Source organism: Rathayibacter sp. AY1A7 (genome assembly GCF_002930845.1).
GTDB lineage: Bacteria > Actinomycetota > Actinomycetes > Actinomycetales > Microbacteriaceae > Rathayibacter.
The window spans coordinates 1-115,343 of sequence record NZ_PSTL01000004.1 but is presented as its reverse complement, the minus strand read 5'-3'; the positions used below and the strand labels follow the sequence as shown (position 1 = coordinate 115,343).

The following is a 115,343-nucleotide window of genomic DNA, read 5'->3' as shown; positions in this document are numbered from 1 at the left end:
GCATGGGGATCGACCTCGAGCGCCTGGTGCTCGTGCCCGCACCGGCCGAGCACTGGCTCACCGTCACCGCCGCTCTGGTCGATGTGCTGACCGTCGTGCTCACCCGTCCGCCCGCCTCCGTCTCCTCGGCCGACGTCTCGCGTCTGGGAGCACGACTGCGCCAGCGGGGTGCCGCGCTCGTGGTCCTCGGCGAGTGGCCCCAGGCCGAGGCGCGGCTCAGCATCCGCAGCAGCCGCTGGGAGGGGCTCGGCGACGGCCACGGCTACCTGCGCTCCCGGGAGGCGATGGTCGATGTGGTCGGCCGGGCCGGCACCCGGGTGCGCACGGTGCGGATGAGCATGCCCGGCGTCGAGAGCGCCTTCGGCTCCCGGGTCGAGCACGGCCGCCTGCACGAGCGGGCGGTCTGAGATGGCGAGCGCACCCGAGCTGCGGCGGACGATCCTCGTCTGGTGCCCCGACTGGCCCCTCCTCGCGGCCGCCGCCGACGCCGGCCTCGGCGACGAGCACCCCCTGGCCCTCACGGAGAAGAGCCTGGTCTTCGCCTCCTCCCCCGCTGCCCGGGCGGAGGGGGTCCGGCGGGGCATGCGCGTGCGCGAGGCGCAGTCCCGTTGCACGGGTCTCGCCGTCCTCCCGTACGACCCGGTGCTCGACCACCGGGCGTTCGAGCCGATCATCCAGGCGCTCGAGGAGATCACCCCGGGCGTCCAGCTGATCAGGCCCGGTCTGTGCGCGATCCGCGCCCGCGGTCCGCGCCGCTACTACGGGAGCGAGCAGAGCGCGGCCGAGGCGATCCTGCAGCGGCTGGCCGAGCTGGGTCTCCCCGACGCCCGCATCGGGATCGCCGACGGGCTCTTCGCCTCCGAGCTCGCCGCGAAGCACTCCGGCCGCCTCGTCGCCGTCGTGCCCCCAGGAGCAGCGGCAGGCTTCCTCGCTCCTCTCCCGCTCGACGCCCTCGAGACCGAGTCCGTCGCAGCCCCTGCCCGTGCTCCCCGCCGGGGGGACGACCTGGTGGCGCTCCTGCTCAGACTCGGCGTCCGCACCCTCGGCGCCTTCGCCGCCCTCCCTCGCGAGGACGTCGCCGCCCGGTTCGGACCGGAGGGCGCCCACGCGCACCTCCTCGCCGCCGGTGCGGAGTCGGAGACGGTGGTGCCCCGGCTCCCCCCGGAGCGTCTCGACCGGGCGATGGAGTTCGAGCCCCCTCTGGACCGCATCGACCAGGCCGCCTTCGCCTTCCGCGTCCCCGCGGAGCAGTTCGTCGCCGGGCTCACCCGCGCACAGCTGGTCGCGACCGCTATCCGCATCGAGGTCGTCAGCGAGCGCGGTGAGGTCTCCTCCAGGAGCTGGCTGCACCCGAGATGGTTCACCCCGGGCGACGTGCTCGACCGGGTCCGCTGGCAGCTGCAGGGCAGCGGGGAGATCGACACCGGTCTCGGAGCTCCGATCTCGCGGCTGTGCGTCGAGCCCGAGGCGGTCGACGCGATCGGCAACCATGAGCAGGGTCTCTGGGGCACCGCTCCGGAGGAGCGCGTCCACCACGGGCTGAGCCGCGTGCAGAGCATGCTCGGGCACGAGGCCGTGATGACCGCGTCGATCGGAGGGGGTCGATCCCTCCGCGACCGCCAGCACCTGATCCCCTGGGGCGACCGGGAGCCGGGCGACGCACGGCCGAGGACCCTGCCCTGGCCCGGCTCCCTGCCGCCGCCCCTCCCGCCGACGGTCTTCGCGGAGCCCGCGGCCGTGCTGGTCCGCGGACCGAGGGGCGAACCCGTCGCGGTCGACAAGCGCGGCGCCCTCAGCTCCGTGCCCGCCTACTTCACCCCCGGGACCTCTCAGGCACGCCTGGAGCCCCTCGCCGGATGGGCGGGTCCCTGGCCGATCGACGAGCGCTGGTGGGATCCGAGCACCGCCGTCCGCTACGACCGCTTCCAGGTGGTCGACGCCGCCGGTGTCGCCTGGCTGCTGCTCTGCCTCGACGGGGTCTGGGCCGCAGAGGCCCGCTACGACTGAACCGGAGCATCCCTCCACCACCGCGAACGAGCACCGAAGGAGCCCCGATGGGCTGGAACAACCCGCCGATCCCCTGGTCGGAGTTCGAGCGCCGCCTCTCCAGCGGCAAGCGCGCCGACGGCACGGTCGTCCGGGGCGACGGCGGCGACAGTCCGGCCTGGTCGCACAAGCGCCCCGCCTACGTGGCAGGGGACGACGTCCGGCCGCCGGCTCATCCGGTGCCCTACGCCGAGCTGCACGCCCACTCCCACTTCAGCTTCCTCGACGGGGCGAGCAAGCCGGAGCAGCTGGTCGAGGAGGCGGTCCGGCTCGGCATCGACACTCTCGCGCTCACCGACCACGACGGCCTCTACGGCATCGTGAGGATGGCCGAGGCCGCGCAGGGGCACGCCGTCCGCACGGCCTTCGGAGCCGAGCTCTCGATCGGGCTCACCTCGCCTCAGAACGGGGTCGCCGATCCGGAGGGGACCCACCTGCTCGTCCTCGCGCGCCGCGAGGAGGGCTACCACCGCCTCGCCCGTGCGATCACCACTGCTCAGCTCGCCGGAGCCGAGAAGGGCAAGCCGAGCTACGACCTCGAGAAGCTCGCGCGCGCCGCCGACGGCCACTGGATCGTGCTGACGGGCTGCCGCAAGGGAGCGGTCCGTCAAGCGCTCGCCGCCGCAGGAGTGGCCGCGGCCGAGCAGGAGGTCCGCGAGCTCGTCCGGCTCTTCGGTCCCGCCAACGTCCTCGTGGAGCTGTACGACCACGGGGATCCCCTAGCCTCGCGCGCCAACGACCAGCTGGCGGCGATCGCCGAGAAGCTCCGGCTGCGGACGGTCGCCACCGGGAACGTGCACTACGCCCGGCCGGAGGAGCGCCCCCTCCAGACGGCCCTCGCCGCGGTCAGAGCACGCCGGAGCCTCGACGAGATGGACGGCTGGCTCCCCGCAGCGGGCGGCGCCCACCTGCGCTCCGGCGCCGAGATGGCCGAGCGCTTCGGCCGCTACCCCGGCTCCGTGGAGAACACGGTACGCGTCGCCGACGAGATCGCCTTCGAGCTCGGCCGAGTCCGGCCCCGGCTGCCGCGCCAGGAGGTCCCCGAGGGGCACACCCCGATGAGCTGGCTGCGCGAGCTCGTGCGCGAGGCCGTGCCGGCCAAGTACCCCCGCGCCGACGCCGACGTCCTCGCGCGCCTCGAGAAGGAGCTCGCGGTGATCGAGCAGAAGGACTTCCCGGGCTACTTCCTGATCGTCCACGACATCGTCCACTACGCCAAGCGGAACGGCATCCTCTGCCAGGGACGCGGCTCGGCCGCCAACTCGGCGGTCTGCTACGTCCTGGGCATCACGGCGGTCGACTCGATCTTCTACGACCTGCCGTTCGAGCGGTTCCTCTCCAGCATCCGCGACGAGGAGCCCGACATCGACGTCGACTTCGACTCGGAGCGACGCGAGGAGGTGATCCAGTACGTCTACCGGAAGTACGGACGTCTGAACGCGGCCCAGGTCGCCAACGTCATCACCTACCGGCCCAAGTTCGCCGTGCGCGACATGGCCAAGGCCCTCGGATACAGCGCCGGGCAGCAGGACGGCTGGTCGAAGCAGGTCGAGCGGTGGGGGTCCGTCACCGAGAGCACCGACCACGACATCCCCGAGGACGTGGTCGCCCTGACCACCCGAGTGCTGGGCACGCCCCGGCACCTGGGCATCCACTCCGGCGGCATGGTGCTGACAGACCGGCCCGTGGGCGAGGTCTGCCCGATCGAGCCCGCCCGGATGGAGGACCGCACCGTCCTGCAGTGGGACAAGGACGACTGCGCCTGGATGGGCCTGGTCAAGTTCGACCTCCTCGGGCTCGGGATGCTCGCTGCCCTGCAGTACACGTTCGACCTCGTCGCCGAGCACGTCGGCGAGCAGTGGGACCTCTCCACCCTCCCCCGGGAGGAGAAGGGCGTCTACGACCAGCTCTGCCGCGCCGATTCGATCGGGGTGTTCCAGGTCGAGAGCCGGGCGCAGATGGGCACCCTCCCCCGGCTGCAGCCGCGCCGCTTCTACGATCTGGTGATCGAGGTAGCGCTCATCCGCCCCGGCCCCATCCAGGGCGGTGCGGTCCACCCCTACATCCGCCGCAAGCTCGGCGAGGAGCCGGTGACGTACCAGCACCCCCTCCTCGTGACGCCGCTCAAGCGCACCCTCGGCGTGCCGCTCTTCCAGGAGCAGCTCATGCAGGTGGCCGTGGCCGTCGGCGACTGCAACGCGGAGGACGCCGACCTGCTGCGCCGGGCGATGGGGTCCAAGCGCGGGACCGAGAAGATCGAGACCCTCCGCGAGCGGCTCTACCAGGGGATGGCCCGCAACGGCATCACGGGCGAGGTCGCGGACGACATCTACCTCCGGATCCAGGCCTTCGCGAACTTCGGCTTCGCCGAGAGCCATGCGATCAGCTTCGCCCTGCTGGTCTACGCGAGCGCCTGGCTCCGCCTGCACTACCCCGCCGCGTTCACCGCCGCGCTGCTGAGGGCGCAGCCCATGGGCTTCTACGCCCCGCACACCCTGGTCGCCGATGCCCGGCGTCACGGAGTGGAGGTCGTCTCGCCCGACGTCAACCGCTCCCTGGCGCCTCCCGGGCTCGAGGCGAAGGAGGACGCCCCCGCACGCCGGAGGGGCGGCGCCGCCTACGGGAGCGACGACTGCCTCCGCGCCGATCAGCCGCCCACGGGACTGTTCGACCGCACGGAGCACTTCCACACGGACGACCACAGGCGCGACAGCGGCTTCCTGATCCGGCTCGGGCTGGCAGGGGTGAAGGGCATCGGCACCGCGCTCGCCGAGCACATCGTCGCCGAGCGCGAACGCGGCGGACCCTACGCGAGCATGGCCGACCTCTCGCGTCGGGTCGGCACGACCGCGGCTCAGCTGGAGGCCCTCGGCGCCGCGGGCGCCTTCGACTCGCTCGGTCTGCAGCGTCGGCAGGCGCTCTGGGAGGCCGGCACCGCCGCAGGCGACCGCGAGGAGTTCCTCGCCGGCTCCACGGTCGTCGTGCAGCCCCCGCTCCTGCCGATGCTCTCCCCTCAGGAGCGCGTGGTCTTCGACTTCTGGGCCACCGGCATCTCGCCCGACGACCATCCGCTGCGCCACCTCCGCGAGGGACTCGCTCGCCGCGGCGCCCGCTCCTCGGCCGATCTCCCCGCCATCCCCTCGGGGACCCGGATCGAGGTCGGCGGGGTCGTGATCCACCGCCAACGTCCCTCCACAGCCGGTGGAGTGACCTTCCTCAACCTCGAGGACGAGCACGGGATCCTCAACGTGATCTGCTCCGTCGGAGTATGGAACCGCTACCGCCGCGTGGCCCGCGAGGCACCCGCCCTGCTGGTCAGGGGGATCCTCGAGCGCTCCGACGAGGGGGTGACGAACCTCCTCGCCGACAGGTTCGAGACCCTCACGGTCGGCGCTCGCACCACCTCCCGCAACTTCCGATGACCCCTCAGCGGCACCGCCCGCTCGCCCCACGAGAAAGCGACACCATGACCACTCTCGACCACGCCGCTCCCGCTCCGCACCTCGATGCGCCGCTCCTGAACGACCGCGAGCTGCGCGAGCGCGTCTCCTCGCTGATCGGACCGGCCTACCGCCGGGCCCTGTGGCCGATCTTCCTCGACCGCGACGGCGTGCAGCTGCCGATCCTCTACCCGGTGGACGGGCTCCCCGTGCACCCCGACGAGGAGAAGACCGAGCGGATCGTCGCCACCCTCGCCAAGGCCGTGGCGCACCAGGACGTGGGCTCGCTCGCCTTCGCCCTGGAACGTCCCGGGCGCGCCTTCCTCGGCGAGACCGATCGGGTCCTCGCCCGTCACCTGGCGGCGGCGTGCCACAAGCGGGCCATCCCCCTCCGCGCGCTCCTGCTCGTCCACGACGAGGGAGTGCGGGTCGTGACGGCGACGGAGTACGCCGCGGTCGCGCTCTGAGCGCTCGGGCCCGAGGCGGCCGTTCAGGACAGCGGCGGCCGGCCACCTGAACAGCCGGCCGCCACGGAGCTCAGGCGCTCAGCGTCACCAGCAGCGAGGAGGCGCCGAGATCCACCTCGGTGTCCCCGGGCTGCACCGCGTACTCCCCGACGCCGAGCAGCGTCTCCGCCACCTCCGGCAGGGCGATGCGGGCGGCGGACTCGCCGACGTTGATCGCCACGGTCACCCGACCGCGGCCGAGAGTCAGCCAGCGGGCATCCTCGTCGAACTCCACGCGGAGCGAACCGAAGCGCGGGTCCGTCAGCTCGGGGTAGCGGCGGCGGATCGCCGCCAGCTCGCGGTACACCTCGAGGGTGCGGGCGTGACGCCCCTCCCCGACCTCGGACCAGTCGAGCCGCGAGCGCAGGAACGTCTCCGGGTCCTGCGGATCGGGCACGACCTCCGGGTCCCAGCCCATCTTCGCGAACTCATCGATGCGGCCCTTCGCCGTCGCCTCGCCCAGATCCTTCTCCGGGTGCGAGGTGAAGAACTGCCACGGGGTCGACGCCGCCCACTCCTCGCCCATGAACAGCATGGGAGTGAAAGGGCCCAGCAGCGTCAGAGCCGCGGCGATCGCGAGGCGCCCCTCGTCGAGGGTCGCCGTCAGACGGTCGCCGACCGCCCGGTTGCCGATCTGGTCGTGGTTCTGGCTGCAGACCACCAGGCGCCAGGTCGGCATGTGCTCGGTGTCCACCGGACGGCCGTGGTGGCGGGCGCGGAAAGTCGAGAGGGTGCCGTCGTGGAAGAAGCCCCGCGTCAGCACCTTCGCGAGGGCGCCGAGCGGCGCGAAGTCCTCGTAGTAGCCCGTGGTCTCCCCGGTCAGCGCGACGTGGACCGCGTGGTGGAAGTCGTCGCTCCACTGCGCGTCGAGCCCGTAGCCGTGCGCCTCCCGCGGAGTGATCAGCGTCGGGTCGTTGAGGTCGGACTCGGCGATCAGCGTCAGAGGGCGCCCGACGTGGGCCGACAGCACGGCCACCTCGCTCGCCATCTCCTCGAGCACGTGCACGGCCCGCTCGTCCGAGAGGGCGTGCACCGCGTCCAGGCGCAGGGCGTCGACGTGGTAGTCGCGCAGCCACATCAGAGCGTTGTCGATGATGTACCCGCGGACGGTGTCCGAACCCTCGCCGTCCAGGTTGATCGAGCTGCCCCAGGTGTTGGCCTTCTCGTTCTTGAGGTACGGGCCGAACTCCGGCAGGTAGTTGCCGCTCGGGCCGAGGTGGTTGTAGACGACGTCCTGGACCACGCCGAGGCCGGCACGGTGGGCGGCGTCCACGAAGCGCTGGTACGCCTCGGGTCCGCCGTACGGCTCGTGCACGGCGTACCAGAGGACGCCGTCGTAGCCCCAGTTGTGCGTTCCGTTCACCGCGTTGACCGGCAGCAGCTCGATGAAGTCCACGCCGATCGAGCGCAGGTGCTCGAAGCGCTCCGCCGCCGCGTCCAGGGTGCCCTCGGGTGTGAACGTGCCGAGGTGCAGCTCGTAGATGACGGCGCCGGCGAGCTCGCGCCCGGTCCAGGCGGAGTCGCCCCACTCGTGCGCCGAGGGGTCGAACGTGCGCGAGAGCTCGTGCACGCCCTTCGGCTGGCGGCGCGAGCGGGGATCCGGCAGCGGACCACTGCCGTCCACCCGGTACCCGTAGTCGACCCCGCCGGTGGCCGGGGCCGACGCGGGCGCCCGCCACCATCCGTCGTCTCCGTGGCGGGTCATCGTCAGCGACGAGTCGTCGCCGAGAAGGAGCTCGACCGTCGAGGCCTCGGGGGCCCAGACGTCGAACCGCTCGGGCCCGGTCGTCGGGAGTGCGTAGCGGTAGGGAGTCGTGCTGATCACTGCTGTCTCCAGGAGGGGTCGGATCGGTCTGCGGTGCGGTGCGGAACCGGTCAGGAGACCGGGGCGAGCAGTGCCACGGGGTAGTCGGCGAGGATCTCGGCGACCGGAGTCACTCCTCCCGCGAAGGTGCGGCCGGTGAGGACGTCCTCCATCGGGTGCCCGGGCAGGACCACGACCGTGCCGTTCCACCCGCCCGAAGCGGCGAGGCCCTCGGGGAGCCGGGTCGCGACGGTCAGCGCGCCGCCGCGGTCGAAGGCGATCGCGTGCTCGGCGGCGGGCCCGATCGCAGGGACGGCGGCGTAGCGGGTGAACAGCTCGGGGCGGTCGCGGCGGAGCCGGAGGGCGCGCGAGGTGACGAGGAGCTTCGCGGCTCCCTCGGCGTCGATCGCGGGCTTCCAGCCGCCGTCGATCCGCTCCAGCAGCGCTCGACGCTGCCCGAAGTCGACCTCGCGGCGGTTGTCCGGGTCGACGAGGGAGGTCTCCCAGAGCTCGCTGCCCTGGTAGACGTCCGGGATGCCCGGGGCGGTGATCTGCACGAGCTTCGCGGCGAGACCGTTCGACCAGCCGGCAACCGACACCCGCTCGACGGTCTGCTCGACCAGCCGGCGGACGGCGGGCTCGTCGAACGCCGCGTCGATCGCCGCGTGCATCCGCTTCTCGAACTGCTCGTCAGGAGCGGTCCAGTGCGTCGAGTCGTCGGCCTCGCGCGACGCCTTCTCGGCGTAGGCGTGCAGGCGCTCGCGGCTCGCGGGCCAGGTCCCCACGACGGCCTCCCAGAGCAGGTGCTCGATCGGGCCGTCGCCGAAGCCGACGAGGGCGTGGAGCTCGCGGAGCGTCGCCGCCCACGCCTCCGGGTCCTCGGCCAGTGCGGTGATGCGGGCACGGGTGTCCTCGCCGCGCTTCGTGTCGTGGGTCGAAAGCGTGGTGAGCGAGGCGGGGAACGAGGCCTGGCGCACGGCCTGGCGGCGGTGGAACTCGACCAGGTCGATCGCGAACTCGTCCGGGTCCGCTCCGACCTCGTTCAGCGAGGTGAGGCGGCTGAAGCGGTAGAACGCCGTGTCCTCGACGCCCTTCGCCATCACCATGCCGGAGGTCTGCTGGAAGCGCACGGACACCGGAGTGCCGGTCTCGCCGAGCGCCGCGGCGACCTCGTCGATGGTCGCGCGGATCTCGGGACGGCGGCGCACGGCGTCGACGCGGGCGTGCTCGAGGTGCTCCGCTCCGTAGGGGAGGTAGCTGCGGTAGACCGGGTAGGTCGCCAGGAGCTCCGCCAGCGCGTCGTCCGCTCCCTCGATACCGGGGATCAGGCGGGCCAGCCGCAGGACTTCGGAGCGGAGGATGCCGTCGGCGATGCCGCGCTTGGTGTCGTGGATGAGGTCGGCCCACTGCAGCGGGGAGCCCTTCCCCGTGAGCTCGGCGTCGAGGCCCTCCAACACGGGGCGGGCGTCGGGGTCGACCAGGATGCGGTCGACGTCGGCCAGGGCGTCGTAGCCCGTGGTGCCGACGGTCGCCCAGTGCGGCGGGAGCTCCTCGTCGCCCTCGAGGATCTTCTCGACCCAGACCGGGGCGCCGCCGATCGCGCGGGCCAGGTCGTCGAGGTATCCGCCCGGGTCGGCCAGGCCGTCCGGGTGGTCGACGCGCAGGCCGTCAGCGAGCCCCTCGGTGAACCAGCGGACGATCTCGGCGTGCGAGGCGTCGAACACCTCGGGCCGCTCGACCGTGATGGCGGCGAGGGTGTTCACCGCGAAGAAGCGGCGGTAGTTCAGCTCGGCGTCGGCGCGGCGCCAGTTCACGAGCTCGTAGCTCTGGCGCGCGTGCACCGTGCGGCCGGAGTCGCCGGGCTCGGCGGTGCCGGGCGCGATCGGCAGGCGGTTCTCGTAGTAGTGCAGCTCGTCGCCGACGACCTCGAGCGCGTCGAGTTCGCTGTCGCTGTCGCCCTCGCTCGCACCGTCGCCGAGGATCGGCACGCGCAGCTTCCCGCCCCCCGCCTCCCAGTCGATGTCGAAGGCGGTGGCGTAGCGGGAGGACTTCCCGTTCCTCAGCAGGTCCCACCACCACGAGTTCTCGCTCGGGGTCGCGACGCCCATGTGGTTGGGGACGATGTCGATGAGGACGCCGAGGCCCTCCGCCCGCGCCGCGGCCGAGGCGTTCGCCAGGCCGGCCGCGCCACCGCGGTCGGGATCGACCTCGGTGTGGTCCACCACGTCGTAGCCGTGGTCCGAGCCGGGCTCGGCCTTCAGCAGCGGCGAGAAGTACAGCCAGTCCGCTCCGAGCGCGCGCACGTAGTCGGCGACGCGGGCGGCGTCGTCGAGGTCGAACGCCGACCGGATCTGGAGGCGGTAGGTGGAGGCGGGCAGACGCACGTCAGGCTCCTGTCGAGGGTGCGGTCGCGGAGTCGGTCGACTCGGCGTGGGGGCTGGTGGGTCCCGTCGAGGAGACGATCGGGATGGCCGAGGTGGCGGCCAGGGACGCGAGCGAAGCGGCGACCGAGTGGTCGACCTCGGGCTCGGGCGTGCTGTGCTCCTGGAGGATGACGAGCGACTTCGCCTGGACGGTGAGCATCGCCCCCGCCGGACGCGGGATCGAGTCCGCCTCGGCGCCGGCGGTGTCGACGAGGACGCTCCACTCGAGCGCGTACTCGTCGCTCGGGATCGCGAACTCGACGTCGACGTCGTCGGCGTTGAAGTACAGGAGGAAGCTGTCGTCGGTGACGGGGCGCCCGCGCTGGTCGCGCTCGCGGATCCCGTTGCCGTTGAGGTAGATGCCCACCGATCGGCCGAGACCGGAGTCCCAGTCGGACGGGGACATCTCGGTGCCGGCAGCGGTGAACCAGACGATGTCGGGCAGGGGCTCGCCGTCGCCGCGCAGGACGGGGCGGCCGTCGAAGAAGCGCATGCGTCGGAAGGTCGGGTGCTCGGCGCGCAGGCGGATGAGCGCCGCGGTGAACTCGAGCAGCGGCCGGTCGGCGTGCGCCCAGTCGATCCAGGTCAGCTCGCTGTCCTGGGCGTAGGTGTTGTTGTTGCCGTTCTGGGTCCGGCCCAGCTCGTCGCCGTGGAGGATCATCGGGACGCCCTGGGAGATCAGCATCGTCGCGAGGAAGTTCCGCTGCTGGCGTGCCCGGAGCGCGAGCACCCGCGGGTCGTCCGTGGGCCCCTCCACGCCGTGGTTCCAGGAGCGGTTGTGCGACTCCCCGTCGTTGCCGTCCTCGCCGTTGGCGTCGTTGTGCTTCTCGTTGTACGAGACCAGGTCCCGGAGGGTGAAGCCGTCGTGCGCCGTGACGAAGTTGATCGAGGCGACCGGGTAGCGGCCCGAGTGCGCGTAGAGGTCGGCCGAGCCGGTGAGGCGCGAGGCGAACTCCCCCAGCGTCGACGGCTCGCCGCGCCAGAAGTCGCGGACCGTGTCGCGGTACTTGCCGTTCCACTCCGTCCACTGGGGCGGGAAGTTTCCCACCTGGTAGCCGCCGGGCCCGACGTCCCACGGCTCGGCGATCAGCTTCACCTGCGAGACCACCGGGTCCTGCTGGACGAGCTCGAAGAAGGTGGAGAGCCGGTCGACGTCGTAGAACTCGCGTGCCAGCGCCGAGGCGAGGTCGAAGCGGAAGCCGTCGACGCGCATCTCCGTCACCCAGTAGCGCAGCGAGTCCATGATCAGCTGGAGCGAGTGCGGGTGTCGCACGTTCAGGGTGTTCCCGGTGCCGGTGTAGTCCATGTAGTAGCGCTTGTCGTCGTCGACGAGGCGGTAGTACGCCTCGTTGTCGATGCCGCGGAACGACAGGGTGGGGCCGAGGTGGTTGCCCTCCGCCGTGTGGTTGTAGACCACGTCGAGGATGACCTCGATGCCGGCCGCGTGGAGCGCCTTCACCATGCTCTTGAACTCCTGGACCTGCTGGCCCTGGTCGCCCGTGGAGGAGTAGGTGTTCTGCGGTGCGAAGAAGCCGATCGTGTTGTAGCCCCAGTAGTTCGAGAGGCCCTTGTCCATCAGCGTCGAATCGTTCACGAACTGGTGCACGGGCATGAGCTCGATCGCCGAGACGCCCAGGTGCTTGAGGTGGTCGATCACCGCGGGGTGGGCGACTCCGGCGTAGGTGCCGCGGAGCTCCTCCGGCACGTCGGGATGCGTCTTGGTGAGCCCCTTCACGTGCGCCTCGTAGATCACGGTGCTGTCGTAGGAGGTGCGCGGGCGGCGGTCACCGGCCCAGTCGAAGAAGGGGTTGATGACGACGCCCATCATCATGTGCGGCGCCGAGTCCTCGTCGTTCGTCGAGTCCGGGTCGCCGAAGGTGTACGAGAAGAGGGACTGGTCCCAGTCGATCTCCCCCGAGATCGCCTTCGCGTAGGGGTCCAGCAGCAGCTTGTTCGGGTTGCAGCGGTGGCCGGCATCGGGGTCGTACGGTCCGTGGATGCGGAAGCCGTAGCGCTGGCCCGGCTGGACCTGCGGAAGGTAGCAGTGCCAGACGTAGGCGTCCGACTCCTGGATCTCGACGCGCGTCTCGGTGCCGTCCTCCTCGAAGAGGCACAGCTCGACGCGCTCGGCGATCTCACTGAACAGGGCGAAGTTCGTGCCGCTTCCGTCGAACGTCGCGCCCAACGGGTAGGCGGTTCCGGGCCAGGTCTCCACGAGACTCCTCAGGGGATTGTTCTCGGGCAGTCCGGGAGACGCCGATGTGCGGTCTGCGGATGCCCGACGTCGGGGGTGATGGTCCGTCACTTCCGCGACGGACCGACTGCTCAGCTTAGCGAGCGTGTCTCGAGCATTCCCCTGACGGTCAGCGCTCATCGCGCGGTCCTCCTCCGGTGGTCACGACCGGCGGCCGGAACCGCCGTCCGGTTCGTCCTGCGGGCGCGTGAGCGGGCAGGTCGTTCCGGTGGGTCACGCTCGAACAGTACGGTCGCGCCCGGTCCGCCGGGGAGGGCTGGCGCCGCGCCGGGTGCATCGGCTAGAACGCGCCGGAGGGGCTGTCCGGCCCACGCGGAGGGGCCGGCCGGGCTGGGCGGGAGCAGCGATCGGCCCCGTCGTCAGGGCCACGTCACCACGGACCGGGGCGCCGCACCGCGATCAGTGCGAGCCGAGCCTGCGCCGCAGGAGGTCGATCCGCGCCTGCAGCTGGGTCACGCTCGCCTGCGCCACCGCGGGTCCGCCGCAGAGCCGGCGCAGCTCGGTGTGCACCTGGCCGTGCGACTCGCCCGTCCCCCGTGCCCACAGGCCGACCAGGGAGTTGAGCAGGCTGCGCTGCTCCTTGAGCGTGCGGTAGAGCGGCGCCGGGATCTCGCTCGCCGGCTCGGCCGGGGCCGCCGCGCCCGCGCGGCTGCCGGCGCGCTTGGCCTGCCGCTGCTGCCGGTGCTGGAGCAGCTCCCGCACCTGGTCGGGCTCCAGGAGCCCCGGCAGTCCGATGAAGTCGAGCTCCTCCTCGCTCTCGACCTCGACCTCCATCCCGAACTCGGCGCCCTCGTAGACGACGCGGTCGAAGGTGGCGGCCGAGCCGATCGACTCGAAGCGGCCCTCCTCCAGGAGATCCGAGGACGCCTTCTCGCTGCGCTCGGCGTCGGCCATCAGATCGGCCTCGGGGTACTCCTCGTCGTCGGAGGTCCTGCGGTCGAGCGCGTGATCGCGCTGCAGCTCCATCGAGCCCGCCAGCGCGAGCAGGCCGGGCACGTTCGGGAGGAACACCGAGGCGGTCTCGCCGCGGCGCCGCGCGCGCACGAAGCGGCCGATCGCCTGGGCGAAGAACAGAGGAGTCGACGCCGATGTCGCGTACACGCCGACGGCGAGCCTCGGCACGTCGACGCCCTCGGAGACCATGCGGACCGCGACCATCCAGCGACTGGTGTCCTTCGCGAACTCCTCGATCCGGTCGCTCGCCTCCTTCTCGTCGGAGAGCACGACGGTGACGGTCTCGCCGCTGATCTCGCGGAGCATGGCGGCGTAGGCGCGCGCGGTGTAGTGGTCGGTCGCGATGACCAGGCCGCCGGCGTCGGGCACGGCGCGCCGCACCTCGGTGAGGCGGGTGTTGGCGGCGCGGAGGACCGAGGGGATCCAGTCGCCCTTCGGGTCCAGCGCGGTCCGCCAGGCCTGCGAGGTGATGTCCTTGGTGTTGCCCTCGCCGAGCCGCGCCTCCATCTCGTCGCCGGCCTTCGACTTCCAGCGCATCTGCCCGGCGTAGACCATGAACAGCACCGGCCGGACGACGCCGTCCGCGAGCGCGCGGCCGTAGCCGTAGGCGTAGTCGGTGAGCGAGGTGCGGATGCCCTCCTCGTCCGGCAGGTAGCTGACGAACGGGATCGCCGCCGTGTCCGAGCGGAACGGCGTCCCGGTCAGCGAGAGCCGGCGGACGGCGGGCTCGAAGGCCTCGCGCACCGCGTCGCCCCAGCTGAGGGCGTCGCCGGCGTGGTGCACCTCGTCGAGGATGACGAGGGTGCGGCCGGACAGGGTGAGCTCGCGGTGGAGCTCGGCGCGGACGGCGACCTGCGCGTAGGTGACGGCGACGCCGTGGTAGTGGCGGGCGTGGCGGCCCATGCGGTTGGTGAAGGTCGGGTCCAGGCGGATGCCGACGCGGTGCGCGGCCTCGGCCCACTGGCGCTTGAGGTGCTCCGTCGGTGCGACCACGGTGATCCGGTCGACCGTGCGGTTGTGCAGCAGCTCGGCGGCCAGCCGCAGCGCGAAGGTGGTCTTGCCCGCGCCCGGGGTCGCGGCGGCCAGGAAGTCGCGCGGCTCGTGCTGGAAGTAGGCCTCGAGCGCCTCCGCCTGCCAGGCGCGGAGCTTGTTCGCGGTACCCCACGGTGCCCTGCCCGGGAAGGACGGGGACAGGTGCTCAGCGGCGGAGGTGCCGACCTGATGACCGAAGCTCGAGGGACTGTTCACGTGGACCGAATCTAGCCGACGCCTCCGACAGCGGCTCGGTCTCCGCGGCCCGCCGGGAGGCGCACGGCGTGTCGCGCCGTGCCACCGACGGCCGGGTGCGGAGCATGATGGAGGGATGGTCGAGCAGCGTCATCCGTGGTCCCGCTACGTCGCCCTGGGCGACTCCTTCACCGAGGGGATCGGCGATCCGGAGCCCGGCAGCCCCGGCGGGCACCGCGGCTGGGCGGACCGCGTGGCGGAGGTCCTGGGCAGCCAGAACGAGGACTTCGCCTACGCCAACCTGGCGGTGCGCGGCCGCCTCCTGCAGCAGATCGTCGACGAGCAGGTCGAGCCCGCCCTGGAGCTGCGCCCCGATCTCATCACCATCTCCGCGGGCGGGAACGACGTCATCCGCCCGGGGACCGACCCCGACGACATCGCGTCCCGCTTCGAGTCGGGCCTCGCCCGGCTCCGCTCCGACGGGGCGACCGTCGTCCTCTTCACCGGAGTGGACGTGGGCTTCTCCCCCGTGTTCGGGCGGATCCGCGGGAAGGTCGCGATCTACAACGAGAACCTGCGGGCGCTGGCCAAGCGGTACGACTGCATCGTCGCCGACCAGTGGTCCCTCCAGGAGATCCAGGACGTGCGGATGTGGGCGCCGGACCGCCTGCACCTCAACCCGCACGGCCACCACGAGGTCGCGCGCATGGTCCTCGAGTCGCTGAACGTCGAGAACGACCTGCGCCCCCTCGCCCCGGAGCCGCTGCACGCCCGCACCTGGCGTGCCGCCCGCACGGAGGACATCCAGTGGGCGCGGGAGTACCTCGTGCCGTGGGTGCTGCGCCGAGTCCGCCACCAGTCCTCCGGCGACTTCATCACCGCCAAGCGGCCCTCCGCCGAGCGCTGGAGCACCGATCCCGGGGCCTCGGAGCCGGGCTCGGTCGTGCCGGGTAACGCGACGCCGGAGGAGGTCGCCGAGGACATCGCGACCGCCGGCGTGCGGATCGTCGGCGACCGGGCCGCGGATCCCCTGGCCTGATCCGCTCCCGGGAGGCGGCGGCTCGCCCCGCGCTCAGCCGAACAGCTCGGCCGGGTGGCCGAGGCGCCAGGCGAAGCCCGGGTCCTCGATCGACCCGTCGGCGACGAGGGGAAGCTCGTACGGGGTGCCGTTGACGTCGACGGTCGCGGTCCCCACGCGCTCGCCGTCGGCGACGGTCTCGAGCGGATCGAGGGCGACCGTGGTCGTCGTCGAGACCGCGCCCCACACCAGCACGGACCGCGCCTCCGCGGTCTCGGCCGTCGCCGTCTCCCCCCAGGCGCTCGTGAGGGTGCCGTAGTCCTGGCCCTCGACGGTCAGCGGGACGGTCCGGAAGCCCGCCTCGACGGTCGGGACGAGGGTCAGCACGTCCGCGGCGAGCTGCGGGTGCGTACGCGCGCCCACCACCACGCCGACCAGGGTGACCGGCCGGCCCTCGACGGTCGAGTCGAGCGAGAACAGCAGGCACGACCCCGCCTCGTCGGTCGTCCCCGTCTTGATCCCGTCCACTCCCGAGCGGCCGAGGAGCGAGTTGGTGTTGTCGACCTCGCCGACCCCCGGGATGACCGCGGTCGGCATCGCGACGATCGGAGCGAGCACCGGGTCCGCGATCAGCAGCTCGCCCAGGCGCACCATCTCGGCCGTCGTGCTGACCGTCGCCGGCGAGAGCCCGCTGGTGTCGGCGAGGGAGGTCCGCTCGAGCCCCTGCCCGTCGAGCCAGCCGCGCGCCGCGGCGAGGAAGGCGTCCTCCGAGCCGTACGCCCAGATCGCGAGGGACTTCGCATAGTTGTTCGCGGACGGGAGCATCATGGCGGTCAGCGCCTCCCGCTCGGTCAGCTGCAGACCCGCGGTGACCGGAGCGCTCGAGCCGTTCTCGGCCAGGGTGTCGTTGTAGTACTGCACGTCCGCGCTCGTGAAGGTGATGGTCTCCCCGTCCGTCCCCTCCGCGATCGGCTTCGCCGCGAGGACGACGAGAGCGGTGACGACCTTGGCGATGCTCCCCGTGGGCACGGTTCCGGTGGAGCCGTAGCGGGCGAGCAGCCCGTCCTCCTCCGTCCCGTCGATGCCCACGGCCGCCACGGCACCGGAGCCGTAGGCAGGCCAGGCCGGAGCGGGCGCGTCGACGGTGCTCGAGACGGGGTCCACCGCGACGGCGCTCGCCGTCGGCAGCTCCGCGGTCGCCGCGTTGGTCGCGTAGGCACCGCCTCCACCGACCAGCACGGTCGCAGCGACGAGACCGGCGACGACCGCCCCGCGCCGTCGACGCGGTCGCGGCTCCGGCGCGGCGGGCTCCCCGAACAGGTCGAGGGCGTCGTCGGATCGGGTCGGGGAGGTCACCCCGTCATCGTACGGGCGGGCCTCTCCCCCGTCCCGGACGCCGCCCCGTCGTCGGGCGCGGCGGGTGACGCGCGATACCGACCCCGATCCCGCGTCGCGAGCGTCAGCGGCAGGTCACCGCGGGGCCGCCGAGCGCCGGAGCCGGGCGGTCAGCGCCCGCGGGTCAGCGCCCACAGTGCGACGGCGCTCGCCGAGGCCACGTTGAGCGAGTCGACGCCGTGCAGCATCGGGATGGTGACGACGGTGTCCGAGGCGTCCAGCGCCGCGCGGCTGAGCCCGTCCCCCTCGGCGCCCAGGACGATCGCGACGCGCTCGGGGCGAGCCGCCGCGTACTCGTCGAGCGGCACCGCGTCCGGAGCGAGCGCCAGCGCGGCGACCGAGAACCCGGCCTCCTCCAGAGCGCGGCGGGCCGGTGCCCACTCGGGGGTGCGCGTCCACGGCACCTGCAGGACCGTGCCCATGCTCACCCGGACGCTGCGCCGGTACAGGGGGTCCGCACACCGCGGCGTCACGAGCACCGCGTCCGCGCCCATGCCGGCCGCGGCGCGGAAGACGGCGCCGACGTTGGTGTGGTCGACCAGGTCCTCCAGGATCACGACGAGGCGCGCGCCCTCCAGCAGCTCGGCCATCGGCCGCAGCGGCGGACGGTGCATCGAGGCGAGCGCTCCGCGGTGGAGGTGGAACCCGGTCAGCTCCTCGATCAGCAGATCCGGCGCCACGAAGACCGGCACCTCGGGATGACGCTCGAGCACCCCGGCCGCGTCCGGCAGCCGCTTCTCCTGCACCAGGACCGAGCGGGGACGGTGCCCGGCGTCGAGCGCCCGCTCGATCACCTTGGCGGACTCGGCGATGTACAGACCGCCCTCCGGCTCCAGCACCCGCCGCAGCGCCACGTCGGTGAGGCGGTGGTAGTCGGCGAGGAGCGGGTGGTCGAGGTCGGTGATGTGCACGATCGGCATCCCGGCAATCTAGGGCACGGCGCGGACTAAACTCGTCCAGGGGCCGCTCGAACGGCCCTCGAAGGAGGCGCGGATGGAGTCGAGTCCGACACCGGTCGCCGAGGGCCCCGAGGCGCTCGCGGTCGAGCAGGCCGTCGAACTCCTCAGCGGGCGCCGTATCGCCGCCGTCACCGGCGCGGGCATGAGCACCGACTCGGGCATCCCCGACTACCGCGGAGCCGGGGCACCGGTACGCAGCCCGATGACCTACTCCCAGTTCGTCGCCGATCCCGACTACCGCCGCCGGTACTGGGCCGGCAGCCAGCTCGGCTGGCGCCGCTTCACCAGCACGCTCCCCAACGACGGCCACCGGGCCCTGGCCCGGCTCGAGGGGCGCGGCCTGCTCACGGGCGTCGTCACGCAGAACGTCGACGGCCTGCACGTCCGAGCCGGCTCGCGCCGCGTGGTGGATCTGCACGGCTCGGCAGACCGTGTGCGCTGCATGACCTGCGGCCAGTACTTCGCCCGCGACGCGGTGGCCGAGCGGATCGAGGCGCTCAACCCCTGGCTCGACGACCCCGACGTCTCCTCCCTCAACCCCGACGGCGACGCCGAGGTCCACGACGTCTCGGCGATGACCGTCCCCGAGTGCACGGTCTGCGGCGGGATCCTGAAGCCGGACATCGTCTTCTTCGGCGAGTTCATCCCGACCGAGCGGTTCGAGGAGGCGCGCGCCATCGTCGCGGGCGCCGACGCCCTGCTCGTGGCCGGCTCGTCGCTCGTGGTCAACTCCGGCATCCGCTTCCTCGAGATCGCCCGGCGCGCCCGGATGCCGATCGTGATCGTCAACCGCGGCACCACCAAGGGCGACTCGCGCGCGAGCATCAAGATCGACGGAGGCACCAGCGAGGTGCTCCGCGAGCTCGCCGAGCGCCTGCCCGCGCGCCGCACCGCCGCCCTCTGAGCTCCCGCCCGCTCCGCACCCGACCTCCCGAGAGGCCCCTGTGACCCAGCTCACCCTCGTCCGCCACGGCCAGACCGACTGGAACGCAGCCCGGCGCATCCAGGGCAGGAGCGACATCCCGCTCAACGCGACCGGGCGCGCCCAGGCGCGGGCGGCGGCGCGGCTGCTCGCCGACCGGCGCTTCGACGCCGTGGTCGCCAGTCCGCTGCAGCGCGCCTTCGACACCGGAGCGATCATCGCGCGCGGTCTCGGCCTCGACGAGCCGCTGGCGGTGCCGGGCCTGGCCGAGCGCGCCTACGGCGAGGCGGAGGGGATGACCGGTCCCGAGCTCGCCGAGCGCTTCCCCGGAGGCATCGAGCGCGCGCCGATCCCCGGCTGCGAGACCCGCGCCGAGGTCGTCGAGCGGGCGACCGCCGCGCTGCTCAAGGTGGCCGAGCGCTTCCCCGACGCGTCCGTCGTCGTCGCCACGCACGGTGCGGTCATCGGCAGCCTGATCCGCGCGCTCAGCAGCGAGGACCTCCCCGTGCACGGCGTCTCGGTCGGCAACGGCTCCCGGCACGACTTCGCGATCGTCGACGGGGCACTGCGCATCGTCGGCGTCGACGACTCCGGCGACGTGGTCGTGGCGGACGTCGACCTCGACGACGTGCTCAGCCCGGCTCCGGGAGCCTGACGGCCCTCCTCCCGGCAGCGGTCCGATCGCCGGCCCCGCGTCAGCGCCGGCCGAGGTCGTGCAGGAGCCCGAAGAGCACCCGGGCGGAGTCGCGCCAGGAGAAGGCCGCGGCCCGCTCCCTCGCCCGGGCCGAGTGCGTCCGCCACACGGCGCCGTCCTCGAGCGATCGCACGCCGTCCGCGATGCCCTTCGCGCTCGACGGGTCGACGTACACGGCGGCGTCCTGGGCGATCTCGCGGAAGATCGGGATGTCGCTCACCACGACCGGCGTCCCGAGCGCCATCGCCTCGACCAGCGGGATCCCGAAGCCCTCGTCCCTGCTCGCCGTCACGAGAGCGGTCGCCCGCGCGAGCACCGCGCGGTACTCCGCGTCCGGCGCCCCCTGGTGGAACACCAGCTTCGCGGTCGGCGCCAGGGCCCGGAGCGTCTCGACGGTCTCGTCGCTCGCCCGGCTCATCAGGTGCAGCTCGTAGTCGGGCAGCAGCCGCATCGCGCGCGCGAGCGTCTCGACGTTCTTGTAGGGCATGAACGAGCCCATGTAGACGAGCGAGCGCCCGGCCGACCGGTCGGGCAGCGATCCCGCCAGAGCGGCGCTCGCCTCGTCGGGCTCGGTCGCCGCGTTCGGGACGACGACCACCGGCCGGGTGGTGAGGCGGTGGGAGCGGATCAGGTCGCGGGTGGTCTCCGAGACGGTGACGACCGCGTCGGCGCGCTGGAGGAGCCTCCGCTGCGGCCACCAGGCGAGGTGGTAGAGCCGCCAGAGCGCGCGCAGGGGAGCGGCCAGGTCGCGCGGCGGAGTGCGGTGGCGGTAGTAGATGAGGTCGTGCACGGTCAGGACGAGCCGGTAGCGGCGGCCGAGCGAGCCCATGGTCTGCATCGGCGAGAAGACCACGTCGGGCCGCAGCCGGTTCACCAGCAGCGCGACGAACGGCTCGAACGGGCTGGTCGGCCCGGTCACGCGCTCCCACGGGAGCGACGGGAGCATCGCGAGCTGGCGGCGGTCGCTGATCAGCATGGTCACGTCGTGCAGCTTCGCGAGCTCGCGGACGAGCTCCGCGGTGTAGCGGCTGATCCCGTCGTGCCGCTCGAGCCGGGTGTACCGGCAGTCGACGACGATCCTCATCGGTCGATCCCCTCCTCGAGGGCAGTCCGCAACACGGCGGCGGCCTCGTCCGGCGTCTCGTAGTGGATCAGGTGGCCGACTCCGTCGATGACGTGCAGGCGGGCGTGCGGCAGCCTCTCGAGCAGGCGGTACTGCGCCGGGAGCGGAGTGATGTCGTCCTGCGCCGCGGCGATCAGCTGCGTCGGCACGCCGATCCGGGAGGCGTACTCGCCGACGTCGTGCGAGACGGAGGCGCGGAACGCCTCGAGGACCGTGTCGCGGGAGGCGAAGGCGCTGAAGTAGCGGTCGTGCTGGTCGTGCACGAAGCGTCGCAGCGCCGGCTCCTTCGTCTTCACCATCGCCAGGCTCATCACCCGCACGATCAGCGGGTCGCTGAGCAGGCGGCGTCCGAGGGGCCCCGGCAGGAGCGCGCCGAGCCGGTAGTAGAGGACGGCGAGCCTGGTCAGGACGCCGCGGGGACCCTGCAGGGCGGGCGCGCCGATCGGGTTGACCAGCACCAGGAGCGGAGCGGGCAGCCCGTCGGCGACGGCCGCGGCCGCGACGATCGAGCCGAAGGAGTGGCCGAGGACGGCCGCCTCGCCGCGGAGCCCCAGCGCGTCGAGGAAGGAGCCGAGCCAGGAGGCGTAGCCGTCCACGTCGTGCGGCAGGCGCGTCATCGGGGTCGAGGCGCCGAAGCCGGGCAGGTCGGGAGCGACGACCCGCACGTCCGCTCCCCCGGCGAGCAGACGGGCGACGACGGGCTCGAGGCCGTGGTGCTCGCCGCGGAACCCGTGCACCAGCACGAGGACGGTCGAGGCGTCCGGAGCGCCGTAGGTCCAGTAGGCGGTGCGGGATCCGGCGACGTCCACCGCGGCCTCGCGGACGGGGACACGGCCGAGATCGGAGGCGTAGGGGGAGGGAGTGGTCATCGCGTTCCTTATCGTAGGGAAAGCCCGTCGAAGATCTGGCCGCAACGCCTTGCGTGGCCTCGATCCGAGCCGGGAGCATGATCACGCGCTCGCAACACGGCGCACCGCCCACCCGTCTCGCGAGACGGTCATCCGCTCAGGCAGCAGCAGAAGGAGCACCGTGAGCTTCACGTCGCCGATCCAACTCCCCGGACTCGCCCTCGACCCCCAGTGGTACCGCCGGGCGGTGTTCTACGAGGTGATGATCCGGTCGTACTACGACTCCAACGGCGACGGCGCCGGCGACATCAACGGGCTCGCCTCCAAGCTCGACTACCTGCAGTGGCTCGGGATCGACGCCCTCTGGCTCCCGCCGTTCTACATGTCGCCTCTGCGCGACGGCGGCTACGACGTCTCCGACTTCAAGGCGATCCTCCCCGAGTTCGGCACGATGGAGGACTTCCGCGACCTCGTGCGGAAGGCCCACGAGCGCAACATGCGCATCGTGATGGACTTCCCGCTCAACCACACCAGCGACCAGCACGAGTGGTTCCAGCAGTCCCGGTCCGACCCCGAGGGCCCCTACGGCGACTTCTACGTCTGGAACAACACCGACGACAAGTGGCCGGACATCCGCATCATCTTCGTCGACACCGAGGACTCGAACTGGGCCTTCGACGCCGAGCGCCGCCAGTTCTACTTCCACCGCTTCTTCTCGCACCAGCCGGACCTCAACTTCGAGAACCCCGCCGTGCACGAGGCGATCCACGACGTGGTCAAGTTCTGGCTCGACCTCGGCGTCGACGGCATCCGACTCGACGCGATCCCCTACCTCTACGAGTCCGACGAGGGCAACGGAGAGGGCGAGCCGCCCACCCACGAGTTCATCAAGAACCTCCGCACCATGGTCGACCGCGACTACCCCGGCCGCATCCTGATCGCCGAGGCGAACCAGTGGCCGCGAGAGGTCGCCGCGTTCTTCGGCACGGAGGAGGAGCCCGAGTGCCACATGGCGTTCGACTTCCCGGTCATGCCGCGCATCTTCTACTCCCTCCGCGCGCAGACGGCGAACGAGCTGAAGAAGGTGCTCTCCGAGACGTTCGACATCCCCAGCGGCGCCGCCTGGGGCGTGTTCCTCCGCAACCACGACGAGCTCACGCTCGAGATGGTGTCCGAGGAGTACCGCCAGGCCATGTACGGCTGGTACGCCTACGACCCGCGGATGCGCTCCAACATCGGCATCCGCCGCAGGCTCGCGCCGCTCCTGGACAACTCGCGCGCCGAGCTCGAGCTGATCAACGCCCTGCTCTTCTCCCTCGCCGGCAGCCCGTTCCTGTACTACGGCGACGAGATCGGCATGGGCGACAACATCTGGCTCAACGACCGCGACGCGTCGCGCACGCCGATGCAGTGGACGCCCGACCGCAACGCCGGCTTCTCGGCCGCCGACCCCGGCAAGCTCGTGCAGCCGATCGTCCAGTCGCTCGTCTACCACTACAACCAGGTCAACGTGGAGGCGCAGCTGGCGCAGTCCCGCTCCCTGCTGCACTGGATGCGGAACGTCCTGCACGTGCGCCGCGGCCACCCGGCGTTCGGCCTCGGGTCGATGCGCGTCCTCGAGACGGACCACGAGTCGGTGCTCGCCTTCGTGCGGGACTACGCCGGCTCGGGCTCCGAGATGGGCGACCAGCCCGAGGAGGTGCTCTGCGTCTTCAGCTTCAACCACAACCCGGTCTCGGTCACGATCACCGACCCGGAGAATCCCGGATCGACGCTGAGCGACCTGTTCGGCGGCGGCCGCTTCCCCGGATTCTCGGACGACGGCACGCTGACGATGACGCTCGGCACGCAGGGCTTCTTCTGGCTCCACGTCGCCAAGGCGCACGAGGCCCGCTGACCCGGCAGCACGCCGAGGGGCCTCCGGCCGATGTCGGAGGCCCCCTTTAGGCTGTCGGCGTGAGCACCACCGGAACGACCGAGACGCAGACCGAGCCGATGCTGTTCGACGACGCCGAGCGGGCGCTGGTCCCCTCCGAGGGGGCGCGGTGGTTCGACCTGCTGGCCGTGTTCGACCTCGAGACCACCGGCATCGACGTCCGCACGAGCCGCATCGTCACCGCGCACGTCGGCGTGATCGACGCGGCGGGCGAGCCGATCGAGGGCACGACCTGGCTCGCCGATCCCGGCGTGGAGATCCCGGCGGGCGCCTCCGCCGTCCACGGGATCAGCACCGAGCACGCCCGCGCGCACGGCCGCCCCGCCGGCGAGGTCGTGGCCGAGATCTCCGAGGCGCTGCGCTCGCTCCTCGCCCGCGGCATCCCGGTCGTCGTCTACAACGCCCCCTACGACCTCTCGCTCCTCGCCCACGAGGCGCGCCGCTGGGGCGTGCCCGTGCTGCTCGACCCGAGCCCCGTCGTCGATCCGCTCGTGATCGACAAGGCGTTGGACCGCTACCGCAAGGGCAAGCGCACCCTGACCCTCGCCGCCGAGCACTACGGCGTCGCCCTCACCGAGGCGCACGACGCGGGCGCGGACGCGATCGCGGCGGGTCGGGTCGCCCAGGCGCTGGGCCGCGCCTTCGCCGACGAGCTCGGAGTCGGCGCGGAGGCCCTGCACGCGCTCCAGGTCGACTGGTGCCGCACCCAGGCCGAGTCCTTCCAGGAGTACATGCGCCGCGTCCGCGACGAGTCCTTCGTCGCCGACGGGGGCTGGCCGGTCCGCCACTGACCCCTCAAGTCAGCGTGCGCCCCTCGCGCAGGAGCGCCACGTACTCCGCGATCCGCCGCTCCCGCGTCGCCGCCCGCTTCAGCTGCGAGAGGCGGAAGAGGAACGCGAAGCGCTTCTGCCCGCCGACGGTCGCGAAGAAGGCCAGGGCCTGCGGATCCGCGTCGAGCGCCCGCTGGAAGTCGTCCGGCACCTCCGCATCGCGCTGCCGGTAGGCCGCGTCCCAGCGCCCGTCGGCGCGTGCCCGCTCGACCTCGGCCAGCCCGCCCGGCAGCATCCGGCCCTCCGCCAGCAGCCGTGCGACGTGATCGCGATTGACCTTGGACCACGGGCTAGCGCGACGCCGCGGGGTGAAGGCCTGGAGCTTGAACTGCTCGTCGAAGGCTCCCGCCTGACCGTCGATCCAGCCGTGACAGAGCGCGATGTCGAGCGCCTCGGCGTAGGTGATCCCCGGATCCACGGCGGCCTTCTTGCGCAGCTTCAGGCGGACTCCGTCCGGGTCGGGCTCGCCGCGGAGGTAGGCGTCCCACTCCTCGGGAGTCGTGAACGGCAGGATCGGCTTGTCGGCGAAGGACACCATGCCGGGACGCTACCGCGCCGGCTCCCCGACGGCCACGGCCCGCCCGTCGGCGCAAGCCCTCGCTCCGCGGACCGCGGCGCTGTGGGATCGGGTGAGCACGTGTTCCCCCTCCCCCCCTCTCGCAAGGAGAAGTCATGCCCACGATCCGCACGATCACCGTCCTCGGCAGCGGAGTGCTCGGCTCCCAGATCGCCTTCCAGTCGGCCTTCCACGGCTTCGCCGTCACCGTCTACGACCTCTCCGACGACGTCCTCGAGTCGGCGCGCGAGCGGCTCCGCGGTCTCGCGGGCGTCTACGAGTCGGTGCCCGGCGGCGTCGCCGGCGGACCGCAGGAGGCGCTCGACTCGCTCCGCCTCACCTCCGACCTCGCGGAGGCCGTCGCGGACGCAGACCTCGTGATCGAGGCCGTCCCCGAGGACCTGGGCCTGAAGCAGGAGCTGTACGGCCGCCTGGGTGCGCTCGCTCCCGAGCGCACGGTCTTCGCGACCAACTCGTCCACGCTGCTCCCCAGCGACCTGAAGGCCTCGACGGGCCGGCCCGACCGGTTCCTCGCGTTGCACTACGCCAACCACGTCTGGGCGCAGAACACGGCCGAGATCATGGGAACGGCGGACACGGACCCCGCCGTGGTCGACGCCGTCGTGGAGTTCGCCGTCTCCAGCGGCCTCGAGCCCATCAGGCTGCAGAAGGAGAAGGCCGGCTACGTCCTGAACTCGCTGCTGGTGCCGCTCCTCAACGCCGCGTCGGGGCTGCTCATGGGCGGCTACGCCGACTACGAGACCATCGACAAGACCTGGAGGATCGGCACCGGCGCCCCGCTCGGACCCTTCCAGATCTTCGACGTCGTCGGTCTGCGGACCGCCTACAACATCGCCGCCGCGGCCCCGGACGAGGCCTCCCAGGCGTTCGCCGCCCACCTGAAGACGGAGTACCTCGATCGCGGCCGCCTCGGAACGGCCACCGGAGAGGGCTTCTACCGCTACTGAGGACCGCCCCGCGGGAACGACGAAGGGCCCCCGACCGTGAGGTCGAGGGCCCTTCGAGGAGTGCTACTTGCCGAAGTTCTTGTAGCGGCTGTTGAACTTCTCGACGCGGCCGGCCGAGTCCATGATGCGCTGCTTGCCCGTGTAGAACGGGTGCGAGGCGGAGGAGATCTCGACGTCGATGACGGGGTAGGTCACGCCGTCGAGCTCGATCGTCTTGCTGCTCTTCGCGGTCGAGCGCGTGAGGAAGGTCTCACCGGACGCGAGGTCGCGGAAGACGATCGCGGAGTACTCGGGGTGGATGTCGGTCTTCATGGTCGTGTCCTGTCGTCGATGGTCCTGAACCGCACCTGTCGTCGACGGGAACGGGTGGATGAGGGCGGGCGCACCGCGAACGGGCCCGAACCAGCTACCGAGAATACCAGACCGGCAGCGCGCGCAGAAGTCGCGCCGCGCCCGGACCCCGGAGCCGGGGTCAGCCGCGGGCGCGGGCCGAGAAGCGCCCGTTCTCGCGGGTGAGAGCGATGTCGAGCCCGAAGGTCTCGGCGAGCGTCGCCTCGGTCAGGGACTCGGCCAGCGGGCCCGCCGCAACCACCGCTCCGTCGCGGAGGAGCAGGGCGTGGGTGAAGCCGTCGGGGATCTCCTCGACGTGGTGGGTCACCATCACGATCGCGGGCGACGCCGGGTCCTTCGCGAAGCCGCCCAGCAGCTGGACGAGCTCCTCGCGGGCGCCGAGGTCGAGGCTCGCGGCCGGCTCGTCCAGCAGGAGCAGCTCGGGGTCGGTCATGATCGCGCGGGCGATCTGGACGCGCTTCTGCTCGCCGTCCGAGAGCGTCCCGAAGGTGCGCTCGGCGAGGTGCTCGAGCTTCCACTCGGACAGCACGCGGCGGGCGCGGCGCTCGTCGATCGCGTCATAGCCCTCGTTCCAGCGCCCGGTGACGGCGTAGGCGGCGGTCATCACGACGTCGAGCACGCTCTCGCCGGCCGGGAGGCGGCGCGCCATCGCGGTCGAGGCGTAGCCGATGCGCGGGCGCAGCTCGAACACGTCGACCCGGCCGAGGGTCTCCTCGAGCAGGTGCGCGGCACCGGTCGAGGGGTAGGTCTGCGCGGCGGCGATCTGCAGGATCGAGGTCTTGCCCGCCCCGTTGGGGCCGAGGATCACCCAGCGCTCGTCCTCGGCCACGTCCCACGACACGTGGTCGAGGATCCGCTTGCCGTTCCGGACGAAGGACACATCGACGAACGAGACAACGCTGGGCATGGGAGCCATTCTAAAGGAGGCGGCCGGGAGGCTCAGACGAGCGAGTCGTAGATCGCCCGGGTGTCCCGCGCGATCTGCGTCCAGCTGAAGTGGCTCTGCGCGCGCTCGCGGCCCGCGGCGCCCATCCGCTTCGCCGTCTCCGGGTCGGCGACGACCTCGGCGAGGGCGGCGGCCAGGTCGGCGACGTAGCGCTCCGGGTCCACGGGGGTGCCGGTGCCGTCGGTGACCTGCTCGATCGGGACGAGTCGCCCGGTCACGCCGTCGTCGACGACCTCCGGGATGCCGCCGGTCGCCGTCCCGACGACCGCCGCACCGCAGGCCATCGCCTCGAGGTTGACGATGCCGAGGGGCTCGTAGATCGAGGGGCAGACGAACGTGGTCGCGTTCGTCAGGACCGCGGAGAGCTGGTGGCGCGGCAGGTGCCGGTCGATCCAGACGACGCCGGTGCGCTCCTCCTGGAGGCTGCGGACGAGGGAGGTGACCTCGGCCATGATCTCGGGGGTGTCGGGGGCGCCCGCGCAGAGCACGAGCTGCACCTCGGGAGGCAGGGTCGCCGCGGCGCGGAGCAGGTAGGGCAGGCCCTTCTGCCGGGTGATGCGGCCGACGAAGACCACGGAGGGGCGCGAGGGGTCGATGCCCAGCTCGGCGAGGACGGCCTCGTCCTCGACCGGGTGCCAGGCGTCGAGGTCGATGCCGTTGTAGACCACGTGGACCTTCGCCGGGTCCAGGGCCGGGTAGGAGCGGAGGATGTCCTCGCGCATGCCGCCGGACACCGCGATCACGGCGTCGGCGTTCTCGTACGCCTCCCGCTCGATCCAGCTCGAGACGCGGTAGCCGCCGCCGAGCTGCTCGGCCTTCCACGGACGCAGCGGCTCGAGGCTGTGCGCCGAGACCACGTGCGGGATGCCGTGCAGGAGCTGGGCGAGACGCCCCGCGGCGTTGGCGTACCAGGTGTGGGAGTGGACCAGGTCGGCCCCCGCCGCGTCCTGCGCGATCTGCAGGTCGACCCCGAGGGTCTGCAGCGCGCCGTTCGCCTCGGCGAGCTCCGCGGGGACGGAGTACGCGAACGTGCCCTCCTCCTCGCGCGGCGCGCCGAAGCAGCGCACCACGACCTCCAGGTCGCTGCGCAGCGCCTTGGTGAGCTCGGCCACGTGGACACCGGCTCCCCCGTACACCTCGGGCGGGTATTCCTTGGTCAGCAGATCGACTCGCACCCCCGAACCGTAGTACAGGGCGCTCCCCCGGCGACAGCCGGGGTCCACGGGGAAGCCCGAGCCCCTACTGTGGTGCCATGCAGTCAAAGAAGATCTTCGGCATCGTCCTCGCCGGCGGCGAGGGAAAGCGCCTCATGCCCCTCACGGCGGACCGGGCCAAGCCCGCGGTGCCGTTCGGCGGGCAGTACCGGCTGATCGACTTCGCGCTGTCCAACCTGATCAACTCCGGTCTCACCCAGATCGTCGTGCTGACGCAGTACAAGTCGCACTCGCTCGACCGCCACGTCTCGCAGACCTGGCGCCTCTCCGGGCTCCTGAACTCCTACGTCGCCTCGGTCCCCGCGCAGCAGCGCCTGGGCAAGCGCTGGTTCAGCGGCTCGGCCGACGCGATCCTGCAGAGCCTCAACCTGATCCGCGACGAGAAGCCCGACATCGTCGTCGTGGTCGGCGCCGACCACGTCTACCGCATGGACTTCTCGCAGATGATCGACGCGCACATCACGTCCGGTGCGAAGGCGACCGTCGCGGCCATCCGCCAGCCGATCGAGCTCGCGGACCAGTTCGGCGTCATCCAGCTCGCCGGTGACGAGGCGGGCGACGGCATCGTCCCGACGATGATCTCCGAGTTCCTCGAGAAGCCCAAGGACGCCGTCGGCCTGGCCGACTCCCCGCACGAGGTCCTCGCCTCCATGGGCAACTACGTCTTCGACGCGGACGCCCTGATCGACGCGGTCATCCGCGACGGCGAGTCCTCCACGTCGGACCACGACATGGGCGGCGACATCATCCCCGACTTCGTCGCGCGCGGCGAGGCCGGCGTCTACGACCTCAAGCTCAACGACGTCCCCGGCTCGACCGACCGCGACCGCTACTACTGGCGGGACGTCGGCACCATCGACTCCTTCTTCGAGGCCCACCAGGACCTCATCTCGGCGCTGCCGGTCTTCAACCTCTACAACCAGCAGTGGCCGATCTTCTCGTCGCAGCTGAACTCCCCTCCGGCCAAGATCGTCCGCGACGGCAAGGGCAACATGGGATCGACGGTCGACTCGGTCGTCTCGCTCGGCACCGTGATCTCGGGCGCGCACATCGAGCGCAGCGTCGTCGGGCCCTGGACGGTCATCGAGTCGAACGCGACGGTCACCGATTCGGTGGTCTTCGACAAGGTCCGCATCGGCCCGGACGCGCTGGTCGTCCGCGCTATCCTCGACAAGGACGTCGTCGTCGAGCCCGGTGCTCGAGTCGGCGTGGACCACGACCGCGATCGCGAGCGCGGGTTCACCGTCACCGAGTCGGGCATCACCGTCGTCGGCAAGGGCGTCGTCGTCCACCCGTAGCACCCCCGCGGGTCGAGCTCTGCGCCCCGGCGCGCCCACCCGACCGATCGGACCGGCCCATGAGTGAGCGTCCTGCGACGCCTGCCCGCTTCCTCGTCGTCCTCGACGCGGACTCCACCCTCCTCCAGGACGAGGTGATCGAGCTCCTCGCGGTGCACGCCGGCTCCGAGGAGCGCGTCGCCGCCGTCACGGAGCGGGCGATGCGCGGCGAGCTCGACTTCGGCGAGAGCCTCCGCGAGCGGGTCGCCACTCTCGCCGGGGTCCCGGAGTCGGTGCTCCCCGGTGTGAGCTCGGGCGTCCGCGTCACGCCCGGCGCCGCCGAGCTCGTGGCCGGCGTCCACGCCGCCGGCGGCCGCGTCGGTGTGGTGTCCGGAGGGTTCCACGAGGTCCTCGACCCGGTCGCCGGTGCGCTCGGCCTCGACTTCGTCCGGGCCAACCGCCTCTCCTGCGGGGACGGCCTGCTGACCGGAGCGGTCGACGGGGCGGTCATCGACGCCGCGGCCAAGGCGGAGGCGCTCCGCGAGTGGGCGGCGGTCTCGGGCGTCCCGCCGCAGCGCACGATCGCCGTCGGCGACGGTGCGAACGACCTGGAGATGATGGCGGTCGCCTCCCTCGCGGTCGCCTTCAACGCCAAGCCCCTGGTGCGCGAGCGCGCCGACCTCGTCGTCGGCGGCCTCGACCTGTCGCAGCTGCTGCCTGTCCTCGGCCTCCGCGGCTGAGGCCCGCCTCCCCCGGCCTCAGGAAGGTCAGCGGCCCGCGATCGCGACGAGTCCGGCGCAGCCGAGCGCCAGCGCCCAGCTGACGAGCGAGCCCACCAGGAAGTACTCCGCCTTCTCGCCGCTGCCGCCGTCGCGGGAGATCTCGGGGAAGCGCACGATCCCCTTGGCCGCGAGCACGGCACCGGCGAGGCCGATCGCTCCGGCGAGCGTGAGACCGGCGATCAGCAGCCTCTCCAGCGGTCCGATCGTGCGCCCGCCCTGGAGGTCCGGCAGGCGGGCGTCGGCCGGCTCCCGACGCGCGAACCGCTCGCTCCAGCGCGGACGCGGCGCGGGCTCGGCCTGCGGGAGCTCGCGGAACAGCGCCGCCCGCACGATCACGTTGCCGCTCTCCAGCAGGAAGAGCCCGGCTCCGACCGCCAGAGCGAGCTGCTCGATCGGAGGGAGCGTGCTCGCGACGGTGGTCGGCGCGAGCGGCCCCGTCGGGACGCCGGCGGCGCGGTCGACAGCGGTCAGCACCAGGACCGCCGCGACGAGGGCGACGGCCGGACGCAGACCCCCGGGCGGCCGCGCGTTCTCGACGGTCGTGGTCGTCAGCAGCCAGGCTCCGGCCAGGACGACGACGATCGCCGCACCGAGCGGCGGGGCTCCGACGAGGAGCGCTGCGGTCACGGCTGCGGCGGCGAGCACGGGGATCGCGAGGAGGGCCGCACGGCGGCGGAGGTGCGTGCGCGCGAGGTCGCCGAGGCCGATCACGGCGAGCAGCAGCGCCGTCAGCACGTCTCCTCCAGCAGGCGCGCGCCGGCGAGGAGGGCGCCCGCTCCCGCGCGCCGCAGCGCCTGCGAGACGGCGGACTGCGAGATCGACTCCTGCTCGCCCAGCTCCTTCTGCGACGCTCCGCGCAGGCTCCCCAGCACGAGTCGGCGATCGCGCGCGCTGAGCGCTCCGACCAGCGCGTCGCGGGAGAGGAGGTAGGCGTTGACGGCCGCCTCGCCGGAGTCCCCGTCGGCGTCCCCGGCGACGAACCATCCGCGGGCCGTGGGCACGGCACCGTCCTCGAGCGCGTGGGCGCGATCGATGGCCTCGCGCGCGCGCCACCAGCCGGACCCGTCCTCGAGGTCCCCGGCGATCCCCGACCCGACCACCCGCACCTCGCCCAGGCCGATGCCCGCGCGGCAGTCGACGCCGGCCGGGAGCGAGAGGCGCGCCTGCAGCGTCGCCCGGAGCGCGGCGTGGACGGAGGGGTAGATCGCCTGGAACTCGTCGCCGACCGTCGGGTGCAGGGGCTGGATCGCCGGGACCGCGGCCTCCACCTCGGCGAAACCCCGCTCGATCTCGCGCTGAGCACCCGCGCGGTCGACGAGGGAGCGGGAGGTCACCAGGTCCAGGAGCACGGCGACGACATCGGAGGAGGTCATCGCATAAGCCTAGAGCTTATATCCGCCGGATATAAGCCCAGAGCTTATCGGTCAGTGGCCCATCCCGAGGCCGCCGTCGACCGGGATCACGGCACCCGAGATGTACGCGGCCTCGTCGCCGGCCAGCCAGCGCGTGACCTTCGCGACCTCGGCAGCGGTGCCGTAGCGGGCGAGCGGGATGCTCTTCCGGTACTCCGCCTGCTGCTCCGGGGAGAGCTCCGCGGTCATGTCGGTCTCGATGAAGCCGGGAGCGACGACGTTGGCGGTGATGTTGCGGGCGCCGAGCTCGCGGGTCAGCGAGCGGGCGAAGCCCACGAGGGCGGCCTTCGACGAGGAGTAGTTGATCTGGCCCGGCGACCCGTAGAGGCCGACCACGCTGGAGATGAGGACGACGCGGCCGAAGCGCTGCTTGAGCATCCCCTTCGATGCGCGCTTGACGACGCGGAACGCCCCGGTGAGGTTCGTGTCGACGACGGACGTGAAGTCCTCCTCCGTCATGCGCAGCAGCAGGGTGTCGCGGGTGATGCCCGCGTTCGCCACCAGGATCTCGACCGGGCCCAGCTCGGCCTCGACCTGCGTGAACGCGGCGTCGATGGAGGCGGAGTCGGTCACGTCCGCGACGACGGTGAGGGAGCCCTCCGGGCCGGAGCCCGAGCGCGCGGTCACGGCGACCCGGTGACCGGCGGCCACGAACTCCTGGGCGATGGCGAAGCCGATCCCCCGGTTGCCCCCGGTGACGAGGACGGTGCGCGGCGTGGTCATGGTGTCCCTCCTGCCGGCGCTCGTGCGGCGCCGGGCGACCCGTACATCCTAGAGGCGCGTCGCGCAACAGATTCCGGGATGAGGCCCTCCCGGCCTGCACCCGCCCGCCGCGACGTAGGCTTGCAGAGCTGTGAAACCACGCGAGACACTCACCTCCCTACCGCCGTCGCCGAGCGCCGAGCGGCGCTCCCGTGCGATCAAGTACTCGATCGCCATGGGCATCAGAATGCTCTGCGTCATCTGCCTGCTCTTCGCCCACGGCTGGTGGCTGCTGTTCTTCGCCATCGGCGCCGTGGTCCTGCCCTACTTCGCCGTCGTGCTGGCCAACGTCGGCAGTGCGGGCGAGCGCGGCAACGTCGAGCGGCCGGGTGCGATCGTCCTCTCCCGGCCGGTCCCACCGCCCCCCGCCCCCGACTCCGAGGCGCCGACCGGCCCCGAGGGCGGCGACCCGCGGGGAGACCGGCCGTGATCCCGCTCGGCCGGGTCCCCGACGCGCACGCCTGCTCCCGAGCGGGCTGCCCGCGGACGGCGACGTTCGCGATCGAGTGGCGGAACCCGAGGATCCACGCGGAGGACCGTCGGAAGACCTGGCTGGCCTGCGGCGAGCACCTGGAGTTCCTGCGCGAGTTCCTCCTCGCCCGCGACTTCCCGCTCGAGGTGAAGCCGCTCTACACGGTCGATCGCGGAGCGGAACGATGAGCGGCGACGCGCCCCGTCCCTCCTGGCGCTTCGTCTTCTCGCGACGCTGGTTCGGCTACCTCGCTCTCGCGATCGTCTTCGCCGTCGCCTGCGTGCTGCTCTCGCGCTGGCAGGTCGCGCGGCTCGACCAGGCCGCCTCGACCAACCGGCTGGTCACCGCGAACTGGACCGCCGACCCGGTGGCGCTCGACGGGCTGCTCCCCGCCGACTCCACGTGGGACGACGCCCTCGAGTACCGCCCGGTCGAGATCACCGGCGTCTACGAGACGCAGGGGCAGACCCTCGTCCGCAACCGGCCCTACAACGGCAACCCCGGCTTCGAGATCCTGACGCCGCTGCGGCTCGACGACGGCAGCGTGTTCGTCGTCGACCGCGGCTGGGTCCCCGTCGGCTCGACCCAGGACTCCCCCGACGCGATCCCCGCGCCGCCCGAGGGAGAGGTGACCATCGTCGCCCGCCTGAAGCCCGCGGAGGGACGGATCGACGGACGCTCCGCACCGGCCGGCCAGATCGCCACGATCCAGCTCGATGATCTGTCGACGCAGCTGGACGAGCCCCTGCGGACCTCGGCGTACGGCCTGCTGGTCGCCGAGGCGCCGGCGCCGGTCGACGCTCCCCCGCTGGCCGCGATCAAGCCGGTCGCCGACGAGGGCCTGCACATCAGCTACGCGATCCAGTGGGTGCTGTTCGCCGTCATGGGCTTCGGCGGGCTCGGCTGGGCGATCCGCCACGAGTACCGAATCCGCAACGCCGACGACCCCGAGGTCGTGGCGGCCGAGGAGCGGCGCGAGGAGCGCCGCCGACGCCGCGGCCGCAGCGACTCCGAGGTCGAGGACGAGCTGCTCGACGCCCGCTAGGCGAGCGTGATCAGGTCGAGGTAGTCGGCTGCCCAGTGGTCCTCGGTGCCCTCCGGCATGATCAGGACGCGCTCGGGGTTCAGCGCCTCGACGGCTCCCTCGTCGTGGCTGACCAGGACGACCGCGCCCTCGTAGTGCGCGAGCGCGTCGAGGATCTCCTCGCGGCTCGCGGGATCGAGGTTGTTGGTGGGCTCGTCGAGCAGGAGAACGTTCGCGCCCGAGACCACGATCATCGCCAGGGCGAGACGGGTCTTCTCCCCGCCGGAGAGGACCCCGGCCGGCTTGTGCGAGTCGTCCCCGGTGAACAGGAACGAGCCCAGGACCCGGCGCGCCTCGGTCTCGGTGAGGTTCGGGCTGGAGGAGACCATGTTCTCAAGCACTGAGCGCTTGACGTCGATCGTCTCGTGCTCCTGCGCGTAGTAGCCGATCCGGAGGCCGTGCCCGGCCTCGATCACTCCGGTGTCGGGCTGGTCGACGCCGCCCAGAATGCGCAGGAGCGTCGTCTTGCCCGCTCCGTTGAGCCCCAGGATGACGACCTTGGAGCCGCGGTCGATCGCGAGGTCGACGGCGGTGAAGATCTCGAGCGAGCCGTAGCTCTTCGACAGGTTCTGAGCCTGCAGAGGGGTGCGACCGCAGGCGGACGGGGTCGGGAACCGGAGCTTCGCGACGCGGTCGACCGCGCGGACCTCCTCGAGCCCGCTGAGCATGCGCTCGGCACGCGCGACCATCTGGTGCGCCGCTGCGGCCTTCGAGGCCTTCGCGCCGAACTTCGCGGCCTGCAGCTGGAGGGCGCCGGCCTTCTTCTCGACGTTGACCCGCTCCTTCTTGCGGCGCTCCTCGTCGGCGGCGCGCTGGCGCTGGTAGTTCTTCCAGTTCATGTTGTAGACGTCGATGACCTGGCGGTTGGCGTCGAGGTAGAAGACGCGGTTCACGGTCTCGCCGACCAGCTCGATGTCGTGGCTGATCACGATGAAGCCGCCGCGGTAGTTCTTGAGGAACTCGCGGAGCCAGACGACGGAGTCGGCGTCGAGGTGGTTCGTCGGCTCGTCGAGGATCAGCGTGCTCGCGTCGGAGAAGAGGATGCGCGCGAGCTCGATGCGGCGCCGCTGGCCACCGGAGAGCGTCTTGAGCGGCTGGTCGAGGATCCGGTCGGGGAGGTTGAGGTTGCTCGCGATCGACGCGGCCTCCGCCTCAGCCGCGTATCCGCCCAGGGAGAGGAAGCGATCCGTGAGGTTGCCGTACTTCTTCATGCCGGCCTCGCTCACGGAGGTGTCGCTGCTCGACATCGCGACCGTCGCCTCCTGCATGCCGAGCACCAGCTGCCCCAGCCCGCGGGCGTCGAGGATGCGGGTGCGCGCGAGCTCCTCCGGATCGCCGGAGCGCGGGTCCTGGGGGAGGTAGCCGATCTCGCCGCCGCGGTCGACCGTGCCCTTCGAGGCGATGAGGTCGCCCGCGAGGACCTTGGTCAGCGTCGTCTTCCCCGCCCCGTTGCGGCCGACGAGGCCGACCTTGTCGCCGTCGCCCACCCGGAAGGAGACGTTCTCCATCAGGAGTCGGGCGCCGACTCGGAGTTCGAGGTCGTGCACGCTGAGCACAGTGCTGTCCGTTCCCGCCAAGAAATGGCGTTCGGTTCGGGAGGAGTGGGGCAAGGGGCCGCGATGCGGCAGCCCCCTAGTATATTTCCTGAGCCGCGGGGCGGATCCACGTCCGCTCACCGCGGACGCGCTCGCTCCTCGCTCTCGGGCGACCAGGACTCTCGGAGATCACCCATGTCCCCTTCCTCTTCCGCCCTCCCGCGCCCGGTCCTCGCCGACCGGCTCGTCACCCGCTCCGTCGCGACCGACGCCCTGCTGGTGCTCGCGGGTGCAGGTCTCACCGCAGCGATGGCGCAGCTGTTCATCCCGATGTGGCCGGTCCCCTTCACGGGCCAGACCTTCGCGGTCCTCCTGGTCGGCACGACGCTCGGCGCACTCCGCGGCGCGCTCTCCATGCTCGTGTACGCGCTCGTCGGCGCTCTCGGCGCCCCGGTCTTCACCGAGGGCTCGCACGGCTGGGCGGTCCTCGCGGGTCCCACCGGCGGCTACATCGTCGGCTTCGTCCTCGCGTCGATCGTCACCGGGTGGCTCGCCCAGCGGCAGTGGGACCGTCGCGTCCTCGGCACGCTGGTGACCTTCCTCGCCGGCACCGCCACCATCTACCTCGTCGGCCTGCCCTGGCTGGCCGCCGCCCTCGCCTCGCTGGGGCTGCCCGCCGACCTCGGCTCCGTCCTCTCCGCGGGACTCGTGCCCTTCCTGGTCGGCGACGCGCTCAAGGCGCTGGTCGCCGCCGCGCTGCTCCCCACCACCTGGGCGATGCTCTCGCGCCGCTCGCGCTGAGCGGTCGCACGGACGCCGAAGGGCCGGGAGGACGATTCCTCCCGGCCCTTCGGGCGTCCGGCAGAGGTCGAGCCGCCCGGTCCTCCTGCTCGACCTCGGTGGGCACCTCCACCGACTCGACCGGCGGGGGCGACGACGGCCCCGGACTCCGGAGCCGTCCCGCCCGGCCGTTCCGACTCCACGACGGACTGCGACAGGCCGAAGACGACAGGAACGCCGAAGGGCCGGGAGGACGACTCCTCCCGGCCCTTCGGCGTCGGTGTCCAGCGGCTAGATCGAGAAGCCGAGTGCGCGCATCATGTCGCGCCCGTCCTCGGTGATCCGGTCGGGACCCCACGGCGGCATCCAGACCCAGTTGATCCGGAACGCCTCGACGATGCCGTCGAGCGACTCGGCGGTCTGCTCCTCGAGCACGTCGGTCAGCGGGCAGCCCGCCGAGGTGAGGGTCATATGGATGACGAGGGCGTCGTTCTCGTCGTCCCAGCCCAGGTCGTAGATGAGTCCCAGGTCGACCACGTTGACCCCAAGCTCGGGGTCCATGACGTCCTTGAGGGCTTCCTCGACCTGGTCGAAGAGCTTCGGCTCGAGAGTGGTGACCGCCATGATCAGACCGGCGCCGAGGTCAGGAAGCGGTCGTAGCCCTCGTCCTCGAGCCGGGTGGCGAGCTCCTTGCCGCCCTGCTCGGCGACGCGGCCGGCGACGAAGACGTGGACGAAGTCGGGCTGGATGTAGCGGAGGATCCGCGTGTAGTGCGTGATCAGCAGCACGCCGAGACCGGTGCTCTGGTGGGCGCGGTTGACGCCCTCCGACACGATCTTGAGCGCGTCGACGTCGAGGCCGGAGTCGGTCTCGTCGAGGACGGCGAACTGCGGGGCGAGCAGCTCGAGCTGGAGGATCTCGTTGCGCTTCTTCTCGCCGCCCGAGAAGCCCTCGTTGACGTTGCGCGCCGCGAAGGACGAGTCCATGCGGAGGTTCGCCATCGCCGACTTGACGTCCTTCGTCCACGTGCGGATGGCGGGCGCCTCGCCGGCGATCGCGGTCTTGGCAGTGCGGAGGAAGTTGGTGTTGGTCACACCGGGGATCTCGACCGGGTACTGCATGGCGAGGAAGAGGCCCGCGCGGGCGCGCTCGTCGACGGACATGTCGAGCACCTCGACGCCGTCGAGGGTGATCGAGCCGCCGTCGACGTGGTACTTGGGGTGTCCCGCGATCGTGTACGCGAGGGTGGACTTGCCGGACCCGTTGGGGCCCATGATCGCGTGGATCTCACCCTGGTTGATGGTGAGATCGACACCGCGGAGGATCTGCTTGGTCCCCTGCTCGGTCTCGACACTGACGTGGAGATCGCTGATCTGGAGAACGGACATTCAGACTTCCTTCGTGACGGTCGGGTCGATGTAGACGTCGCCGTCGATGATCTCGACGACGAAGACGGGGACCGGCTCGTAGGCCGGGAGGTTCAGGGGGGTGCCGGTGCGGAGGGAGAACTGGGAGCCGTGCGCCCAGCACTCGAGGCTGTCGCCCTCGACGAAGCCCTCGGAGAGCGAGATCTCGCCGTGGGTGCAGGTGTCGCCGATGGCGTGGATCTCGCCGGCGGAGTCCTGCACGACCGCGATCGCGACTCCGTCGACCTCGACCCGCATGGCCTGGTTGGGGATCAGCTCGGAGACCGAGCAGATCATCGCGGCGTTGCTCATGCGGTGACCGCCGCTCCGCGGGAGGAGCCGGTCTGGCCGGCGCTGCCGGCGAGCTCCGCCTCGATCGCGAGCTGCAGTCGGTCCTCGAGCTCGGCGACCTTGATCTGCTGCACGATCTCGCTGAGGAACCCGCGCACGACCAGGCGTCGCGCCTCGTCCTCACGGATGCCGCGGGACTGCAGGTAGAAGAGCTGCTCGTCGTCGAAGCGGCCGGTCGCCGAGGCGTGCCCCGCTCCGGCGATGTCACCGGTCTCGATCTCGAGGTTCGGGATGGAGTCGGCGCGCGTGCCGTCCGAGAGGACGAGGTTGCGGTTCTGCTCGTAGCTGTCGGTGCCGGTGGCGCTGTTGCGGATCAGGACGTCGCCGATCCAGACGGTGCGCGCGCCCTCGCCCTGCAGCGCGCCCTTGTAGGTCACGCGGCTGCGGGTGTCGGGGGCGTCGTGGTCGACGTACACCTGCTGCTCGAGGTGCTGGCCGCCGTCGGCGAAGTACAGGCCGAAGAGCTCGCCGTCCGCTCCGCGCTCGACGAGGTGCGCCGAGGGGTTCACCCGGACGATGGAGCCGCCGAGGGTGACCACGATGTGCTTCACCTTCGCGTCGCGTCCGACCCGCACGAAGTGGTTGGCCAGGTGCCGGGCGTCGTCCGCCCACTCCTGCACGGTGACGACGGTGAGCTGCGCGCCCTCGCCGACGAGGATCTCCACGTTCTCCGCGAGGGAGGCCTCCCCCTCGTTCTGCAGCACGACGACGGCGCGGGCGTAGGGCGCCGCCTCGATGATCGTGTGCGCGGCGCGGGGTGCGGAACCGAGGCCCGAGCGGACGAGGGTGGCGACCTTCTCGTCCTCTCCCGTCACGCGGACGGCGAGAGCCTTCTCGAAGCTCGACCAGGCGTTCGCGGCGGCGCGGTCCTCGGGGAGGCCGGCAGTGCCGATCCGCTGGTCGTCGCGGCCGACCCACGAGACGTCGACACCGTCCACCGCCGTGTGCTCGACCGGGGCGGGCGAGCCGTCGAGCGCGCCGTCGATGAGATCGCCCAGGCGGGCGACGGGCGTCAGCTTCCAGGCGATCTCGCGGCCGGTGACGGCCTCGAAGGCCTCGACGTCGACCGACGCTAAGCGCTCGGAGCGCGTCTGCACGGGCGTGAACGCCCCGTCGGAGTGGGCGCTGATGCCCAGGCGCTCAGCGGCGGCCGCGCCGTCGATCTCGGGGGTCGCGGCGCTCGTGGGGACCGTCATCTGGCGGTGGTTCCTTTCGATGGGTGCGGGGCGCCCCGTCCGGGCGCCCCTTCGAGGGGGGAGGCGGGCGTCAACCGACGCTGCCCTCCATCCCCATCTCGATGAGCTTGTTCAGCTCGAGGGCGTACTCCATGGGCAGCTCGCGCGCGATCGGCTCGATGAAGCCGCGGACGATCATGGCCATGGCCTCGTCCTCCGGCAGGCCGCGCGACATCAGGTAGAAGAGCTGCTCCTCGCTGACCTTCGACACCGTCGCCTCGTGGCCGAGCTGCACGTCGTCGACGCGGATGTCGATCGCCGGGTAGGTGTCGGAGCGCGAGATGCTGTCGACCAGGAGGGCGTCGCAGCGCACGGTGTTCGCCGAGTGGTGCGCGTTCGCGTCCACCCGGACCTCGCCGCGGTATCCGGCGCGACCGCCGCCGCGGGCGATCGACTTCGAGACGATCGACGACTGCGTGTACGGCGCCATGTGGACCATCTTCGCGCCGGCGTCCTGGTGCTGGCCGGGGCCCGCGAACGCGACGGAGAGGGTCTCGCCCTTGGCGTGCTCGCCGACCAGGAAGATCGACGGGTACTTCATCGTGACCTTGGAGCCGATGTTGCCGTCGATCCACTCCATCGTCGCGCCCTCGTGCGCGATCGCCCGCTTGGTGACGAGGTTGTAGACGTTGTTCGACCAGTTCTGGATCGTCGTGTAGCGCACGCGGGCGTTCTTCTTCACGATGATCTCGACCACGGCCGAGTGCAGCGAGTCCGACTTGTAGATCGGAGCCGTGCAGCCCTCGATGTAGTGGACGTAGCTGTCCTCGTCCGCGATGATCAGGGTCCGCTCGAACTGGCCCATGTTCTCGGTGTTGATCCGGAAGTAGGCCTGCAGCGGGATGTCGACGTGGACGCCCTTGGGGACGTACACGAAGGAGCCGCCGGACCAGACGGCGGTGTTCAGCGCCGCGAACTTGTTGTCGCCCGCGGGGATGACGGTGCCGAAGTACTCCTCGAAGATCTCGGGGTGCTCGCGCAGCGCCGTGTCGGTGTCCATGAAGATGACGCCCTGCTCCTCCAGGTCCTCGCGGATCTGGTGGTAGACGACCTCGGACTCGTACTGGGCCGCGACGCCGCCGACGAGGCGCTGGCGCTCCGCCTCCGGGATGCCGAGCTTCTCGTACGTGTTCTTGATGTCGTCCGGGAGGTCGTCCCAGGTCTGCGCCTGCTTCTCGGTGGAGCGGACGAAGTACTTGATGTTGTCGAAGTCGATGTCCGACAGGTCGGCGCCCCACGTCGGCATGGGCTTGCGCTCGAAGAGCTTCAGGGCCTTCATGCGGCGGTCGCGCATCCAGGCGGGCTCGTTCTTGAGCGCGGAGATGTCGGAGACGACCTCGGGCGAGATGCCGCGTCGTGCGGAGGCTCCGGCGGAGTCCGAGTCGGACCAGCCGAACTCGTAGACGCCCAGGCTCTCGAGCTCGGGGCGGTCGATCAGGATGTCTGACATGTGTACCTCGTTTCCTACCCACTGCTAACCGGTCGGGTCCCGGAGTCATTCCCCCGGGGGTGGCCCGCGGGTGCTCTCCGGCCGGTCGCGCGATCGATCTGATGCGCGGAGCGGATGATGTGCGTCCCTGGATTCCGGAGGTGTGCGTCGGCGCTCCATCGGGCCGTGTGCGGATCACGTGCGCAGGGTGCGTCGAACCGTGACCAGCTTCGCATTCTACCGGCGTCCGCCGTTCAGCGGAACCTCCGCACCTGGGTGTCGGCCGGGCACCGGTGACGTGCCTCCAGACGCGCATGGCCATACCGGTGTCGGTGGTCCGTGATTCGGTTCCGCCATGACGAACGACGCATCGACCCCGATCCCCGCACGACTCGTGACCGCACTGGTGGGCGCCGGCCTGCCGACCGGACCCGTACGGGCGTTCGGCCCTCTCGCCCGCGCGATCGCGGCCGACCTCCCGCTGCGGGCGCTCCCCCGCGTGCTCCTGCGCCTCCGGCGGCACCTGCTCTCCGCCGAGCCGGAGCCCGCGGTCAGGCGGCGGGCTGGAGCTCCTGGGCGGCGTCCCGGCGCTGGGCGCGCACGGTGAACAGCCTCGGGTTCACGTCGAGCAGCACGCGGACCGCGCCGACCCAGATGAGCGCCGAGCCGAGGAGGTGCACCGCGACGAGCGTCTCGGGCAGCGCGGTGAGCGACTGCGCCACCCCGACCAGCGCCTGCAGCACGACGACCACGAGGAAGGCGATCACGCGCCGCCGGGCGAGCTCCGAGCCCGCCGCCCGCGACAGGCGCAGGAGCAGCGCGGCGCCCACGACGAGCACCGCTGTGCCGAGCACGCCGTGCACGACGGTCACGCTCTCCCAGTGGAACTGCATGCGGGGCACCTCCGCGGAGTCGCCGGCGTGCGGGCCGGTCCCCGTCACGAGGGTCCCCACGAGGATGACGAGGAGCGTCAGGCCGACGAGCCCGATGCTGAGCGCCCGCGTCGCGCGGTCCGGCTCGAAGGCCACGGACTGCGAGCGGTGGGCGCGGTGCCACGTCAGTGCGGTGGTGGTGAGGAGGGCGATGGCGAGAACGAAGTGCCCGGCCACGATGTACGGGTTCAGGCCCGAGTGCACGGTCGCGCCGCCCGCGAGGGCGTTCGCGACGACGAGCCAGAACTGCGACCAGGCGAGCCGGGTCATGGTGCGGTCGCGCGGCTTCTGCAGGCGCGCGGCCGTGATCGCCCAGCCCACCGCGACCACGAGGACGCCGGTGAACGCGCGGTTCGTGAACTCGATGAAGCCGTGGATCCCGAGCTCGGGTGTCGAGGTGAGCGAGCCCGGCTCGCACGCCGGCCACGTGGGGCAGCCGAGGCCCGAGCCGGTCAGCCGGACGACGCCCCCGAAGAAGATGATCAGGATGCTCGCGACGAGCGCCGCGGTGGTCCCCCAGCGCAGTGCGCGCGGACCGAGGGTCACCCGCTCGGCGAGCAAGGAGAACGGCGTCACCATCAGAAGGGCAGCAGCGGGTCGATGCCGACGGCGAGGAAGAGCAGGGTGAGGTATCCGATGGACCCGTGGAACACCCGCATCGGCGAGACGTGCTCGTGACGGATCGCGAGGCTGTAGAGGCGGTGCGTCTCGGCGATGAACCAGACTCCGCTGCCGAGCGCGACCACCGTGTAGAGCACCCCCATTCCGGCGACGGGGATCAGCAGGAGCGAGCAGGCGACAGTGGCCCAGGCGTAGAGGATGACCTGGAGCCCGACGATCGTGCGCCCGCGCACGACGGCCAGCATCGGCACGCCGGCGGCCTGGTAGTCGTCCCGGTACTTCATCGACAACGGCCAGTAGTGCGGCGGCGTCCAGAGGAAGATGACGGAGAAGAGGATGACGGGGGCCCAGTCGAGCGAGCCGGTGACCGCCGCCCAGCCGATCAGCACCGGCATGCAGCCCGCGATGCCGCCCCACACGATGTTCTGCGGCGTCCGGCGCTTGAGGAAGAGCGTGTAGAACACGACGTAGATCAGGATCGCGGCGAGCGAGAGGCTCGCGGAGAGCCAGTTGGCCGTGAGGCCGAGCCAGACGATCGACAGGACGCCGATCGTGGTCGCGAAGACGAGCGCGGCCCGGTCCGAGATCTCCCCGGTCACGAGCGGCCGGTTCTTCGTCCGGTTCATGATCCGGTCGATGTCGCGGTCGAAGTAGCAGTTGAACGCGCCCGCGGACCCGGCGCTCAGGGCGCCGCCGATCAGGACGTTGAGGACCAGCAGCAGATTCGGGATCCCGCCCTGCGCCAGGATCATCGTCGGAGCAGTCACCACGAGGAGCAGCTCGATCACGCGCGGCTTCGTCAGAGCGACGAAGGCCTTCACCTTGCGCGAGAGGGTCGTCGGCGACGCCCCGTCCCGCTCGACGGCGGTGGTCTCCACGACTGCGTCCATTGCTCCTCTAACGATTCGATGATCCCGAACGAGTGTAATGCGCCCGTCCGGGAGCCGGGCCCGGCGTGCACGCTTGTCCAATCGGACGCAGACATATGCGACCACGCAACCCCCGGTCAGCGGCGCACCCCCCTCCGTATACTCGGGACTGCTCGCCAGAGCGCCCGGCACGCACCCGAGCCCGCCCGACGATCGTCGGCACGGGGCCGAGAGGGCCGTCGCCGGAGCATCGTGTCGAAGTCGTCATGCGGCGTGCTCCACCATGCGAGAGGGCGGACGGTCCCCGTCTGCCCCACGTCTCGAGAAGGGTCAGTACCAAGTGTCAGAACTGCAATGGGAATCCATTGACGAGAAGGCAGTCGACACGGCGAGGGTTCTCGCCGCGGATGCGGTCGAGAAGGTCGGCAACGGCCATCCCGGAACCGCCATGAGCCTCGCGCCCGCCGCCTACCTCCTGTTCCAGAAGGTCATGCGCCGCGATCCGTCCGACGCGACCTGGATCGGCCGCGACCGGTTCATCCTGTCGGTCGGCCACTCCTCGCTGACCCAGTACGTCCAGTTCTACCTGGGCGGCTACGGACTCGAGCTCGACGACCTCAAGGCGCTGCGCACCTGGGGCTCGAAGACCCCGGGCCACCCGGAGTACGGCCACACCGACGGCGTCGAGATCACCACCGGGCCGCTCGGCCAGGGCCTCGCCTCCGCCGTGGGCTTCGCCTACGCCTCGCGCTTCGAGCGCGAGCTGTTCGACCCGGAGGCCGCCGCGGGCACCTCCCCGTTCGACCACTTCGTCTACGTGATCGCCGGCGACGGCGACCTGCAGGAGGGCGTCACCAGCGAGGCCTCCTCGCTGGCCGGCCACCAGAAGCTCGGCAACCTGGTCGTCATCTACGACTCCAACCAGATCTCGATCGAGGACGACACCAACATCGCCTTCACCGAGGACGTCAAGGCGCGCTACGAGGCCTACGACTGGCAGGTCCAGGTCGTCGACTGGAAGAAGACCGGCGAGTACCACGAGGACGTCGCCGAGCTGCACGCCGCGATCGAGGCCGCGAAGGGCGAGACCGACAAGCCGTCGCTCATCATCCTGCGCACCATCATCGGCTGGCCGTCGCCGAAGAAGCAGAACACCGGCAAGATCCACGGCTCCGCCCTGGGCGCCGACGAGCTCCGCGGACTCAAGGAGGTGCTCGGCTTCGACCCCGAGAAGACCTTCGACGTCGCCGACGAGGTCATCGAGCACACCCGCAAGGCCGTCGAGCGCGGCCAGGCCCAGCACGCCGAGTGGGACGAGCAGCTCGCCGCCTGGGCGTCCGCGAACCCCGAGAAGAAGGAGCTGCTCGACCGGGTCCTCTCGGGCGAGCTGCCCGAGGGCGTCCAGGAGGCGCTCCCCGTCTTCGAGCCCGGCAAGGAGGTCTCGACCCGCGCCGCGTCCGGCAAGGTCATCAACGCCCTCGCCGGCGTGATCCCCGAGCTGTGGGGCGGCTCCGCCGACCTCGCCGAGTCGAACAACACGACGATCGAGGGAGCCGGCTCCTTCGTCCCGACGGAGTTCTCGACCCACGAGTGGACCGGGAAGAAGGGCGGCCGCGTGCTGCACTTCGGCATCCGCGAGCACGCCATGGGCGCGATCCTCAACGGGATCGTCCTGCACGGCAACACCCGCCCCTTCGGCGGCACCTTCCTGATCTTCTCCGACTACATGCGCCCGGCGGTCCGTCTCGCCGCGCTCATGAAGGCGCCGGCCATCTACGTCTGGACCCACGACTCCGTGGCGCTCGGCGAGGACGGCCCGACGCACCAGCCGGTCGAGCAGCTGTCGACCCTCCGCGCGATCCCGGGCCTGGACGTCGTCCGCCCCGGCGACGCGAACGAGGTCGCCTACGCCTGGAAGACCATCCTCGAGCGCCGCGAGGGCCCCGCCGGCCTCGCGCTCACCCGTCAGAACATCCCGGTGTTCGAGCGCGGCGAGGGCGACGCGGAGGGCGAGACCTTCGCCTCCGCCGCGAACGTCGCCCGCGGTGCCTACATCCTGGCCGAGGCGCCGGGCGGCACCCCGGACGTGATCTTCATCGCGACCGGCTCCGAGGTCCAGATCGCCGTCGAGGCGCGCGAGGCCCTGAGGAGCGAGGGCGTCAACGCCCGCGTCGTCTCGGCTCCGTCCCTCGAGTGGTTCGAGGAGCAGGACGCCGAGTACCGCGAGAAGGTCCTGCCCTCCTCGGTGAAGGCGCGCGTCTCGATCGAGGCCGGCCTGAGCCTGGGCTGGCAGAAGTACGTCGGCGACGCCGGCCGCTCCGTCTCGATCGAGCACTTCGGCGCCTCGGCCGACTACAAGACCCTGTTCCGCGAGTTCGGGATCACCACCGAGGCGGCACTGTCCGCCGCCAAGGAGTCGCTCGCAGCCTCCTGACCCGAAGGCCGCGTCCACCACGGACGCGGCCTTCGCCGTCGGAGCAGCGGCTCCCCCTCACACCACGCACCACCTACGCAGAAGAAGAAGAGACATGACCGAGAACACCCCCACCGCAGAGCTCTCCGCCGCCGGCGTCAGCATCTGGCTCGACGACCTCTCCCGCTCGCGCATCTCCACCGGAGGGCTGCAGAAGCTCATCGAGGAGAAGAACGTCGTCGGAGTCACCACGAACCCCACGATCTTCGCCGCGGCCCTGACCAACGGCGAGTCCTACGACGCCCAGGTGCGCGAGCTCGCCTCCGCCGGCACCTCGGTGACCGACGCCGTCTTCGAGATCACCACCGACGACGTCGCCGCGGCGTCCGACATCTTCCGCCCGATCTACGACGCGACCAACGGCTACGACGGCCGCGTGTCGATCGAGGTCGAGCCCGGCCTGGCGCACGACGCCCAGGGCACCATCGAGCAGGCCAAGGCCCTCTGGGCCAAGGTCGACCGCCCCAACGCGATGATCAAGATCCCCGCGACCGTCGAGGGCCTCGAGGCCATCACGGAGGTCATCGGCTCCGGCATCTCGGTGAACGTCACCCTGATCTTCTCGCTCGCCCGCTACCGCGCCGTCATCAACGCGTACCTGGCCGGCCTCGAGAAGGCCAAGGACGCCGGCATCGACCTGTCGACCATCCACTCCGTCGCCTCGTTCTTCGTCTCGCGCGTCGACACCGAGATCGACAAGCGCCTCGAGGCCATCGGCACCGACGAGGCCCGCGCCCTCAAGAGCAAGTCCGGCGTCGCCAACGCGCAGCTGGCCTACGAGGTCTTCGTCGAGGCGTTCGCCACCGAGCGCGCCCTGCTGCTCCAGGAGTCCGGCGCCAACCGCCAGCGCCCCCTCTGGGCCTCGACCGGCGTCAAGTCGACCGACCTCCCCGACACCCTCTACGTGACTGAGCTCGTCGCGGCCGGCGTGGTCAACACGATGCCCGAGAAGACCCTCGAGGCGACCTTCGACCACGGCGTCATCACCGGCGACACCGTCACGGGCTCGTACGCCGACGCGAACGCCGTCCTCGACGCCGTCGCGGCGCAGGGCGTCTCGTACGCCGACGTCACCGAGCTGCTCGAGAAGGAGGGCGTGGAGAAGTTCATCGTCTCCTGGAACGAGCTGCTCGACACCGTCACCGCGGCGCTCGAGGGCGCGAAGGCGCAGGCCTGATCATGGCCATCCAGATCCACGTCAGCGGAGACGCCGAGAAGGCCGTCGACCGCGTCGTCCCGGAGCTCGTCGCCGACGAGGTCGCCTCCGGCATCACCGCCCAGGTCCCCACCCTGTGGGGCGCCGCGGCGGAGGAGGAGGCGGCCAAGCGCCTCGGGTGGACCGAGTCGACCACCGTCTCCCGCCCCCTGATCCCCCAGATCCTCGCCCTGCGCGAGGAGTTCCAGGCCAAGGGCGTCGACCACATCGTCCTCGGCGGCATGGGCGGCTCCTCGCTCGCGCCCGAGGTCATCACCCGCACCGCCGGCGTCGAGCTCACCGTGCTCGACTCGACGGCGCCCGGCCAGGTGCTCGCGGCCCTGAACGACCGGCTCGCGTCGACCGCGGTCGTCATCTCCTCGAAGTCCGGCTCGACCGTCGAGACCGCGAGCCAGAAGAAGGCCTACGAGAAGGCGTTCACGGAGGCGGGCATCGATCCGCTCGACCGCATCGTCATCGTGACCGACCCGGGCTCGCCCCTGGACACCTCCTCCCGCGAGGCCGGCTACCGCGTGTTCAACGCCGACCCGAACATCGGCGGGCGCTTCTCGGCGCTCTCCGCGTTCGGCCTCGTGCCGTCCGGGCTCGCCGGCGCCGACATCGAGGCCCTCCTCGACGAGGCGGCCGAGGCCTCCCTCGGGCTCGCCGTGGACTCCCCCGAGAACCCGGGCCTGATCCTCGGAGCGGCGATCGCCGCGACCAGCCCGCGCCGCGACAAGCTCGCGATCGTCGCCGACGGGACCGACATCGTCGGCTTCGCCGACTGGGCGGAGCAGCTCATCGCCGAGTCCACCGGCAAGGACGGCACGGGCATCCTCCCCGTCGTCCTCGGCACGCTGGCCCCCGAGCTCTCGGAGGACCTGCCCGACGTGCAGGTCGTCCGCCTGGTCGAGGACGCCACGGCGCTGCACCTGTTCCCGCGCGACCGCCACGAGGGCGAGATCCTCCTCTCCGGCTCGCTCGGCGCTCAGATGCTGACGTGGGAGTACGGCGTCGCCGTCGCGGGTCGCCTCCTGGGCATCAACCCGTTCGACCAGCCCGACGTCGAGTCGGCGAAGGTCGCGACCCGGGCCCTGCTCGAGAAGCGCCCCGAGCCCGAGGCGCCCGCGTTCACCGACGCGGGCATCGAGGTCACCGGCAGCAGCAGCGTCACCGAGGGCGTCTCGACCGTCGCCGCCGCTGTCGACCGCCTCCTCGCGCAGCTGGGCGACGGCGGCTACGTCTCGATCCAGGCGTACGTCGACCGCCTCGCGCTCCCGCAGCTCGAGGGCGTGCGCGACCTCCTCGCCGCGCAGGCCCAGCGCCCCGTCACCTTCGGGTGGGGCCCGCGCTTCCTGCACTCGACCGGGCAGTACCACAAGGGCGGGGCGCCGACCGGCGTGTTCCTCCAGATCACCGAGCGCTCCGACGTGGACCTCGAGATCCCGGACAGCCCGTTCACCTTCGGCCAGCTCATCCTGGCGCAGGCCGCCGGCGACGCGAGCGTGCTCGCCGAGCACGGCCGGCCGGTGCTGACCCTCACGCTGACCGACCCCGAGGCCGACCTCGAGGCGCTCTTCGAGGCCCTCAACACCTGATCCGACGGGCACGCCGCCGCTGCGCTCTCGAGCGCGCGGCGGCGTGCCCGCGGTCGTCCCGCGACCACTTCCCGGGGCAGCAGCCGGGCCCGCCCGCTCCTCCCCCTCCCTCACCGATAGCAGTGCGCCGGTCCCACCGGCACACAGAAGGACACTGCACATGTCTGTGGACATCACCCCCGAGTTCAACCCGCTGAGGTTGAGCTTCGACCGCCGGTTGAACCGGATCGCCGGGCCCAGCGGCCTCGTCATCTTCGGCGTGACCGGCGACCTCTCCCGCAAGAAGCTCATGCCCGCGGTCTACGACCTCGCCAACCGCGGCCTCCTGCCTCCCGGCTTCGCCCTCGTCGGATTCGCCCGGCGCGACTGGGACGACCAGGACTTCGAGCAGGTCGTCCACGACTCCGTGAAGAAGCACGCCCGCACCGAGTTCCACGAGGAGGTCTGGGCGCAGCTCGCGCAGGGCATCCGGTTCGTGCAGGGCGAGTTCGACGACCCCGAGGCGTTCGCCCGCCTGAAGACGACCGTCGACGACCTCGACCGCGAGCGCGGCACGAACGGCAACTTCGCCTTCTACCTCTCGATCCCCCCGAAGTCCTTCCCGCAGGTCACCGAGCAGCTGCGCAGCTCCGGCCTCGCCGAGCAGAAGGACGGCCAGTGGCGCCGCGTCGTCATCGAGAAGCCGTTCGGCAGCGACCTGAAGACGGCCCGCGAGCTGAACGACGTCGTCGAGTCGGTCTTCCCGCCCGACTCCGTCTTCCGGATCGACCACTACCTCGGCAAGGAGACGGTCCAGAACATCCTGGCCCTCCGCTTCGCCAACATGATGTACGAGCCGCTCTGGAACTCGAACTACGTCGACCACGTGCAGATCACCATGGCCGAGGACATCGGCGTGGGCGGGCGCGCGGGCTACTACGACGGCATCGGAGCGGCGCGCGACGTCATCCAGAACCACCTGCTGCAGCTGCTCGCCCTGACCGCCATGGAGGAGCCGATCTCGTTCGACGCGGCCGACCTCCGTGCGGAGAAGGAGAAGGTCCTCGCGGCCGTCCGCCTCCCCGCCGACCTCTCCACTTCTACCGCCCGCGGACAGTACGCCGGCGGCTGGCAGGGCGGCGAGAAGGTGCTCGGCTTCCTCGAGGAGGACGGCATGAGCCCCACCTCGACCACCGAGACCTACGCCGCCATGCGCCTGGACATCGGCACCCGACGCTGGGCCGGCGTGCCGTTCTACCTGCGGGCCGGCAAGCGCCTCGGCCGCCGCGTCACCGAGATCGCGGTCGTGTTCAAGCGGGCACCGAAGCAGCTCTTCGCCGAGAGCCAGACCACGTCGCTGGGCCAGAACGCGCTCGTCATCCGGGTCCAGCCCGACGAGGGCGTCACCATGCGCTTCGGCTCGAAGGTGCCCGGCGCCGGCATGCAGGTGCGCGACGTGACGATGGACTTCGGCTACGGCCACGCGTTCACCGAGGCGAGCCCCGAGGCCTACGAGCGCCTCATCCTCGACGTCCTCCTGGGCGAGCCGCCGCTCTTCCCCCGGCACGAGGAGGTCGAGCTGTCCTGGAAGATCCTCGACCCGATCGAGGAGTTCTGGGCCACGCAGGGCCAGCCCGAGCAGTACCGCCCCGGAACCTGGGGCCCCGATTCCGCCGACGAGCTCCTCGCCCGCGACGGCCGCACCTGGAGGCGTCCATGATCGTCGATCTGCCCGACACCACGACGAGCGAGGTCTCGAAGACCCTCGTCAAGATCCGCGAGGAGGGCGGCGCCGTCGCCCTCGGCCGCGTCCTCACCCTCATCATCGCGACCTCGCGGGGTCACGAGGAGGAGGCCATCGAGGCCGCGAACGACGCGTCCCGCGAGCACCCGATGCGCGTCATCGTGGTCTCGAAGGACGACGGCACCACCACGGTCCCGGTCGACGCGACGGCGCGGGTCGACGCGCAGATCCGGGTCGGAGGCGACGCCGGCGCGAGCGAGGTCGTCGTGCTCCGTCCCTACGGAGACGCGGCCGAGGACGAGGAGAGCCTGGTCACGGGCCTGCTCCTCCCCGACGCCCCCGTCGTGGCCTGGTGGCCGAACAGCGCTCCGGACAACGCCTCCGCGTCCCCGATCGGCCGGATCGCCACTCGGCGGATCACCGACGCGTCGGCCCAGTCGAACCCGGCGGAGGCGCTGCACCACCTCGCCTCCACCTATGCCCCCGGCGACACCGACTTCGCCTGGACCCGCCTCACCCTCTGGCGCGCGCAGCTCGCAGCCGTGCTCGACCAGCCGCCCTACGAGCCGATCACGGCCGTCGAGGTCTCGGGCGCGCCCGACTCCCCCTCGACGATCCTGCTCGCCGCCTGGCTGCAGCTCGAGCTCGACATCCCCGTCGACCACGAGCTCACGATCAGCGCCACCGGGTCCAGCGGGATCCACGGCGTGCGGCTCATCCGCGACTCCGGAGTGATCGAGCTCGAGCGCTCGGTGCCCAACGTCGCGACGCTCACGCAGCCCGATCAGCCGGTCCACGACATCTCGCTCCCCCGCCGCAGCCTCCGGGACTGCCTGGCGGAGGAGCTGCGCCGGCTCGACCCGGATGACCTGTACGGTGAAGTGATCTCGCGCGGGGTCGACATGCTCACTGAGAAGGCCGAGGTCCGCAGCGCCTCCTGAGGCGTGGGCGCCCGTCCAGGGCGCCCACGCCTCAGAGCTTCCCGACACGGAGCCGAACCCCGCCGATCGGCACCCGAACCCGAAGGAGTCCCCTGAGATGACCACCGAACGCCGCGTGCTGGTCCACCGCGACAAGCAGACCCTCGCCGGCTCGGTCGCCGCCCGGTTCCTCACCAAGACGATCGACGTCCTCGACGACCTGGGTTCGGCGAACGTCGTGCTCACCGGAGGGACGATGGGAGCCGCCACGCTCAAGGAGATCGGCTCCTCCTCCGCCGCCGGCAACGTGGACTGGTCGCGCGTGCACTTCTGGTGGGGTGACGAGCGCTGGGTGCCCCGCGGCCACGAGGACCGCAACGACGTCCAGGCGGGGGACCTCTTCAGCGTCCTCGACGTGCCGGCGGCGAACGTGCACTCCTACCCCGCCTCGGACGAGGGCCTGGACCTCGACGGCGCCGCCGCTGCCTACGACGCGGAGTTGCGCGAGCACGCCTCCGAGGGGCGCGACTACCCGCGCTTCGACATCACCTTCCTCGGCGTCGGGCCGGACGGGCACATCGCGTCGCTGTTCCCCGAGCGCTCCGCGATCCGCTCCACGACGCCCGGCGTCCTCGCCGTCCGCAACTCTCCGAAGCCGCCGCCCGAGCGCCTCACCCTCACGCTGCCGCTGATCAACCAGTCGGACCGCATCTGGATGGTGCTCGCCGGCGCCGACAAGGCCTCGGCCCTGGGCCTCGCGCTCGCGGGTGCCAGCACGAACGAGGTGCCCGCGTCGGGCGCGTTCGGTCGCAAGCGCACGGTGTTCTTCGTCGACCAGGAGGCAGCGGCCGAGGTCCCCGAGTCGCTCATCGCTCCGAGCTACTGAGCACGGTCCGGAAACGACGGAAGGCCCGTCCCCCGAGGGGGCGGGCCTTCCGTCGTTCGTCGTCCGGTGAGGATCAGGACGGGGTCGCGGTGCCTCGTCGGGCGCGCAACTGCTGCAGCGCCTCCTCGAGGAGCTGAGCCGCCTCGGCCTCGGTGCGGCGCTCCTTCACGTAGGCGAGGTGCGTCTTGTAGGGCTCGGTCTTCGCGACCTGCGGCGGGTTTGCCCGGTCGCGGCCCGCGGGGAGACCGGACTGCGGCGAGTCGATCACCTCGGGGATCTCGTCCTCGGGGAGGGCCGCCGAGAAGTGGCGCACCGTCTCGTTGCCGAGAGCGTCCCAGTAGGAGACCGCGACGCGCTCCGCGTGGAAGCCCCGGTCCTGCTCGCCCATGGGTCCTGCGCCGACGCGCGAACCGCGGATTGCACTGCCGCCTGATGCCATTGCGAGTACCCCTATGCTCCGGTGGTGAACTTGGTGATGAGTCCGAGCACCACGATGCAGGCCAGCCAGACGACGCCCAGGATCACGGTGATGCGGTTCAGGTTGCGCTCGGCGACGCCCGACGCGCCGAGGTTGGAGGTGACTCCGCCCCCGAACATGTCGGACAGTCCGCCGCCGCGCCCCTTGTGGAGCAGGATCAGCATGGTGAGCAGGAGGCTCGTGATGCCCAGGATGACCTGGAGCACGACCTGGAGGATGTCCACGCGGTACCTTTCGAAGTTCTGGCGCGTTGCGCGCCCCGACGAGTATAACGGCGCCTGCGAATCCGCGAGGAATGCGTCGTCCCGTGTTCGGGGCGATGTATACGAGTGTCCGTCGAGGGGCGGAGCGGGTGGCCTCGTCGCGGTGCCCTCGACAACCTCTTCAGTCGCCGGACCGCGAGCCTGTGATCCACGCACTTTCGGATCGATCGAGCCGAACGCGCCGCGCTCTCGGACGACACCCCGCAACGAGCCGACAGCCCCGGACCGGCCAACGCGTGAAGCCGGTATGGGATCTCCGAGGCGAACCGGCGATCCGCGTCCCAGCGGATCGCCGTAGCCGAACGCATCCCGCTCTCGGAACCGCGCCCCGTCGCGGAGCCGACCGCGCCACGCCGCGCGGGGAGCGGCGTGGACGACGAGAGGGCGGGCCCGATGGGCCCGCCCTCTCGTCGCAGCAGCTCAGACCCCGACGTGGTTCCGGAATCGTGCGATCGCCGCGAACTCGTCGACCTGGAGGCTGGCGCCTCCGACGAGTGCTCCGTCGACGTCGGGCTCGCGCATGAAGCCGGCGATGTTGCCGGACTTCACGGAGCCGCCGTAGAGGATGCGGGTCTTCGCGGCGGTGTCGGCGCCGAGGACGTCGGCGACGACTCCGCGGAGCGCCTTGCAGACCTGCTGGGCCTGCTCGGGCGTCGCGGCCTGTCCGGAGCCGATGGCCCAGACCGGCTCATAGGCGACGACGAGGTCGGCGTCCGCGGGGAGGCCGGTGAGGGCCTCCTTCAGCTGGGCGACCGGCACGGCCGACGGGCCGTGCTTCTCGAGGTCCTCCGCGGTCTCGCCGACGCAGATGATCGGAGCGACGCCGTGATTGACGGCCGCGGCCGACTTGGCGGCGATGTCCGCGTCCGTCTCGCCGTGGAGCGTGCGACGCTCCGAGTGGCCGACGATCACGTAGTCGCAGTCGAGCTGCTTCAGGAACTGGCCCGAGATCTCGCCGGTGTAGGCGCCGCTGTCGAACTTCGAGACGTCCTGCGCACCGTACTTGAGCGGCAGCTTGTCCGAGTCGACGAGGATCTGCACGGGCCGGAGGTCCGTGAAGGGCGGGAACACCGCGACCTCGACGCCATCGAAGTCGTGGTCGGCGTCCGTGAGGCTCCACGCCAGCTTCTGCACGAAGGCGATGGCCTGGAGGTGGTCCAGGTTCATCTTCCAGTTGCCGGCGATGAGCGGGGTGCGGGCGGCGGTGTCTACCATCCGAGGACCTCCAGTCCGGGGAGGCGCTTGCCCTCGAGGAATTCGAGGCTCGCTCCGCCTCCCGTCGAGATGTGGCCGAACTGGTCGTCGCGGAACCCGAGGGCGCGGACGGCCGCGGCGGAGTCGCCTCCGCCGACGACGCTGAGACCGTCGACCTCGGTGAGCGCCTGCGCGACGGTCTTGGTGCCCGCCGCGAACGGCTCGAGCTCGAAGACGCCCATGGGGCCGTTCCAGAACACCGTCCTGGACGCCGCGATGATCTCGGCGAAGTGCGCGGCGGTGTCCGGTCCGATGTCCAGGCCGAGGCCCTTCTCACCGAAGGGCGTGCCCTCGATCGCGTCGGCCGAGGCGACCTGGTGCTCGGCGTCGGGGCCGAACTCCGACGCCACGACGACGTCCGTCGGCAGGACGATCTCCACACCCAGCTCCTTCGCCTTCGCGAGGTAGCCGAGCACGGTGTCGACCTGGTCGGCCTCCAGCAGGCTGGCGCCGACCTCGTGGCCCTGGGCCTTGAGGAAGGTGAAGAGCATTCCACCGCCGATGAGGATCGAGTCGACCTTCGGCAGCAGGTGCTCGATCACGCCGAGCTTGTCCGAGACCTTCGAGCCGCCGAGGACGACCGCGTAGGGGCGCTCGGGCTTCTCGGTGAGCCGCTCCAGCACCTCGAGCTCGGCCGCGATCAGCGTGCCGGCCGCGCTGGGGAGAAGCTCGGCGAGCTCGTAGACGCTCGCCTGCTTGCGGTGCACGACGCCGAACCCGTCGGAGACGAAGGCGTCGCCGTAGGCGGCCAGCTTCTCGGCGAAGGTGCGGCGCTCGGCCTCGTCCTTGCTCGTCTCGCCGGCGTTGAACCGGAGGTTCTCGAGGACGACGACCTGGCCGTCCTCGAGGGCGTCGACGGCGGCCGAGGCCGCCTCCCCGACGGTGTCCTCGGCGAAGGCCACCGGAGCGTCAAGCAGCTCGCCGAGGCGGGCGGCGACGGGAGCGAGGCTGTACTTCGCCTCGGGCTTCCCCTCGGGGCGCCCGAGGTGGCTCACGACCACGACTCGGGCGCCCTCGGAGACCAGACGCTGGAGTGTGGGCACCGACGCGCGCACGCGTCCGTCGTCCGTGATCGTTCCGTCCTTCAGGGGGACGTTCAGATCGCAGCGGACGACGACGCGCTTGCCTGCGAGGGAGCCCAGTGAGTCCAGAGTGCGGAGCGTCACTGCGCGCAACCCTTAGAGCTTGCCGGCGACGAACTCGGTGACGTCGACGAGGCGGTTGGAGTAGCCCCACTCGTTGTCGTACCAGGAGGCGACCTTGACCTGGCTGCCGATGACCTTCGTGAGGCCCGCGTCGAAGATCGACGAGTGCGGGTCGGTCACGATGTCGCTCGAGACGATCGGGTCCTCGGTGTACTTGAGGATGCCCTTGAGGTCTCCCTCGGAGGCGGCCTTGTACGCCGCGTTGATCTCCTCGACGGTGGCGGGCTTGGTCAGCTCGACGGTGAGGTCGGTGATCGAGCCGGTCGGGACCGGGACGCGGAGGGCGTAGCCGTCGAGCTTGCCGACGAGCTCCGGGATGACCAGGCCGAGCGCCTTGGCGGCACCGGTCGAGGTCGGGATGATGTTGACGGCGGCGGCGCGGGCGCGACGCAGGTCGCTGTGCGGGCCGTCCTGGAGGTTCTGGTCGGCGGTGTACGCGTGGACCGTGGTCATCAGGCCGCGCTCGATGCCGAAGTTGTCGAGCAGCACCTTGGCGAGCGGCGCGAGGCAGTTCGTGGTGCAGGACGCGTTCGAGATGATGTCGTGCGTCGCGGGGTCGTAGGTGTTCTCGTTCACGCCGAGGACCAGGGTCGCGACGTCGCTGCCGGTGGCGGGAGCGGAGACGATGACCTTCTTGGCACCCGCGGTGATGTGCTTGCGCGCGTCCTCCGACTTGGTGAAGCGGCCGGTCGACTCGATGACGACGTCGACTCCCAGCTCGCCCCAGGGGAGGTTCGCGGGGTCGCGCTCCTCGAGGACGATGATCGGCTTGCCGTTGACGACGATGCGGTCGCCGTCGAGCTCGACGGTCGCGTCGAGGCGGCCCGTGATGGAGTCGTACTTCAGGAGGTGCGCGAGGGCCTTGTTGTCGGTGAGGTCGTTGACCGCGACGATCTCGAGGTCGCTGCCCTTGGCGAGGGCTGCACGGAAGAAGTTACGGCCGATACGGCCGAAGCCGTTGATGCCGATCTTGACGGACACAGATATCTCCTGGTGAGGAAAGGCACCTCGACGGTGCAGTGGAGGGGTGGAAGCCGACGACAGGGCGTCCCGGACACGGGGCCCGGGACGCCGAGATCGCTACGACAGTAGCAGCAGGCCCGAAGTCTTCTCGCGGGCCTTCTCGAAGCGCGCGGAGACGTCGGCCCAGTTCACGATGTTCCAGAACGCCTTGACGTAGTCGGCCTTCACGTTGACGTAGTCGAGGTAGAAGGCGTGCTCCCACATGTCGAGGAGGAGGACCGGGACGGTCGCCGCGGCGAGGTTGCCCTGGTGGTCGTAGAGCTGCTCGATGATGAGCTTCTCGCCGAGCGAGTCCCAGGCGAGGATCGACCAGCCGGAGCCCTGGATGCCGAGGGCCGAGGCGGTGAAGTGGGCGCGGAACTTGTCGAACGACCCGAAGTTGTCGTCGATGGCCGCGGCGAGCTCGCCGACGGGCTTGTCGCCGCCGTCCGGCGAGAGGTTGTTCCAGAACACGGTGTGGTTCACGTGACCGGCGAGGTTGAAGGCGAGGTCCTTCTGGAGCTTGTTCACGTTCGCGAGGTTCTCGCTGTCGCGAGCCTCCTGCAGCGAGGCGAGGGCGGTGTTCGCCCCGGCCACGTACGTCGCGTGGTGCTTGTCGTGGTGGAGCTCCATGATCCGCCCACTGATGTTCGGCTCGAGGGCCGAGTAGTCGTAGGGCAGTTCGGCGAGCGTGTAGTCAGCCATGTGCGATCTCCTGTTCGTGGTCGTCGCTCCCGTGCGACCCGCCGGCGTCTCGGCGTCCTCCGCGAGGCGGAGGAGGAGGGCCGGGAGTGTCCTGAGCGACCCGATCAGTCTAGCGAGGGGGCCCCTCCGCGTTCGGAGGGCTTGCGTTGTTCGACCAGGAGACACTGAGCGTTCGCCGGGCGGGGCGCGCCGTGCGGCCGGGCCTACAGGTCCTGCAGCTCTGCCGGGAGGTTCGCGTCGGTGCCCGGGATGTCGAGGTCGGACGCGCGCTTGTCGGCCATCGCGAGGAGGCGGCGGATGCGGCCGGCGACGGCGTCCTTCGTCATCGGCGGATCGGCGTGGTGGCCGAGCTCGTCGAGGCTCGCGTCGCGGTGCGCGAGGCGCAGGCGCCCGGCGTAGCGGAGGTGCTCGGGGATGTCGTCGCCCAGGATCTCCATCGCGCGCTCGACGCGGGCGCACGCCGCGACGGCGGCCTGGGCGGAGCGGCGGAGGTTCGCGTCGTCGAAGTTGACGAGGCGGTTCGCGGTCGCCCGCACCTCGCGGCGCTGGCGCAGCTCCTCCCAGCTCGCGACGGTCGCGGTCGCGCCCATCAGGGTGAGCATCGCGCTGATGCTCTCGCCGTCGCGGATGACGACCCGGTGGACGCCGCGCACCTCGCGGGACTTGGCCTGGACTCCCAGGCGTCCGGCGGCTCCGACGATCGCCATGGCCGCCTCGTTGCCGGGGCAGATGATCTCGAGCGCCGCGGAGCGGCCCGGGTCGGTCAGCGAGCCCTGGGCGAGGAAGGCGCCGCGCCACAGGGCGGCGAGCTCCTCGCGGGAGCCGGTCGTGAGGCGGTTGGGCAGGCCGCGGACGGGCCGGCCCCGCTGGTCGAGGAGGCCGGTCTGCCGGGCGAGGGTGTCCCCGCCCTCGACGACGCGCACCAGCCAGCTCGTGGTCCTCCGGGATCCGCCGGCCGAGACGATGCTGCCCTCGCTGCGGACGCCGTACAGCTCGGCGAGGTCGCGGCGCACGCGGGTCGCGAGCGGGGCGGAGTCGAGCTCGACCTCGACCGCGAGGCGGTTGGAGATGATGTGCAGTCCTCCGGAGAAGCGGAGGATGGTCGCCAGTTCGGCGGCACGGACGGTGTTCTTGCGCGAGACGATCGCGACCAGTTCGCCCTTGACGTCTGCGGTGAGGGCCACGGAGTCTTCCTTACGTCGGGTGCGCGGCTGAGCGCGCGGGGATCATTCTCGGCCGAGGTCGCGGTGCGCCACGTTGACGGCGACGCCCGGCAGCTCGGCCAGACGGGCCGCGACACGGCCCGCGACCGCGACGGAGCGGTGCTTGCCTCCCGTGCAGCCGATCGCGATGGTCGCGTGGCGCTTGTTCTCGCGCTGGTAGCCGTCGAGCACGGGGCGCAGGGCCCGGGAGTAGGAGTCGATGAACTCCTCGGCGCCCTGCTGGGCCAGCACGTAGTCTCTCACCTCTTCGTCGAGACCCGTGTGAGGACGCAGCTCCGGGATCCAGTACGGGTTCGGCAGGAACCGCGCGTCGGCCACCATGTCGGCGTCCGTCGGCAGCCCGTACTTGAAGCCGAAGCTCATCACCGTGACCTGGAGGCCCGCGCGGCCGGCCTCGGCGAAGCGCTCGGTGATGCTGGTGGCCAGCTGGTGGATGTTGAGATCCGAGGTGTCGATGACGATGTCGGCCGACTCCCGCAGCTGAGCGAGGCGCGTCCGCTCGGCGGAGATGCCGTCGAGGAGGGTCCCCCGGCCCTGCAGCGGGTGCGGACGGCGCACCTGCTCGAAGCGACGGACGAGCGCGGCGTCGGTGGCCTCGAGGAACACCACTCGGAGGTCGACCCCGGCGCGCAGCTCGCGGACGATGTCGCCGAGGTCCTCGAAGAAGTCGCGTCCGCGGACGTCGACGACCGCCGCGATCTTCGGCAGCGTGTCCCCTGCACGCTGCGCCAGGTCGACCAGCGGGCGCAGCATCTGCGGCGGCAGGTTGTCGACGACGTACCAGCCGAGGTCCTCCAGCGCGTTCGCGGCCGTGGACCGGCCCGCTCCGGACATCCCCGTGACGATCAGCACGTCCTGCTGCTCGCTCTCCGTGCTCATGCGCTCTCCGTGCTCGTGTCTGCTCGTGTCCTCGGTGCCGGGCACCGGCCGCTCTCCCCCGGAGCGCGGGCCTCCAGCCTAGGGCGTGCCCCCGACGGCGGACCCGTCCGGATGCAGGTGCGCGTGGATCGCGCCCGCCAGCGTCGGGCCGATCCCCTTGACCTCGGCGATCTCGGCCTCGCCCGCCTCGCGGAGCCGGGCGACGGATCCGAAGTGCTTCAGCAGGTCGCGAACTCGCGTGCCTCCGAGCCCGGGCACCTCGGCCAGCTGCGACGAGATGTCGCGCTTGCGACGCGTCCTCTGGTGGGTGATCGCGAAGCGGTGCGCCTCGTCGCGGATGCGCTGGAAGAGGAAGAGCGCATCGCTGTTGCGCGGCAGGATGACGGGGAAGTCGGAGTCCGGCAGCCAGATCTCCTCGAGGCGCTTGGCGATCCCGCAGAGGGTGATGCCGGTCACCCCGGACTCGTCGAGCGCGCGCTGCGCCGCCGCGACCTGCGGCTGGCCGCCGTCGACGATCAGCAGCTGCGGGGGGTACGAGAACTTGCGCCGCTTGGCCTCGCCGGTCTCGGGGTCGACCGCCGCGGGCTCGACCGGCTCGCGGAGGTAGGCGAGGCGGCGGGTGAGCACCTGGTACAGCGACTCGGTGTCGTCCGTCGACTCCGCGATGGAGAACCGCCGGTACTGGTCCTTCCGCGCGAGCCCGTCCTCGAAGACCACCATCGAGGCGACGATGTTGGTGCCGCTGAGGTGGGAGACGTCGTAGCACTCCATCCGGAGCGGCGCCTCGCTCATGCCGAGGGCGTCGCGGATGTCCTCCAGAGCCTGCGTCCGAGCGGTGAAGTCGGCGGAGCGGCGGGTCTTGTAGAGCATCAGCGAGTGCTTCGCGTTCTGCGTCGCCGTCTCGAGGAGGGCGGCCTTGTCTCCGCGCTGGGCCGCTCGGAGGCGCACGTTCGTGCCGCGCAGTCCGCTCAGCCACTCCTCGAGCGCCTCGGTGTCCTCGGGCAGCTCCGGCACGACGACCTCCCGGGGCGGGACGTCGCCGGTCTCGTAGGCGGCCTGGAGGGCCGTGTCGACGAGCTCCGCCGTGCTCATGTCGAGCTCCTTGTCGACGACCCAGCCCCGCTCGCCGCGGATGCGCCCGCCGCGGACCCGGAACTGCTGCACGGAGGCGGCGAGCTCGTCGTGGACGATCGCGTAGAGGTCGACGTCCACGTTGTCCTTGAGCACGACCGCGCTCTTGGCGAGGACCGCGTCGAGGGCGGCGGCCTGATCGCGAAGCTTGCCGGCGCGCTCGTACTCCATCGCCGCGGCGGCCTCGCGCATCTCCTTCTCGAGCTCGCCGATCATCCGGCGGTCGTGGCTGCCCATGAAGGCGACGAAGCGGTCGACCATCTCGCGGTGCTCGGCGAAGGTGACGCGGTGGGAGCAGGGCCCGCCGCAGCGGCCGATCTGCGACGCGAAGCAGGGCTTGCCGCTCTGCATGGCGCGCTTGTAGTTGGAGTCGTTGCAGGTCCTGATTGGGAACGCCTTGATCATCAGGTCGATCGTCTCGTGGATCGCCCAGATCTTCGGGTAGGGCCCGAAGTAGCGGGCCTTCCTGATCTTGGCGTTCCGCGTGACCATCACCCGCGGGGCCTCGTCGCCGAGCGTCACCGCCATGTAGGGGTAGGACTTGTCGTCGCGGAACTTGACGTTGAAGGGGGGATCGAACTCGTTGATCCAGGTGAACTCGAGCTGCAGGGCCTCGACGTCGGTGCCGACGACGGTCCACTCGACGCCGGAGGCCGAGGTGACCATCCGCCGGGTGCGCTCGTGCAGGCTCGGCAGCGGGGCGAAGTAGTTGCTCAGCCGCGCGCGGAGGTTCTTGGCCTTGCCCACGTAGAGCACCCGCCCCCGGGCGTCCGTGAAGCGGTACACGCCCGGGAGGGTCGGGATCTCACCCGGCTTCGGCCGGAAGTCGACTGTCTGCGCCATGCCTCTCGCTCGCGTCAGCCGAGGATCTCGGCGAGGAACATGCCGGTGTGGCTGCCCTCGACCTTCGCCACGTGCTCGGGGGTGCCCACCGCGACCACCTGTCCGCCGCCGGCGCCGCCCTCGGGACCCATGTCGATCAGCCAGTCGGCCGACTTGATGACGTCGAGGTTGTGCTCGATGGTGATCACCGTGTTGCCCTTGTCGACCAGGCCGTTGAGGACGAGGAGGAGCTTGCGGACGTCCTCGAAGTGCAGGCCCGTCGTCGGCTCGTCGAGCACGTAGACGCTGCGGCCGTTGGAGCGGCGCTGGAGCTCGGTCGCCAGCTTGACGCGCTGCGCCTCGCCGCCGGAGAGCGTGGTCGCGCTCTGCCCGAGGCGGACGTAGCCGAGGCCCACCTCCACCAGCGTGCGGAGGAAGCGGTGGATCGCCGTGATCGGCTCGAAGAAGTCGGCCGCCTCGGCGATCGGCATGTCGAGCACCTCGGCGATGTTCTTGCCCTTGTAGTGCACGGTCAGGGTGTCGCGGTTGTAGCGCGCTCCCCCGCAGACCTCGCACGCGACGTAGACGTCGGGCAGGAAGTTCATCTCGATCTTGATGGTGCCGTCGCCCGAGCAGGCCTCGCAGCGGCCGCCCTTGACGTTGAAGCTGAAGCGGCCGGGCAGGTACCCCCGCGCCTTCGCCTCGGTGGTCTCGGCGAAAAGGTTGCGGATGCGGTCGAACACGCCCGTGTAGGTGGCGGGGTTCGAGCGCGGCGTGCGGCCGATCGGGTTCTGGTCGACGTGCACGACCTTGTCGAGGTTCTCGAGGCCGGTGACGCGCGTGTGCTTGCCCGGCACCTTGCGGGCGCCGTTGAGCTGGTTGGCGAGCACGCGGTAGAGGATGTCGTTCACGAGGGTGCTCTTGCCGGAGCCGGAGACCCCGGTGACCGCGACGAACGTGCCGAGCGGGAACTCCGCGTCGACCTTGCGGAGGTTGTTGGCGTTCGCCCCGACGACCTTGATCATCCGCTTGCGGTCGATCTTCCGCCGCTTCTTCGGGACCTCGATCGCCTTGCGGCCCGAGACGTAGTCGCCGGTCAGCGAGTGGGTGTTCTCGAGCAGCGACTCGTAGGAGCCGGAGTGAACGACCTTGCCGCCGTTGACCCCGGCGCCCGGGCCGATGTCGACGATCCAGTCGGCGGTGCGGATGGTGTCCTCGTCGTGCTCGACCACGATCAGCGTGTTGCCCAGGTCGCGCAGCTTGATGAGGGTGTCGATCAGGCGGCGGTTGTCGCGCTGGTGCAGGCCGATGCTCGGCTCGTCGAGCACGTAGAGCACGCCGGTCAGCCCGGAGCCGATCTGGGTCGCCAGGCGGATGCGCTGCGCCTCGCCGCCCGACAGGGAGGCGGCGGCGCGCGAGAGGTTGAGGTAGTTGAGCCCGACCTCGATGAGGAAGTCGATGCGCGCGCGGATCTCGCGCAGCACCTGCGCGGCGATGTGCGCCTCGCGGTCGGTCAGCTCGAGCCGGCTCATGAAGTCCTGGGCGTCGCCGAGGCTGAGGTCGGCCACGTCCGCGATGCTCGCCCCGTGCACGAGCACGGCGAGCACCTCGGGCTTGAGGCGCGAGCCCTTGCACACGGGGCAGGGCACCTCGCGGAGGAACTCGGACCAGCGGGTGCGCTGGACGTCGGTCTCGGCCTGGACGAACTGGCGCTCGATGTAGGGCACGACGCCCTCGAAGCCCGAGGTGTAGCTCATCTCGCGGCCGTAGCGGTTCTTCCACTTGACCTTGACCTCGAAGTTGTCGCCGTGGAGGACGGCCTGCTGCACCTCGGTGCTGAGGCGCTTCCACGGGGTGGTGAGCGTGAAGCCGAGGTCGCGGGAGAGGCCGTCGAGCAGCTTCTCGTAGTACTGGAACAAGCCCTTGCCCTGGGTGGTCCAGGGGATGATGACGCCCTCGGCGATGCTCAGGTCGGGGTCGCCGAGCAGCAGCTCGTCGTCGACCGACATGCGCGTGCCGAGGCCCGAGCACTCCGGGCAGGCGCCGAAGGGCGCGTTGAAGGAGAAGGTCCGCGGCTCGATCTCGGTCAGCGAGATCGGGTGGTTGTTGGGGCAGGACAGCTTCTCGGAGTAGGTGGTCCAGGCGCCGTCGCCCTCGCCGTCGACGTAGTTGATCTGCACGATGCCGTCGGTGAGCCGCAGGGCCGTCTCGAGCGAGTCGGTGAGGCGCCCGAGGATGTCGGGGCCGGCCACGAGCCGGTCGACCACGACGGAGATGTCGTGCTTGTACTGCTTCTTGAGCACCGGCGGCTCGCTCAGCTGGACGAGCTTCCCGTCCACCATGGCGCGGGAGTAGCCGCCCGCGGTCAGCTCCTTGAAGAGGTCGACGAACTCGCCCTTCTTCTGCGAGACGACGGGGCTGAGGATCTGGTAGCGGGTACCGGTCTCGAGCTCCATCAGCTGGTCGGCGATCTGCTGCACGGTCTGCGCGGAGATCCGCTCGCTGCAGATGGGGCAGTGCGGGACGCCGATGCGCGCCCACAGCAGACGCATGTAGTCGAAGATCTCGGTGATCGTGCCGACGGTCGAGCGCGGGTTGCGGTTCGTCGACTTCTGGTCGATCGAGACCGCGGGGCTGAGGCCCTCGATGAAGTCGACGTCCGGCCGGTCCACCTGCCCGAGGAACTGGCGGGCGTACGCGGAGAGGGACTCGACGTAGCGCCGCTGGCCCTCCGCGAAGATCGTGTCGAAGGCCAGAGAGGACTTGCCCGAGCCCGAGAGACCGGTGAACACCACCATCGAGTCGCGCGGGATCTCGAGGTCGACGTTCTGCAGGTTGTGCACCCGCGCGCCGCTCACCACCAGCTTCGCGGACGACTCGTCGAGCGAGGAGACGAAGCGGTGGAAGGAGGGAGAGGGGGTGGAGGAGGGGTCCGTAACGGCGTTCAGGATCGACACTCCGAAAGTGTATGCGGAGCTACCGACATCGCCCGTGGCGTTCGCTGGGCGCTGATCCGCGGGCCCCTCCCCTTGCGGATCAGCGCCCCCGATCAGGACAGGTGCCCGGCCTTCTCCATCTGGCGGAGCTCGCGCTTGAGCTCCTGGACCTCGTCCCGCAGCCGGGCCGCGAGCTCGAACTTGAGCTCGCCCGCCGCCTGGAGCATCTGCCCGTTGAGGTCGGAGATGATCGCCTCGAGGTCGTTGCCGCCGTTCGCGGCGAGACCCTGGCGGCGCAGGTTCGGCGTCGGACTCTTCTTCTTGGCGTCGCGCCCGGCGAGCAGCTTGGCGGTGTCGGCCCCCTCGCGGGCGAGGGCGTCGGTGATGTCGGCGATCTTCTTCCGCAGCGGTGTCGGGTCGATGCCGTGGTCGAGGTTGTAGGCGACCTGCTTCTCGCGTCGGCGGTCGGTCTCGTCGATCGCGAGCCGCATCGAGTCCGTCACCTTGTCGGCGTACATGTGGACCTCGCCCGAGACGTTGCGCGCCGCACGGCCGATCGTCTGGATGAGCGACGTGGACGAGCGGAGGAAGCCCTCCTTGTCGGCGTCGAGGATCGCCACGAGCGAGACCTCGGGCAGGTCGAGCCCCTCGCGCAGCAGGTTGATGCCGACCAGGACGTCGTAGACGCCCGCCCGCAGCTCCGAGAGGAGCTCGACGCGGCGCAGGGTGTCGACATCGGAGTGCAGGTAGCGGACGCGGACGCCCGCCTCCGTGAGGAAGTCGGTGAGCTCCTCGGCCATGCGCTTCGTCAGCGTCGTGACGAGCACGCGCTCGTCGCGCTCGGTGCGGCGCTTGATCTCCTCGAGCAGGTCGTCGATCTGGCCCTTCGTCGGCTTGACGACGATCTCGGGGTCGATCAGGCCGGTCGGGCGGATGATCTGCTCAACGATGCCGTCGGCGATGCCCATCTCGTAGCGGCCCGGGGTCGCCGAGAGGTAGACGGTCTGACCGACGCGCGACTTGAACTCCTCCCACTTCAGGGGCCGGTTGTCCATCGCCGAGGGCAGGCGGAAGCCGTGCTCGACCAGCGTGCGCTTGCGGGAGGCGTCGCCCTCGTACATCGCACCGATCTGCGGCACAGTCACGTGCGACTCGTCGATCACGACGAGGAAGTCGTCCGGGAAGTAGTCGAGCAGGCAGTGCGGGGCCTCGCCCGACTCGCGGCCGTCGATGTGGCGGGAGTAGTTCTCGATGCCGGAGCAGAATCCGATCTGCTGCATCATCTCGAGATCGAAGGTCGTGCGCATCCGCAGGCGCTGCGCCTCGAGGAGCTTGTTCTGCTTCTCGAGGTCGGCCAGGCGCACCTCGAGCTCCTGCTGGATGGTGTCGATCGCACGGTGCATGACGTCCTGGCTGGCGACGTAGTGCGAGCCGGGGAAGACCGACACGGAGTCGAGCTTCCGGACGATGTCGCCGGTGAGCGGGTGGAGCGTGTAGAGCGCCTCGATCTCGTCGCCGAACATCTCGATCCGGATCGCGAGCTCTTCGTACATCGGGATGATCTCGATCGTGTCGCCCCGCACCCGGAAGGTGCCGCGGGCGAAGTCGACGTCGTTGCGCGCGTACTGCATCGACACGAACTTGCGGATGAGGCGGTCCCGATCGACCCGCTGGCCGACCTGGAGCGCCACCATCGCCTCGAGGTACTGCTCGGGCTGGCCGAGGCCGTAGATGCACGAGACGGTCGACACCACGATCACGTCGCGGCGGCTCAGGAGCGAGTTCGTGGTGGAGTGGCGCAGCCGCTCGACCTCGGCGTTGACCGAGCTGTCCTTCTCGATGAAGGTGTCCGTCTGCGGGACGTAGGCCTCGGGCTGGTAGTAGTCGTAGTACGAGACGAAGTACTCGACGGCGTTGTTGGGGAACAGCTCGCGGAACTCGTTGGCGAGCTGCGCGGCGAGGGTCTTGTTGTGCGCGAGCACGAGCGTGGGGCGCTGCACGGCCTCGACGAGCCAGGCCGTGGTCGCGGACTTGCCGGTTCCGGTGGCGCCCAGCAGGACGACATCGGTCTCGCCGGCGTTGATGCGGGCGCTCAGATCGGCGATCGCGCCGGGCTGGTCACCGCTCGGCTTGTACTCGCTGATGACCTCGAACGGGTGCACGGCACGGGTTGGCTCCATGGTTCGAAGCGTAGCCGCGACCACCGACACCGGACGGCGCGTGCGCTGGCGGCGAACGGGGGTGCGCTCTCCGGCCGGGCCGCTCGGTCACGAGGGCGGGTGTCGGGGAGGGACCGTCAGCGGGCGAGCCGCTCCCACAGCGCGTCGGTCCGAGCGAGCGTGTCCTCCAGCGTGCCGGAGGAGTCGATCACGACGTCGGCGAGGGCGAGGCGCTCCTCGTCGCTCGCCTGCGACGAGACCCGCGCCCGCGCCTCCTCCTCGGTCAATCCCCGGCGGGCGACGAGACGCTCGATGCGGAGGTGCTGCGGCGCGTGCACGACGACCACCTCGTCGAACTCCCCCGCTCCTCGGCCCTCGGCCAGGAGGGGGACGTCGTAGACGACCACCGCGTCCGGGTCCGCCTCGGCGGCCTCCGCGAACAGCCGCTGCGAGCGGAGCGTCACCGCCGGATGGGTGATCGCATTGAGGTCGGCGCGGGCCGCCGCGTCCGAGAAGACGATCGCGCCGAGCGCCGGGCGGTCCAGCGCGCCGTCCGCGCGGATCACGGACGGGCCGAAGCGCTCGGCGATCGCCGCCAGCGCCGGCTCCCCCGGCTCGACGACCTCGCGCGCGAGGACGTCGGCGTCGACCACCACCGCTCCGTGCTCGGCGAGACGGCGGGCGACAGTGGACTTGCCCGAGGCGATGCCTCCGGTGAGGGCGACGAGATGCACCCGGCCACCCTACCCAGCGCCGTCGCCCGGAACGCCGAACGGCCGGCCCCCGAGGGGACCGGCCGTTCGATGCGATGTGCTCGCGATCAGTTGTTCGAGGACAGCTTCTCGCGGAGCGCGGCGAGCGACTCGTCGTCGGCGAGGGTGCCGCCGGTGGTCGACTCGCTGGTGAAGCCGGCGCCGACCGAGACGCCCTCGGAGACGGTGGCCGCCTCCTCCTGCGACTTGGCCACCTGGGCCTTGTGGGCCTCCCAGCGCGCCTGAGCAGCGGCGTACTCCTGCTCCCAGGCCTCGCGCTGCGACTCGAAGCCCTCGCGCCACTCGTTGGTCTCGGGGTCGAAGCCCTCGGGGTACTTGTAGTTCCCCTGGTCGTCGTACTCCGTGGCCATGCCGTAGAGCGCCGGGTCGAACTCGGTGCCCTCGGGGTCGACGTTCTCGTTCGCCTGCTTGAGCGAGAGGGAGATGCGGCGACGGTCGAGGTCGATGTCGATGACCTTGACGAACACCTCTTCGCCGACCGACACGACCTGCTCGGCGAGCTCGACGTGCTTGCCCGACAGCTCGGAGATGTGGACGAGGCCCTCGATGCCGTCCGCGACGCGGACGAAGGCACCGAACGGGACCAGCTTCGTGACCTTGCCCGGCGCGACCTGTCCGATCGCGTGGGTGCGGGCGAAGACCTGCCACGGGTCCTCCTGGGTCGCCTTGAGCGAGAGCGACACGCGCTCGCGGTCGAGGTCGACCTCGAGGATCTCGACGGTGACCTCCTGGCCCACCTCGACGACCTCGGAGGCGTGCTCGATGTGCTTCCAGGAGAGCTCGGAGACGTGGACGAGACCGTCGACGCCGCCGAGGTCGACGAACGCACCGAAGTTGACGATCGACGACACGACGCCCTTGCGGACCTGACCCTTGTGCAGGTTGTTCAGGAACGTGGTGCGGCTCTCGGACTGGGTCTGCTCGAGGAGCGCGCGACGCGACAGGACCACGTTGTTGCGGTTCTTGTCGAGCTCGAGGATCTTCGCCTCGATCTCCTGGCCGAGGTACGGCGTGAGGTCGCGGACGCGGCGCAGCTCGATGAGCGAGGCCGGGAGGAAGCCGCGGAGGCCGATGTCGACGATGAGACCGCCCTTGACGACCTCGATGACCGAGCCGGTGACGACGCCGTCCGACTCCTTGATCTTCTCGACGTCGCCCCACGCGCGCTCGTACTGCGCACGCTTCTTGGACAGGATCAGGCGACCCTCCTTGTCCTCCTTCTGGAGGACGAGGGCCTCGACGCTGTCGCCCACGTTGACGACCTCGGAGGGGTCGACGTCGTGCTTGATGGAGAGCTCGCGCGAGGGGATGACGCCCTCGGTCTTGTAGCCGACGTCGAGGAGGACCTCGTCGCGGTCGATCTTCACGACGGTGCCTTCGATGAGGTCTCCGTCGTTGAAGAACTTCAGAGTCTTTTCGACCGCGGCAAGAAAGTCTTCAGCAGACCCGATGTCGTTGATCGCGACCTGCTTGGTTGCCTTGTCGGTCGTTGCGGTTGTCATTAAGGGATGCTCCAGGATGGATGGGTCTCGGGCGGCGGCCGCCTGCGGGCCTCGCGGCTCGGCGGAGTGGTGACCACTGCGGTGGTGAGGGATGTGCCTCCGGCCCGGGAGCCGCGCTCGGCCGGCCGGAGGACCGGCCTTCCTCGCGCGCCGCGGGCACGGCGGCGCCACAGATGTGACACCCCAGCTTAGACGCCCCGGGAGGCGCACGGCAATCTCGCCGCGCCCGTCCAGGCGCGGGTTCCGGAGTCAGCCGGCGAGGGAGGAGCGGAGGATGTCGAGACCGACGCCGCCGAGGTCGAGCGCCCTCCGGTGGAAGGCCGCGAGCGAGAACGCGGCGCCCTCGCGCGCCTCCGCCTCGTCGCGCAGCTGCTCCCAGATCCGCTGCCCGATCTTGTAGGACGGAGCCTGCCCCGGCCAGCCGAGGTACCGGTTCACCTCGAAGCGCACGAACGCGTCGTCCATGTTCACGTTGGCCCGCAGGAAGTCGAGGGCCGAGTCGGCGGTCCAGACGGTGTCGGAGCCCGGCATCGGCTTCTGGAGGTGCACGCCGATGTCCAGCACGACGCGCGCCGCGCGCATCCGCTGTCCGTCGAGCATGCCCAGGCGGTCGGCCGGGTCGTCGAGGTAGCCGAAGCGCTCCATCAGCCGCTCCGCGTAGAGCGCCCAGCCCTCGGCGTGGCCGGAGGTCCCGGCGAGCTGACGGCGCCAGGTGTTGAGGCGGGCGCGGTTGTGGACGGCCTGGCCGATCTGCAGGTGGTGGCCCGGGACGCCCTCGTGGTAGACCGTGGTCAGCTCCCGCCAGGTGGCGAACTCGGTGACTCCGGCCGGGACCGACCACCACATCCGCCCCGGGCGCGAGAAGTCGTCGCTCGGACCGGTGTAGTAGATGCCGCCCTCCTGGGTCGGCGCGATCCTGCACTCGAGGCGGCGCACCTCCTCCGGGATGTCGAAGGCGGTGCCGGCGAGCTCGCGGACGGAGCGGTCGCTGGTCTCCTGCATCCAGGCCTGCAGAGCGTCGACGCCGTGCAGAGTGCGGGCCGGGTCCGCCTCGAGGTGGGCGATCGCCTCGGCGACGGAGGCGCCGGGCAGGATCTCGCGCGCGATCGCCTCCTGCTCGGACGTCATGCGGGCCAGCTCCTCGATCCCCCACTCGTAGGTCTCGTCGAGGTCGACGACAGCGCCGAGGAAGCGGCGGGAGTGCAGCGCGTACAGCTCCCGGCCGACGGCGTCCTGCTCGGTCGCGGCGGGGGCGAGCTCGCCCCGGAGGAACTGCGCGAGCGACCCGTAGGCGGCCGAGGCACGGCGGGCGCCGTCCTCCAGTCGCTGGGCGAGCGACGCGGGCAGGGATCCGGCGGCGGGGGCGGCCTCCGCGGCCAGCTCGGCGAAGAACCCGCGGGGAGCGGCGATCTTCCGCGCCTGCTCGGCGACGAGCTCGACCTGGCGGCGGGCGGGGACCACGCCGGTGCGGATCCCCTCGCGCAGGGTCTCCGCGTAGCCCTCGAGGGCGGCCGGCACGGCCAGCAGCCGCTCGGCGACCGCCTCCCAGTCGGCGACCTCGTCCGTCGGCATCAGGTCGAAGACGTCGCGCAGCTCCTGCGCCGGGGACGCGATCACGTTGAGGTCCCGCAGCGGCAGACCGGCGTCGTGCCCCTCCAGGGAGAGCCGGAGCTCGGCGCCGAGGTCGGCGGCCGTGACGCGGTCGACGTCGTCCACTGGGTCGGCGGCCTCGAGCTCGGCGAGGGCCGAGGCGGTCGCCGCCCGGGCCTGCTCGAGACCGGCCGGCGAGTAGTCGCCCAGACGGCCGTTCGCGCCGCTGCGTCCGATCGCGGTGCCGAGGGTGGGGTCGAGGTCGACGAGCGTGTCGACCCAGCGCTCGGCGACGGCGTCGACGGCGGTGGGCTCGCGGGGGGTGTCGGTGCTCATGCCTCCGAGCCTAGCCAGGCCCTGCGGCCGGCTCAGTGCGCGGCGACGTCCCAGTCGGACCCGTGGCCCACCTGCACCTCGAGCGGGACGCTCAGGTCGGCGGCACCCGCCATCCGGCCGCGTACGACCGCCTCGAGCGGCTCCTCCTCGCCGGGGGCGACGTCGAAGATCAGCTCGTCGTGCACCTGGAGGAGCATCCGCGAGCCGAGCCCCTGCTCGTCGAGGTCGGCCTGCACGCCGATCATCGCGCGCTTCATGATGTCGGCGGCCGAGCCCTGGATCGGCGAGTTGAGTGCCGCCCTCTCGGCGTTGTCGCGGAGGACGCGGTTCGCGCTCTGCAGGTCGGGGAACGGACGCCGGCGTCCGAAGATCGTCTCGGTGTAGCCGGTCTCGCGGGCCTGCTCGACGACGCTGCGGAGGTAGTCGCGCACCGCGCCGAAGCGGACGAAGTAGTCGGTCATCAGCTGCTTGGCCTCGGCGCTCGAGATGCGCAGCTGCTTCGACAGGCCGAAGGCGCTCAGGCCGTAGGCGAGACCGTACGACATCGCCTTGACCTTGTTGCGCATGGCCGAGGTGACGTCGCCCGGATCGACGCCGAAGATCCGCGATCCGACGAAGCGGTGCAGGTCCTCGCCGGAGTGGAAGGCCTCGATCAGCCCGGCGTCCCCGGAGAGGTGCGCCATGATCCGCATCTCGATCTGCGAGTAGTCGGCAGTGAGGAGGGTGCTCGCGTCCGCTCCGTGGACGAAGGCGGTGCGGATGCGGCGGCCCACCTCGCTGCGGACGGGGATGTTCTGCAGGTTCGGGTCGTTGGAGGAGATCCGGCCGGTGGCCGTGCCGGTCTGGTCGTAGCTGGTGTGGATCCGGCCGTCGGCGGTGACCGACTTCTCGAGCGTCTCGATGATCTGCTTGAGCTTGGTCGCGTCGCGGTGCTCGAGGAGCAGCCCGAGGAACGGGTGCGGGTGGGACTCCTGCAGGTCGGCGAGGGCGGAGGCGTCGGTGGTGTAGCCCGTCTTCGTGGCCCGGGTGCGCGGCATGTCGAGCTCCTCGAAGAGGACCTGCTGCAGCTGCTTGGGCGAGCCGAGGTTCATCTCGTGGCCGATCTCGGCGAACGCGCGGCTCGCGAGGTCGGCGGCCGAGACGGTCAGCTCGGCGCGGAGGCGCGCCAGCACGTCGGCGTCGATCGCGACGCCGGTGAGCTCCATCGTCGCGAGGACCTGGACGATCGGCAGCTCGATGTCGACGAGCACCGAGAGCATCCCCTCGCCCAGCCGCTCGCGCAGCGGAGCGACGAGCCGGTACGCGTACCAGGCCTCGGTGGCGGGCCCCATCGGCTCGACGGTGGGGACCAGCTGGTTCGGGTCGCCCTGCGCCATGGTCTCGTCGAGGTGCTGCGCGACCTGCGCCGCGAGCGTGGCCGGATGCCCGGTGGGCTGCACCAGCCAGGAGGCGACGCGGGTGTCGAACGCGAGCCCCGCGACGGGGAGTCCGGCCCTCCGCAGCGCCTTGATCTGGGGCTTCGCGTCGGCGAAGTACTTGGGGGCGGGCCCGGCCAGCCACTGCTCGAGCGCGGTGTAGTCGGGCCGCTCAGCGGCCCACGGGACGAACGCCGTCTCCTTCTCGACCGCGAGACCCACACCCTCGAGCCCGCCGGCTCCGAGCAGGACCTGCACGGCGACGGGCGCGGTGCCCTTCGCCGACACGCGGTCGAGCCAGTGCGCGAGTTCCTCGTCGACCAGGGTGCGGACGGCGGGTGCGGAGGTCGTGACCACGTCGCCCGCCAGGGCCGCGGCAGCGCCGTCGACGCCCTCCTCCGCGGCGATCGTGAGGACCCGCTCCTGCAGGGTCTTGAACTCGAGGCGGCTGAAGATCTCGCGGACCGCGTCGGGATCGATCGGACGGCGCGTCAGATCGTGCGGCCCGAGGGGGAGCTCGACGTCCGTCACCAGCCGGTTGAGGCGGCGGTTGCGGAGCGCGTTCTCCTTCTGCTCGCGCAGCTTCTCGCCGACCACGCCCTTGATCTCGTCGGCGTGGGCGATGATGTCGGCGACCGTGCCGTACTGGTTGACCCACTTCGCGGCCGTCTTGGGGCCGACCTTGTCGACGCCGGGCAGGTTGTCGCTGGTCTCGCCGACGAGGGCGGCGATCTCGGGGTACTGGTGCGGCTCGACGCCGTACTTCTCGAACACCTTGTCGCGGTCGTAGCGGGTGAGCTGCGAGACGCCCTGGGTGGAGGGGTAGAGCAGGGTGACGTCCGGGGTCACCAGCTGGATGGTGTCGCGATCGCCCGAGACGACCAGCACGCGGAAGCCGGCCTCGGCCCCCTGGCGGGCGAGCGTCGCGAGGATGTCGTCGGCCTCGAAGTCCTCCTTCGAGACGGTCCGGATGTTCATGGCGTGCAGCGCCTCCTCGAGGAGGGGGACCTGGCCCTTGAACTCGGGCGGCGTCTCGCCGCGGGTGCCCTTGTACTCCGGGTACTCGCGCGTGCGGAACGAGTAGCGGGAGATGTCGAACGCGACGCCGAGGTGGGTCGGCTTCTCGTTCTTCAGCAGCAGGATCAGCATCGAGAGGAAGCCGTGGATGGCGTTCGTGTGCTGGCCCTCGCGGGTCTGGAAGCTGTCGACCGGGAGCGCGTAGAACGCCCGGAACGCCAGGGAATGGCCGTCGACGAGCAGGAGGGTAGGCTGTTCCGGATCTGACACAGGGCCAGACTACACAGCGCCTCCGACACCGGATCGGCCCGCTCGCGCCCGCCGGTCAGGGCCGCTCCGAGGCTCCAGCGCGAGGAGCGACGTGACCGAGCCGACCCCCACCACGACCGCCTGGATCCGCCCGCCCGCGCTCGACCTGGTCGCCGGGATCGGCCGCGGCATGGGCGAGCTCGCCGAGCGGATGGGGATCCTCTGGCACGAGCTCACCCCGCAGCACTCGGTGGCCTCGATGCCCGTCGAGGGCAACCGGCAGCCGGTCGGCATCCTGCACGGCGGCGCGCACGTCGTTCTCGCCGAGTCGATGGGCTCGATCGCGGCGAACGTGCACGCCGGCGCGGGCCGCCTGGCGATGGGCATCGAGCTGAACGCGAGCCACAGCCGGTCGGTCCACTCGGGCTTCGTGATCGCCACCTGCGACGCGATCCACCTGGGCTCCACCCTCACCACCCACGAGATCGTCGTGCGCGACCAGGAGGGGCGCCGCCTCTCCACCGTGCGGATCACCAACATCATCCGAGACGCCCGCTGACGGGAGCGGACGGGTCCCCCTCGCGGGAGCGGAGGGCGACGACCACGCCCAGGACCGCGACCGCCGTCGGGACCGCCGTCGGGACCGCCCGCGCCTGCGCGCGACTGGGGATCGACCGGTCGGCCGCGCCGCTCGGGGACCCGGCACCGCGGCGAGCAGCACTGTCAAGCGACGGCGCGCGACTGTGCCCGGTGGTGCCCGAAGGGCGACACTGAGCGGATGAGCCTTCGCCATCTCCTCAAGAGCCTCCCGTCCATGCCCTCCGAGCTGCCCTCGTTCGATGCGGAGGCGGCTCCGGCCGATCCTCTCGAGCTGTTCGCGCAGTGGCTCGAGGAGGCGAAGGACGCGGGCCAGCTCCTCCCCCACGGCGCCACGCTCTCCACCGCCTCCGACGACGGCACCGTCTCGGCGCGCGTGCTCGTGCTGCGCGAGATCGACGAGGCGGGCTGGGCGTTCTCCACCCATGCCACCAGCCCCAAGGGACGCGCCATGGAGGAGAACCCGCACGCCGCGCTGACCTTCTTCTGGCCGGTCCAGGGCCGTCAGGTCCGGGTCGAGGGCCGGGTCGACCGCGCCTCCGCGCAGGAGTCGGCCGACGACTTCCGCCGCCGCTCCGAGGCCGCTCGCACCGCCCTGCTCGTCGGACGCCAGAGCGAGCCGATGCGCAGCGCGCAGGACTTCGGCCTCGTCACGCTCCAGACCAGCGTCGCCGTGGGCTGCTCGCCCGCGACGCTCGACCGGGAGTGGGCCGTCTACCGCGTCGTGCCCGAGCGCATCGAGTTCTGGCAGGGCTCGACCGCGCCGGAGCAGGATCACACCCGTCTCGAGTACCGCCCGGGAACGACGGAGGCGGGCGGCTCCCCGTGGGAGCGCACCCGCCTCTGGCCCTGAGGCCGTGGGCCCTCGGGCCCGGCCTCGCGCTAGGCCTTCTTCGTGCTCAGCTGCTCGATGATCGCCTGCGCGACGTCGTGCATGGTGAGCCGGCGGTCCATGGAGGCCTTCTGGATCCAGCGGAACGCCTCGGGCTCGGTGAGCCCCATCTTCTCGTTGAGCAGGCCCTTGGCGCGGTCGACGAGCTTGCGGGTCTCGAAGCGCTCGACCATGTCGGCGACCTCGGCCTCGAGGGTGAGGATCTGGGCGTACCGCGAGAGGGCGATCTCGATCGCGGGCAGCAGGTCGTTGGGCGTGAAGGGCTTCACGACGTAGGCGAGCGCTCCGGCCTCGCTGGCGCGCTCGACGAGCTCCTTCTGGCTGAAGGCGGTGAGCAGGACGACGGGCGCGATGTGCGCCTTAGAGAGGCGCTCGGCCGCCGAGATGCCGTCGAGCTGGGGCATCTTGACGTCCATGATGACGAGATCGGGGCGCAGCTCGGTGGCGAGGGCCACAGCGGTCTCTCCGTCGCCGGCCTCGCCGACGACCTCGAAGCCGTTGTCGCGGAGGATCTCCACGATGTCGAGGCGGATGAGGGATTCGTCTTCGGCGACGACGACCCGACGGGGTGCGGTCGACGAGGGTTCCTGGTCAGTCACGCCGATGAGCCTACGGTATTCTCGACGGGCTGGTGATGAGCCGGTGTGGCGGAATGGCAGACGCGGGGCACTCAAAATGCTCTGTCCGAGAGGGCTTGTGGGTTCGAGTCCCACCACCGGTACCCGCCTGGTCGCGCGGTGCGCGCCTCCGCTCGCTAGCGTCGTCGGATGAGCACCGACCCCTGGCCCCTGTTCTCGCTGGAGCTGCGCACGCCGCGGCTCGAGCTGCATCCGGTCCGCGACGCCGACCTCGGCCCTCTCGCCGAGGCAGCCCTCGCGGGCGTGCACGAGAGCGGCCGCTCGCCGTTCCCCTCCCCCTGGGCCGAGGCGCCGGCGGAGCGCCTGCCCGGCGAGCTCGCCCGCTTCCACTGGTCGCAGCGCGCGCAGACGACGCGGGAGTCGTGGCGCATCGCGTTCGCCGTGGTCGAGGACGGCCGCGTCGTCGGCTGCCAGGACGTGGTCGCCGAGTCCTTCGCCGCCACCCGCACCCTGACCTCGGGCTCGTGGCTCACCCGCTCGGCGCAGGGCCGCGGCCTCGGGCAGGAGATGCGCGCCGCCGTCCTCCTCCTCGCCTTCGACCACCTCGGAGCCGAGGTCGCCGAGAGCGCCGCTCTCGCCTGGAACACCCGCTCGATCCGGGTCTCGGAGACCCTCGGCTACCGGCCGAACGGGACGCACCGGATCGTCGGTCCGGACGGTAGGTCGGTCGAGGAGCTGCGGTTCCGCGTCACGCCGGAGACTTTGGTGCGGCCGGAATGGACGCTGGAGGCCTCGGGGATCGACGCCGCACGAGCGGTCCTCGTCCAGGACCCGCTCGGTCCGCCCTCCCCCGTCTGATTCACCAGAACATCGTGCCCGGCGAGCCCTTGAACGGACCGACCACGCGCGAGGTGATCCAGCCGCCGTAGAAGTCGCCCGGCTGCGGCTGGACCGCCTCGCCGTCGACCGTGCAGGAGTCCATCCGGCCGGGGTAGAGGGCGACGGTGTCGACGAGGGCCTCGAAGCCGGCCATCGGCTCGGGGTACGTCCAGCCCGCCGCCTCCGCGACCGCTCCTCCTCCCCCGCGCACGGTCAGGTAGGAGGCCGCGCCCTTGAACTCGCAGATGCTGCGGCCGGGCGCGGGCTCGAGCGCCCCGGGCGCGAACGAGGACACGGGGAGGTAGTAGACGGGAGGGTGGCTCGTCTCGAGGACGCGGAGAGCGTCGCGGGACTCGGCGACGACGACGCCGCCCAGCCGCACGACCACGTGCTCGGTGGTGGTCTCGACCCTCGGGGGTCGCGGGTAGTCCCAGACGGATTCCTGGCCCTCGGCGGGCGGCACGCGCTTCATCCCGCTCACGCTACGCGGCGGGGAGCGGTGCTCCGGCGCCTCCCAGAGGATGCCCGGGCGGACGCCGCGGCTCCGCAGATCCCCGCCGCCGGGACGCGCGGGGGCCCCGGTCGCGTAACGTCGTCCCTGCGGCGGAACCCCGAGCCCGCGCGCAGAAGGAATCCAGAGTGCCCACCGAATGCATCCACGGCCTCGACATCGCGCTCTGCGACGTCTGCACCCCGAAGAAGCTCCCCGAGCAGGTCGGCCGTGCCACCCGCGCCCCCGCGCGCGTGCCCGGGACCTCCCGTGCGGCCACCGCCCGCGCCGCCGCCCGCGGCACGGCGCGCGAGAAGCCCCTGCCGAAGGTCGACATCGCCGCGCAGCGGATCTACCACGTCACCCACCTCGACAACCTCGAGGCGATCGTCGCCGCCGGCGCGATCCTGGCGGACCAGCAGCTCCAGGAGCGCCCCGCGATCGACGTCAGCGCCGAGACCACCCGCGAGCACCGCCGTGCCGTGCAGGTGAAGGACGGCGTCAGCGTCGCCGGCTTCGTGCCCTTCTTCCTCTCCCCCGACGCCGCCCTCTGGGCCGACCTGCGCGGCGAGCGTGTCGCTCCGCACTGGTCGCCGAGCGCCCACGAGACCACCGCCTCGCAGTACGTCGTCCTGGTGGGCTCGCTCGCCTCCGCCCCGGTGCTGAGCGACGGCGACGCCTCCCACGTCCTCACGCGCTTCACCGAGGGCGACGCGCTCGTGCGCACCTTCGCGCGCCTCCTGGTCGACGAGCCGGCCCTGCGCAGCGCGGAGGCGCTCGTGCCCGAGCGCTTCCCGCTCGAGGGCGTCGCGACGGTCGGCGTGGCGTCGGTCGCCGCCCGCAACCGCGTCAAGGCTCTCTTCGAGGGCATCGACGCCTCTCCCCGCGTCGCCGTCTATCCGCCGTGGTTCCACCCGGTGGCCGAGGAGGAGTGACCCGGCGCTAGTCGGCCTCGAGGAGGTCGAGGCGGTCGGCCAGGTACCGGCGCAGCGGCATCAGTCCCTGCTCGCCCAGACCGGGCGCCCAGCGCACGAGCACCTCGGAGCCGCGCAGGGCCAGCGGCTCCTGGCCCGACTCGAGCGCTGCGGCGTCCAGTGCGAGGCGCCGCCAGCCGTAGTTGACGATCTCGCCCTCCTGGAACGGACCGTCGAAGGCGGCGCGCCGGATCTCGCGGCGCGCCTCCTGCGACTCGGACTGGTTGTTGGCGTGCAGCGGAGCGACGGCACGAGTGACCGATCCCGTCGCGAGGAGCTCGCCCTCGCGTCCGAGGAGCACCACGCCGAGGCGCCACGCGCGGGTCACCGGCGCCATCACCGGCTTGCGGCGGAAGCCGAGGATCGCGCGCGGCGTCCGCAGCTCGGCGACGGCCTGGTCGGCGATGCCGCGGGCGTCGAGCTCTCCGGAGACCTCGCGCAGGAGCGCGGCCAGATCCGCGGCGGCCTGCTCGGCCCCGGGTGCTGCGGGCATCGCTCCTCCTCGGCTCGTCCCGCCAGCCTACGGGCGCGGTGTGCACCGGCCACCCCGCTCCGCACCGCTAGCATCGCCTGACGACACCGAGGAGGACGAGCGATGCGCGTCATCATGATGGGCCCGCCCGGCGTGGGCAAGGGCACCCAGGCGGCCGTGCTGTCGCGCGAGCTGGGGGTGCCGGCGATCTCCACCGGCGATCTGTTCCGCGCGCACGTCGCCGACGGCACCGACCTCGGACGGCGTCTGCGGGCGCTCGTGGAGGCCGGCGAGTACGTGCCGGACGAGCTGACGAACGCCCTGGTCGCCGAGCGCATCGCCGAGGAGGACGCCCGGGACGGGTTCATCCTCGACGGCTACCCGCGCACGCTCGCCCAGGTGGACGCGCTGGCGGAGCTCCTCGAGGAGCGGGGCACGCCGCTCTCGTGCGTCGTGCTGCTGACGGCCGACGCGGACGTGGTCCTCGAACGGCTGCACGTGCGGGCGCAGGAGCAGGACCGCGCCGACGACGACCCCGAGGTGGTGCGGAACCGGATCGAGGTCTACGAGCGCGAGACGGCTCCTCTGGCGGAGGTCTACGACGAGCGCGAGCTCCTGGTGCGGATCGACGGCTCCGCCTCGCAGGACGAGGTCGCCGCGAGGATCATCGCGGCGTGCCGGCCCGAGTGAGCCGACCCGCCGCGACGCGGGGTCAGATCGCCGAGGCGAGGACCTCGTCGAGCTTGGCCGAGGCCTCCTCGTCGGTGCCCTTCAGGGCGAGCGAGAGCTCCGACACGAGGATCTGACGCGCCTTGAGGAGCATCCGCTTCTCGCCGGCCGAGACGCCGCCCGCCTGCTCGCGGCGCCACAGGTCGCGGACGACCTCGCTGACGCGATACACGCTGCCGCTGGCCATCTTCTCCTGGTTGGCCTTGAAGCGGCGGGACCAGTTGCTGGCCTCCTCCGCGACGTCGCTGCGCAGGACGTCGTAGACCGCCTGGACTCCGGCGTCGTCGATGATCTCGCGGACGCCGACGAGCTCGGCGTTCTCGACGGGGAGGGTGATGGTGAGCTCGCTGGTGTGCACGTTCATCGTCATGAACGTCTTCTCGACGCCCTTGACCGAGCGCTTCTCGAGCCCGGTGATCGTCACCGCTCCGTGGTGCGGGTAGACCAGGGTCTCGCCGACCTCGAATGTCATCATGTCGTGCCTTTCGTCGTGGGGCGTGGTGGGAGTGAGGAGTCCAGGGGGCGCAGCGGCGCCGCGGCGAGCCAGGCCGGGAGCAGCGCGACGAGGTGCTCGACCAGCTCCTCGTCGGTGCCGTCGAGGGAGCCGGCGAGCCAGGCGCCGACCACGGAGAGGACCCCGCCGGCCGCGAAGACCGCGGTGAGCTCGGGGTCGACCGCTGCGGGGACGTCGACCCGGGCGAGCACCTCGCGGTGCAGGGCGAGCGCCGTGTCGAGCACGGCGTCGTCGGAGGCGACCCGGGCGGAGGCCCGCGCGCGGAGCCGGGCATGGAAGGCGTGGCGGTCGACCAGCCGCTCGACGAGCCGCGAGTAGCCGCGCTGCAGGGCGTCGGCTCCGGAGCGGTCGGCGGGATCGCCCTCGGCGACGTCGGCGACCACGAGGTCCTGTCGGAGCAGCGCGGAGGCGACTCCCGCCGCGTCGTCGAAGTGGGCGTAGAACGAGCTGCGGCTGATTCCGGCCTCGCGCACGATGTCGCTCACCGCGATGCCCTCGGCCCTCTCGCCGTCGCTCTGCATGACGAGCCGCTCGACCGCGTCGAACACGCGGCGGCGGGTGCGCCGGGCTCGCGGATCGGCGGAGCCGAGCGCCGAGGGGGACTCCGCCGCGGGCACGGAGGCGAGGCGGGCGGGAGTCATCGACGACAGTCTACCACTTCCCGGACAGGTGTACGGGAAGAGCGTCAGGCGCCGGTGCGAACCTGGTCGAGGCCGGCGATGCGGTCGATCGCGGCCTGCTCGCTCGGCGAGACCCGGCCCAGATACCGGCCCAGGAACACGAACAGCAGGCGGTTCGCCGTGATCGCGGGCCACCACGGGCGCCGGAGGCCCAGGAGCCTCCGCACCTCGGGGCTGAGCGAGGCGACCGCGCCGGCGAACAGCAGCGGGTAGACCACGCCCGCCTCGCCCGGCAGCCGGATGTCGCGGAGGAACCCGACCGCCTCGTGCACGCGTGCGTCGGGCTTGAGCTCGCCCGCGAATCCGGCGAGCTGCGCGCGGAGCTCCGCGACGCTCTCGGGCGGATCCTGCACTCCGAGCAGCCGGCCGGAGGCGGCCCACTCGCGCACGTAGGCGTCGGGGCCGCCGGGGATCCGTCCGCCCCAGATCTCGTGGGCGCCGAGGAACGCGTCGGTGAAGGCGTCGTGCACCCAGAGCAGCAGGCGGGGGTCCTGCGCCGAGTAGGAGCGCTCGCGCCCGCCGGCGTCCTCGTAGGAGCCGACGATCCGCTCGTGCACGCCGGTCACCCAGCGCGCCGCTCCGCTCGCCGCGGCGGTGTCGCCGAAGCTGGTGGTCAGGACCCAGCGGACCGTGTTGTCGAGGCGGCCCATCGGGTCCTCGCGGTAGCGGGAGTGGTCGTGCACACCGGCCATCGCTCCGGCGTGGAGGGTCTGCATGAGCAGAGCCCGCACTCCGGCGATCATCGTGGGCAGGCCGCCGTTGACCGCCCAGACCGCGCTGCCCGGTCCGAAGAGCCCGGCGTCGTCGCCCTTCTCGAGGGCGACGATCCAGTCGGCGCGGGGGCGGGGGCGGCGGCGTCTCATCCGCTCAGTGTGCGCTCGGATCCTGGGCCGCGCCTGGCCGTTCTGTCACCCTTCGTGGGGCCGTGGTCACTCGGCCAGCAGTTCGCGGACGTCGTCGGCCGACAGCGCCCGGGCGAAGAGCTCGCCCTCGTCGAGCACCGCCGTGCTGAGGCGGCCCTTGCGCTCCTGGAGGCGCACGATCTTCTCCTCGATCGTGTCCGTCGCCACCAGCCGGTACACGTTCACCCGCCGCTCCTGGCCGATGCGGTGCGCGCGGTCGACGGCCTGCGCCTCGGCCGCCGGGTTCCACCACGGGTCGAGGATGAAGACGTGGTCGGCCTCGGTGAGGGTGAGCCCGGTGCCGCCCGCCTTCAGGCTGATCAGGAAGACGGGCACGGCTCCGGAGCGGAACTCCTCGATCACTCCCGCGCGGTCCCGCGTGGAGCCGTCGAGCTGCACGAACGGGATGCCGCGCCGGCGCAGCCGCTCCCCCGCCCGCTCCAGGTACGAGGTGAAGGTGCTGAAGACGAGGGCCCGACGGCCCTCCGCGATCACGTCGTCGAGCTGCTCGACGAGCACGTCGAGCTTCGCGGACGGGACGTGCCGGTAGGCCGGGTCGACCAGGGACGCGTCGAGCGCGAGCAGGCGCAGGAGGGTGAGCGATCGGAACACCGTGAAGCGCTGCCGGTCGAGGTCGTCGACCAGACCCAGGAGCTTCCGCCGCTCGCGCTGGAGGTAGCCGTCGTAGAGCACCCGGTGGGCGGGGGTCAGCGCGACCTCGATCGTCTGCTCCTGCTTCTCGGGGAGCTCCGGCGCCACTGCCTCCTTGGTGCGGCGGAGCAGGAACGGACGCAGTCGTCGGCGCAGTCTCTCGAGGCGGCGGCGCGCACCCTCGGTGTGGCTGACGGTCCGTCCCTCGGACAGATCGGGCGAGGCGATTCCGACGGGCGCCTCCGCGTGCAGGATCGGCCGGGTGTACTCCTCGCGGAAGCGGCGCAGCGGCGGCAGGAGCCCGGGCGCCACCAGGGCGAGGACCGCCCAGAGCTCGTCGAGCGAGTTCTCCAGCGGTGTGCCGGTGAGCGCGAGCGTGACGGGCGCGCCGACCCCGCGGGCGGCCCGGTGCGTCTGCGAGGCGGGGTTCTTGACGAACTGGGCCTCGTCGAGGATCAGCGCCGACCACGTCCTCGACGCCCAGCGCTCGCCGCCGAGGCGCAGGACCGCGTAGCTGGTGAGGACCACGTCCGCGTCGGCCGGGATCGCGTCGAGCGCGCCCTCCCGCGAGCTCGCGACGACGTGGACGCGCAGGGCGGGCGCGAAGCGCTCGGCCTCCGAGCGCCAGCCCGGCACGACCGAGGTGGGGGCGACCACGAGGAACGGCGCGCGGCGGATCCCGGCGCGGCCCGCCTCCTCGACCGCGTCGAGCATCATGGCCAGCGCCTGCAGGGTCTTGCCGAGGCCCATGTCGTCGGCCAGGATCCCGCCGAGCCCGTGACGGAGGCGGTGGACGAGCCAGGCGTAGCCCGCCCGCTGGTACGGGCGCAGCCGGGCGGTCAGTCCCTCCGGCGGGTCCACGTCCTCCGGCGACCCGGCGGCCAGCGCGGAGTCGAGCACGGCGCGCCACGCGTCGGAGGGGACGCTCTCGTCGGCGAGCTCCTCCAGCTCGTTCCACAGCCCGGTCTGGTGCCGGCCGAGCCGCGGTCCCGTCTCCCACTCCTCGAGCTCGTCCGCCCGGGTCAGCAGCTCCCGGAGCCGGTCGAGGCCGGGGTGCGCGAGCGAGAGGTAGGAGTGGTCGACCAGGCGGATGCGGTCGCCGCCCGCGGCCAGAGCGCGGAAGAGGGGCAGGAACGGCACGGTCGCGTCGCCGATGGTCACGACGACGCCGAGGTCGAACCAGTCGGCGCTCTCGGTGTCGACCGCGGTGATGGTGAGCGTGAGCGGTCCGGTCAGCAGGCGGTAGTCCGGGGCCGCGCCCTCGCGCTCGATCCGGACCCCGCCGATCCCCTCCAGCTGCGGGAGCTGCTCCACCACGAACACCGCCGCCTCGGCCCCGCGCAGGACCGCGCTCGTCCCCGGCCCCGGCACGAGAGCGGACCCGGCCTCGCCGAGCACCGAGCGCACCCGGCGGAGCACCGCGCGCTCGAGAGCCGCGTCGGCCGTGCCGTCGAGCTCGCCCGCGCGATCGGGCGCGCGGCGCCAGTGCCAGCCCACCCTGACGGCGCGCCGCGGCTCGAACGAGACCGTGCAGACCAGGCGCGGGGGCTCCGGATCGTCCAGGACGAGGTCGACGCCCTCCTCGCGCACCGCGATGCGGCCGCGGAGGGCGGGGAGGTGCTCGCCGACGAACTCGGGCACGTCCTCCGCCGGGACCTCCGTCTCCTCGGGGTGGTCGAGGAGCAGCAGCTCCTCGTCGTCGAAGGGCAGGGACGCGGGCGCGAGCAGGAGTGAGGACGGATCGCCGCCCTCGACCGCGTAGACGCCGTGCCGGGCGACCGGACGCGCCGACTCGGGCGCGTGCTCCGCGCCGTCGATCCGCAGGACGGGCCGCAGCCGGAGCGCTCCCTCCTCCGCCGAGACCGTCACCGCCACATGCGCGGGACCGGCGAGACGGACCGCGCCCTTCTCCGGGGCGAGCAGCGGGATCCCGGCGGCCTGCGCCTGCTCGAGCAGCCGCCAGAGCAGTGGGCTCTCGTAGTCGTCGAGGTGGATCCAGTCGGGGTCCTGCCCGAGGTGGACGGTGCGCGTGGCGCGGTGCAGAGCCGCGAACTCGGCGAACCAGCGCTGGTGAGCGGGGTCGAGCGAGAGCCGGTGGGTCTGGAAGTTCAGCGACTTCCAGGTGAGGGTGGTGCGGTTCCAGGCGCCCCCGCGCCCACGGACGGCGGGGCGGGTGGCCAGACGGTGGTCGCGGCGCTCGTCGGGGTCGTAGGTCTTCGCCGTGACGCGCTCGCTCGCCGGCGCCCGCCACGGATCGTCGGCCCGGCGCACCAGCCGGCGCAGCTCGAACTGCAGCCCGATCGGAGTGAGGACGGTCGGCGACTCGGCCTCGGGGGGTCCGCTGAGCTCGCCGACGCGGGCGCGCCAGGAGGAGGGGGTCGACTCGGGAGGCACCGCCCCATGCTGCCACGCGCCGCCGACACCCCCGCCCGCACCGCGTGACGGGCAGAATCGGAGGATGACCAGCAGCGACTCCCCCGCGCCCACCGTCCTCACCCTCGGCAGCGAGAGCCTGCGCCTCGCCCTGACGACCGCCGGGGCCGAGATGACGTCCCTCCGCGACGACGAGGGCCGCGAGTACCTGTGGCAGGCCGGCCCGGAGTGGCGCCGGCACGCTCCCGTCCTGTTCCCGATCATCGGGCGCCTCCCCGGCGACACGCTGCACCACGACGGCGCGGACCACCGGATGGGGCAGCACGGCTTCGCGCGGGACCGGGTCTTCGAGCTCGCGGGCGTCTCGGCGGACGAGGCGGTGTTCCGGCTCCGGAGCGACGACGCCACGCGCGCGGTGTTCCCCTTCGACTGGACGCTCCTCATCGCCTACGCCGTGACCGGCGCCTCGCTCCGGATCACCCAGACCGTCGAGAACAGGGGTCCCTCTCCGCTGGGCTTCTCGCTCGGCAACCACCCGGCCTTCGCGCTGCCGTTGCCCGAGGGCCGCGGCGAGCACCGCATCCGCTTCGCGCAGCCCGAGCCGGAGGGGTACCGCCGCGCTCCGGAGAACCTGCTGCTCGAGGCGCGCCACCCGGCGCCGCTCGAGGACGGGGTCCTGACAGTGGACGACGCGCACTTCGAGGAGGGCGTGATGATCTTCGACGAGCCGCGCCGGCGGACCCTCCGGCTCGAGGCCGACGGCGCCGCCCGCGCGATCGTCGTCGACACCGGGGACTTCGACGTGGTCGGCGTGTGGAAGCCCGTCGGGGCCCCGTTCGTCTGCCTCGAGCCCTGGCGGAGCGTCCCGACCCCCGAGGGCTGGGACGGCGACATCGTCGACAAGCCGCGCCAGATCGTCCTCGAGCCGGGCGGCCGGCGGTCGCTGTCCTACAGCATCGCGCTGAGCTGAACGTCGCGCTGGATCTGCGCGTCGAGCAGCTCGAAGCGGCGGATGATCAGCCCCTCGCGGGTGGCCCAGGGGCAGATCACCAGCGTCTCGATGCCGAGGGCGTCCATGGCCGCCTCCGCGACGAGAGCGCCCGCGAGCAGCTGCGGCGCCCGCAGAGCGGAGACGCCGGGCAGCGCTGAGCGGTCGGCCGCGCTGATCGCGGCGAGGCGGGCGGACCACAGCCGGAGGTCGACCAGGTGCAGCTCGCGGCGCACCAGCGGACCGGCGGCGCTCGGAGCGGCGCCGGTGATCCGCGCCAGAGACCGGAAGGTCTTCGACGTGCCTGCGACCAGGTCGGGGCGCCCCAGGGCGAGGAAGCCGCGGACGGGCTCCGCGAGCACCTCGCGGGCGTGACGCCGGGCGGCCTTCACGCTCGTGGCCGAGGCGGGATCGCCGACCAGCAGGTCCCGCGTCACCCGCCCCGCTCCGAGCGGGACCGACACGGCGAGCTCAGGCACCTCGTCCACGCCCATCGAGAGCTCGAACGAGCCGCCGCCGATGTCGAGGTCCAGGATCGAGCCCGCGCCCCAGCCGAACCAGCGGCGCACGGCGAGGAAGGTGGCCGACGCCTCCGCCTCGCCGCCGAGCTCCTGGAGGTGCACGCCCGTCTCGGCGCGGACCCGGTCGAGGACCGCCGCGCCGTTGCCGGCCTCGCGGATCGCCGAGGTCGCGAACGCCAGCAGGTCCTCCGCGCGGTGCTCGCGGGCGACCTCCGCGGCCTCGGTCACGAACGCGATCAGCTCGCGCTGGCCCCGCTCGGTGATCTCCCCCGCCTCGTCGAGGTGCGCCACGAGAGCGAGGCTCCGCTTGTGCGAGCGGTAGGGCACCGGGCGGGCGCCGGGGTGCGCGTCGACGAGGAGCAGGTGGACCGTGTTGGAGCCGATGTCGAGCACGCCGAGTCGCATGGGTCCACGGTATCCGCCCGCGGAGGCACGTCCCGCCACGCGGGCCGCCGGGGAACGCCGGAGGGCCCGGCCGCTCGCGCGACCGGGCCCTCCGGAGGGTGCTGGACTCAGTGGTCCCAGTTCTCGGCCCTGTCGGCCGAGCTGGACGAGCCGACGATGTGCACCCGCATGTCGTTCGTCGTGCCGGCGCGCCCGGGGGGCGATCCGGAGACGACGACCACGGTCTCGCCCGCCTGGGCGAGGCCCTCGCGGAGCAGCACCGCGTCCACCTGCGCGAACATCGCGTCGGTGTGGTTGACGCGCGGCGTGACGAAGGACTGGACGCCCCAGTTCAGCGCCATGCGGCGGCGGACGGCCGGCTCGGGGGTGAAGCCGATGATCGGGATGCCGTGGCGCAGGCGCGTCATGCGGCGGACCGAGTCGCCCGACTCCGTGAACACGCAGAGGAACTTCGCCTCGACGAACTCCGCGACCTCGGCGGCGGCCAGCGTGACGGATCCGCCCTGGGTGCGGGGCTTGCTGCCCAGCGGGGGAATGCGCTCCAGGCCGTGCTCCTCGGTGGACTCGACGATGCGGGCCATGGTCTGCACGGTGACGACGGGCCAGGCTCCGACGCTGGTCTCGCCCGAGAGCATGACCGCGTCCGCGCCGTCGAGGATGGCGTTCGCGACGTCCGAGGCCTCGGCCCGCGTGGGGCGGGGGCTCTCGATCATCGACTCGAGCATCTGGGTCGCGACGATGACCGGCTTCGCCCAGCGGCGGGCGAGCTCGACGGCGTGCTTCTGCACGATCGGCACCGCCTCGAGGGGCAGCTCGACGCCGAGGTCGCCGCGGGCGACCATGATGCCGTCGAAGACGTCGATGATCTCCTGCAGGTTGTCGACCGCCTGCGGCTTCTCGATCTTGGCGATGACGGGAGCCTTGCGGCCCTCCTCCGCCATGATCTCGTGCACGCGCTCGATGTCGCTGGCGTTGCGCACGAAGGAGAGGGCGATGATGTCGGCGCCGAGACGGATCGCCCAGCGGAGGTCATCCTCGTCCTTCTGGGAGAGGGCGGGGACGTTGACCGCGACACCGGGCAGGTTGATGCCCTTGTTGTTCGAGACGTTGCCGGGGACGACGACCTCGGTGACGACCCGGGGGCCCTCGACGGCGGTGACGCGGACAGCGACCTTGCCGTCGTCGATGAGGAGCATGTCGCCCGGGTTCACGTCGTCCGGGAGGCCCTTGAACGTGGTGCCCGAGAGCTCGCGCGTGCCGAGGACGTCCTCGGTGGTGATGGTGAAGACGTCGCCCTCGGCGAGGGCGTACGGGCCGCCCTCGAACTTGCCGAGGCGGATCTTCGGACCCTGCAGGTCGACGAGGATCGCGACCGCGCGCCCGGCGTCGTCCGCGGCCTTCCGCACGATGCGGTAGATGCCTTCGTGGACGTCGTAGCTTCCGTGACTGAGGTTCATGCGGGCCACGTCCACGCCGGCGTCGATGATCGCACGAATGGTCTCGTACGACGACGTTGCCGGGCCGAGGGTGGCGACGATTTTCGCTCGTCTCATTGAGGGGGTGCTCCGTTGTTCTGCGCCCGGAGGCGCGTCGTTAGCGGGGAGGGTGAGCTGATTGCTGGCGGGCCGAGACTATCGCGTCCCGAGGACTAGAGCGTGAAGCCCCGGTCGTTGGGGCCGACCGGCGCCGGCAGCTGGGTCGTGCCCTCGAGGTAGCGGTCGACCTCGGCCGCGACGGAGCGGCCCTCCGCGATCGCCCAGACGATCAGGGACTGGCCGCGCCCGGCGTCGCCGGCCACGAAGACGCCGGGGACGGTGGTCTCGAAGGCGTCGCCGCGCGCGACGTTGCCGCGCTCGGTGAAGGGGACGTCGAGCTGGCGGCCGAGGTGGTCCGCCTCCGGGCCGGTGAAGCCGAGGGCGAGCAGGACCAGGTCGGCCTGGATCTCGCGCTCGGTGCCCGCCTTGGGGACGCGGCGCCCGTCGAGGTACTCGGTCTCGGCCACGCGCACCGCGCGGACCTCGCCGCCCTCGTTCGCGAGGAACTCCACGGTCGACGCGAGGAACATCCGCTCCCCGCCCTCCTCGTGGGCGCTCGAGACCTCGAACACGGTCGGGTCCATCGGCCAGGGCTGGCTGTCCGGGCGCTGCGACGGCGGCTGCTGCCCGATCGCCAGGTTCGTGACCGACGCGGCCTTCTGGCGGTGGGCGGTGCCGATGCAGTCCGCTCCGGTGTCGCCTCCGCCCAGGACGACGACGTGCTTGCCCTCGGCCGAGATCTGCTCGAAGACGCGGTCGCCCGCGATCGCGCGGTTCGACTGCACGAGGTACTCCATGGCGAAGTGCACGCCGTCGAGGTCGCGACCCGGGATCGGCAGGTCGCGCGGCACGAGAGCACCGGTGGCGACCACGACCGCGTCGTAGCGCGCCCGCAGGTCGTCCCAGGTGATGTCGGAGCCGATGTCGACGCCCGCGCGGAACCGGGTGCCCTCGGCCTTCATCTGGTTCAGGCGGAGCTCGAGGTGCTTCTTCTCCATCTTGAAGTCCGGGATCCCGTAGCGCAGGAGGCCGCCGATGCGGTCGTCGCGCTCGTAGACCGCGACGGTGTGCCCGGCGCGGGTGAGCTGCTGAGCGGCGGCGAGCCCCGCCGGGCCGGAGCCGACGACCGCGACGGTCTTGCCGGTCAGGCGCTCCGGCGGGTGCGGCTGCACCCAGTCGTTGCCGAAGGCCTGATCGATGATCGAGACCTCGATCTGCTTGATCGTGACGGCGGGCTGATTGATGCCGAGCACGCAGGACGACTCGCACGGCGCCGGGCAGAGCCGGCCCGTGAACTCCGGGAAGTTGTTCGTCGCGTGCAGGCGCTCGATCGCCTGGCGGCCCTCGCCGCGCCACATCAGGTCGTTCCACTCGGGGATCAGGTTCCCCAGCGGGCAGCCCTTGTGGCAGAACGGGATGCCGCAGTCCATGCAGCGGCCCGCCTGCCGGCGCAGCACGGCGGAGTCGCCCTGCTCGTAGACCTCTTTCCAGTCCATCAGGCGGACGGACACGGGACGCCGCTTGGGCAGCTCCCGGTCCTGCACCTTCAGGAACCCCTTGGGATCAGCCACCGGTCACCTCCAGAATCCGTCCCCAGACGACGTCGCCGTCGGGATCGAGCCCCTCCTCCACAGCGGATGCGCGCGTCGCGAGCACCGCGGCGAAGTCGCGGGGCAGTACCTTGACGAAACGCGAGACCGTTCCGTCGAAATCGTCGAGCATCCCCTGGGCCAGGGTCGACTCGGTCTCCGCGACGTGCCGCTCGAGCAGGTCGCGCAGGATCTCCACGTCGGCGCTGCCGAGCTCGGAGAGGGTCAGCTCGCCGGAGGCGATCGCGTCGCGGTTCACGAGCTCGCGGCGCAGGCCGTGGATGTAGGCCGTGCCGCCCGACATGCCGGCGCCGAGGTTCCGCCCGGTCTCGCCGAGGATCACCGCCAGGCCGCCGGTCATGTACTCGAGCGCGTGGTCGCCCACTCCCTCGACCACCGCGGTGGCGCCGGAGTTGCGGACCAGGAAGCGCTCGCCGACCATCCCGCGGATGAACATCGTGCCCTGGGTCGCCCCGTAGCCGATCACGTTGCCCGCGATCACGTTCGTCGAGGCGTCGAAGGTGCTGCGGCGGTCCGGCCGCACCACGATCTGGCCGCCCGAGAGGCCCTTGCCGACGTAGTCGTTGGAGTCTCCCTCGAGCCGCAGCGTGATGCCGGCGGGGAGGAACGCTCCGAGCGACTGCCCGGCCGAGCCGCGGAGCGACACGACGATGGAGTCGGCCGGCAGGCCGTTCTCGCCGAATCGGACGGTGACCTCGTGGCCCAGCATGGTGCCGACGGCGCGCTCGGTGTTCTTGATCTCGCGCTCGATCCGCACGGTGCCGCGGTGGTCGAGCACGTTCGCCGCGAGGCGGATCAGCTCGTTGTCGAAGTGGTGCTCGAGCTCGTGCTCCTGCGCGCGGCCGTGGCGGCGCGGCTCCTCCGCCGTGAAGACCGGTCCGACGAGGATCGGCGTCAGGTCGAGCCCGCTCGCCTTCCAGTGCTCGATCGCCTGGTCGATGTCGAGCAGCTCGCGGTGGCCGACGATCTCGTCGACGCTCCGGAAGCCGAGCTGCGCGAGGTACTCGCGCACCTCCTGGGCGATGAACTCGAAGAAGTTGACGACGAACTCCGGCTTTCCGGAGAACCGCTGGCGCAGCTCCGGGTTCTGCGTCGCGACGCCCACCGGGCAGGTGTCGAGGTGGCAGACGCGCATCATGATGCAGCCCTCGACGATCAGCGGGGCCGTCGCGAAGCCGAACTCCTCGGCCCCGAGCAGCGCGCCGATGACGACGTCGCGACCGGTCTTCATCTGGCCGTCGACCTGCACGACCACGCGATCGCGCATGCCGTTGAGCATCAGCGTCTGCTGGGTCTCGGCCAGGCCGAGCTCCCAGGGCGTGCCCGCGTGCTTGAGCGAGTTCACCGGGCTCGCGCCGGTGCCGCCGTCGTGACCCGAGACGAGGATCACGTCGGCGAGGGCCTTCGCGGTGCCGGCGGCGACCGCTCCGATGCCCGACTGGCTGACCAGCTTCGCGTGGATGCGCGCCGACGGGTTCGCCCGCTTGAGGTCGAAGATCAGCTGCTTGAGGTCCTCGATCGAGTAGATGTCGTGGTGCGGCGGCGGCGAGATCAGGCCGACGCCGGCGGTCGCGTGCCGGGTGCGCGCGATCCACGGGTACACCTTCGTCGGCGGCAGCTGACCGCCCTCGCCGGGCTTGGCGCCCTGGGCGAGCTTGATCTGGATGTCGTCGGCGTGGGTGAGGTACATGCTCGTAACGCCGAAGCGGCCCGAGGCGACCTGCTTGATCGCGGAGCGGCGCTCCGGGTCGAGCAGCCGCTCGGTGTCCTCGCCGCCCTCGCCCGTGTTCGACTTGGCGCCGAGGCGGTTCATCGCGATGGCGAGCGTCTCGTGCGCCTCCGGCGAGATGGAGCCGTAGCTCATCGCGCCCGTCGAGAAGCGCTTGACGATCGCCTCGACCGGCTCGACCTCGTCGATCGGGATCGGCGTGCGCCCCGCGGTGTCGAGCTTGAACATGCCGCGGAGGGTCATCAGCGAGCTCGCCTGGTCGTCGACCATCTTCGTGTACTCGCGGAAGACGTCGTAGCGGCGGTTGCGCGTCGAGTGCTGCAGGCGGAACACCGTGTCCGGGTTGAACAGGTGCGGGGCGCCGTCGCGGCGCCACTGGTACTCGCCGCCGACCGCCAGGCGCTCATGCGCGACGATCGCGCCGTCCTCGGGATAGGCGGCGCGATGACGCGCGGCGTTCTCCTCGGCGACGACGTCGATGCCGATGCCGCCGAGCTTCGAGACGGTGCCGGTGAAGTACTGGTCGACGAACGCCTGGCTGAGGCCGACGGCCTCGAAGGTCTGCGCCCCGGCGTAGCTCGACACGGTGGAGATGCCCATCTTGGACATGATCTTCAGCACGCCCTTGCCGAGCGCCTTGATCACGTTCTTCACGGCCTTCTCCGGCGAGACGTCCGACAGCATGCCGCTGCGGACGAGGTCCTCGCAGGTCTCCATCGCCAGGTACGGGTTGACCGCGGAGGCGCCGTAGCCGATGAGCGTCGCCACGTGGTGCACCTCGCGGACGTCGCCCGCCTCGACCACGAGCCCCACTCGCATCCGGTTCTCGGTGCGGATGAGGTGGTGGTGCACGGCGGCGAGCATCAGCAGCGAGGGGATCGGCGCGAGGTCCTTGGTGGAGTCGCGGTCCGAGAGCACCAGGAACTGCGCTCCCGCGGCGATGGCCTCGTCGGCCTCGTCGCACATCTCGTCGATGCGGTCCTGCATCGCGCGGGGTCCCGCGTCGACGCGGTAGAGGCCGCGGATCGTCGTGGTGATGTGGCTCAGCGGGCGCGGCGCGATGTGCTGGATCTTCGCGAGCTCGTCGTTGTCGATGACCGGGAAGTCGAGGACGACCTGGCGCGCGTGCTCGGCACCGGCGGTCAGCAGGTTGCGCTCGGGGCCGAGGCCCAGGCGGAGCGAGGTCACGACCTCCTCGCGGATCGAGTCCAGCGGCGGGTTCGTCACCTGCGCGAAGGCCTGCGTGAAGTAGTCGAAGAGCAGGCGGGGGCGCTTGGACAGGACGGCCACGGGGGTGTCCGAGCCCATCGCTCCGAGCGGCTCCGCACCGGCGCGCGCCATCGGCAGCAGGAGGAGGCGGACCTCCTCCTCGGTGTAGCCGAAGGTGCGCTGGCGGCGGTTGACCGAGGCGGGCGTGTGCACGATGTGCTCGCGCTCGGGGAGGTCCTTGAGGTTGATGCGGCCCTTCTCGAGCCACTCCTCGAACGGACCGGAGGCGGCGAGCTGCCCCTTGATCTCCTCGTCCTCGACGATGCGGCCCTGCTCGGTGTCCACCAGGAACATGCGGCCGGGCTGCAGGCGTCCCTTGCGGACCACCTTCGCGGGGTCGATGTCGAGCACGCCGATCTCGCTGGCGAGCACCACGAGCCCGTCGTCGGTGACGACGTAGCGGCCGGGTCGGAGCCCGTTGCGGTCGAGGGTGGCGCCGACGAGCTCGCCGTCGGTGAAGACGATCGCGGCCGGGCCGTCCCACGGCTCCATGAGCATCGAGTGGTACTCGTAGAACGCGCGGCGCTTCGGGTCGAGCGCGCCGTCCTGGTTCTCCCAGGCCTCCGGCACCATCATCATGATCGCGTGCGGGAGCGACCGGCCGGCCAGATTGAGCAGCTCGACGGTCTCGTCGAACGAGGCGGAGTCGCTGCGGCCGGGCGAGACGATCGGGAACAGCGGGGCCAGGTCGCCCAGCTCGCGGCTCTTCAGCTGCGACTGGCGCGCGCGCATCCAGTTGCGGTTGCCCTGCACCGTGTTGATCTCGCCGTTGTGCGCGATCATCCGGAACGGCTGAGCGAGCGGCCACGAGGGGAAGGTGTTGGTGGAGTACCGGGAGTGCACCAGCGCGAGCTTCGACGCGAAGCGCTCGTCGGACAGGTCCGGGTAGAACGGCTCCAGCTGGAGCGTCGTCACCATCCCCTTGTAGACGAGCGTGCGGCTCGAGAGCGACATGAAGTAGACCTCGAGCTCGCGCTCGACGCGCTTGCGCAGGCGGAAGGTCAGGCGGTCGAGGCGCACGGAGGAGAGGGGCGTGCCGCTCTCGTCGGTCAGCTCGCTCCGGATGAACAGCTGCTCGATCGCCGGCATGGCGGCCCGGGCGAGCGTGCCGATCTCGTCGGGCTGCACGGGCACGGAGCGCCAGCCGACCACGGCGAGGTTCTCCTCGCGGGCGATGTCGGCGATCGTCGACTTGACCCGCTCGCGCTCGAACACGTCCACCGGGAGGAAGGCGTTGCCCACCGCGTACTGGCCCAGCGGCGGGAGCTCGAAGGGAGCGACCGCGCGGAGGAACTCGTCCGGGATCTGCGTGATGATCCCCGCGCCGTCGCCCGTTCCCGCGTCGGAGCCGACGGCGCCGCGGTGCTCGAGGTTGCGCAGCGCGTTCAGCGCGGCGTCGATGATGTCGTGGCCGGCGGTGCCGCGCATGGTGGCGACCATCGCGAGACCGCACGCGTCCTTCTCGGCGGCCGGGTCGTACATCCCCTGCGCCGGCGGCATGCCCAGGAAGGGCACGGCGCGGGCCGGGGTCGAGGGCTGGGCGGAGGCCATGGGAACCGTCCTCACGGGGGTGATGGCTGATCGGGACGTCGCTGGCCCGCGGTGGTGGAGGAGGAGCGGCTCCCCGATCGGGAGGGCCGCAGGGTTCTGCCGTGGCGCGAGCGTCGCGCGCCGCCGGCGGTGCCTGCACGACGACCCGCCCGCGGCAGCGCTCGTGGCTGCGCCGCGATGGGGCGGTCGTGGAGGTGTCGGGCACCCGGGAGGCGGTCGCGGAGGCTCCGCGACCTCCGTCAGGTGCGGGAGACCGTCGGCTTCTCGGCGTCGGTGCCGGAAGCAGGGGTGGTGGTGTCGTCGGAGTCGGACTCGACGTCCTCGAATTCTACCGCAGCCGGGGCGGGCGTCCACTCGCGACCCGGCCGGTAGGCCGAGGGCTCGGCGCCCGGGTGCTCGCGCTTCTGGATCACCACGAGGACCAGGCCGATGACCACGGCGATGAGCGCGGCCCAGACGTTGGTGCGGATGCCCCAGAAGAACTCGCTCGGGTCGATCCGGATGGACTCGAACCAGACGCGGCCGATCCCGTACCAGATCAGGTAGGCGGCGAAGACGGTGCCCCACTGCAGCTTGAGACGGCGCTCGAGCAGGAGGATGACCGCGATGCCGACGACGTTCCAGAGGATCTCGTAGAGGAAGGTCGGGTGGAAGAGCGTGCCCGCCGGGAGGCCGACGGGGAAGGCCGGGTTGGTGGTCTCGATCTCGAGGCCCCAGGGCAGGGTCGTGGGCAGGCCGAAGAGCTCGTGGTTGAACCAGTTGCCCAGACGCCCGAGCGCCTGCGCGGCGAGCATGCCGGGGGCGAGGGCGTCGGCGAAGGTCCAGAACCGCACTCCTGTCCAGCGGCAGCCGATGAACGCGCCGACCGCGCCTCCGATCAGCCCGCCGAAGATGGCGTTGCCGCCGTTCCAGATGCGGACGACCTCCCACGGGTCGGCGCCGTCGTAGAAGTAGTCGCCGGGGTGGGTGAGCACGTGGTAGGCGCGGGCGCCGACGATGCCGAGCGGCACAGCCCAGATGATGATGTCGAGCACGACCCACGGCTCCGCGCCGCGGCGCTTGAGCCGCTGGTTCGTCATGATCGTCGCCACGATGATCCCCGCGAGGATGCAGAGCGCGTAGGTGTGGATCGCGAGCGTGAAGGTGCCGATCGTGAGGTCGTACTGACTCCACGCGTCGGGGGGGCTCGGAATGCTCAGCGGTACGGACACCGGTACTCGACCTTTCGAAGGAGGGGGTCCCCCGGGCGCGGCTCGGCCGCGCCCCGGTGGGCATCCCGATTGTAGCGGGAGGGTGTCAGCGCGCGGAGCGCAGGCGGGTGCCCTCGGCGAGGCCGCGGGAGGTCTCGGCGACCGCGTCGACCCCGCCGGACGCCAGCGCCCGCACCAGGGCGGATCCGACGATGGCGCCGTCCGCGTAGGCGAGGATCTCGGCGACCTGCTCGCCGGTCGAGATGCCCAGGCCGACGCACGCGCTCTCGGAGCCGGCGGCGCGGAGGCGGTCGACCAGGGTGCGGGCCGCGGAGTCGACATCGGTGCGCGCGCCGGTGATGCCCATCGTCGAGACCGCGTAGACGAATCCACGGCTCGAGTCGACGGCCTGGCGCAGGCGCGTGTCCGTCGAGGACGGTGCCGCGAGGAACACGCGGTCGAGTCCGAGCCGCTCGGAGACGGCGAGCCACTCGGCGCCCTCGTCCGGGATCAGGTCGGGCGTGATGAGGCCGGACCCGCCGGCCTCGGCCAGATCGGTGGCGAAGCGCTCGACCCCGTACTGCAGGACGGGGTTGTAGTAGGTCATCACCAGGACCGGCACGTCGACGCGCGCCCGGATCTCGCGGACGGCCTCGAAGCCGTGGCGGAGGCGGAAGCCGCCCGCGATGGCGGCCTGGGTCGCCTCCTGGATGACGGGTCCGTCCATCACCGGATCGGAGTAGGGCAGACCGAGCTCGATCGCGTCGACGCCGTTCTCCGCCATGGCCACGGCGGCGTCGATGCTGGTCGGCAGGTCGGGGAAGCCGACGGGGAGGTAGCCGATCAGGGCGCCCGCCGCCTCCTCGTTCCGGCGCCGGACGGTCTCGGCGACGCTCGGTCCGCGGCCGCTCACGACTGCACCGCGCCCTGGTCCATGAGGCCGAAGTAGTGCGCAGCGGTCGTCATGTCCTTGTCGCCGCGGCCCGAGAGGTTGACCAGGATGGTGGCCTCGGGGCCGAGCTCGCGCCCGAGCTCCAGCGTGCCGGCCAGCGCGTGCGCGGACTCGATCGCCGGGATGATCCCCTCGGTGCGGCTGAGCAGCATGAGCGCGTCCATCGCGGCCGAGTCGGTGACCGCGCGGTAGTCGGCGCGGCCGATGCTCGAGAGCCATGCGTGCTCCGGGCCGATGCCCGGGTAGTCGAGGCCGGCCGAGATCGAGTGCGACTCGACGGTCTGGCCGTCCTCGTCCTGGAGGAGGAAGCTGCGGGCGCCGTGCAGGACGCCGGGGCGGCCCTTGCTGATGGTCGCCGCGTGGCGGGGGGTCTCGATCCCGTCGCCGCCGGCCTCGAAGCCGACGAGGCGGACCTCGGGGTCGTCGAGGAAGGCGTGGAAGATCCCCATCGCGTTGGAGCCGCCGCCGACGCAGGCGGTGACCGCGGTGGGCAGCGAGCCGGTGAGCTCGAGGACCTGCTCGCGCGCCTCCTCGCCGATGATCTTCTGGAAGTCGCGGACGAGGGCCGGGAACGGGTGCGGGCCCGCGACGGTGCCGAAGATGTAGTTCGTGGTGCCCACGTTCGTCACCCAGTCGCGCATCGCGTCGTTGATCGCGTCCTTGAGGGTGCGCGAGCCGGTCGTCACGGGGATCACCTCGGCGCCGAGCAGGCGCATGCGGGCGACGTTGAGGGCCTGGCGCTCGGTGTCGACCTCGCCCATGTAGACCACGCAGTCGAGGCCGAACAGGGCGGCGGCCGTGGCGGTCGCGACGCCGTGCTGGCCCGCTCCCGTCTCGGCGATGACGCGGGTCTTGCCGATCCGCTTGGTGAGCAGCGCCTGGCCCAGCACGTTGTTGATCTTGTGCGAGCCGGTGTGGTTGAGGTCCTCGCGCTTGAGGATGATCCGCGCACCGCCGGCGTGCTCGGCGAACCGCGGCACCTCGGTGATGATCGACGGACGACCGGTGTAGCTGCGGTGCAGCTCCATCAGCTCGGCCGCGAACGCGGGGTCGACCTTCGTGCGCTCGTACTCGGCGCTCAGCTCGTCGAGGGCCTCGACGAGGGACTCGGGGACGTAGCGTCCGCCGAACTCGCCGAAGTAGGGGCCGAGTTCATCCCGGAGTGCCATGGGGGTACCGCCTATCGGTGTGGTCAGTGCGCCAGGAAGCCGGCGAGGGTGGAGACGGGGTCGCCGCCGGTGACGAGAGCCTCGCCCACGAGGACGACGTCGGCTCCGGAGCCGCGGTAGTGCGCGACGTCGTCGGCGGTGAGGACGGCCGACTCGGCCACCTTCACCGCGTCGTCGGGGAAGCGCTCGGAGAGGCGGCCGAAGAGGTCGCGGTCGAGCTGGAAGGTGGAGAGGTCGCGGGCGTTCACGCCGATGAGCCGCGCGCCGAGGTCGGCGGCCCGCTCGAGCTCGTCGGCCGAGTGCGTCTCGACGAGCGGGGTCATCCCCAGCTCGAGGACGAGGGCGTGCAGCTCGGCGAGCAGGGGCTGCTCGAGCGCGGCGACGATGAGGAGGACCAGGTCGGCTCCGGCCGCGCGGGCCTCGAGGACCTGGTACGGCTCGGCGACGAAGTCCTTGCGCAGGACGGGGATCGACACGCGCTCGCGGACCGCCTCGAGGTCCGCCAGGGACCCCTTGAAGCGGCGCTCCTCGGTGAGGACGCTGATCGCGCTCGCTCCCCCGAGCTCGTACTGTCCGGCCAACTCGGCGGGGACGGGGATGTCGGCGAGGGCTCCGCGCGACGGGCTGGCGCGCTTCACCTCGGCGATGATCCTGACGCGCTCGGCGGGGGCCAGAGCGGCCAGGGCGTCGAGGGCGGGCGCCTGGGCGAGCGCGCGGCGCTCGACGGCTTCGAGCGGGGCGCTCTCGCGGCGCCGGGCCGCGTCGGCCAGGGCGCCGGCGGTGAGGTCGGCGAGCACCTAGGCGCGCGCCTTCGGGTTCGCCTTCGCGCCGTTGACGCCGTAGCCCGCCTTGGCCATGCCCATGCCCACGAGCAGACCCACCACGACCAGGCCGGCCGAGAGCCAGACCACCAGGGGCACGTCGAACCAGAACGCGATCGTGCCGATCGTGAATCCGACCAGCATGATGACGACGGCCGTCCACGCTGCGGGCGAGTGGCCGTGGTTGTCGTCGTCGTGCTCGGTGCTCATGGGTCTCCTCCTGGGGGTGCATCGGGACCAGAGCAGTCTAGCGTGAGGCGCCTGAGCGCCCGGCCCCGGACTCGCCTGCGCAGCCGCCTGCAGGAGGCGGGGATGCCGGACCGCCGGACACGACCGCGGCCGGTGTCAGCGGCCCGAGGTGGGGTCGTCGCCGCGCGAGAGCTCGTCCCACGAGACGACCGGATCGATGTCGCCGTCGTCCGTCTGCACGGTCGACGCGCCGTGGCCGTAGCCGTCGGCGGGCTCGAAGCGGGACGCGCGCTTCCGCGCCGCTCCCGGCCAGCGGCGCGAGGTCGCGAGGACGCCGATCCCGAGCAGCGCGGTGAGCACGCCGCAGACCAGGGCGACGACGGGCCAGGCCGTCGCGGAGGACGAGGCCACGAGCGCGGCGACGGACTGCTCCCCCGCGATGGCGGTCGCCTCCGTGACCAGCGAGGCGCCGGCGCGCACGGGGTCGCCCAGTGCCGTCGCGGCCGCGAGCACCACCGAGGCGCCGAGGACGGCCTGGAGCACACCGAGCACGATCCGGAAGACGGGGCCGGCGATGGCGAGGGCCGCGGCGAGGGCGAGGCCCGCGAGCGCCAGGGCGGAGAGCGCGGGCGCGGCGACGGTCCCGGCCACGTCGATCCGCTGGCCCTCCCCCTCGATCGCCGCCAGGGTCAGCGTGGACCAGGTCTGGGTGGAGGAGGTCAGCTCGAGCGCGGCGAGGAGCACGACCCCGAGGATCGCCGTGTACTTCAGCCGCCGTCCGCTCATGCTCACTCCGCCGGGCCGAGGCCGGTGAACGGCACGAGGGGGTCGACGTCGAAGCAGGCGTGCTCGCCCGTGTGGCAGGCTGCGCCGATCTGCTCGACCTGGACCAGCAGAGTGTCGGCGTCGCAGTCGAGGGCGGCACCCCGCACGTACTGCGCGTGCCCGGACGTGTCGCCCTTGCGCCAGTACTCCTGGCGCGAGCGCGACCAGAAGGTGACGCGGCCCTCGGTGAGGGTCCGCCGGAGCGCCTCGCGGTCCATCCAGCCCATCATGAGCACCTCGCGGGTGTCGTGCTGCTGGATGATCGCGGGCAGGAGCCCGGTCGGATCGAAGGCGGCGCGGTCCAGGACGGCGTCGAGCTCGGCGGGGGTCATCGGATCTCGATCCCGGAGGCGGCGAGCGCGCGCTTGACGTCACCGATCGTCAGCTCGCGGTTGTGGAAGACGGAGGCGGCGAGCACGGCGTCGGCTCCCGCGTCGACGGCCGGAGCGAAGTGCTCGACGGCGCCGGCGCCTCCGGAGGCGATGACCGGCACGGAGCTCAGCTCGCGCATCGCGGCGATCAGCTCGAGGTCGAAGCCCTGCTTGGTGCCGTCGGCGTCGATGGAGTTGACCAGCAGCTCCCCGGCGCCGCGCTCGACGGCCTCGGCCGCCCAGGCCAGGGCGTCGAGCTCGGTCTCGCGGCGTCCGCCGTGGGTGGTGACGACGAAGCCGGACGCCGTGGCGTCGCTCCGCTTGACGTCGAGCGAGAGCACGAGCACCTGCGCGCCGAAGACGTCGGCGATCTCGCCGAGGAGCTCGGGCCGGGCGATCGCGGCGGAGTTGACGCCCACCTTGTCGGCGCCGTGCGCGAGCAGTCGCGAGACGTCCTCGGCGCTGCGCACGCCTCCGCCGACCGTGAGCGGGATGAAGACCTGCTCGGCGGTCGCCCGCACCACGTCGTAGGTGGTCGAGCGGTCGTCGACCGTGGCGGTGACGTCGAGGAAGGTCAGCTCGTCGGCGCCCTGCTCGAAGTAGAGGCGGGCGAGCTCGACGGGGTCGCCCGCATCGCGCAGGTTCTGGAAGTTGACGCCCTTCACGACGCGGCCGGCGGCGACGTCGAGGCAGGGGATGACGCGGACGGCGAGACTCATCGGCTCCCCCTCTACAGGCGCGCGGCGTGGATGGAGGTGACCAGGATCGCGCGGGCGCCCAGGTCGTACAGGCGGTCCATCACCTGGTTCATGTCCGAGCGCGGCACCATCACGCGGACGGCCACCCACTCGGCGTCGTGCAGCGGCGAGACCGTCGGCGACTCGAAGCCCGGGGCGATCGCCGTGGCGCTCTCCACGAGCGCGACGGGGCAGTCGTAGTCGAGCAGCACGTATTCGCGGGCGACCAGCACGCCCTGCAGGCGGCGCAGCAGCACCGGGATGCCCTCGGGCTCCCCCGCGGCGGAGACCAGGACGGCGGTCGAGTCCAGGATGACCGGCCCGAAGATCTCGAGGCCGGCCTTGCGGAGCGTGGTGCCGGTCTCGACGACATCGGCGATGACGTCGGCGACGCCGAGCTGGATCGCGGACTCGACCGCGCCGTCGAGGCGGATCAGCGACACCTCGACGCCGTGCTCCCGGAGGAAGCGGCCCACGAGGCCCGGGTAGCTGGTCGCCACGCGGAGGCCGTCGATCTGCGCGAGCTCGTCGTAGCGGCCTGCGGGCCCGGCGAAGCGGAAGGTGGAGTTCGCGAAGCCCAGGCTCGCGATCTCCCGCGCCTCGGAGCCGGAGTCGATCAGGAGGTCGCGGCCGGTGACCCCGACGTCGAGAGCGCCGGAGCCGACGTAGGTGGCGATGTCGCGCGGGCGCAGGTAGAAGAACTCCACCCCGTTGCGCTCGTCGACGACGTGCAGCTCCTTCGGGTCGCGGCGGCCGGTGTAGCCGGCCTCCGCGAGCATCTGACCGGCGGTCTCCGAGAGGGAGCCCTTGTTGGGGACGGCGACGCGCAGGAGCGCCGGGGCGGGGGTGGTGGTCACGGGACGTCCTTCATGACTCGACGGCTGTTCAGGGGGCGGCACGGCTCCTCGGGGAGCGTGCGGGCGCGACGGCGCGGAGCGGAGGCGCACCCCGGCGAGCGGGGCGGGGCTCACAGATGCCGGTAGACGTCGGCCGTCGTCAGTCCCTTGGCGAGCATGAGCACCTGCAGGTGGTAGAGCAGCTGCGAGATCTCCTCGGCGGTGCGCTCGTCGCCCTCGTACTCGGCGGCCATCCACACCTCGGCGGCCTCCTCGACGATCTTCTTGCCGATGAAGTGCACGCCGGCGTCGAGCTCGCGGACGGTGCCCGAACCCTCGGGACGGGCGGCGGCCTTCTCGCCCAGCTCAGCGAAGAGGTCGTCGAAAGTTTTCACCGGGGAAGTCTATACGGCGGCCGGGCGCGGGCCGCCTCAGTGCCGGTGCAGGTGAGCGGTCGCCGTCTCGCGCAGCGACGCGATCGCGGCCTCCGGGTCGTCCGCGCCGAAGACCGCGGAGCCCGCGACGAAGGTGTCGGCTCCCGCCTCCGCTGCGATCTCGATCGTGCCGGGAGCGATCCCGCCGTCGACCTGGAGCCAGACGTCGAGCCCGGTGCGGTCCACCACGTTCCGGAGGGTGCGCAGCTTGGGCATCGTCTCCTCCATGAAGGACTGGCCCCCGAAGCCGGGCTCGACCGTCATCACGAGGACCTGGTCGAACTCGGGCAGGAGGTCGAGGTAGTCGTCCACCATCGTGCCCGGCTTGAGCGCGATCCCCGCCCGCGAGCCGATCTCGCGCAGGCGCCGCGCCAGGGCCACGGCGTCGCGCGCGGCCTCGGCGTGGAAGGTCACGGAGAAGGCGCCGGTCTCGGCGTAGTCGGGGGCCCACCGGTCGGGGTCGTCGATCATCAGGTGCAGGTCGAGCGGCCGGGGCGAGACGTCCTGGAGGCGCTGGACCATGGTCAGCCCGAAGGTGAGGTTCGGCACGAAGTGGTTGTCCATCACGTCGACGTGCACGAGGTCGGCTCCGGCGATGCGCTGCAGCTCGGCCTCGAAGTTCACGAAGTCGGCGGAGAGGATGCTGGGGTTGATCCGTGCGGGCATGCGTCCAGCCTAGATCGGAGCGTCCTCGGCGTCCGCCGGCCGAGCACGCTCCCGCTCCGGAGGGGTCAGGCGTCTCCGGACGCCGCCTCGAGGGGCCGGCGGCGGCGGAGGAGCTGGACGAACATGGCGTCGGTGCCGTGCCGGTGCGGCCAGAGCTGCACGTGGAGGGGGCCGTCCGGCAGCGGGAGCGGGTCCGCCGTCACCGCGCGCAGCACGGCCGGCGTGTCGACGAGCTCGAGCTCGTGCCGCTCCTGCGCGAGGGCGAGCACGCGCCGGGTCTCGCCGAGGTGCGGCGAGCAGGTCACGTAGGCCAGCAGCCCGTCGGGAGCGAGAGCCCGGACCGCGGAGTCGAGCAGCTCGCCCTGGAGGGCGGCCAGCGGCTCCACGTCGGCCGCGGACTTGCGCCAGCGCGCCTCGGGCCGACGCCGCAGCGCACCGAGACCGGAGCACGGCGCGTCGAGGAGGATGCGGTCGAACGAGCCCGGCTGCTCGTCGCCCAGGTCGCGCCCGTCGCCGGTGCGCACCTCGACCGACGGGTCGACGGCGGCCAGCGCCTGCCGCACCAGGCCCGCGCGGCCCGGGACCACCTCGTTGGCGAGCAGCGCCGCCCCGCCTGCGCGCGCCTCCGCCGCGAGCAGCGCCGCCTTGCCGCCGGGTCCCGCGCACAGGTCGAGCCAGCGCTCGCCCGGGCGGACCGGCCGTGCTCGGGAGAGCGCCAGAGCGGCGAGCTGGGAGCCCTCGTCCTGCACGCGCACGCGGCCCTCGTGCACCGCGGGGAACGCCTCCGGGTCGCCGCCGGTGCTGGTCATGCCGACCGGCGAGAACCGGTCGGGTTCGGCGTCGGCGATCTCGCCGGGAGACGCCAGGCCCGGCAGAGCCACCAGGTTCACCCGCGGAGCCGCGTTGTCGGCGGCGAGCAGCGCGTCGAGCTCGTCGGCCGCCCCCTCCGCCGCCAGCGCCCGTCGCAGGGCGCGCACGATCCACACGGGGTGGGAGCTCAGCGCGGCGATCCGGTCGTCCCCGGAGACCGCGGCCGCGGAGACCCGCTCGCGCCACTCGCCGGCGCTCGAGCGCGAGACCGCGCGCAGCACGGCGTTGGCGAAGGCCACCGCTCCCCGCGAGGAGCCAGCAGCGACGAGCGCGACGCTCTCGTTCACCGCGGCGTGCGGGGCCACGCGGGTCGCGAGCAGCTGGTGCACGCCCAGGCGCAGCGCGTCGAGCACGGGCGCATCGATGCTCTCGACGGACCGGCCGGCCGCGAGGGCGATCACGCGGTCGTAGTAGCCGGACATCCGCAGAGTGCCGTAGCAGAGCTCGGTGGCCAGTCCCGCGTCGGCGGGCGAGAGGCCGGCGGCGCTGATCCGCGCGGGCAGGACCAGGTTGGCGTAGGCGTCCGACCCGCTCACCGCGAGCAGGACGTCGTAGGCGACCCGCCGGGCGGGAGCGGCCTCGCGCCGGGCGCTCACGCGAGCACCGTGCTCTCGCGCAGGCCGCGGGCCCAGGCGGCGCCGGCCATCGGGGTCCTGCCGGCGGGCTGGACGGTGACCAGCTCCACCGCTCCGTCCGCGGTGCCGACGAGGGCGCGCCCCGAGTCGAGGCGGACGACGCCGGGAGCGAGGTCCCCCTCGGCCGCGCGGACCGCGAGCACCTTGAGGCGCGCGTCCCCCACCGCGGTCGAGGCTCCGGGCTCGGGAGTCGTTCCGCGCACGAGCGCGAGGACCCGCGCGGTCGGGAGGCTCCAGTCGATCCGGCCGTCGGCGGCGTCGAGCTTGGGAGCGGGGGTCGCCTCTCCGGCCTGCGGAGTCGCGACGGCCGTGCCCTCCTCCAGCGCGTCGACCACGCCGAGGGTGAGGCCGGCGCCGCTCGCGGCCAGCTCCGTCAGCAGCTCGCCCGCGGTGTGCTCCCCCGCGTCGACGGCGAGCTCGGCGTACACGTCACCGGCGTCGAGCTCGGCGACCAGCTGGAAGACGCTCGCGCCGATCCGTGTGTCGCCCGCCATCAGCGCCCGCTGGACGGGAGCCGCCCCGCGCCAGCGCGGCAGCAGGGAGAAGTGCAGGTTGATCCAGCCCAGGCGCGGCACCGCCAGCAGGCGCTGCCGGACGAGGCCGCCGTAGGCCACGATCACGCCGAGGTCGGGGGCGAGCTCCGCGATCCGGTCGGTCACGTCCTCGTCGAGGCGGTTCGCCCGGATCACCGGGATCCCCAGCTCCTCGGCCACGACGGCGACCGGCGAGGGGGTGAGCACGCGCTTGCGTCCCACCGGGGCGTCCTCCCGGGTGACCACGGCCACGACCTCGTGCGCGGAGGCGGCGAGGTCGCGGAGGGTCGGAACGGCGGCGGCGGGCGTGCCGGCGAAGACGAGGCGCACGGGGGTCTCCTGGGGAGTCAGAGGATGTCGGGGTCGTCGAGACGGACCCGGAGCCGGGGGGCCGGCCGGAAGCGGCCGGGCGTGGTCGGCGGGCGACGACGGCGCGTGGCGTTGCGGATCACGGCGGAGCGGAGGCGCGCGGCCACATCCGCACCGCGAGCGTAGTCGAACCGGACGATCGCCCGGACGGAGCCGTCCTCGAGCCCGACAGGACCGAGGACCTCGTGCCGGTCGTCCTCGTCGAGCGCCTCGAGCGCCTCCTCCACCGCGTGCGCGTCGCCGCTCACCGTGGCCAGGCGCACCGCGGGCGGGAAGCGCAGAGCGCGCCGCTCCTGGAGCTCGGCCCGGAGGTACTCGGCCTGCCGCCAAGTCGCCAGGGCGGTCGCGAGCCGGCCGCCGACCCCGACCAGGAGGACCGGCGCGCCCGGGCGGGCCAGCGCCGCGGCGTTCGACCAGGTGCGGAGCGCGTCGTCGGCGACCCGCAGGCTCTCGCGGGCCAGCATCCGCTCGCCGTCCAGCAGCAGGACGGCGTGGTAGCCGCCGTCGGCCCGCGGCTCCGCCCCGCGCGTGGCCACGACGAGCGCGGGCTCGTCGGGGAGGGTGAGCACGGGGCGCTGCCCGTCGGCGACGATCACCTTGGCACCCGGGAAGGCGCGTCCGAGCTCCTCCGCGGTGCGGCCCGCGCCGAGGGAGACGAGGCGCAGAGCCGTCGCCTCGCAGACGGAGCAGGTCCAGTCGGCCGCGATCAGGCCGCACCAGCCGCAGCTCGGCCGCCCGCCCTCGGAGTGCACGCCGAGCGGACCCTGGCAGCGGTTGCAGCGTGCGACGGTCCGGCAGCGGGCGCAAGCGACCACCGGCGCGTAGCCGGGGCGCGCGACCTGGACGAGCACGGGACCGGAGTCGAGGGCCTTCCGCGCCTCCCGCCAGGCGGAGGAGGGGATGCGCGCTGCCGCGTCGTGCTCGTCGGCCGCCCACTGCTGGGCGGTCGGCACGACGTGCGGGCGGCGGCTCGGCCGCGGCTCCACTTCGGTCGCGAAGCCGATCTCGACGAGCCGCTCGACCTCGACCGTGCGCGTGTTGCCGAGCAGGACGAGGCCGGCGCCGCTCTGCTCCTGCCGCACCAGGGCGACGTCGCGGGCGTGCGCGTAGGGCGCGAGCGGCTCGGCGAAGAGCGGATCGCCGTCGTCCCAGAGCGCGATCAGGCCGAGGGCGGAGGAGGGCGCGTAGAGGACGGAGCGGTTGCCGACGACGACCCGCGGCCCGGGATCGAGGCAGCGGACGAAGGCGGAGTAGCGCTCGGCGCCCTTCTGCCGCGCATCGAGGCGCACCACCGCCTCCGCGGGGACGAGGGCGGCGAGAGCGAGCTCCAGCTGCTCCTGGTCGCGGTAGTCGGGGACGGCCAGGATCGCGTCGCGGCCCGCGGCGAGCGTGTCCCGGGCGAGCTCGGCGAGCGTGACGGCCCAGCCGCCGACCCACGCGCCCGAGTCGAGCCTCACCGGAGCCGGCACGGCGCCGACCGCCAGCCGGGCCCCTTCGGCGAGTCCCGCGAAGGAGGCGTCGGAGTAGCCCGTCACGCCGCCCGCCTCGACCGCGGGCGCCGCAGGAGCGGGACCCGCGGCGAGTCGCGCCTTCTCGACGCGGACGTGGCGGCGCGGCACGGCCAGGCGCAGCACGTCGCTCGCGCCTCCGGAGGCGCGGTCGGCCACCCGGCGGGCGAGGGCCCAGACCTCCGGGGTCAGCACGACGAGCGGCGAGACCAGCTCCTCGATGCCGCTGAGCGCTCCGGCGTGCTCGGTCCCCTCCCCCGTCTCGACGACGAACGCGTCGGCGATCCGGCCTCCGGTCCGCAACGGCACCCGCACGCGCACGCCGGGGACCACCTCGCCGCGCAGCGCCTCCGGCACCGCGTAGTCCAGGAGCCGGTCGAGCTGCGGGAGGGGCGAGTCCAGGAGCACGCGCGCGACGGCTCCGCTCGTCGCCATCGCCGCCGCGCCCGCTACGAGAGGCCCGCGGCGGTGCGCAGGTCGTCGACCCGGTCGAGGCGCTCCCAGGTGAAGTCGGGGAGCTCCCGGCCGAAGTGGCCGTAGGCCGCGGTCTGCGCGTAGATCGGGCGGAGCAGGTCGAGTGCGTGGATGATCGCGGCCGGGCGCAGGTCGAAGACCGAGCGGATCGCCTCGGTGATCGTCTCGTCGGAGACGGTGCCGGTGCCGAAGGTCTCGACGTAGAGGCCGACCGGGGCCGCCTTGCCGATGGCGTAGGCGACCTGCACCTCCAGCCGCGAGGCGAGCCCCGCGGCGACCGCGTTCTTGGCGACCCACCGCATGGCGTAGGCGGCCGAGCGGTCCACCTTCGACGGGTCCTTGCCCGAGAACGCGCCGCCGCCGTGGCGGGACGCTCCGCCGTAGGTGTCGACGATGATCTTGCGGCCGGTGAGCCCGGCGTCGCCCTGAGGGCCGCCGATCTCGAAGCGGCCCGTCGGGTTGATCAGCAGGCGCACGGCGGAGGAGTCGAGGTCGACCGTCTCGAGGACGGGGCGGATGACGTGCGCCGCGATGTCCGCGTGGATCGTCTCGGTGCTGACGTGCTCGGCGTGCTGGGTGGACAGGACGACGGTGTCGATGGTGGACGGCGTCGTGCCGTCGTAGCCGATGGTGACCTGGGTCTTGCCGTCGGGTCGGAGGTAGTCGAGCTCGCCCGACTTGCGGACGGCGGCCAGGCGCTCGGCGAGGCGGTGCGAGAGCCAGCTCGGCAGCGGCATGTACTCGGGGGTCTCGTCGGTCGCGAAGCCGAACATCAGGCCCTGGTCGCCCGCGCCCTGGCGGTCGAAGGCGTCCTCGCCCGCCTCGGAGGAGCGGACCTCGAGCGCCGTGTCGACGCCCGCCGCGATCTCGGGCGACTGCTGGCCGATCGAGACCGAGACGCCGCAGGAGCGGCCGTCGAAGCCCTTCTCCGAGGAGTCGTAGCCGATCTCGACGATCGTGTCGCGCACGATCTTGGGGATCTCGACGTAGCCGCTCGTGGAGACCTCGCCCGCGACGTGCACGAGCCCCGTCGTGACCAGCGTCTCGACGGCGACCCGGCTGTGCGGGTCCTCGCGGAGCAGGGCGTCGAGGATGCGGTCCGAGATCTGGTCGCAGATCTTGTCCGGGTGGCCCTCGGTGACGGACTCGGAGGTGAACAGGCGGAGGGGACCGGAGGTCATGCTTCTCTTCTCGTCCCGGCTCGTGCGGACCGGGGTCGTTCTTACCGGGAGTGGCCTGGCGGGCGCGATGCCGGGCGGCAGGCGATCGGCGCCTGGGCGGGCGGACCGGCGGGGCTAGCGCACGACCGCGTCGAGGACGCGATCGGCCACCTCCGCCTTGCTGCCCGAGGCCTCGCCAACTATATCGCCGGCCCGATCGAGGACCACGACGGCGTTGCTGTCGCTCTGGAAACCCTCGGCCCAGCCCACCCTGTTGAGGACGAGCAGGTCGCAGCCCTTGCGGGCGATCTTGGCGCGGCCGAGCGCGAGCATCGCGTCCCGGTCCGGCTCGGTCTCCGCGGCGAAGCCGACGACGATCTGCCCCTCCCGCCGGGAGGCGGAGATCTCGGCGAGGACGTCCGGGTTCTTGACGAGCTCGAGGACGAGACGGTCGCCCTGCTGCTCCTTCTTGATCTTCGCGTCGGCGACCGCGGCGGGCCGGTAGTCGGCGACGGCCGCGGCCATGATCACGACGTCCGCGCCGGTGGCCGCGGCGAGAGCGGCCTCGCGCAGCTCGAGCGCGGTGCCCACCGGGAGGACCGTGACGCCCTCCGGCGCCGGCACGTCGAGGTTCGCGGCGAGGAGGGTGACCTCCGCGCCCCGGGCCGCAGCGGCCAGCGCGAGCGCGACGCCCTGCCTGCCGCTGGAGCGGTTGCCGACGAAGCGCACCGGGTCGAGGGGCTCGCGGGTGCCGCCGGCGGTCACGAGGACGCGCACGCCCGCCAGGTCGCGGCGGGCGGAGGCGGAGCGGGCGTGGACGGCGAGGGCCTCCGCCACGATCGTCTCGGGCTCCTCCATGCGGCCGGGGCCCGAGTCGGCGCCGGTGAGGCGGCCGACCGCGGGGCCGACGACGTGCACGCCGCGGGAGCGGAGCACCGCCGTGTTCGCGACGGTGGCGGCGTTCGCCCACATCTCGGTGTGCATCGCGGGGGCGACCACGAGCGGGGCGGTGCTCGCGAGCACCGTGTTGCCGAGCAGGTCGTCGGCGAGGCCGGCGGCGAGCTTGGCGAGCGTGTGCGCCGTCGCGGGCGCGATCACGATGAGGTCGGCGGCCTGGCCGATTGCCACGTGCCGGACCTCGGCGACGCCCTCGTAGAGCTCGGTGTGCACCGGGTTCCGCGAGATGGCCTCGAGGGTGGGCTTCCCGACGAAGCGCAGCGCGGCCTCGGTCGCGACGACGTGCACGTCGTGCTCCGCGAGGACCAGCGCGCGGACGACTCCGACGGCCTTGTACGCGGCGATGCCGCCGGTGATGCCGACGACGACGTTGAGCCGTCGGCCGGCCTCGAGAGAGGAGCCCACCCGGAGGGGACTACTCGGCGAGGGGCTTGGCGACGAGCTTGTCCTCGTTGATCTCGTGCAGTGCGACCGAGAGGGGCTTGTCGTCGATGGTGGAGTCGACGAGCGGGCCGACGTTGTCGAACAGGCTGCCCTCGTGGAGGTCGGCGTAGTAGTCGTTGATCTGGCGGGCGCGCTTGGAGGCGAAGATCACCAGCGCGTACTTGGAGTCGACCTTCGAGAGGAGCTCGTCGATGGGCGGGTCGATGATGCCGAGGTTGTTGGCCATGGGTGTCTCCTTGCAGGCGCATCAGCGCCGATCTGCGGCTCCGGAGCAACACGACGCGCGGGCTCCGAGGGGCGTGTGCCCGGTGGGACCCGGGGCGTCGGCCCGGAGGTGGTCGGTGGCCCGGTGTCAGCGGCCCGGGTCAGCGGGCGCGCCGTCGGCACGAGGCGACATCAATTCTACGACCTCGCGGGCCGCTTCGGGCACGGTGCTGTTGACGACGGCGAAATCGAACTCGTCCTGCGCGGCCAGCTCCACCTTCGCGGTGGCCAGGCGGCGCTCCTGCTCCTCCGCGCTCTCGGTGCCGCGGCCGACCAGTCGGCGGACCAGCTCGTCCCAGGTCGGCGGCAGGAGGAAGACCAGCCGCGCGTCCGGCATCCGCTCGCGCACCTGGCGGGCACCCTGGATGTCGATCTCGAGCATCACCTGCCGGCCCTGCTCCAGCGCGGCGTCGATGGGGCCGCGGGGCGTGCCGTAGCGGTGAGCGTTGTGGACGACGGCGTACTCGAGGAACTCCCCCGCCGCGACCATCCGGTCGAACTCGGCGTCGTCGACGAAGTAGTAGCTGACGCCGTCCACCTCGCCCGGACGCGGGGCCCGGGTGGTGGCCGAGACCGAGAGCAGGACGTCCGGGTAGTTCTCGCGGATGTAGGTCGACACCGTGCCCTTGCCGACCGCGGTCGGACCGGCGAGGACGAGCAGGCGGTTGCGGCCGGGGCGGCGCTGCCGCGACTCCCGCTCCTCCAGGAACGACGCCAGGCCCTCGACCTGGCGCCGGCCGAGCCCGCCGAGGCGCTTCGACTCAGCGATCCGCAGCTGGTCCATCACCCTGGGCGTCTTGACCACGCCGAGCGCGGGCACGGCGCGGAGCAGCTCGCTGACGCGCATCCGCCCCTCGACTCCGAGCGGCTCGGCCTGGGCGGCCGCGAGCACGGCGGTCGCGGGGCGGCGTCCGGCGGCGACGGCCTTCTTGACGGCGGCGCGGGCACGGCGCGCCGCGATCGCGGCCTCGGAGGCGGCGCGCCGGTCGACCTCGGGCGGCGAGGGACGGCGCACGGCCTCCGGGCCCGAGGAGGCGCCGGGATCGGGGCTGACGGTTTCAGCGGACAAGGGTCTCCTGGATGTCGGTCGCGCGGCGGGTGATCTCGGCCGCGATCCCCGAGGGGCCGGCGCCGAGCACGCTTCGCGACTCGCTGACGATGGTGGCGGCGCTCAGCGCGCCGAACAGCCGCTGCGCGTCCGCGACGGCCGCGCCCTGGTGGCCGAAGCCGGGCGCGAGCACCGGGAGTGCGGGGTGCAGCGGCTCGTCGATGCCGATGCCGAAGTCGCCCAGGGCGACCGTGGCGCCGAGCACCACGCCGACCGAGCCGATCGACGCGCGAGCGTGAGCGTCGTTCCAGGATGCCACGTCCGCCACGACCGCGCGTGCCACGGTGTATCCCGCCCGGCCGCCGTCCTGCACGAGGGCGCGCTGCACGGGACGGGCCTCGGGGTTGGAGGTGGCTGCGAGGACGAACACGCCCTTGCCCGCCTCCTCCGCGAGGGTCAGCATCCCCTCGAGGGAGCCGAGCCCCTGGTAGGCCGCGGCGGTCATGGCGTCCGCCTCGAGCGGCGAGCCCGGCCGGAGCCACGCCTCGGCGTAGGCGGTGACGCTCGTGCCGATGTCGCCGCGCTTGACGTCGGCGATCACCAGCAGTCCGGCCTCGCGGGCGTCGGCGAGCACGCGCTCGAGCGCGGCGTAGCCCGCCGAGCCGTGCCGCTCGAAGAACGCGATCTGCGGCTTCACCACGCCCACGCGGCCGGCCGCCGCCTCGACGACCGTGCGGCCGAAGCTCTCGAGTCCGGCTGCGTCGTCGGCGAGGCCCCACGCGTCGAGCAGGTACGCGTGCGGGTCGATCCCGACGCAGAGCCGGCCGTGCGCGGCGAACGCCGCCTCGAGGCGCGAGCCGAAGGAGGCGGTGCCCGCCGCGCCGCCGCTCACGCGGTGCGCTCCGCGCGGCGCAGGGCGTAGTCCTGCAGGCTCGTCACCTCGAAGGGCTCGTTCGCCGCGTCGAGCGAGGCGACCGCGGCCGCGAGCTGGGCGATCGTGGTGAACAGCGGCTTGTCCGCGGCGACCGCGGCGGCGCGGATCTCGTAGCCGTCGGCGCGGGTCGCTCCTCCGCTGGGCGTGTTGATCACCACGTCGACCTCGTCGCGGGCGATCAGCTCGACGATGGAGGGCGCGTCGCCCTCGGCGGTCTCGCTGTACTTGCGGACCACGCGGGCCTGGATCCCGTTGCGGTTCAGCACCTCGGCCGTGCCCTCGGTCGCGAGGATGTCGAAGCCGAGCTGGCGCAGGCGCAGCGCGGGCAGGACGATCGAGCGCTTGTCGCGGTCGGCGACCGAGATGAAGACGGTCCCGCTCGCCGGCATGCCGCCGTACGCGGCGTCCTGGCTCTTCGCGAAGGCGCGCGGGAAGTCGCGGTCGATCCCCATGACCTCGCCGGTGGAGCGCATCTCGGGCCCGAGCAGCGAGTCGACGATCTGGCCCTCCTTGGTACGGAAGCGCTTGAACGGCAGGACCGCCTCCTTCACCGCGATGGGAGAGTCCATCGGGACGTCGGAGCCGTCGCGCTCGGGCAGCAGGCCCTCGGCCTTCAGCGCGGCGATGGTCTCGCCCACCATCAGGCGCGACGCGGCCTTCGCGAGCGGGATCCCCAGCGCCTTCGACACGAACGGCACGGTGCGCGAGGCCCGGGGGTTCGCCTCGAGCACGTAGAGCACGCCCTGGCCGATCGCGAACTGGACGTTCAGCAGTCCCCGGACGCCGACGCCCTGCGCGATCGCGAGGGTCGCCTCCCGCACCTGGTCGATCTGCCGGCGGCCGAGCGTCACCGGCGGGAGCGTGCACGCCGAGTCGCCGGAGTGGATGCCGGCCTCCTCGATGTGCTCCATCACGCCGCCGATGTAGAGCTGCTCGCCGTCGAAGAGCGCATCGACGTCGATCTCGATCGCGTCGTCGAGGAAGCGGTCCACCAGCAGCGGGTGCGCCTCGTCGATGATCCCCTCGCCGGCCATCCGCTCGAAGTAGTCCTCGAGCTGGGGCGTGCCGTAGACGATCTCCATGCCGCGCCCGCCGAGGACGAACGACGGACGGACGAGGACCGGGTAGCCGATCTCCACCGCGACCTCGCGGGCGCCGTCGAGGTCGGTCGCGGTGCCGTTGCGCGGAGCGAGAAGCCCCGCCTCGTCGAGGATCCGCGAGAACGCGCCGCGCTCCTCCGCGAGGTCGATGTTCGCGGGGGTGGTGCCGAGGATGGGTACGCCGGCCGACTCGAGGCCCGCGGCGAGCCCGAGCGCCGTCTGGCCGCCCAGCTGCACGACGACGCCGACGAGCTCGCCGGACTGCGACTCCGCGTGGATGACCTCGAGCACGTCCTCGAGAGTCAGCGGCTCGAAGTAGAGGCGGTCCGAGGTGTCGTAGTCGGTCGAGACCGTCTCGGGGTTGCAGTTGATCATGATCGTCTCGAAGCCCGCGTCCGAGAGCGCGAACGAGGCGTGCACGCAGGAGTAGTCGAACTCGACCCCCTGGCCGATGCGGTTGGGGCCGGAGCCCAGGATGACGACCTTGCGGCGGTCGGCGGCGACGACCTCCGTCTCCTCGTCGTACGAGGAGTAGTGGTACGGCGTGAGCGCCGGGAACTCACCCGCGCAGGTGTCGACGGTCTTGTAGACCGGGCGCACGTCCAGCGCGTAGCGGGTGCGGCGGACCTCCGCCTCGTCGAGCCCGCGGAGCTCGGCGATCTGCGCGTCCGAGAAGCCGTGGTCCTTCGCCAGGCGGAGGAGTCCGGCGTCGAGGCCGTCGTGCTCGCGCACCAGGTCGGCGATCTCGTTGATCAGCACGATCTGGTCGAGGAACCAGGGGTCGATCTTCGTGGACTCGAACGCCTGCTCGACCGTGGCTCCCAGGCGCAGCGCCTGCTGCACGGTGACGATGCGGCCATCGGTGGGGGTCCTCGCGATCTCGAGGAGCTCCTCGACCGAGCGCTCCTGCGCGCCCCAGTGGAACGACGAGCCGCGCTTCTCGAGCGAGCGGAGCGCCTTCTGCAGCGCCTGCGCGTAGTTGCGGCCGATCGCCATCGCCTCGCCCACCGACTTCATGGTCGTGGTCAGCGTCTTGTCGGCGGCCGGGAACTTCTCGAACGCGAACCGCGGGACCTTCACGACCACGTAGTCCAGCGTCGGCTCGAAGCTCGCCGGCGTCACCTTGGTGATGTCGTTCGGGATCTCGTCCAGGCGGTAGCCGATGGCGAGCTTCGCGGCGATCTTGGCGATCGGGAAGCCGGTCGCCTTGGAGGCGAGGGCGGAGGAGCGGGAGACGCGCGGGTTCATCTCGATCACGATGATCCGGCCGTCCGCCGGGTCGATCGCGAACTGGATGTTGCAGCCGCCGGTGTCCACGCCCACGTCGCGGATGATCCGGATGCCGATGTCGCGCAGCTTCTGGTACTCGCGGTCGGTGAGGGTCAGCGCCGGTGCGACGGTGATCGAGTCGCCCGTGTGCACGCCGACGGGGTCGACGTTCTCGATCGAGCAGACGACGACCGTGTTGTCGGCCGTGTCGCGCATGAGCTCGAGCTCGTACTCCTTCCAGCCGAGGATCGACTCCTCCAGGAGAACCTCGGTGGTGGGGCTCTGGTGCAGGCCGTCGCCGACCATCCGCACCAGCTCCTCGCGGGTGTAGGCGAAGCCGGAGCCCAGGCCGCCCATGGTGAACGACGGGCGGATGACGAGGGGGTAGCCCAGGTCCTCGGCGTACTCGATCGCCTCGTCGACGGTGTGCGCGATGTAGGACTTCGCGACGTCGGCGCCCGCGTCCAGCACCAGCTGCTTGAAGATCTGGCGGTCCTCGCCGCGGTTGATCGCCTCGAAGCTCGCGCCGATGAGCTCGACGCCGTACTTCTCGAGGATCCCGAGGTCGTGCAGCTGGATGGCCGCGTTCAGGGCCGTCTGCCCGCCGAGGGTCGGCAGGATGGCGTCCGGCTTCTCCTTGGCGATGATCGCCTCGATCGCCTTGGGCGTGATCGGCTCCACGTAGGTGGCGTCGGCGAAGTCGGGATCGGTCATGATCGTCGCCGGGTTGGAGTTGACGAGGATCACGCGCACCCCCTCGGCACGCAGCACGCGGCAGGCCTGGGTGCCGGAGTAGTCGAACTCGACGGCCTGTCCGATGACGATCGGGCCGGAGCCGATGACCAGGACGCTCTGGATGTCTTCCCTGCGCGGCATTACTTCTGCTCTCCGATGCTGCTGGTCGTGGGGATGTCGGTGGGCTCCGAGGCCCCGCGCCCGGCCGTGCGCTGCACGACCATCTCGCGGAAGCGGTCGAAGAGGTGGTTGGAGTCGTGCGGGCCGGCCGCCGCCTCCGGGTGGTACTGCACCGAGAAGGCGGGGATGTCGAGGCAGCGCAGGCCCTCCACGACCGAGTCGTTGAGGGAGTAGTGGCTGACCTCGACGCGGCCGAAGCCCTCGGGCGAGTCCAGCTCGCCCTCGATCGGCGCGTCCACGGCGAACCCGTGGTTCTGCGAGGTGATCTCCACGCGGCCGGTGAGCTTGTCGAGCACGGGCTGGTTGATCCCGCGGTGGCCGAACGGGAGCTTGTAGGTGCCGAAGCCGAGAGCGCGCCCGAGCAGCTGGTTGCCGAAGCAGATGCCGAAGAACGGCAGGTCGGCGCGCAGGGTGGTGCGCAGCAGCTCGACGTGGCGGTCCGAGGCATCGGGGTCGCCGGGGCCGTTGGAGAAGAAGAGCGCGGACGGGTCGAGCGCGAGCACCTGCTCGGCGGTCACGGACTCGGGCAGCACGTGCACGTCGAAGCCGCGCTCCGCGAGGTAGTCGACCGTCGAGGTCTTCACCCCGAGGTCGATGACCGCGACCGAGCCGACGCGCTCGCCGCGGGCGGGCACCGTGTACTGCTCGTCGGTCGAGACCGAGGAGGACAGGTTGAGCCCCTGCATCTGCCGGCCGCCGAGGACCAGCGCGAGCTGCTCCTCCTCGGGGAGGGCGAGGTCCTCGCCGGAGAACACGCCGGCGCGCATCGAGCCGGCCGAGCGGATGTGGCGGGTGATCGCCCGGGTGTCGACGCCGGAGATCCCGACGATGCCGTCGGTCTCCAGGTCGTCGCCGAGGGAGCGCTGCGCGCGGAAGTTGGAGACGACGCGGGAGGGGTCGCGGACGACGTAGCCGGCGACCCAGATGCGGCGCGACTCCATGTCCTCGTCGTTGGTCCCGGTGTTGCCGATGTGAGGCGCGGTCTGCACGACGATCTGGCCGGCGTAGCTCGGGTCGGTCAGCGTCTCCTGGTACCCGGTCATGCCGGTGGCGAAGACGATCTCGCCCAGGGTGCGGCCTCGGGCGCCGTAGGCCTGTCCCCGGAATCGTCGTCCGTCCTCGAGGACGAGGACGGCGGTGGGTTCGGTGCTGAGGCGTGTCGTTGGCACGGACTAGGAGCCCTTCTGGGTCGTGTCGGGGCCGCCGTCGGCGGCTCCGGGGTGGGAGGGGGAGGAACGG

General features: G+C 71.9%; 98 protein-coding genes and 1 tRNA gene (1 of these 99 running past the window's edge). 29 read left to right on the top strand and 70 right to left on the bottom strand.

What is annotated here, in order from left to right; translation table 11 throughout:
* The 4 genes in view from C5B95_RS05540 to C5B95_RS05525 are tightly spaced (at most 47 nt apart) and all read left to right on the top strand, a layout consistent with a single transcriptional unit that may run on beyond the window.
* Positions 1 to 407, top strand: partial view of a hypothetical protein gene (locus C5B95_RS05540; protein ID WP_104225270.1) — the 3' portion only. 313 nt of this gene lie to the left of the window's left edge; 407 of the gene's 720 nt are visible here — the last part of the coding sequence; its start codon lies off the left edge, out of view; its stop codon occupies positions 405 to 407.
* 1 nt (position 408) lies between these two features.
* Positions 409 to 2,007: a DNA polymerase Y family protein gene (locus C5B95_RS05535; RefSeq protein WP_104337310.1), complete on the top strand. Its 1,599-nt coding sequence runs from the start codon at positions 409 to 411 to the stop codon at positions 2,005 to 2,007.
* 47 nt (positions 2,008 to 2,054) lie between these two features.
* On the top strand, positions 2,055 to 5,468 hold the full coding sequence (locus C5B95_RS05530; protein ID WP_104337311.1) for an error-prone DNA polymerase: 3,414 nt from the start codon (positions 2,055 to 2,057) through the stop codon (positions 5,466 to 5,468).
* A gap of 44 nt (positions 5,469 to 5,512) precedes the next feature.
* Positions 5,513 to 5,953, top strand: a complete 441-nt coding sequence (locus C5B95_RS05525; RefSeq protein ID WP_104232613.1) for a hypothetical protein — start codon at positions 5,513 to 5,515, stop codon at positions 5,951 to 5,953.
* A 70-nt stretch (positions 5,954 to 6,023) separates the two neighbouring features.
* Here the strand turns inward: C5B95_RS05525 and treZ are convergent, their stop codons facing one another.
* From treZ to C5B95_RS05505, 4 genes are all read right to left on the bottom strand, one after another.
* Entirely contained in the window at positions 6,024 to 7,817 is a 1,794-nt protein-coding gene (gene treZ / locus C5B95_RS05520; RefSeq protein ID WP_258059821.1) for a malto-oligosyltrehalose trehalohydrolase, read from the bottom strand.
* A gap of 50 nt (positions 7,818 to 7,867) precedes the next feature.
* A complete protein-coding gene (treY, locus tag C5B95_RS05515; protein ID WP_104337312.1) occupies positions 7,868 to 10,180 on the bottom strand; it encodes a malto-oligosyltrehalose synthase in 2,313 nt (770 codons plus the stop codon).
* 1 nt (position 10,181) lies between these two features.
* Positions 10,182 to 12,434 (bottom strand): glycogen debranching protein GlgX, encoded by a 2,253-nt coding sequence (gene glgX, locus C5B95_RS05510; RefSeq protein ID WP_104237465.1) that lies wholly within the window; start codon positions 12,432 to 12,434, stop codon positions 10,182 to 10,184.
* Between the two features lie 438 nt (positions 12,435 to 12,872).
* Entirely contained in the window at positions 12,873 to 14,675 is a 1,803-nt protein-coding gene (locus C5B95_RS05505; RefSeq protein ID WP_104254993.1) for a DEAD/DEAH box helicase, read from the bottom strand.
* A gap of 115 nt (positions 14,676 to 14,790) precedes the next feature.
* On the opposite strand from C5B95_RS05505, the gene C5B95_RS05500 reads away from it, so the two are divergent.
* Positions 14,791 to 15,693, top strand: coding sequence for an SGNH/GDSL hydrolase family protein (locus tag C5B95_RS05500; RefSeq protein WP_104267332.1), 903 nt, complete (start codon positions 14,791 to 14,793; stop codon positions 15,691 to 15,693).
* 33 nt (positions 15,694 to 15,726) lie between these two features.
* Here C5B95_RS05500 and C5B95_RS05495 read toward each other — a convergent pair whose 3' ends face one another.
* The gene (locus C5B95_RS05495; protein WP_104348663.1) at positions 15,727 to 17,028 is read right to left on the bottom strand and encodes a D-alanyl-D-alanine carboxypeptidase family protein; all 1,302 of its coding nucleotides are present in this window, start codon (positions 17,026 to 17,028) and stop codon (positions 15,727 to 15,729) included.
* Between the two features lie 149 nt (positions 17,029 to 17,177).
* Positions 17,178 to 17,987: an RNA methyltransferase gene (locus C5B95_RS05490; RefSeq protein ID WP_104348662.1), complete on the bottom strand. Its 810-nt coding sequence runs from the start codon at positions 17,985 to 17,987 to the stop codon at positions 17,178 to 17,180.
* A 73-nt stretch (positions 17,988 to 18,060) separates the two neighbouring features.
* Between C5B95_RS05490 and C5B95_RS05485 the strand changes: the two genes are divergently transcribed.
* Both C5B95_RS05485 and C5B95_RS05480 read left to right on the top strand, forming a co-directional pair.
* Positions 18,061 to 18,930, top strand: coding sequence for a Sir2 family NAD-dependent protein deacetylase (locus C5B95_RS05485; RefSeq protein ID WP_104232620.1), 870 nt, complete (start codon positions 18,061 to 18,063; stop codon positions 18,928 to 18,930).
* 40 nt (positions 18,931 to 18,970) lie between these two features.
* On the top strand, positions 18,971 to 19,603 hold the full coding sequence (locus tag C5B95_RS05480) for a histidine phosphatase family protein (RefSeq protein ID WP_104348661.1): 633 nt from the start codon (positions 18,971 to 18,973) through the stop codon (positions 19,601 to 19,603).
* Positions 19,604 to 19,643: 40 nt separating this feature from the next.
* On the opposite strand, the gene C5B95_RS05475 is transcribed toward C5B95_RS05480, so the two are convergent.
* Positions 19,644 to 20,726 (bottom strand): glycosyltransferase family 1 protein, encoded by a 1,083-nt coding sequence (locus tag C5B95_RS05475; RefSeq protein WP_104348660.1) that lies wholly within the window; start codon positions 20,724 to 20,726, stop codon positions 19,644 to 19,646.
* Positions 20,723 to 21,634, bottom strand: a complete 912-nt coding sequence (locus C5B95_RS05470; protein WP_104250357.1) for an alpha/beta fold hydrolase — start codon at positions 21,632 to 21,634, stop codon at positions 20,723 to 20,725. Before C5B95_RS05470 ends, C5B95_RS05475 begins: the two co-directional genes overlap by 4 nt.
* 160 nt (positions 21,635 to 21,794) lie before the next feature.
* Here C5B95_RS05470 and treS point away from each other — a divergent pair, with 160 nt between their 5' ends.
* Both treS and C5B95_RS05460 read left to right on the top strand, forming a co-directional pair.
* Complete coding sequence (gene treS / locus C5B95_RS05465; RefSeq protein WP_104348659.1) at positions 21,795 to 23,510, top strand: maltose alpha-D-glucosyltransferase; 1,716 nt, start codon at positions 21,795 to 21,797, stop codon at positions 23,508 to 23,510.
* Positions 23,511 to 23,608: 98 nt separating this feature from the next.
* The gene (locus C5B95_RS05460) at positions 23,609 to 24,340 is read left to right on the top strand and encodes a 3'-5' exonuclease (RefSeq protein WP_104348688.1); all 732 of its coding nucleotides are present in this window, start codon (positions 23,609 to 23,611) and stop codon (positions 24,338 to 24,340) included.
* Between the two features lie 4 nt (positions 24,341 to 24,344).
* On the opposite strand, the gene C5B95_RS05455 is transcribed toward C5B95_RS05460, so the two are convergent.
* On the bottom strand, positions 24,345 to 24,917 hold the full coding sequence (locus C5B95_RS05455; protein WP_104232624.1) for a YdeI family protein: 573 nt from the start codon (positions 24,915 to 24,917) through the stop codon (positions 24,345 to 24,347).
* A gap of 134 nt (positions 24,918 to 25,051) precedes the next feature.
* Here C5B95_RS05455 and C5B95_RS05450 point away from each other — a divergent pair, with 134 nt between their 5' ends.
* Positions 25,052 to 25,903, top strand: a complete 852-nt coding sequence (locus tag C5B95_RS05450) for a 3-hydroxyacyl-CoA dehydrogenase (RefSeq protein ID WP_104348658.1) — start codon at positions 25,052 to 25,054, stop codon at positions 25,901 to 25,903.
* Between the two features lie 63 nt (positions 25,904 to 25,966).
* Here the strand turns inward: C5B95_RS05450 and C5B95_RS05445 are convergent, their stop codons facing one another.
* The 3 genes from C5B95_RS05445 to glgA form a co-directional block, all read right to left on the bottom strand.
* Entirely contained in the window at positions 25,967 to 26,215 is a 249-nt protein-coding gene (locus C5B95_RS05445; protein ID WP_068253003.1) for a type B 50S ribosomal protein L31, read from the bottom strand.
* A 160-nt stretch (positions 26,216 to 26,375) separates the two neighbouring features.
* Positions 26,376 to 27,161: an ABC transporter ATP-binding protein gene (locus C5B95_RS05440; RefSeq protein WP_104348657.1), complete on the bottom strand. Its 786-nt coding sequence runs from the start codon at positions 27,159 to 27,161 to the stop codon at positions 26,376 to 26,378.
* A 32-nt stretch (positions 27,162 to 27,193) separates the two neighbouring features.
* On the bottom strand, positions 27,194 to 28,375 hold the full coding sequence (gene glgA, locus C5B95_RS05435; RefSeq protein ID WP_104225282.1) for a glycogen synthase: 1,182 nt from the start codon (positions 28,373 to 28,375) through the stop codon (positions 27,194 to 27,196).
* Positions 28,376 to 28,452: 77 nt separating this feature from the next.
* Here glgA and C5B95_RS05430 point away from each other — a divergent pair, with 77 nt between their 5' ends.
* A complete protein-coding gene (locus tag C5B95_RS05430) occupies positions 28,453 to 29,712 on the top strand; it encodes a glucose-1-phosphate adenylyltransferase (protein WP_104221960.1) in 1,260 nt (419 codons plus the stop codon).
* A gap of 59 nt (positions 29,713 to 29,771) precedes the next feature.
* On the top strand, positions 29,772 to 30,431 hold the full coding sequence (gene serB, locus C5B95_RS05425) for a phosphoserine phosphatase SerB (protein ID WP_104348656.1): 660 nt from the start codon (positions 29,772 to 29,774) through the stop codon (positions 30,429 to 30,431).
* 27 nt (positions 30,432 to 30,458) lie between these two features.
* Here the strand turns inward: serB and C5B95_RS05420 are convergent, their stop codons facing one another.
* From C5B95_RS05420 to C5B95_RS05410, 3 genes are read right to left on the bottom strand one after another with little or no spacing between them, the layout of a single operon-like run.
* Entirely contained in the window at positions 30,459 to 31,208 is a 750-nt protein-coding gene (locus tag C5B95_RS05420; RefSeq protein ID WP_104283663.1) for a hypothetical protein, read from the bottom strand.
* The gene (locus C5B95_RS05415) at positions 31,202 to 31,846 is read right to left on the bottom strand and encodes a SatD family protein (protein WP_104348655.1); all 645 of its coding nucleotides are present in this window, start codon (positions 31,844 to 31,846) and stop codon (positions 31,202 to 31,204) included. Before C5B95_RS05415 ends, C5B95_RS05420 begins: the two co-directional genes overlap by 7 nt.
* Before the next feature lie 51 nt (positions 31,847 to 31,897).
* A complete protein-coding gene (locus C5B95_RS05410) occupies positions 31,898 to 32,608 on the bottom strand; it encodes a beta-ketoacyl-ACP reductase (protein WP_104221952.1) in 711 nt (236 codons plus the stop codon).
* Between the two features lie 130 nt (positions 32,609 to 32,738).
* Here C5B95_RS05410 and C5B95_RS05405 point away from each other — a divergent pair, with 130 nt between their 5' ends.
* From C5B95_RS05405 to C5B95_RS05395, 3 genes are read left to right on the top strand one after another with little or no spacing between them, the layout of a single operon-like run.
* Positions 32,739 to 33,077, top strand: coding sequence for a DUF3099 domain-containing protein (locus C5B95_RS05405; protein ID WP_104221949.1), 339 nt, complete (start codon positions 32,739 to 32,741; stop codon positions 33,075 to 33,077).
* Complete coding sequence (locus C5B95_RS05400) at positions 33,074 to 33,307, top strand: hypothetical protein (protein WP_104225286.1); 234 nt, start codon at positions 33,074 to 33,076, stop codon at positions 33,305 to 33,307. The genes C5B95_RS05405 and C5B95_RS05400 overlap by 4 nt, the downstream gene beginning before the upstream one ends.
* On the top strand, positions 33,304 to 34,164 hold the full coding sequence (locus tag C5B95_RS05395; protein ID WP_104348654.1) for an SURF1 family protein: 861 nt from the start codon (positions 33,304 to 33,306) through the stop codon (positions 34,162 to 34,164). The genes C5B95_RS05400 and C5B95_RS05395 overlap by 4 nt, the downstream gene beginning before the upstream one ends.
* Here the strand turns inward: C5B95_RS05395 and C5B95_RS05390 are convergent.
* Complete coding sequence (locus C5B95_RS05390; RefSeq protein WP_104221943.1) at positions 34,161 to 35,759, bottom strand: ABC-F family ATP-binding cassette domain-containing protein; 1,599 nt, start codon at positions 35,757 to 35,759, stop codon at positions 34,161 to 34,163. The genes C5B95_RS05395 and C5B95_RS05390 overlap by 4 nt on opposite strands.
* Positions 35,760 to 35,933: 174 nt before the next feature.
* On the opposite strand from C5B95_RS05390, the gene C5B95_RS05385 reads away from it, so the two are divergent.
* Positions 35,934 to 36,539, top strand: a complete 606-nt coding sequence (locus C5B95_RS05385) for a biotin transporter BioY (RefSeq protein WP_104232632.1) — start codon at positions 35,934 to 35,936, stop codon at positions 36,537 to 36,539.
* A gap of 270 nt (positions 36,540 to 36,809) precedes the next feature.
* On the opposite strand, the gene C5B95_RS05380 is transcribed toward C5B95_RS05385, so the two are convergent.
* The 7 genes from C5B95_RS05380 to C5B95_RS05350 all read right to left on the bottom strand — a co-directional run bounded on the left by C5B95_RS05380 (position 36,810) and on the right by C5B95_RS05350 (position 43,382).
* Positions 36,810 to 37,142 carry a metal-sulfur cluster assembly factor gene (locus C5B95_RS05380; RefSeq protein WP_104221939.1) on the bottom strand — a complete coding sequence of 111 codons (333 nt, stop codon included), beginning with the start codon at positions 37,140 to 37,142 and terminating at the stop codon, positions 36,810 to 36,812.
* Positions 37,143 to 37,144: 2 nt separating this feature from the next.
* On the bottom strand, positions 37,145 to 37,906 hold the full coding sequence (gene sufC, locus C5B95_RS05375; RefSeq protein WP_104348653.1) for a Fe-S cluster assembly ATPase SufC: 762 nt from the start codon (positions 37,904 to 37,906) through the stop codon (positions 37,145 to 37,147).
* Complete coding sequence (locus C5B95_RS05370; protein ID WP_077222834.1) at positions 37,907 to 38,236, bottom strand: non-heme iron oxygenase ferredoxin subunit; 330 nt, start codon at positions 38,234 to 38,236, stop codon at positions 37,907 to 37,909. It abuts the gene before it with no gap.
* Entirely contained in the window at positions 38,233 to 39,471 is a 1,239-nt protein-coding gene (gene sufD / locus C5B95_RS05365; protein ID WP_104348652.1) for a Fe-S cluster assembly protein SufD, read from the bottom strand. Before sufD ends, C5B95_RS05370 begins: the two co-directional genes overlap by 4 nt.
* A gap of 70 nt (positions 39,472 to 39,541) precedes the next feature.
* Positions 39,542 to 40,960: a Fe-S cluster assembly protein SufB gene (gene sufB, locus C5B95_RS05360; RefSeq protein WP_104348651.1), complete on the bottom strand. Its 1,419-nt coding sequence runs from the start codon at positions 40,958 to 40,960 to the stop codon at positions 39,542 to 39,544.
* Between the two features lie 530 nt (positions 40,961 to 41,490).
* The gene (locus tag C5B95_RS05355) at positions 41,491 to 42,450 is read right to left on the bottom strand and encodes a heme A synthase (protein ID WP_104250364.1); all 960 of its coding nucleotides are present in this window, start codon (positions 42,448 to 42,450) and stop codon (positions 41,491 to 41,493) included.
* Complete coding sequence (locus C5B95_RS05350; protein WP_104348650.1) at positions 42,450 to 43,382, bottom strand: heme o synthase; 933 nt, start codon at positions 43,380 to 43,382, stop codon at positions 42,450 to 42,452. Before C5B95_RS05350 ends, C5B95_RS05355 begins: the two co-directional genes overlap by 1 nt.
* A 319-nt stretch (positions 43,383 to 43,701) precedes the next feature.
* Between C5B95_RS05350 and tkt the strand changes: the two genes are divergently transcribed.
* The 6 genes from tkt (at position 43,702) to pgl (ending at position 52,156) form a co-directional block, all read left to right on the top strand.
* Positions 43,702 to 45,795, top strand: a complete 2,094-nt coding sequence (tkt, locus tag C5B95_RS05345; protein WP_104225291.1) for a transketolase — start codon at positions 43,702 to 43,704, stop codon at positions 45,793 to 45,795.
* Between the two features lie 94 nt (positions 45,796 to 45,889).
* Entirely contained in the window at positions 45,890 to 47,011 is a 1,122-nt protein-coding gene (gene tal, locus C5B95_RS05340) for a transaldolase (RefSeq protein ID WP_104348649.1), read from the top strand.
* Positions 47,012 to 47,013: 2 nt separating this feature from the next.
* A complete protein-coding gene (locus C5B95_RS05335; protein ID WP_104348648.1) occupies positions 47,014 to 48,627 on the top strand; it encodes a glucose-6-phosphate isomerase in 1,614 nt (537 codons plus the stop codon).
* Positions 48,628 to 48,787: 160 nt separating this feature from the next.
* Positions 48,788 to 50,326: a glucose-6-phosphate dehydrogenase gene (gene zwf, locus C5B95_RS05330; RefSeq protein WP_104225293.1), complete on the top strand. Its 1,539-nt coding sequence runs from the start codon at positions 48,788 to 48,790 to the stop codon at positions 50,324 to 50,326.
* A complete protein-coding gene (locus C5B95_RS05325) occupies positions 50,323 to 51,291 on the top strand; it encodes a glucose-6-phosphate dehydrogenase assembly protein OpcA (RefSeq protein ID WP_104348647.1) in 969 nt (322 codons plus the stop codon). The genes zwf and C5B95_RS05325 overlap by 4 nt, the downstream gene beginning before the upstream one ends.
* Positions 51,292 to 51,388: 97 nt before the next feature.
* Positions 51,389 to 52,156 carry a 6-phosphogluconolactonase gene (gene pgl / locus C5B95_RS05320; protein WP_104221917.1) on the top strand — a complete coding sequence of 256 codons (768 nt, stop codon included), beginning with the start codon at positions 51,389 to 51,391 and terminating at the stop codon, positions 52,154 to 52,156.
* Positions 52,157 to 52,229: 73 nt separating this feature from the next.
* Here the strand turns inward: pgl and C5B95_RS05315 are convergent, their stop codons facing one another.
* The 15 genes from C5B95_RS05315 to polA all read right to left on the bottom strand — a co-directional run bounded on the left by C5B95_RS05315 (position 52,230) and on the right by polA (position 73,116).
* A complete protein-coding gene (locus tag C5B95_RS05315; RefSeq protein ID WP_055791968.1) occupies positions 52,230 to 52,595 on the bottom strand; it encodes an RNA polymerase-binding protein RbpA in 366 nt (121 codons plus the stop codon).
* Positions 52,596 to 52,606: 11 nt separating this feature from the next.
* Entirely contained in the window at positions 52,607 to 52,858 is a 252-nt protein-coding gene (gene secG / locus C5B95_RS05310; protein ID WP_104221915.1) for a preprotein translocase subunit SecG, read from the bottom strand.
* A 459-nt stretch (positions 52,859 to 53,317) separates the two neighbouring features.
* Complete coding sequence (gene tpiA, locus C5B95_RS05305; protein ID WP_104348646.1) at positions 53,318 to 54,112, bottom strand: triose-phosphate isomerase; 795 nt, start codon at positions 54,110 to 54,112, stop codon at positions 53,318 to 53,320.
* Positions 54,106 to 55,317, bottom strand: coding sequence for a phosphoglycerate kinase (locus tag C5B95_RS05300; RefSeq protein ID WP_104257823.1), 1,212 nt, complete (start codon positions 55,315 to 55,317; stop codon positions 54,106 to 54,108). The genes tpiA and C5B95_RS05300 overlap by 7 nt, the downstream gene beginning before the upstream one ends.
* A gap of 12 nt (positions 55,318 to 55,329) precedes the next feature.
* Positions 55,330 to 56,337 (bottom strand): type I glyceraldehyde-3-phosphate dehydrogenase, encoded by a 1,008-nt coding sequence (gene gap, locus C5B95_RS05295; RefSeq protein ID WP_104221909.1) that lies wholly within the window; start codon positions 56,335 to 56,337, stop codon positions 55,330 to 55,332.
* A gap of 99 nt (positions 56,338 to 56,436) precedes the next feature.
* Positions 56,437 to 57,063 carry a superoxide dismutase gene (locus C5B95_RS05290; RefSeq protein ID WP_104221907.1) on the bottom strand — a complete coding sequence of 209 codons (627 nt, stop codon included), beginning with the start codon at positions 57,061 to 57,063 and terminating at the stop codon, positions 56,437 to 56,439.
* Between the two features lie 203 nt (positions 57,064 to 57,266).
* Complete coding sequence (gene whiA, locus C5B95_RS05285; protein WP_104221905.1) at positions 57,267 to 58,247, bottom strand: DNA-binding protein WhiA; 981 nt, start codon at positions 58,245 to 58,247, stop codon at positions 57,267 to 57,269.
* 42 nt (positions 58,248 to 58,289) lie between these two features.
* Complete coding sequence (rapZ, locus tag C5B95_RS05280; RefSeq protein WP_097166020.1) at positions 58,290 to 59,165, bottom strand: RNase adapter RapZ; 876 nt, start codon at positions 59,163 to 59,165, stop codon at positions 58,290 to 58,292.
* A gap of 78 nt (positions 59,166 to 59,243) precedes the next feature.
* Entirely contained in the window at positions 59,244 to 61,139 is a 1,896-nt protein-coding gene (uvrC, locus tag C5B95_RS05275; RefSeq protein WP_104232640.1) for an excinuclease ABC subunit UvrC, read from the bottom strand.
* Between the two features lie 14 nt (positions 61,140 to 61,153).
* A complete protein-coding gene (gene uvrA, locus C5B95_RS05270; protein ID WP_374954250.1) occupies positions 61,154 to 63,982 on the bottom strand; it encodes an excinuclease ABC subunit UvrA in 2,829 nt (942 codons plus the stop codon).
* Positions 63,983 to 64,167: 185 nt separating this feature from the next.
* Positions 64,168 to 66,234, bottom strand: a complete 2,067-nt coding sequence (gene uvrB, locus C5B95_RS05265; RefSeq protein ID WP_104221901.1) for an excinuclease ABC subunit UvrB — start codon at positions 66,232 to 66,234, stop codon at positions 64,168 to 64,170.
* A gap of 116 nt (positions 66,235 to 66,350) precedes the next feature.
* Positions 66,351 to 66,947, bottom strand: coding sequence for a dephospho-CoA kinase (gene coaE, locus C5B95_RS05260; RefSeq protein ID WP_104267315.1), 597 nt, complete (start codon positions 66,945 to 66,947; stop codon positions 66,351 to 66,353).
* Positions 66,948 to 67,033: 86 nt separating this feature from the next.
* Positions 67,034 to 68,488 carry a 30S ribosomal protein S1 gene (gene rpsA, locus C5B95_RS05255; protein ID WP_104221897.1) on the bottom strand — a complete coding sequence of 485 codons (1,455 nt, stop codon included), beginning with the start codon at positions 68,486 to 68,488 and terminating at the stop codon, positions 67,034 to 67,036.
* 249 nt (positions 68,489 to 68,737) lie between these two features.
* Positions 68,738 to 70,414: a DUF885 domain-containing protein gene (locus C5B95_RS05250; RefSeq protein WP_104348645.1), complete on the bottom strand. Its 1,677-nt coding sequence runs from the start codon at positions 70,412 to 70,414 to the stop codon at positions 68,738 to 68,740.
* A gap of 32 nt (positions 70,415 to 70,446) precedes the next feature.
* Positions 70,447 to 73,116 carry a DNA polymerase I gene (gene polA / locus C5B95_RS05245; RefSeq protein WP_104347762.1) on the bottom strand — a complete coding sequence of 890 codons (2,670 nt, stop codon included), beginning with the start codon at positions 73,114 to 73,116 and terminating at the stop codon, positions 70,447 to 70,449.
* A gap of 91 nt (positions 73,117 to 73,207) precedes the next feature.
* On the opposite strand from polA, the gene C5B95_RS05240 reads away from it, so the two are divergent.
* A complete protein-coding gene (locus tag C5B95_RS05240) occupies positions 73,208 to 73,654 on the top strand; it encodes a PaaI family thioesterase (protein WP_374953047.1) in 447 nt (148 codons plus the stop codon).
* Positions 73,655 to 73,873: 219 nt separating this feature from the next.
* Positions 73,874 to 74,545 (top strand): pyridoxal 5'-phosphate synthase, encoded by a 672-nt coding sequence (locus C5B95_RS05235; RefSeq protein ID WP_104267312.1) that lies wholly within the window; start codon positions 73,874 to 73,876, stop codon positions 74,543 to 74,545.
* A gap of 29 nt (positions 74,546 to 74,574) precedes the next feature.
* On the opposite strand, the gene C5B95_RS05230 is transcribed toward C5B95_RS05235, so the two are convergent.
* On the bottom strand, positions 74,575 to 75,183 hold the full coding sequence (locus tag C5B95_RS05230; protein ID WP_104221889.1) for an ANTAR domain-containing response regulator: 609 nt from the start codon (positions 75,181 to 75,183) through the stop codon (positions 74,575 to 74,577).
* Between the two features lie 39 nt (positions 75,184 to 75,222).
* Between C5B95_RS05230 and C5B95_RS05225 the strand changes: the two genes are divergently transcribed.
* Positions 75,223 to 75,305, top strand: a tRNA-Leu gene (locus C5B95_RS05225).
* Between the two features lie 46 nt (positions 75,306 to 75,351).
* Positions 75,352 to 76,020, top strand: a complete 669-nt coding sequence (locus C5B95_RS05220; RefSeq protein ID WP_104348644.1) for a GNAT family N-acetyltransferase — start codon at positions 75,352 to 75,354, stop codon at positions 76,018 to 76,020.
* A 1-nt stretch (position 76,021) separates the two neighbouring features.
* Here the strand turns inward: C5B95_RS05220 and C5B95_RS05215 are convergent, their stop codons facing one another.
* Positions 76,022 to 76,513: a DUF427 domain-containing protein gene (locus C5B95_RS05215; protein ID WP_104221885.1), complete on the bottom strand. Its 492-nt coding sequence runs from the start codon at positions 76,511 to 76,513 to the stop codon at positions 76,022 to 76,024.
* A 167-nt stretch (positions 76,514 to 76,680) separates the two neighbouring features.
* Between C5B95_RS05215 and C5B95_RS05210 the strand changes: the two genes are divergently transcribed.
* Entirely contained in the window at positions 76,681 to 77,466 is a 786-nt protein-coding gene (locus C5B95_RS05210) for a DarT ssDNA thymidine ADP-ribosyltransferase family protein (protein WP_104221883.1), read from the top strand.
* 7 nt (positions 77,467 to 77,473) lie between these two features.
* On the opposite strand, the gene C5B95_RS05205 is transcribed toward C5B95_RS05210, so the two are convergent.
* Positions 77,474 to 77,998, bottom strand: coding sequence for a hypothetical protein (locus C5B95_RS05205; RefSeq protein WP_104348643.1), 525 nt, complete (start codon positions 77,996 to 77,998; stop codon positions 77,474 to 77,476).
* A 102-nt stretch (positions 77,999 to 78,100) separates the two neighbouring features.
* On the opposite strand from C5B95_RS05205, the gene C5B95_RS05200 reads away from it, so the two are divergent.
* Positions 78,101 to 78,667, top strand: a complete 567-nt coding sequence (locus C5B95_RS05200; RefSeq protein WP_104221879.1) for an adenylate kinase — start codon at positions 78,101 to 78,103, stop codon at positions 78,665 to 78,667.
* Between the two features lie 22 nt (positions 78,668 to 78,689).
* On the opposite strand, the gene C5B95_RS05195 is transcribed toward C5B95_RS05200, so the two are convergent.
* From C5B95_RS05195 to C5B95_RS05180, 4 genes are all read right to left on the bottom strand, one after another.
* Positions 78,690 to 79,178 (bottom strand): CarD family transcriptional regulator, encoded by a 489-nt coding sequence (locus C5B95_RS05195; protein ID WP_068257183.1) that lies wholly within the window; start codon positions 79,176 to 79,178, stop codon positions 78,690 to 78,692.
* The gene (locus C5B95_RS05190; protein WP_104221877.1) at positions 79,178 to 79,861 is read right to left on the bottom strand and encodes a TetR/AcrR family transcriptional regulator; all 684 of its coding nucleotides are present in this window, start codon (positions 79,859 to 79,861) and stop codon (positions 79,178 to 79,180) included. The genes C5B95_RS05195 and C5B95_RS05190 overlap by 1 nt, the downstream gene beginning before the upstream one ends.
* A gap of 44 nt (positions 79,862 to 79,905) precedes the next feature.
* Positions 79,906 to 80,763, bottom strand: a complete 858-nt coding sequence (locus C5B95_RS05185; RefSeq protein WP_104221875.1) for an oxygenase MpaB family protein — start codon at positions 80,761 to 80,763, stop codon at positions 79,906 to 79,908.
* A 66-nt stretch (positions 80,764 to 80,829) separates the two neighbouring features.
* On the bottom strand, positions 80,830 to 83,847 hold the full coding sequence (locus C5B95_RS05180; protein WP_104348686.1) for a DEAD/DEAH box helicase: 3,018 nt from the start codon (positions 83,845 to 83,847) through the stop codon (positions 80,830 to 80,832).
* Between the two features lie 64 nt (positions 83,848 to 83,911).
* On the opposite strand from C5B95_RS05180, the gene C5B95_RS05175 reads away from it, so the two are divergent.
* A complete protein-coding gene (locus tag C5B95_RS05175) occupies positions 83,912 to 84,796 on the top strand; it encodes an aldose 1-epimerase family protein (protein WP_104221873.1) in 885 nt (294 codons plus the stop codon).
* Here C5B95_RS05175 and C5B95_RS05170 read toward each other — a convergent pair.
* The 25 genes from C5B95_RS05170 to carA form a co-directional block, all read right to left on the bottom strand.
* Positions 84,775 to 85,740: an exopolyphosphatase gene (locus C5B95_RS05170; protein WP_104267307.1), complete on the bottom strand. Its 966-nt coding sequence runs from the start codon at positions 85,738 to 85,740 to the stop codon at positions 84,775 to 84,777. The genes C5B95_RS05175 and C5B95_RS05170 overlap by 22 nt on opposite strands.
* Before the next feature lie 107 nt (positions 85,741 to 85,847).
* A complete protein-coding gene (gene pyk / locus C5B95_RS05165) occupies positions 85,848 to 87,293 on the bottom strand; it encodes a pyruvate kinase (RefSeq protein WP_104221869.1) in 1,446 nt (481 codons plus the stop codon).
* A gap of 95 nt (positions 87,294 to 87,388) precedes the next feature.
* On the bottom strand, positions 87,389 to 88,846 hold the full coding sequence (locus C5B95_RS05160; protein WP_104267306.1) for a glutamate synthase subunit beta: 1,458 nt from the start codon (positions 88,844 to 88,846) through the stop codon (positions 87,389 to 87,391).
* Positions 88,839 to 93,434: a glutamate synthase large subunit gene (gene gltB, locus C5B95_RS05155; protein WP_104267305.1), complete on the bottom strand. Its 4,596-nt coding sequence runs from the start codon at positions 93,432 to 93,434 to the stop codon at positions 88,839 to 88,841. The genes C5B95_RS05160 and gltB overlap by 8 nt, the downstream gene beginning before the upstream one ends.
* 239 nt (positions 93,435 to 93,673) lie before the next feature.
* Positions 93,674 to 94,645, bottom strand: coding sequence for a prolipoprotein diacylglyceryl transferase (gene lgt / locus C5B95_RS05150; RefSeq protein WP_258059820.1), 972 nt, complete (start codon positions 94,643 to 94,645; stop codon positions 93,674 to 93,676).
* Positions 94,646 to 94,730: 85 nt separating this feature from the next.
* Positions 94,731 to 95,537, bottom strand: coding sequence for a tryptophan synthase subunit alpha (trpA, locus tag C5B95_RS05145; protein WP_104232657.1), 807 nt, complete (start codon positions 95,535 to 95,537; stop codon positions 94,731 to 94,733).
* On the bottom strand, positions 95,534 to 96,745 hold the full coding sequence (gene trpB, locus C5B95_RS17705; protein ID WP_104225310.1) for a tryptophan synthase subunit beta: 1,212 nt from the start codon (positions 96,743 to 96,745) through the stop codon (positions 95,534 to 95,536). Before trpB ends, trpA begins: the two co-directional genes overlap by 4 nt.
* A 23-nt stretch (positions 96,746 to 96,768) precedes the next feature.
* Complete coding sequence (gene trpC, locus C5B95_RS05140) at positions 96,769 to 97,542, bottom strand: indole-3-glycerol phosphate synthase TrpC (RefSeq protein ID WP_104221862.1); 774 nt, start codon at positions 97,540 to 97,542, stop codon at positions 96,769 to 96,771.
* Positions 97,543 to 97,776 carry a DUF6704 family protein gene (locus C5B95_RS05135; RefSeq protein ID WP_104221860.1) on the bottom strand — a complete coding sequence of 78 codons (234 nt, stop codon included), beginning with the start codon at positions 97,774 to 97,776 and terminating at the stop codon, positions 97,543 to 97,545.
* A 135-nt stretch (positions 97,777 to 97,911) separates the two neighbouring features.
* On the bottom strand, positions 97,912 to 98,541 hold the full coding sequence (locus C5B95_RS05130; RefSeq protein WP_104221858.1) for a Trp biosynthesis-associated membrane protein: 630 nt from the start codon (positions 98,539 to 98,541) through the stop codon (positions 97,912 to 97,914).
* Positions 98,542 to 98,543: 2 nt separating this feature from the next.
* Positions 98,544 to 98,912 carry a phosphoribosyl-AMP cyclohydrolase gene (gene hisI / locus C5B95_RS05125; protein ID WP_104221855.1) on the bottom strand — a complete coding sequence of 123 codons (369 nt, stop codon included), beginning with the start codon at positions 98,910 to 98,912 and terminating at the stop codon, positions 98,544 to 98,546.
* Positions 98,909 to 99,670 (bottom strand): imidazole glycerol phosphate synthase subunit HisF, encoded by a 762-nt coding sequence (gene hisF / locus C5B95_RS05120; RefSeq protein ID WP_104221853.1) that lies wholly within the window; start codon positions 99,668 to 99,670, stop codon positions 98,909 to 98,911. Before hisF ends, hisI begins: the two co-directional genes overlap by 4 nt.
* A gap of 11 nt (positions 99,671 to 99,681) precedes the next feature.
* Positions 99,682 to 100,545: an ATP phosphoribosyltransferase gene (hisG, locus tag C5B95_RS05115; RefSeq protein WP_104348642.1), complete on the bottom strand. Its 864-nt coding sequence runs from the start codon at positions 100,543 to 100,545 to the stop codon at positions 99,682 to 99,684.
* A gap of 110 nt (positions 100,546 to 100,655) precedes the next feature.
* Positions 100,656 to 100,919 carry a phosphoribosyl-ATP diphosphatase gene (locus tag C5B95_RS05110; RefSeq protein WP_055791842.1) on the bottom strand — a complete coding sequence of 88 codons (264 nt, stop codon included), beginning with the start codon at positions 100,917 to 100,919 and terminating at the stop codon, positions 100,656 to 100,658.
* 36 nt (positions 100,920 to 100,955) lie between these two features.
* The gene (gene rpe / locus C5B95_RS05105) at positions 100,956 to 101,624 is read right to left on the bottom strand and encodes a ribulose-phosphate 3-epimerase (RefSeq protein ID WP_104257836.1); all 669 of its coding nucleotides are present in this window, start codon (positions 101,622 to 101,624) and stop codon (positions 100,956 to 100,958) included.
* Between the two features lie 65 nt (positions 101,625 to 101,689).
* Positions 101,690 to 103,090 (bottom strand): RsmB/NOP family class I SAM-dependent RNA methyltransferase, encoded by a 1,401-nt coding sequence (locus C5B95_RS05100; protein WP_258059819.1) that lies wholly within the window; start codon positions 103,088 to 103,090, stop codon positions 101,690 to 101,692.
* A complete protein-coding gene (locus C5B95_RS17700; protein WP_219813821.1) occupies positions 103,087 to 103,992 on the bottom strand; it encodes a methionyl-tRNA formyltransferase in 906 nt (301 codons plus the stop codon). Before C5B95_RS17700 ends, C5B95_RS05100 begins: the two co-directional genes overlap by 4 nt.
* Before the next feature lie 17 nt (positions 103,993 to 104,009).
* Positions 104,010 to 105,974 (bottom strand): hypothetical protein, encoded by a 1,965-nt coding sequence (locus tag C5B95_RS05090; RefSeq protein ID WP_104348639.1) that lies wholly within the window; start codon positions 105,972 to 105,974, stop codon positions 104,010 to 104,012.
* A gap of 14 nt (positions 105,975 to 105,988) precedes the next feature.
* A complete protein-coding gene (metK, locus tag C5B95_RS05085) occupies positions 105,989 to 107,194 on the bottom strand; it encodes a methionine adenosyltransferase (RefSeq protein WP_104348638.1) in 1,206 nt (401 codons plus the stop codon).
* A 114-nt stretch (positions 107,195 to 107,308) separates the two neighbouring features.
* Positions 107,309 to 108,535: a bifunctional phosphopantothenoylcysteine decarboxylase/phosphopantothenate--cysteine ligase CoaBC gene (gene coaBC, locus C5B95_RS05080; RefSeq protein WP_104292131.1), complete on the bottom strand. Its 1,227-nt coding sequence runs from the start codon at positions 108,533 to 108,535 to the stop codon at positions 107,309 to 107,311.
* 10 nt (positions 108,536 to 108,545) lie between these two features.
* Positions 108,546 to 108,800, bottom strand: a complete 255-nt coding sequence (gene rpoZ, locus C5B95_RS05075) for a DNA-directed RNA polymerase subunit omega (RefSeq protein WP_104221835.1) — start codon at positions 108,798 to 108,800, stop codon at positions 108,546 to 108,548.
* 126 nt (positions 108,801 to 108,926) lie between these two features.
* Complete coding sequence (gene gmk, locus C5B95_RS05070) at positions 108,927 to 109,853, bottom strand: guanylate kinase (RefSeq protein ID WP_104348685.1); 927 nt, start codon at positions 109,851 to 109,853, stop codon at positions 108,927 to 108,929.
* Positions 109,854 to 109,896: 43 nt separating this feature from the next.
* Positions 109,897 to 110,778: an orotidine-5'-phosphate decarboxylase gene (pyrF, locus tag C5B95_RS05065; protein ID WP_104232667.1), complete on the bottom strand. Its 882-nt coding sequence runs from the start codon at positions 110,776 to 110,778 to the stop codon at positions 109,897 to 109,899.
* Positions 110,775 to 114,065 (bottom strand): carbamoyl-phosphate synthase large subunit, encoded by a 3,291-nt coding sequence (gene carB, locus C5B95_RS05060; RefSeq protein WP_104267300.1) that lies wholly within the window; start codon positions 114,063 to 114,065, stop codon positions 110,775 to 110,777. Before carB ends, pyrF begins: the two co-directional genes overlap by 4 nt.
* Positions 114,065 to 115,273: a glutamine-hydrolyzing carbamoyl-phosphate synthase small subunit gene (gene carA / locus C5B95_RS05055; RefSeq protein ID WP_104232669.1), complete on the bottom strand. Its 1,209-nt coding sequence runs from the start codon at positions 115,271 to 115,273 to the stop codon at positions 114,065 to 114,067. The genes carB and carA overlap by 1 nt, the downstream gene beginning before the upstream one ends.
* Positions 115,274 to 115,343 lie beyond the last annotated feature (70 nt).

Coding starts and splice junctions, on each gene's coding strand:
- C5B95_RS05410 (WP_104221952.1), bottom strand. CDS start 32,608: ATGACCACGCCGCGCACCGTCCTCGTCACCGGGGGCAACCGGGGGATC.
- C5B95_RS05440 (WP_104348657.1), bottom strand. CDS start 27,161: ATGCCCAGCGTTGTCTCGTTCGTCGATGTGTCCTTCGTCCGGAACGGC.
- sufB (WP_104348651.1), bottom strand. CDS start 40,960: ATGTCAGACATCCTGATCGACCGCCCCGAGCTCGAGAGCCTGGGCGTC.
- uvrB (WP_104221901.1), bottom strand. CDS start 66,234: ATGGAGCCAACCCGTGCCGTGCACCCGTTCGAGGTCATCAGCGAGTAC.
- rpe (WP_104257836.1), bottom strand. CDS start 101,624: ATGCCCGCACGGATCAACCCCAGCATCCTCTCCGCCGACTTCGTGAAC.
- C5B95_RS05215 (WP_104221885.1), bottom strand. CDS start 76,513: ATGAAGCGCGTGCCGCCCGCCGAGGGCCAGGAATCCGTCTGGGACTAC.
- C5B95_RS05185 (WP_104221875.1), bottom strand. CDS start 80,763: ATGAGACGCCGCCGCCCCCGCCCCCGCGCCGACTGGATCGTCGCCCTC.
- zwf (WP_104225293.1), top strand. CDS start 48,788: ATGTCTGTGGACATCACCCCCGAGTTCAACCCGCTGAGGTTGAGCTTC.
- C5B95_RS05395 (WP_104348654.1), top strand. CDS start 33,304: ATGAGCGGCGACGCGCCCCGTCCCTCCTGGCGCTTCGTCTTCTCGCGA.
- C5B95_RS05130 (WP_104221858.1), bottom strand. CDS start 98,541: ATGAGCGGACGGCGGCTGAAGTACACGGCGATCCTCGGGGTCGTGCTC.
- C5B95_RS05450 (WP_104348658.1), top strand. CDS start 25,052: ATGCCCACGATCCGCACGATCACCGTCCTCGGCAGCGGAGTGCTCGGC.
- C5B95_RS05205 (WP_104348643.1), bottom strand. CDS start 77,998: ATGCCCGCAGCACCCGGGGCCGAGCAGGCCGCCGCGGATCTGGCCGCG.
- tal (WP_104348649.1), top strand. CDS start 45,890: ATGACCGAGAACACCCCCACCGCAGAGCTCTCCGCCGCCGGCGTCAGC.
- C5B95_RS05335 (WP_104348648.1), top strand. CDS start 47,014: ATGGCCATCCAGATCCACGTCAGCGGAGACGCCGAGAAGGCCGTCGAC.
- C5B95_RS05170 (WP_104267307.1), bottom strand. CDS start 85,740: ATGCGACTCGGCGTGCTCGACATCGGCTCCAACACGGTCCACCTGCTC.
- C5B95_RS05475 (WP_104348660.1), bottom strand. CDS start 20,726: ATGAGGATCGTCGTCGACTGCCGGTACACCCGGCTCGAGCGGCACGAC.
- uvrC (WP_104232640.1), bottom strand. CDS start 61,139: ATGGCGCAGACAGTCGACTTCCGGCCGAAGCCGGGTGAGATCCCGACC.
- C5B95_RS05470 (WP_104250357.1), bottom strand. CDS start 21,634: ATGACCACTCCCTCCCCCTACGCCTCCGATCTCGGCCGTGTCCCCGTC.
- hisF (WP_104221853.1), bottom strand. CDS start 99,670: ATGAGTCTCGCCGTCCGCGTCATCCCCTGCCTCGACGTCGCCGCCGGC.
- C5B95_RS05485 (WP_104232620.1), top strand. CDS start 18,061: ATGGAGTCGAGTCCGACACCGGTCGCCGAGGGCCCCGAGGCGCTCGCG.
- C5B95_RS05200 (WP_104221879.1), top strand. CDS start 78,101: ATGCGCGTCATCATGATGGGCCCGCCCGGCGTGGGCAAGGGCACCCAG.
- C5B95_RS05535 (WP_104337310.1), top strand. CDS start 409: ATGGCGAGCGCACCCGAGCTGCGGCGGACGATCCTCGTCTGGTGCCCC.
- C5B95_RS05175 (WP_104221873.1), top strand. CDS start 83,912: ATGACCAGCAGCGACTCCCCCGCGCCCACCGTCCTCACCCTCGGCAGC.
- C5B95_RS05455 (WP_104232624.1), bottom strand. CDS start 24,917: ATGGTGTCCTTCGCCGACAAGCCGATCCTGCCGTTCACGACTCCCGAG.
- C5B95_RS05490 (WP_104348662.1), bottom strand. CDS start 17,987: ATGCCGATCGTGCACATCACCGACCTCGACCACCCGCTCCTCGCCGAC.
- sufC (WP_104348653.1), bottom strand. CDS start 37,906: ATGTCCGTTCTCCAGATCAGCGATCTCCACGTCAGTGTCGAGACCGAG.
- C5B95_RS05460 (WP_104348688.1), top strand. CDS start 23,609: ATGCTGTTCGACGACGCCGAGCGGGCGCTGGTCCCCTCCGAGGGGGCG.
- hisI (WP_104221855.1), bottom strand. CDS start 98,912: ATGACCCCCGCCGAGCTCGACGCCGTCCTGGACCGCGCCGCCTTCGAT.
- C5B95_RS05445 (WP_068253003.1), bottom strand. CDS start 26,215: ATGAAGACCGACATCCACCCCGAGTACTCCGCGATCGTCTTCCGCGAC.
- C5B95_RS05220 (WP_104348644.1), top strand. CDS start 75,352: ATGAGCACCGACCCCTGGCCCCTGTTCTCGCTGGAGCTGCGCACGCCG.
- C5B95_RS05135 (WP_104221860.1), bottom strand. CDS start 97,776: ATGAGCACCGAGCACGACGACGACAACCACGGCCACTCGCCCGCAGCG.
- C5B95_RS05500 (WP_104267332.1), top strand. CDS start 14,791: ATGGTCGAGCAGCGTCATCCGTGGTCCCGCTACGTCGCCCTGGGCGAC.
- rpoZ (WP_104221835.1), bottom strand. CDS start 108,800: ATGGCCAACAACCTCGGCATCATCGACCCGCCCATCGACGAGCTCCTC.
- C5B95_RS05380 (WP_104221939.1), bottom strand. CDS start 37,142: ATGGCGGTCACCACTCTCGAGCCGAAGCTCTTCGACCAGGTCGAGGAA.
- trpB (WP_104225310.1), bottom strand. CDS start 96,745: ATGGCACTCCGGGATGAACTCGGCCCCTACTTCGGCGAGTTCGGCGGA.
- C5B95_RS05525 (WP_104232613.1), top strand. CDS start 5,513: ATGACCACTCTCGACCACGCCGCTCCCGCTCCGCACCTCGATGCGCCG.
- rapZ (WP_097166020.1), bottom strand. CDS start 59,165: ATGAGCACGGAGAGCGAGCAGCAGGACGTGCTGATCGTCACGGGGATG.
- C5B95_RS05385 (WP_104232632.1), top strand. CDS start 35,934: ATGTCCCCTTCCTCTTCCGCCCTCCCGCGCCCGGTCCTCGCCGACCGG.
- C5B95_RS05370 (WP_077222834.1), bottom strand. CDS start 38,236: ATGAGCAACGCCGCGATGATCTGCTCGGTCTCCGAGCTGATCCCCAAC.
- C5B95_RS05315 (WP_055791968.1), bottom strand. CDS start 52,595: ATGGCATCAGGCGGCAGTGCAATCCGCGGTTCGCGCGTCGGCGCAGGA.
- C5B95_RS05325 (WP_104348647.1), top strand. CDS start 50,323: ATGATCGTCGATCTGCCCGACACCACGACGAGCGAGGTCTCGAAGACC.
- C5B95_RS05290 (WP_104221907.1), bottom strand. CDS start 57,063: ATGGCTGACTACACGCTCGCCGAACTGCCCTACGACTACTCGGCCCTC.
- C5B95_RS05250 (WP_104348645.1), bottom strand. CDS start 70,414: ATGAGCACCGACACCCCCCGCGAGCCCACCGCCGTCGACGCCGTCGCC.
- metK (WP_104348638.1), bottom strand. CDS start 107,194: ATGACCTCCGGTCCCCTCCGCCTGTTCACCTCCGAGTCCGTCACCGAG.
- C5B95_RS05415 (WP_104348655.1), bottom strand. CDS start 31,846: ATGACCTCCTCCGATGTCGTCGCCGTGCTCCTGGACCTGGTGACCTCC.
- pyk (WP_104221869.1), bottom strand. CDS start 87,293: ATGAGACGAGCGAAAATCGTCGCCACCCTCGGCCCGGCAACGTCGTCG.
- C5B95_RS05355 (WP_104250364.1), bottom strand. CDS start 42,450: ATGGTGACGCCGTTCTCCTTGCTCGCCGAGCGGGTGACCCTCGGTCCG.
- C5B95_RS05350 (WP_104348650.1), bottom strand. CDS start 43,382: ATGGACGCAGTCGTGGAGACCACCGCCGTCGAGCGGGACGGGGCGTCG.
- sufD (WP_104348652.1), bottom strand. CDS start 39,471: ATGACGGTCCCCACGAGCGCCGCGACCCCCGAGATCGACGGCGCGGCC.
- C5B95_RS05235 (WP_104267312.1), top strand. CDS start 73,874: ATGAGCCTTCGCCATCTCCTCAAGAGCCTCCCGTCCATGCCCTCCGAG.
- gltB (WP_104267305.1), bottom strand. CDS start 93,434: ATGGCCTCCGCCCAGCCCTCGACCCCGGCCCGCGCCGTGCCCTTCCTG.
- C5B95_RS05195 (WP_068257183.1), bottom strand. CDS start 79,178: ATGACATTCGAGGTCGGCGAGACCCTGGTCTACCCGCACCACGGAGCG.
- C5B95_RS05430 (WP_104221960.1), top strand. CDS start 28,453: ATGCAGTCAAAGAAGATCTTCGGCATCGTCCTCGCCGGCGGCGAGGGA.
- serB (WP_104348656.1), top strand. CDS start 29,772: ATGAGTGAGCGTCCTGCGACGCCTGCCCGCTTCCTCGTCGTCCTCGAC.
- carB (WP_104267300.1), bottom strand. CDS start 114,065: ATGCCGCGCAGGGAAGACATCCAGAGCGTCCTGGTCATCGGCTCCGGC.
- C5B95_RS05190 (WP_104221877.1), bottom strand. CDS start 79,861: ATGACTCCCGCCCGCCTCGCCTCCGTGCCCGCGGCGGAGTCCCCCTCG.
- pgl (WP_104221917.1), top strand. CDS start 51,389: ATGACCACCGAACGCCGCGTGCTGGTCCACCGCGACAAGCAGACCCTC.
- tpiA (WP_104348646.1), bottom strand. CDS start 54,112: ATGGTAGACACCGCCGCCCGCACCCCGCTCATCGCCGGCAACTGGAAG.
- C5B95_RS05090 (WP_104348639.1), bottom strand. CDS start 105,974: ATGGCGACGAGCGGAGCCGTCGCGCGCGTGCTCCTGGACTCGCCCCTC.
- C5B95_RS05530 (WP_104337311.1), top strand. CDS start 2,055: ATGGGCTGGAACAACCCGCCGATCCCCTGGTCGGAGTTCGAGCGCCGC.
- rpsA (WP_104221897.1), bottom strand. CDS start 68,488: ATGACAACCGCAACGACCGACAAGGCAACCAAGCAGGTCGCGATCAAC.